The sequence below is a fragment of the Streptomyces aureoversilis genome, from assembly GCF_042657885.1.
Classification (GTDB): domain Bacteria; phylum Actinomycetota; class Actinomycetes; order Streptomycetales; family Streptomycetaceae; genus Streptomyces; species Streptomyces aureoversilis.
Genome location: NZ_JBHSKJ010000004.1, coordinates 230,080 through 343,088 on the forward strand (window position 1 = coordinate 230,080; position 113,009 = coordinate 343,088).

At 71.0% G+C, this 113,009-nt stretch carries 96 protein-coding genes and 6 pseudogenes (2 of these 102 only partly in view); 45 read left to right on the top strand and 57 right to left on the bottom strand.

Features of this window, described 5'->3' with window-relative positions; all coding sequences use genetic code 11:
* From ACFPP6_RS08830 to ACFPP6_RS08865, 8 genes are all read right to left on the bottom strand, one after another.
* Positions 1-167 carry the 5' portion of a carbamoyltransferase C-terminal domain-containing protein gene (locus ACFPP6_RS08830; RefSeq protein WP_382038833.1) on the bottom strand. Its footprint begins 1,444 nt before the window's first position, so only the first 167 of its 1,611 coding nucleotides appear in the window; its start codon is at positions 165-167; its stop codon lies off the left edge, out of view.
* Positions 164-1,405 (bottom strand): glycosyltransferase family protein, encoded by a 1,242-nt coding sequence (locus ACFPP6_RS08835; RefSeq protein WP_382038835.1) that lies wholly within the window; start codon positions 1,403-1,405, stop codon positions 164-166. Before ACFPP6_RS08835 ends, ACFPP6_RS08830 begins: the two co-directional genes overlap by 4 nt.
* A gap of 7 nt (positions 1,406-1,412) precedes the next feature.
* The gene (locus tag ACFPP6_RS08840) at positions 1,413-2,951 is read right to left on the bottom strand and encodes a B12-binding domain-containing radical SAM protein (RefSeq protein WP_382038837.1); all 1,539 of its coding nucleotides are present in this window, start codon (positions 2,949-2,951) and stop codon (positions 1,413-1,415) included.
* Complete coding sequence (locus ACFPP6_RS08845) at positions 2,948-3,778, bottom strand: beta/alpha barrel domain-containing protein (protein ID WP_382038839.1); 831 nt, start codon at positions 3,776-3,778, stop codon at positions 2,948-2,950. Before ACFPP6_RS08845 ends, ACFPP6_RS08840 begins: the two co-directional genes overlap by 4 nt.
* Positions 3,779-3,818: 40 nt before the next feature.
* Complete coding sequence (locus tag ACFPP6_RS08850; RefSeq protein WP_382038840.1) at positions 3,819-5,411, bottom strand: asparagine synthetase B family protein; 1,593 nt, start codon at positions 5,409-5,411, stop codon at positions 3,819-3,821.
* On the bottom strand, positions 5,408-6,664 hold the full coding sequence (locus ACFPP6_RS08855) for a glycosyltransferase family protein (protein WP_382038842.1): 1,257 nt from the start codon (positions 6,662-6,664) through the stop codon (positions 5,408-5,410). The genes ACFPP6_RS08850 and ACFPP6_RS08855 overlap by 4 nt, the downstream gene beginning before the upstream one ends.
* 1 nt (position 6,665) lies before the next feature.
* Positions 6,666-8,615, bottom strand: coding sequence for an asparagine synthase (glutamine-hydrolyzing) (gene asnB / locus ACFPP6_RS08860; protein WP_382038844.1), 1,950 nt, complete (start codon positions 8,613-8,615; stop codon positions 6,666-6,668).
* Between the two features lie 314 nt (positions 8,616-8,929).
* Positions 8,930-10,198, bottom strand: coding sequence for a nucleotide sugar dehydrogenase (locus ACFPP6_RS08865; RefSeq protein ID WP_382038846.1), 1,269 nt, complete (start codon positions 10,196-10,198; stop codon positions 8,930-8,932).
* Positions 10,199-10,408: 210 nt separating this feature from the next.
* Between ACFPP6_RS08865 and ACFPP6_RS08870 the strand changes: the two genes are divergently transcribed.
* Positions 10,409-11,314: an ABC transporter ATP-binding protein gene (locus ACFPP6_RS08870; protein WP_382039234.1), complete on the top strand. Its 906-nt coding sequence runs from the start codon at positions 10,409-10,411 to the stop codon at positions 11,312-11,314.
* The gene (locus ACFPP6_RS08875) at positions 11,315-12,016 is read left to right on the top strand and encodes a hypothetical protein (protein WP_382038848.1); all 702 of its coding nucleotides are present in this window, start codon (positions 11,315-11,317) and stop codon (positions 12,014-12,016) included.
* 7 nt (positions 12,017-12,023) lie between these two features.
* On the opposite strand, the gene ACFPP6_RS08880 is transcribed toward ACFPP6_RS08875, so the two are convergent.
* Positions 12,024-13,028: an NAD-dependent epimerase/dehydratase family protein gene (locus tag ACFPP6_RS08880; protein ID WP_382038850.1), complete on the bottom strand. Its 1,005-nt coding sequence runs from the start codon at positions 13,026-13,028 to the stop codon at positions 12,024-12,026.
* 304 nt (positions 13,029-13,332) lie between these two features.
* On the opposite strand from ACFPP6_RS08880, the gene ACFPP6_RS08885 reads away from it, so the two are divergent.
* Together ACFPP6_RS08885 and ACFPP6_RS08890 are read left to right on the top strand one after the other, a co-directional pair.
* Positions 13,333-15,087: an ABC transporter ATP-binding protein gene (locus tag ACFPP6_RS08885; RefSeq protein WP_382038852.1), complete on the top strand. Its 1,755-nt coding sequence runs from the start codon at positions 13,333-13,335 to the stop codon at positions 15,085-15,087.
* Positions 15,084-16,859 (top strand): ATP-binding cassette domain-containing protein, encoded by a 1,776-nt coding sequence (locus ACFPP6_RS08890; RefSeq protein WP_382038854.1) that lies wholly within the window; start codon positions 15,084-15,086, stop codon positions 16,857-16,859. Before ACFPP6_RS08885 ends, ACFPP6_RS08890 begins: the two co-directional genes overlap by 4 nt.
* 128 nt (positions 16,860-16,987) lie before the next feature.
* Here ACFPP6_RS08890 and ACFPP6_RS08895 read toward each other — a convergent pair whose 3' ends face one another.
* Complete coding sequence (locus ACFPP6_RS08895) at positions 16,988-17,878, bottom strand: penicillin-binding transpeptidase domain-containing protein (RefSeq protein WP_382038856.1); 891 nt, start codon at positions 17,876-17,878, stop codon at positions 16,988-16,990.
* A gap of 16 nt (positions 17,879-17,894) precedes the next feature.
* Positions 17,895-18,230, bottom strand: a pseudogene (locus ACFPP6_RS08900) (penicillin-binding transpeptidase domain-containing protein); the annotation flags it as partial.
* A gap of 153 nt (positions 18,231-18,383) precedes the next feature.
* On the opposite strand from ACFPP6_RS08900, the gene ACFPP6_RS08905 reads away from it, so the two are divergent.
* Positions 18,384-18,788: a hypothetical protein gene (locus ACFPP6_RS08905; protein ID WP_382038858.1), complete on the top strand. Its 405-nt coding sequence runs from the start codon at positions 18,384-18,386 to the stop codon at positions 18,786-18,788.
* 127 nt (positions 18,789-18,915) lie between these two features.
* Here the strand turns inward: ACFPP6_RS08905 and ACFPP6_RS08910 are convergent, their stop codons facing one another.
* Entirely contained in the window at positions 18,916-19,587 is a 672-nt protein-coding gene (locus ACFPP6_RS08910) for a hypothetical protein (RefSeq protein WP_382038860.1), read from the bottom strand.
* A 986-nt stretch (positions 19,588-20,573) separates the two neighbouring features.
* Between ACFPP6_RS08910 and ACFPP6_RS08915 the strand changes: the two genes are divergently transcribed.
* The 8 genes and pseudogenes from ACFPP6_RS08915 to ACFPP6_RS08950 all read left to right on the top strand — a co-directional run bounded on the left by ACFPP6_RS08915 (position 20,574) and on the right by ACFPP6_RS08950 (position 27,659).
* On the top strand, positions 20,574-22,058 hold the full coding sequence (locus ACFPP6_RS08915; RefSeq protein WP_382038861.1) for a SulP family inorganic anion transporter: 1,485 nt from the start codon (positions 20,574-20,576) through the stop codon (positions 22,056-22,058).
* Positions 22,059-22,429: 371 nt separating this feature from the next.
* Positions 22,430-23,500 (top strand): TerC family protein, encoded by a 1,071-nt coding sequence (locus tag ACFPP6_RS08920; protein ID WP_382038863.1) that lies wholly within the window; start codon positions 22,430-22,432, stop codon positions 23,498-23,500.
* Positions 23,501-23,565: 65 nt separating this feature from the next.
* Positions 23,566-23,781 (top strand): hypothetical protein, encoded by a 216-nt coding sequence (locus ACFPP6_RS08925; protein ID WP_382038865.1) that lies wholly within the window; start codon positions 23,566-23,568, stop codon positions 23,779-23,781.
* Positions 23,782-23,948: 167 nt separating this feature from the next.
* Positions 23,949-24,695, top strand: a pseudogene (locus ACFPP6_RS08930) (GNAT family N-acetyltransferase); the annotation flags it as partial.
* A gap of 148 nt (positions 24,696-24,843) precedes the next feature.
* Positions 24,844-25,185, top strand: coding sequence for a sterol carrier protein domain-containing protein (locus tag ACFPP6_RS08935; protein WP_382039236.1), 342 nt, complete (start codon positions 24,844-24,846; stop codon positions 25,183-25,185).
* Positions 25,182-25,994 carry a DUF899 domain-containing protein gene (locus tag ACFPP6_RS08940; protein WP_382038866.1) on the top strand — a complete coding sequence of 271 codons (813 nt, stop codon included), beginning with the start codon at positions 25,182-25,184 and terminating at the stop codon, positions 25,992-25,994. Before ACFPP6_RS08935 ends, ACFPP6_RS08940 begins: the two co-directional genes overlap by 4 nt.
* A 79-nt stretch (positions 25,995-26,073) precedes the next feature.
* Positions 26,074-26,889 (top strand): alpha/beta fold hydrolase, encoded by an 816-nt coding sequence (locus ACFPP6_RS08945; protein ID WP_382038868.1) that lies wholly within the window; start codon positions 26,074-26,076, stop codon positions 26,887-26,889.
* The gene (locus tag ACFPP6_RS08950; protein ID WP_382038870.1) at positions 26,886-27,659 is read left to right on the top strand and encodes a MerR family transcriptional regulator; all 774 of its coding nucleotides are present in this window, start codon (positions 26,886-26,888) and stop codon (positions 27,657-27,659) included. Before ACFPP6_RS08945 ends, ACFPP6_RS08950 begins: the two co-directional genes overlap by 4 nt.
* A gap of 96 nt (positions 27,660-27,755) precedes the next feature.
* Here ACFPP6_RS08950 and ACFPP6_RS08955 read toward each other — a convergent pair whose 3' ends face one another.
* Complete coding sequence (locus tag ACFPP6_RS08955) at positions 27,756-28,250, bottom strand: protease inhibitor I42 family protein (protein ID WP_382038872.1); 495 nt, start codon at positions 28,248-28,250, stop codon at positions 27,756-27,758.
* Between the two features lie 183 nt (positions 28,251-28,433).
* Here ACFPP6_RS08955 and ACFPP6_RS08960 point away from each other — a divergent pair, with 183 nt between their 5' ends.
* Positions 28,434-28,757: a hypothetical protein gene (locus ACFPP6_RS08960; protein ID WP_382038874.1), complete on the top strand. Its 324-nt coding sequence runs from the start codon at positions 28,434-28,436 to the stop codon at positions 28,755-28,757.
* A 59-nt stretch (positions 28,758-28,816) separates the two neighbouring features.
* Here ACFPP6_RS08960 and ACFPP6_RS08965 read toward each other — a convergent pair.
* From ACFPP6_RS08965 to ACFPP6_RS08980, 4 genes and pseudogenes are all read right to left on the bottom strand, one after another.
* A pseudogene (locus ACFPP6_RS08965) lies at positions 28,817-28,993 on the bottom strand (alpha/beta fold hydrolase); the annotation flags it as partial.
* Between the two features lie 108 nt (positions 28,994-29,101).
* A complete protein-coding gene (locus ACFPP6_RS08970) occupies positions 29,102-29,413 on the bottom strand; it encodes an SH3 domain-containing protein (RefSeq protein WP_382038876.1) in 312 nt (103 codons plus the stop codon).
* Between the two features lie 209 nt (positions 29,414-29,622).
* Complete coding sequence (locus tag ACFPP6_RS08975) at positions 29,623-30,816, bottom strand: protein-L-isoaspartate O-methyltransferase family protein (RefSeq protein ID WP_382038878.1); 1,194 nt, start codon at positions 30,814-30,816, stop codon at positions 29,623-29,625.
* Between the two features lie 466 nt (positions 30,817-31,282).
* Entirely contained in the window at positions 31,283-32,200 is a 918-nt protein-coding gene (locus ACFPP6_RS08980) for a DUF6891 domain-containing protein (RefSeq protein WP_382038880.1), read from the bottom strand.
* 106 nt (positions 32,201-32,306) lie between these two features.
* Between ACFPP6_RS08980 and ACFPP6_RS08985 the strand changes: the two genes are divergently transcribed.
* A complete protein-coding gene (locus ACFPP6_RS08985; RefSeq protein ID WP_382038881.1) occupies positions 32,307-33,107 on the top strand; it encodes an ankyrin repeat domain-containing protein in 801 nt (266 codons plus the stop codon).
* Between the two features lie 192 nt (positions 33,108-33,299).
* Here ACFPP6_RS08985 and ACFPP6_RS08990 read toward each other — a convergent pair whose 3' ends face one another.
* Together ACFPP6_RS08990 and ACFPP6_RS08995 are read right to left on the bottom strand one after the other, a co-directional pair.
* Positions 33,300-33,758, bottom strand: coding sequence for a hypothetical protein (locus ACFPP6_RS08990; RefSeq protein WP_382038883.1), 459 nt, complete (start codon positions 33,756-33,758; stop codon positions 33,300-33,302).
* A gap of 239 nt (positions 33,759-33,997) precedes the next feature.
* On the bottom strand, positions 33,998-34,660 hold the full coding sequence (locus ACFPP6_RS08995; RefSeq protein ID WP_382038885.1) for an NAD(P)-dependent oxidoreductase: 663 nt from the start codon (positions 34,658-34,660) through the stop codon (positions 33,998-34,000).
* Positions 34,661-34,722: 62 nt separating this feature from the next.
* Between ACFPP6_RS08995 and ACFPP6_RS09000 the strand changes: the two genes are divergently transcribed.
* On the top strand, positions 34,723-35,091 hold the full coding sequence (locus tag ACFPP6_RS09000) for a winged helix-turn-helix transcriptional regulator (RefSeq protein ID WP_382038887.1): 369 nt from the start codon (positions 34,723-34,725) through the stop codon (positions 35,089-35,091).
* Positions 35,092-35,319: 228 nt separating this feature from the next.
* Positions 35,320-35,895 carry a hypothetical protein gene (locus tag ACFPP6_RS09005; RefSeq protein ID WP_382038889.1) on the top strand — a complete coding sequence of 192 codons (576 nt, stop codon included), beginning with the start codon at positions 35,320-35,322 and terminating at the stop codon, positions 35,893-35,895.
* Positions 35,896-36,002: 107 nt separating this feature from the next.
* On the opposite strand, the gene ACFPP6_RS09010 is transcribed toward ACFPP6_RS09005, so the two are convergent.
* The 3 genes from ACFPP6_RS09010 to ACFPP6_RS09020 all read right to left on the bottom strand — a co-directional run bounded on the left by ACFPP6_RS09010 (position 36,003) and on the right by ACFPP6_RS09020 (position 37,786).
* Complete coding sequence (locus tag ACFPP6_RS09010) at positions 36,003-36,587, bottom strand: TerD family protein (protein ID WP_087924617.1); 585 nt, start codon at positions 36,585-36,587, stop codon at positions 36,003-36,005.
* A gap of 175 nt (positions 36,588-36,762) precedes the next feature.
* Positions 36,763-37,194: a GNAT family N-acetyltransferase gene (locus tag ACFPP6_RS09015; RefSeq protein ID WP_382038891.1), complete on the bottom strand. Its 432-nt coding sequence runs from the start codon at positions 37,192-37,194 to the stop codon at positions 36,763-36,765.
* Positions 37,195-37,357: 163 nt separating this feature from the next.
* A complete protein-coding gene (locus ACFPP6_RS09020; RefSeq protein ID WP_382038892.1) occupies positions 37,358-37,786 on the bottom strand; it encodes a DUF8189 domain-containing protein in 429 nt (142 codons plus the stop codon).
* Between the two features lie 410 nt (positions 37,787-38,196).
* On the opposite strand from ACFPP6_RS09020, the pseudogene ACFPP6_RS36650 reads away from it, so the two are divergent.
* Positions 38,197-38,775: pseudogene (locus tag ACFPP6_RS36650) on the top strand (AfsR/SARP family transcriptional regulator); the annotation flags it as partial.
* Between the two features lie 2,155 nt (positions 38,776-40,930).
* Positions 40,931-42,029: pseudogene (locus ACFPP6_RS09030) on the top strand (serine hydrolase domain-containing protein); the annotation flags it as partial.
* A 96-nt stretch (positions 42,030-42,125) separates the two neighbouring features.
* On the opposite strand, the gene ACFPP6_RS09035 reads toward ACFPP6_RS09030, so the two are convergent.
* From ACFPP6_RS09035 to ACFPP6_RS09045, 3 genes are all read right to left on the bottom strand, one after another.
* Positions 42,126-43,127 carry a type III polyketide synthase gene (locus ACFPP6_RS09035; RefSeq protein WP_382038894.1) on the bottom strand — a complete coding sequence of 334 codons (1,002 nt, stop codon included), beginning with the start codon at positions 43,125-43,127 and terminating at the stop codon, positions 42,126-42,128.
* 307 nt (positions 43,128-43,434) lie between these two features.
* Entirely contained in the window at positions 43,435-44,151 is a 717-nt protein-coding gene (locus ACFPP6_RS09040) for a transglycosylase SLT domain-containing protein (RefSeq protein ID WP_382038895.1), read from the bottom strand.
* 338 nt (positions 44,152-44,489) lie between these two features.
* Complete coding sequence (locus ACFPP6_RS09045) at positions 44,490-45,134, bottom strand: PAS domain-containing protein (protein ID WP_382038897.1); 645 nt, start codon at positions 45,132-45,134, stop codon at positions 44,490-44,492.
* Positions 45,135-45,441: 307 nt separating this feature from the next.
* On the opposite strand from ACFPP6_RS09045, the gene ACFPP6_RS09050 reads away from it, so the two are divergent.
* Positions 45,442-48,729: a cytochrome P450 gene (locus tag ACFPP6_RS09050; RefSeq protein WP_382038899.1), complete on the top strand. Its 3,288-nt coding sequence runs from the start codon at positions 45,442-45,444 to the stop codon at positions 48,727-48,729.
* 122 nt (positions 48,730-48,851) lie between these two features.
* On the opposite strand, the gene ACFPP6_RS09055 is transcribed toward ACFPP6_RS09050, so the two are convergent.
* Positions 48,852-49,565 (bottom strand): PepSY domain-containing protein, encoded by a 714-nt coding sequence (locus ACFPP6_RS09055; protein ID WP_382038900.1) that lies wholly within the window; start codon positions 49,563-49,565, stop codon positions 48,852-48,854.
* Positions 49,566-49,739: 174 nt separating this feature from the next.
* Here ACFPP6_RS09055 and ACFPP6_RS09060 point away from each other — a divergent pair, with 174 nt between their 5' ends.
* Positions 49,740-49,913, top strand: coding sequence for a CsbD family protein (locus tag ACFPP6_RS09060; protein ID WP_382038902.1), 174 nt, complete (start codon positions 49,740-49,742; stop codon positions 49,911-49,913).
* A gap of 134 nt (positions 49,914-50,047) precedes the next feature.
* Here the strand turns inward: ACFPP6_RS09060 and ACFPP6_RS09065 are convergent, their stop codons facing one another.
* From ACFPP6_RS09065 to ACFPP6_RS09085, 5 genes are all read right to left on the bottom strand, one after another.
* Entirely contained in the window at positions 50,048-50,587 is a 540-nt protein-coding gene (locus ACFPP6_RS09065) for a hypothetical protein (RefSeq protein WP_382038904.1), read from the bottom strand.
* A gap of 30 nt (positions 50,588-50,617) precedes the next feature.
* Complete coding sequence (locus tag ACFPP6_RS09070; protein WP_382038906.1) at positions 50,618-53,593, bottom strand: nSTAND1 domain-containing NTPase; 2,976 nt, start codon at positions 53,591-53,593, stop codon at positions 50,618-50,620.
* Positions 53,594-53,821: 228 nt separating this feature from the next.
* Positions 53,822-54,262 (bottom strand): peptidase inhibitor family I36 protein, encoded by a 441-nt coding sequence (locus tag ACFPP6_RS09075; RefSeq protein ID WP_382038907.1) that lies wholly within the window; start codon positions 54,260-54,262, stop codon positions 53,822-53,824.
* 100 nt (positions 54,263-54,362) lie between these two features.
* Positions 54,363-55,343 carry an FUSC family protein gene (locus ACFPP6_RS09080; protein ID WP_382038909.1) on the bottom strand — a complete coding sequence of 327 codons (981 nt, stop codon included), beginning with the start codon at positions 55,341-55,343 and terminating at the stop codon, positions 54,363-54,365.
* Between the two features lie 193 nt (positions 55,344-55,536).
* Positions 55,537-55,839, bottom strand: a complete 303-nt coding sequence (locus tag ACFPP6_RS09085; RefSeq protein WP_382038911.1) for a YkvA family protein — start codon at positions 55,837-55,839, stop codon at positions 55,537-55,539.
* 197 nt (positions 55,840-56,036) lie between these two features.
* On the opposite strand from ACFPP6_RS09085, the gene ACFPP6_RS09090 reads away from it, so the two are divergent.
* Positions 56,037-56,198, top strand: coding sequence for a hypothetical protein (locus ACFPP6_RS09090; RefSeq protein WP_382038913.1), 162 nt, complete (start codon positions 56,037-56,039; stop codon positions 56,196-56,198).
* Between the two features lie 59 nt (positions 56,199-56,257).
* On the opposite strand, the gene ACFPP6_RS09095 is transcribed toward ACFPP6_RS09090, so the two are convergent.
* Both ACFPP6_RS09095 and ACFPP6_RS09100 read right to left on the bottom strand, forming a co-directional pair.
* Positions 56,258-56,713: a MarR family winged helix-turn-helix transcriptional regulator gene (locus tag ACFPP6_RS09095; protein ID WP_382038915.1), complete on the bottom strand. Its 456-nt coding sequence runs from the start codon at positions 56,711-56,713 to the stop codon at positions 56,258-56,260.
* 129 nt (positions 56,714-56,842) lie between these two features.
* Positions 56,843-57,481: a maleylpyruvate isomerase family mycothiol-dependent enzyme gene (locus ACFPP6_RS09100; RefSeq protein WP_382038916.1), complete on the bottom strand. Its 639-nt coding sequence runs from the start codon at positions 57,479-57,481 to the stop codon at positions 56,843-56,845.
* 71 nt (positions 57,482-57,552) lie between these two features.
* On the opposite strand from ACFPP6_RS09100, the gene ACFPP6_RS09105 reads away from it, so the two are divergent.
* Together ACFPP6_RS09105 and ACFPP6_RS09110 are read left to right on the top strand one after the other, a co-directional pair.
* Positions 57,553-58,476, top strand: a complete 924-nt coding sequence (locus tag ACFPP6_RS09105) for a LysR family transcriptional regulator (RefSeq protein ID WP_382038917.1) — start codon at positions 57,553-57,555, stop codon at positions 58,474-58,476.
* A gap of 614 nt (positions 58,477-59,090) precedes the next feature.
* Positions 59,091-59,576 carry a DUF5709 domain-containing protein gene (locus ACFPP6_RS09110; RefSeq protein ID WP_382038921.1) on the top strand — a complete coding sequence of 162 codons (486 nt, stop codon included), beginning with the start codon at positions 59,091-59,093 and terminating at the stop codon, positions 59,574-59,576.
* A 105-nt stretch (positions 59,577-59,681) separates the two neighbouring features.
* Here the strand turns inward: ACFPP6_RS09110 and ACFPP6_RS09115 are convergent, their stop codons facing one another.
* Entirely contained in the window at positions 59,682-60,116 is a 435-nt protein-coding gene (locus ACFPP6_RS09115) for a hypothetical protein (protein WP_382038922.1), read from the bottom strand.
* A gap of 884 nt (positions 60,117-61,000) precedes the next feature.
* A complete protein-coding gene (locus ACFPP6_RS09120; RefSeq protein WP_382039238.1) occupies positions 61,001-61,564 on the bottom strand; it encodes a MepB family protein in 564 nt (187 codons plus the stop codon).
* A gap of 262 nt (positions 61,565-61,826) precedes the next feature.
* On the opposite strand from ACFPP6_RS09120, the gene ACFPP6_RS09125 reads away from it, so the two are divergent.
* The 3 genes from ACFPP6_RS09125 to thpR all read left to right on the top strand — a co-directional run bounded on the left by ACFPP6_RS09125 (position 61,827) and on the right by thpR (position 63,547).
* The gene (locus tag ACFPP6_RS09125; protein WP_382038924.1) at positions 61,827-62,051 is read left to right on the top strand and encodes a hypothetical protein; all 225 of its coding nucleotides are present in this window, start codon (positions 61,827-61,829) and stop codon (positions 62,049-62,051) included.
* Positions 62,052-62,159: 108 nt separating this feature from the next.
* On the top strand, positions 62,160-62,540 hold the full coding sequence (locus ACFPP6_RS09130) for a hypothetical protein (RefSeq protein WP_382038926.1): 381 nt from the start codon (positions 62,160-62,162) through the stop codon (positions 62,538-62,540).
* Between the two features lie 419 nt (positions 62,541-62,959).
* On the top strand, positions 62,960-63,547 hold the full coding sequence (gene thpR, locus ACFPP6_RS09135; protein ID WP_382038928.1) for an RNA 2',3'-cyclic phosphodiesterase: 588 nt from the start codon (positions 62,960-62,962) through the stop codon (positions 63,545-63,547).
* A 194-nt stretch (positions 63,548-63,741) separates the two neighbouring features.
* Here the strand turns inward: thpR and ACFPP6_RS09140 are convergent, their stop codons facing one another.
* Positions 63,742-64,251 carry a DinB family protein gene (locus ACFPP6_RS09140; RefSeq protein ID WP_382038930.1) on the bottom strand — a complete coding sequence of 170 codons (510 nt, stop codon included), beginning with the start codon at positions 64,249-64,251 and terminating at the stop codon, positions 63,742-63,744.
* A 170-nt stretch (positions 64,252-64,421) separates the two neighbouring features.
* Here ACFPP6_RS09140 and ACFPP6_RS09145 point away from each other — a divergent pair, with 170 nt between their 5' ends.
* Positions 64,422-64,958 carry an RICIN domain-containing protein gene (locus ACFPP6_RS09145; protein WP_382038931.1) on the top strand — a complete coding sequence of 179 codons (537 nt, stop codon included), beginning with the start codon at positions 64,422-64,424 and terminating at the stop codon, positions 64,956-64,958.
* Positions 64,959-65,201: 243 nt separating this feature from the next.
* Here the strand turns inward: ACFPP6_RS09145 and ACFPP6_RS09150 are convergent, their stop codons facing one another.
* The 9 genes from ACFPP6_RS09150 to ACFPP6_RS09190 form a co-directional block, all read right to left on the bottom strand.
* On the bottom strand, positions 65,202-65,612 hold the full coding sequence (locus tag ACFPP6_RS09150) for a CAP domain-containing protein (RefSeq protein ID WP_382038933.1): 411 nt from the start codon (positions 65,610-65,612) through the stop codon (positions 65,202-65,204).
* Between the two features lie 247 nt (positions 65,613-65,859).
* Positions 65,860-67,215: a M20 metallopeptidase family protein gene (locus ACFPP6_RS09155; RefSeq protein ID WP_382038935.1), complete on the bottom strand. Its 1,356-nt coding sequence runs from the start codon at positions 67,213-67,215 to the stop codon at positions 65,860-65,862.
* Between the two features lie 508 nt (positions 67,216-67,723).
* The gene (locus ACFPP6_RS09160) at positions 67,724-68,869 is read right to left on the bottom strand and encodes a serine hydrolase domain-containing protein (RefSeq protein WP_382038937.1); all 1,146 of its coding nucleotides are present in this window, start codon (positions 68,867-68,869) and stop codon (positions 67,724-67,726) included.
* Positions 68,870-69,018: 149 nt separating this feature from the next.
* Entirely contained in the window at positions 69,019-69,570 is a 552-nt protein-coding gene (locus tag ACFPP6_RS09165) for a GNAT family N-acetyltransferase (RefSeq protein WP_382038939.1), read from the bottom strand.
* A 131-nt stretch (positions 69,571-69,701) separates the two neighbouring features.
* Positions 69,702-70,085, bottom strand: coding sequence for a DUF6294 family protein (locus ACFPP6_RS09170; protein ID WP_382038940.1), 384 nt, complete (start codon positions 70,083-70,085; stop codon positions 69,702-69,704).
* 332 nt (positions 70,086-70,417) lie between these two features.
* Positions 70,418-72,151 (bottom strand): amidohydrolase, encoded by a 1,734-nt coding sequence (locus ACFPP6_RS09175; RefSeq protein ID WP_382038942.1) that lies wholly within the window; start codon positions 72,149-72,151, stop codon positions 70,418-70,420.
* Between the two features lie 194 nt (positions 72,152-72,345).
* Complete coding sequence (locus ACFPP6_RS09180; protein WP_382039240.1) at positions 72,346-72,783, bottom strand: glutaredoxin domain-containing protein; 438 nt, start codon at positions 72,781-72,783, stop codon at positions 72,346-72,348.
* Positions 72,784-73,002: 219 nt separating this feature from the next.
* Positions 73,003-73,479 carry an NUDIX domain-containing protein gene (locus tag ACFPP6_RS09185; RefSeq protein ID WP_382038944.1) on the bottom strand — a complete coding sequence of 159 codons (477 nt, stop codon included), beginning with the start codon at positions 73,477-73,479 and terminating at the stop codon, positions 73,003-73,005.
* A complete protein-coding gene (locus ACFPP6_RS09190; RefSeq protein ID WP_382038945.1) occupies positions 73,476-75,452 on the bottom strand; it encodes an ABC transporter ATP-binding protein in 1,977 nt (658 codons plus the stop codon). The genes ACFPP6_RS09185 and ACFPP6_RS09190 overlap by 4 nt, the downstream gene beginning before the upstream one ends.
* A gap of 560 nt (positions 75,453-76,012) precedes the next feature.
* Between ACFPP6_RS09190 and ACFPP6_RS09195 the strand changes: the two genes are divergently transcribed.
* Complete coding sequence (locus ACFPP6_RS09195) at positions 76,013-76,456, top strand: NUDIX hydrolase (RefSeq protein WP_382038947.1); 444 nt, start codon at positions 76,013-76,015, stop codon at positions 76,454-76,456.
* A 55-nt stretch (positions 76,457-76,511) separates the two neighbouring features.
* Entirely contained in the window at positions 76,512-77,255 is a 744-nt protein-coding gene (locus ACFPP6_RS09200; RefSeq protein WP_382038949.1) for an NUDIX hydrolase, read from the top strand.
* 187 nt (positions 77,256-77,442) lie between these two features.
* On the opposite strand, the gene ACFPP6_RS09205 is transcribed toward ACFPP6_RS09200, so the two are convergent.
* On the bottom strand, positions 77,443-78,708 hold the full coding sequence (locus tag ACFPP6_RS09205) for an MFS transporter (protein WP_382038951.1): 1,266 nt from the start codon (positions 78,706-78,708) through the stop codon (positions 77,443-77,445).
* A gap of 106 nt (positions 78,709-78,814) precedes the next feature.
* Between ACFPP6_RS09205 and ACFPP6_RS09210 the strand changes: the two genes are divergently transcribed.
* A complete protein-coding gene (locus ACFPP6_RS09210; RefSeq protein ID WP_382038953.1) occupies positions 78,815-79,267 on the top strand; it encodes a winged helix-turn-helix transcriptional regulator in 453 nt (150 codons plus the stop codon).
* Between the two features lie 121 nt (positions 79,268-79,388).
* A complete protein-coding gene (locus tag ACFPP6_RS09215; RefSeq protein ID WP_382038954.1) occupies positions 79,389-79,574 on the top strand; it encodes a hypothetical protein in 186 nt (61 codons plus the stop codon).
* 180 nt (positions 79,575-79,754) lie between these two features.
* Here ACFPP6_RS09215 and htpG read toward each other — a convergent pair whose 3' ends face one another.
* Complete coding sequence (htpG, locus tag ACFPP6_RS09220; protein ID WP_382038956.1) at positions 79,755-81,698, bottom strand: molecular chaperone HtpG; 1,944 nt, start codon at positions 81,696-81,698, stop codon at positions 79,755-79,757.
* 293 nt (positions 81,699-81,991) lie between these two features.
* Between htpG and ACFPP6_RS09225 the strand changes: the two are divergent.
* Positions 81,992-83,037: pseudogene (locus ACFPP6_RS09225) on the top strand (hemin transporter).
* On the opposite strand, the gene ACFPP6_RS09230 reads toward ACFPP6_RS09225, so the two are convergent.
* The 4 genes from ACFPP6_RS09230 to ACFPP6_RS09245 all read right to left on the bottom strand — a co-directional run bounded on the left by ACFPP6_RS09230 (position 82,989) and on the right by ACFPP6_RS09245 (position 86,854).
* Positions 82,989-84,206: an RNA polymerase sigma factor gene (locus ACFPP6_RS09230; protein ID WP_382039242.1), complete on the bottom strand. Its 1,218-nt coding sequence runs from the start codon at positions 84,204-84,206 to the stop codon at positions 82,989-82,991. The pseudogene ACFPP6_RS09225 and the gene ACFPP6_RS09230 sit on opposite strands and share 49 nt — an antisense overlap.
* 18 nt (positions 84,207-84,224) lie before the next feature.
* Positions 84,225-84,632, bottom strand: coding sequence for a YciI family protein (locus ACFPP6_RS09235; RefSeq protein ID WP_382038958.1), 408 nt, complete (start codon positions 84,630-84,632; stop codon positions 84,225-84,227).
* Between the two features lie 103 nt (positions 84,633-84,735).
* Positions 84,736-85,806, bottom strand: a complete 1,071-nt coding sequence (locus ACFPP6_RS09240; protein ID WP_382038960.1) for a PP2C family protein-serine/threonine phosphatase — start codon at positions 85,804-85,806, stop codon at positions 84,736-84,738.
* A gap of 157 nt (positions 85,807-85,963) precedes the next feature.
* Positions 85,964-86,854, bottom strand: a complete 891-nt coding sequence (locus ACFPP6_RS09245) for an NmrA/HSCARG family protein (RefSeq protein ID WP_382038962.1) — start codon at positions 86,852-86,854, stop codon at positions 85,964-85,966.
* Between the two features lie 94 nt (positions 86,855-86,948).
* Here ACFPP6_RS09245 and ACFPP6_RS09250 point away from each other — a divergent pair, with 94 nt between their 5' ends.
* Positions 86,949-87,437 carry a MarR family winged helix-turn-helix transcriptional regulator gene (locus ACFPP6_RS09250; protein WP_382038964.1) on the top strand — a complete coding sequence of 163 codons (489 nt, stop codon included), beginning with the start codon at positions 86,949-86,951 and terminating at the stop codon, positions 87,435-87,437.
* Between the two features lie 90 nt (positions 87,438-87,527).
* On the opposite strand, the gene ACFPP6_RS09255 is transcribed toward ACFPP6_RS09250, so the two are convergent.
* Positions 87,528-88,514 carry an aldo/keto reductase gene (locus tag ACFPP6_RS09255; RefSeq protein ID WP_382038966.1) on the bottom strand — a complete coding sequence of 329 codons (987 nt, stop codon included), beginning with the start codon at positions 88,512-88,514 and terminating at the stop codon, positions 87,528-87,530.
* A gap of 386 nt (positions 88,515-88,900) precedes the next feature.
* Here ACFPP6_RS09255 and ACFPP6_RS09260 point away from each other — a divergent pair, with 386 nt between their 5' ends.
* On the top strand, positions 88,901-91,108 hold the full coding sequence (locus ACFPP6_RS09260) for a caspase family protein (RefSeq protein WP_382038967.1): 2,208 nt from the start codon (positions 88,901-88,903) through the stop codon (positions 91,106-91,108).
* 75 nt (positions 91,109-91,183) lie between these two features.
* Here ACFPP6_RS09260 and ACFPP6_RS09265 read toward each other — a convergent pair whose 3' ends face one another.
* From ACFPP6_RS09265 to ACFPP6_RS09285, 5 genes are all read right to left on the bottom strand, one after another.
* Positions 91,184-92,263: a hypothetical protein gene (locus tag ACFPP6_RS09265; RefSeq protein WP_382038969.1), complete on the bottom strand. Its 1,080-nt coding sequence runs from the start codon at positions 92,261-92,263 to the stop codon at positions 91,184-91,186.
* A 95-nt stretch (positions 92,264-92,358) separates the two neighbouring features.
* The gene (locus ACFPP6_RS09270; protein ID WP_382038971.1) at positions 92,359-93,279 is read right to left on the bottom strand and encodes a GNAT family N-acetyltransferase; all 921 of its coding nucleotides are present in this window, start codon (positions 93,277-93,279) and stop codon (positions 92,359-92,361) included.
* A 162-nt stretch (positions 93,280-93,441) separates the two neighbouring features.
* Positions 93,442-94,011, bottom strand: a complete 570-nt coding sequence (locus ACFPP6_RS09275; RefSeq protein WP_382038973.1) for a hypothetical protein — start codon at positions 94,009-94,011, stop codon at positions 93,442-93,444.
* A gap of 199 nt (positions 94,012-94,210) precedes the next feature.
* The gene (locus ACFPP6_RS09280; RefSeq protein ID WP_382038974.1) at positions 94,211-94,903 is read right to left on the bottom strand and encodes a DUF1707 SHOCT-like domain-containing protein; all 693 of its coding nucleotides are present in this window, start codon (positions 94,901-94,903) and stop codon (positions 94,211-94,213) included.
* A gap of 68 nt (positions 94,904-94,971) precedes the next feature.
* Positions 94,972-95,814: a helix-turn-helix transcriptional regulator gene (locus tag ACFPP6_RS09285; RefSeq protein WP_382038976.1), complete on the bottom strand. Its 843-nt coding sequence runs from the start codon at positions 95,812-95,814 to the stop codon at positions 94,972-94,974.
* A gap of 350 nt (positions 95,815-96,164) precedes the next feature.
* On the opposite strand from ACFPP6_RS09285, the gene ACFPP6_RS09290 reads away from it, so the two are divergent.
* The 10 genes from ACFPP6_RS09290 to ACFPP6_RS09335 form a co-directional block, all read left to right on the top strand.
* Positions 96,165-98,000, top strand: a complete 1,836-nt coding sequence (locus ACFPP6_RS09290) for a BTAD domain-containing putative transcriptional regulator (RefSeq protein WP_382038978.1) — start codon at positions 96,165-96,167, stop codon at positions 97,998-98,000.
* 103 nt (positions 98,001-98,103) lie between these two features.
* Positions 98,104-100,488, top strand: coding sequence for a TOMM precursor leader peptide-binding protein (locus ACFPP6_RS09295; protein WP_382038980.1), 2,385 nt, complete (start codon positions 98,104-98,106; stop codon positions 100,486-100,488).
* Complete coding sequence (locus tag ACFPP6_RS09300; RefSeq protein ID WP_382038982.1) at positions 100,475-102,586, top strand: TOMM precursor leader peptide-binding protein; 2,112 nt, start codon at positions 100,475-100,477, stop codon at positions 102,584-102,586. The genes ACFPP6_RS09295 and ACFPP6_RS09300 overlap by 14 nt, the downstream gene beginning before the upstream one ends.
* A gap of 116 nt (positions 102,587-102,702) precedes the next feature.
* Complete coding sequence (locus ACFPP6_RS09305) at positions 102,703-104,346, top strand: nitroreductase family protein (RefSeq protein WP_417801530.1); 1,644 nt, start codon at positions 102,703-102,705, stop codon at positions 104,344-104,346.
* A gap of 15 nt (positions 104,347-104,361) precedes the next feature.
* Complete coding sequence (locus tag ACFPP6_RS09310; RefSeq protein ID WP_382038986.1) at positions 104,362-107,322, top strand: lantibiotic dehydratase; 2,961 nt, start codon at positions 104,362-104,364, stop codon at positions 107,320-107,322.
* On the top strand, positions 107,319-108,371 hold the full coding sequence (locus ACFPP6_RS09315; protein WP_382038988.1) for a lantibiotic dehydratase C-terminal domain-containing protein: 1,053 nt from the start codon (positions 107,319-107,321) through the stop codon (positions 108,369-108,371). The genes ACFPP6_RS09310 and ACFPP6_RS09315 overlap by 4 nt, the downstream gene beginning before the upstream one ends.
* Positions 108,368-109,696 carry a peptidase M50 gene (locus ACFPP6_RS09320; protein ID WP_382038990.1) on the top strand — a complete coding sequence of 443 codons (1,329 nt, stop codon included), beginning with the start codon at positions 108,368-108,370 and terminating at the stop codon, positions 109,694-109,696. Before ACFPP6_RS09315 ends, ACFPP6_RS09320 begins: the two co-directional genes overlap by 4 nt.
* A 71-nt stretch (positions 109,697-109,767) precedes the next feature.
* Positions 109,768-110,712, top strand: a complete 945-nt coding sequence (locus ACFPP6_RS09325; protein WP_382038992.1) for an ABC transporter ATP-binding protein — start codon at positions 109,768-109,770, stop codon at positions 110,710-110,712.
* The gene (locus ACFPP6_RS09330; RefSeq protein WP_382038993.1) at positions 110,709-111,464 is read left to right on the top strand and encodes an ABC transporter permease; all 756 of its coding nucleotides are present in this window, start codon (positions 110,709-110,711) and stop codon (positions 111,462-111,464) included. Before ACFPP6_RS09325 ends, ACFPP6_RS09330 begins: the two co-directional genes overlap by 4 nt.
* Positions 111,461-113,009 carry the 5' portion of a TOMM precursor leader peptide-binding protein gene (locus ACFPP6_RS09335; RefSeq protein ID WP_382038995.1) on the top strand. 473 nt of this gene lie beyond the right edge of the window, so 1,549 of the gene's 2,022 nt are visible here — the first part of the coding sequence; it begins with the start codon at positions 111,461-111,463; its stop codon lies off the right edge, out of view. The genes ACFPP6_RS09330 and ACFPP6_RS09335 overlap by 4 nt, the downstream gene beginning before the upstream one ends.

Sequence of the window (113,009 nt, forward strand, 5' to 3'; positions counted from 1 at the left end):
GCGTCGACCTGCGGCTGGGCCAGGCAGTGCCGCACGGCCAGTGCGATCCGGTGGTCGTGCTTCCAACGGGTCAGCCGCTCGGTCTCCATCGAGTAGACCAGACGGCCGTCCTCGAAATAGCTGACTCCGCTGTCGTGCCCCAGGGAGTGGAGGGACAACACCTTCATGGACCGGGTTTCCTCTCGTCGGTGGGGTGGAGATCGCGCTCGGCGGTGGCCGGCGTGGTGCCCCGGCCGGGCGCGCCCGCGGTCGGGTAGCCGCTCCACGCGACCTCGCGCAGCGGACGGCCGAACAGCCCGCGCAGGTACAGCTCCGCGCCGATGGCGCCGAACCACAGGAAGTACAGCCACTTGATGGCCGCCTTCCGGCACGCGAAGCGGACGCCTTGGGAGTGGTCCCACCGGGCCAGTGGCCACATGCCGAGGAAGAGGATCTCGCGGAAGTAGTAGCGCGCGGTCGGGTAGGACCAGTCCGCGAGGTAGATGTGGTGGTTGAGCAGGAGCCTGCGAATGCGCCGGCGGGTGGCGCCGGCCGGTCCGGCCACCTGGTAGTGCACCCGGGCGCCGGGGACCAGGCGCAGCCGGTGCAAGGGGTCCGGGGCTCCGGGATCGAGCAGCCGGAAGCACACGTAGCCGTCGTCGGAGACGTACCGGTCCGGGATGCCGCCGGCCACGACGGCGGTGGCGACGAGGATGCAGCAGCCGTGCGGGTAGTTGGTGGCCGGAGCGGCGACGGCCTTGGCCCGGTGGAGGATCCTGGAGGTGAGGTGGCCGCTGGAGTGGGGGATCTTCGTCGCCCCGACGGCTCCGCGGCAGCCCTCCTCGCGGAAGGCGGTGACCAGCCGGGCGAGGCATTCCTCCTCCATCCGCACGTCGTCGTCCATCCAGCCGATGCCGTCCAGGCCCAGCCGCTCGGCGACGGAGATGGCCGCGTTGAGCGTGCGGACCTTGAGCGGTCCGCGGAGCAGCAGGCCGACGACTTCCGGGCCGTCGGCGGCCATTTCCACCAGGGCGCCCAGCCGCCGCCGGGCCTCGTGCCGCTGCTCCGGTGTCTGCCACTGCATCCCGATCATCAGCACCAGGCGTACGTCCGGATGGGCGCGGCATGCCGTGCCGACCCTCTTGAGCAGGTCCCGGAACATCTCCCGCTGTTCCTCGGGCGTGGCGCGGGTCACCTGGGTGGGCATCACCAGCCCGATTCCGCCGCCTCCGGGGCGGGGCGAGGGGAAGCCGCCGGGTGCCAGGTAGTCGACGGGGGTGTCCCAGGTGCTGGTGGGCCGGTAGCCGCGGGCGATGCGGCGGCGGATGTGGGCCAGCAGCAACGGCTCCCGCGCAGTGGCGTGCCCGGGGCCGGTGGCGGTGTCCGTTCGCCGTGACCGGGTCGGCGGCTTCCGCGGCTTCGGCATCGCCGGTTCAGAAGTCGCGGACGGTGTTGGAGTCGGAACGCGCCAGGCTCAGCAGCCCCGAAGCGGTGTTGCGCCACTGGCCGGTGACAGCCATGTGGGTCAGCAGGGGCCGGACCATCTCCCGGCGCAGGAAGAACGAACGGTACGCCTCGCGCGCCCGGGCCTCGGCACCCTGGACCAGGTAGCCGATGCGCCGCGTGAACTGCCCCTGGACGAAGGAGTCCCAGTAGTCGCCGGGGATGGCTCCGTCGGCGACGCACTCCTCGTGCAGCGGAGTGCCCGGCAGCGGTGTCGCCGTGTAGAAGCTGGCGTAGTCCAGCGGCAGACGGCAGGCGAGGTCGACGGTGCGCCGGAACTGCTCCCGGCTCTCGCGCAGCCATCCCACGATGAAGTATCCGAAACCCTTGATCCCGGCGAGGTGGGCCGAGGTGACCGCGTCCTCGATCTTCTCCAGATTGCTCTCCTTGCGCATGCGGCGCAGGATCTCCGGGTCTCCGTGCTCGATGCCGAAGCGCAGACGCACGCAGCCCGCCCCGGACATCGCGCTCAGCAGTTTGCCGGGCACCAGGTCGACGCGGGTCGGCGCCTCCCAGCGCACCTTGAGGCCCTTGTCGTGGATCTGCTCGCAGATCTCGAAGACCCGTCCCCGGTGAAGGGTGAAGACATCGTCGTAGAACATGATCTCCTTCACCCCCCACCGCTCCCGGAGGTGGGCCATCTCACCGACCACGTCGTCCGGACTGCGGTACATGGACCGCCTGTCCACGGCCTGCTTGAAGCAGAAGCTGCACTTGAAGGGGCAGCCGCGGCTGGAGATCATCGTCGCGAAGGGGCGCGGGGCCATGATGGAGAAGAACCGGTCGACCGGGAGCCCTTCCCGCTCCGGCCAGCCCACGTCCTCCAGGTTCACCATGGGCGCCGCGCCGCCGTCGTACGTGCGGGAGATCAGCCCCGGGATGTCCTCCGGCTCGTCGCCGTGCTCCAGGGCCTCGGCCAGCGCCGGCATGATCGTGACGCCTTCGCCGACGCCGACGTAGTCGATGCACGCGTGGTACAGGTTCTCCCGGTCGTAGACCTCGGTGTGCGAGCCGCCGAGGATGACCCGGGCGCCGGTGCTCTTCGCCGCCCGGCACGCCTCGATGGCGCCCGGCAGGCCGGGGGTGGTCGTGGTCACGCCGACGAGGTCCGGGCGGTAGTCGGCCAGCAGCCGGCGCAGTCCCTCGCCGTCGAGCCCCATGGCGGGGGTGTCGATCTGCACGACGTTGCCGAACCCGGCCTTCTTCAATGCCGTGTGGATGTAGCCCAGCCCCAGGTGCGGAAGCACTCCCGCGCGGCGCTGGACGGCGTTGATCTGCCGGGTGTTCAGACACAGGTCGTGGTGGCGTACGAGCGCGATGCGCAGCCTGCGCGACCGGGGCGGCCGGGTGCGCAGCGGTGCGCTCCGGGGAGCGGGCGGCCCGAAGGCGTTCACGATCGGCAGCGCGGTGCGCGGCCGCGTTCCGCCTTGCCTCCGGGGCTGTCCCTGGGGCGGAGCTGTACCGGTCATCTCGGTCCCCCTCCTCCTGCGTCGGTACGGCACGTGGCGGCCGCCGGGGAGCCCGTGCCGGCCGGGAGCCGCCGGCCGCACAGGGCCTCCAGCTCGGCGCGCCAGCCGGGGGTCTCCAGGGCTCCGGCGAACACGACGTAGTCCGCACCCGCGCGGATGTACGCGTCGATGTGCCGGCGGGTCCTGATGCCACCGCCGACGAAGATGAGCTGTTCCGGCCGCAGCCGCTGCCGGAAGTACCGGCAGACCTCCTGCGACACGTCCTCGTAGCGCGAGTACAGGTACACCACGTCGAAGCCCAGCAGCCGGATCACCCGGACGTGGAAGTCCAGGGCCTGCGGGGAGCGTTCGACCGGGACGGTCGCCATGGCGTCGAACGACACGGCGTCGTCGCCGAAGGTGAGCGCCGCTTCGAGCAGCATCTCCGGCGGGCGGTGCACGTGGCCCGCGCCGCGCCCGGGGCCCGTGGCCGTCTGCAGGATGCTCTTCCAGACGAAGTGGTCGTCGTGTGATCCGAGCAGGGCCGGGCAGAGCATGGCGTCGGCGCCGGGGGCCACCGGCAGCCCGGCGCCGGGCCTGGCCGGGAAGTGCGTGATGACCGGGATCCGGACCGCAGCCTTCACCCGGGCCACGTAGTCGGGCATCCGCGCGTCGAAGTCCTCGTAGTCGGTGCTGGCCAGGATGAGGAACGGGAGCCCCAGGCGCTCGACGGCGACGGCCTTCAGCACCGCCTCGTCCACCGCCACCTTGAACGGGTCCACGACGTGCACCGGGCTCGGTCTGCGCGACCGGAGCAGTTCGAGTACCCCTCGTCCGGTACCGGTCATCCGAACCCCCCGTGTCCGATGGCAGGGCGCACCTCGTCCGTCACGCTCCCGCCTCCGTACCCGCGCTGCTGCCCGCGGCGGCCGAGGTCCTCGACAGGTCGTCGAGTTGCAGCAGGTAGACAGCGAAGGGCAGCAGCCGGTTGACCGCCCGGGTGCCGGAGCCTTCGCCGTGCCGGCTCAGCAGGCGCGGGAGCAGACCGCCGCAGCCGTGCCACCAGTGCCGGTCGTGGCGTGCCACGTGGGCGAGCGTGTCGGTCAGGTACCGCACCCGGCCCCAGACGAAACGCGGCCCGTGCGGGGTCGGCTCGTCGGCGTACGGCAGGTGGGCGTGGCGCGGGTAGGCGCGTCGGATGACCTCGGTGTGGAAGCCGCCGTCGATCAGCACCTCCGGTGGCAGGGAGGCGAGCAGGTCGAACAGGTCGTGATCCAGGAAGGGCGTGCGGACCGGCAGCCGGCCACCGCGACCGAGGAGGGTGCAGGTGTGGGCCGCGACGGCACGGCGGGTGCGGTTCCAGAAGTAGAACGACATCAGCGGGAAGGCGGCTTCGGTGTGCCGGCGCAGCTCGGTGGCGAGCCGGTCGGCCGCGCGCCGCGCGCTGAAGCGTGCCATCCCTTCCTCGTCGAGCAGGGCGGGCAGGAAGCGGTCCCGGCGCCCGGACATGAGCAGCCAGCGGGCGAGGGCGAGCGCGTCGCCTCCGGTGGCCGGCTGCTCCCGGGCGAGGTTCAGGAACGGGCTGTGGGACAGCGCGGCCGCGCCGAGGCCGTCGTACGTCAGGGGTGTGCGGCCGTCGAGCGACCGGCTGACGGGCAGCAGCCACGCCCCTTCGGTGGTGCACATCTGCTGAGCGCGGTTGGCGACGAGTTCCGCGCGCAGCTGTGACCGGGGCCGGGGGACGATCCGGTGGGGTGTCCCGGTCGCCTCGGCGACGTGCCGGGCGATCCGGGCATCGGCGTCGTGCTCGACGAATTCGGCCGTGGTGACGGCCAGCCGGGGGCGCGCGCCCCGGCGCGCCAGCTCCAGCAGGATGTGGCGGGAGTCCCGTCCGCCGCGCAGGGGCAGCACGTATTCCCCGTCCGGCATCCGGCGGCCGATCGCCTGCCGGAACAGCTCGACGCAGTCGTCCACGGCCCGGGCCCGGCCGGTCTCCCGCCGCGAGGGGACGACCTGGCCGGAGGTCAGCCGGAATGAGCCGGGTGACCAGCGCAGGCGGGCGTCCGGCGGCAGTGCGCGGACGGACGCGAAGGGCGTGTCCTCCCCGACGAAGAAGCCCATCCGCAGGAAGACCGCGAGGGCGTCGTGGTCGAGGTCGGCCGGGGCGCCCAGGGCCAGCAGGTCCCCGATCCGCGGTGAGACGGCGATCCGGCCCGGCCCGGCCCAGTAGTACAGCGGGAACATGCCGTAGCGGTCGTTTCCCACGGTCAGACAGCCGCCGTCCCACTCCCACCGGGCGAACGGCTCCCCCCGTGCCCCTGCCCCGTCGCGGCCTCCCCCGCCCAGGCACGCCGACCGCATGCCGTGCACGCGGACGCCGTCGGCGGCGGCCCGCAGGTGGACGTACGGGCCGGGGGGCGCGGCGGGACCGGCAGGTCGGGGCCGGACCGGGTCCGTCGCGGGTGCCGGCAGCCGCCTCATGGCCGCTCCAGGATTTCCCGCACGGCCTGGGCGATCCGCTGCCCGGCGGCGGCCTGGTCGAGGGCCCGGTCGGCATAGACGGTGGCTCGTGCCTTGCACGCGGCGATGGCGGACGGGTCGTCCAGCCATGTGTCCAGTCCCCTGACGAGGTCGTCCACCGCGCGGTGGCACTGGCCCAGTGCTTCGTCCCGTATCAGGCGGGGCACCCAGGACTCCATGGGCAGCCCGGATTCGAGCATGAGCACCGGTATGCCGAACCAGGCGGCTTCGAGGGTGGTCGCCGGGCCCGCCTTGGACACCAGGAAGGCGTGCGGGGCCTTGGCCGCGCGGGAGATGTACTCGAAGTACTCGGGCTGGGTCAGCCGTTGGTGGAACCGCCAGCGCAGGGCGTTCCCGCGGCGGGCGAGGGCCGCCGCCCTGCGGGTCGTCTCCGCGTCGCCGTAGCCGATGAAGACGAGGTCGACGTCGGCGTCCCGCTCGGCCAGGTGCGCGACGATCCGCAGGTAGTCCTCCCCGCCCCGGTTGCAGAAGATGATCAGCTTGGGGCGCCGGGTCGCGAACGGATCGCCCCACTCCACGACAGCCCCGCCGGCGGTGGTGTCAGTGGGGCCCGGGTCCGGCCGGGGTTCCACGGGAGCGGTGAGGAAGCCCTGCAGGTCGTGCTGTGCCACGAGGGGACCCACGGTGCGGACCCGGCGTGGGTCGGCGCCCTCTTGCTCGATCAGCCGGGTCCGGGCCCAGTCGAAGCCGACGAGGGTCAGGTCGGGGTGGCGGGTGCGGTGAAGGGGCAGGTCCAGCAGTCCGGGGTTGGTCACGTGGTGGACGACCGGCGGAACCCGCCCGCCGGCGGCCCGCGCGGCCGCCACGCACAACCGGCTGATGAACCCCTTGGTGCCCACGACCAGGTCTGGCGCGTTCTCCCGGAGGTGGGCGACCATGCCGTCGAGCATGTGCTCCCGCCCGGCGCCGGCCGTCGGCACGATCTCGAAGTCGCGCGGCCAGGCCGTCGCGAGCTCGCTCATCAACGCGAGGTAGCGTTCCGTGCGGGTACCGGTGTCGGAGCTGGTGAGGGTGATGTCACGGATCCGGGCGCCGATGTCGCCGACCCAGGGCAGCATCGATTCCGCTTCCCACAGCGAGACCTCGGCGTCCAGGTGTTCCTGCAGCACGCGCGCGAAGCGGGTCGCGGCCAGGTAGTTGCCGAACTCCCCCCAGGTGCGGGGCGAGATGACGTGGATGCGGGGAACGGACATCTCAGACTCCCGGTGAAGGCGCCGCCACCCGCGGCGCGGCGTGGACGGGGCGCAGGACGGCGTCGTGCCAGAACTGGAAGCACAGCAGCGCCCACAGCCTCGCCGAGTTGTCGCGGCGCGAGGCCAGGTGATCGTCGACCAGGCGCCGCACGGCGGACGGTTCGAACAGGCCGTGCCGGTCCAGGCGGTCCGGCGACAGCACCTCCAGCAGCACCGGCCGCAGCCGGCCGCTCAGCAGCGTCGCGACCGGGGCGCGGAACCCGAGCTTGCGCCGCCGGACGATCTGTGGCGGCAGGTATCCGGCCGCCGTGCGGCGCAGCAGGTACTTGGAGGTGAGGCCGCGCAGTTTCATCTCGGCCGGCAGCGACGCGCAATAGGCCACGAGGTCGCGGTCGAGGAAGGGCGAACGCGTCTCCAGCGCGCTGCGCATCCCCCCTCGGTCGGTCTTGGCGAGGATGACGTCCCGCAGGAAGTGGGTGATGATCCCCAACTGGCAGCGTTCGAGCGGTGGCAGCCCGGGGCCGGCGGCCAGCACCCGGTCGACCTCGCCGAACGGGTGGTGGGACAGCAGCTCGCGCTGTGCCGCACCGGACAGCACACCGGCCAGCTCCTGCGGCCGGAACGGCGCGCAGGCTGCGTAGAAGCGCCGCTCCGGGCGGGCTCCGGCTCCCTGCGCGATCCGGTGCAGAGCGGCCCGCCACGGCAGGTTGCCCCGGACGGCACCACCCTGCCGGGCGGCCAGCAGGATCAGGCCGTCAAGCAGCGGACGCGGGAGGGAACCGAGCAGGTCGAGCACCTTCTCCGCCTGGAAGAAGCGGTAGCCGAGCAGCATTTCGTCGGCGCCGTCGCCGGTGAGCACGGAGCGGACCTCCTGGCCGGCGGCCCGGCAGACGAGCAGCGTGGGCAGCAGCGAGGGATCGGCCAACGGCTCGTCGATGCCGGCGTACTCCTCGGTGAACGCGTCGGCCAGGTCGCGCTCGGTGATCCGGACGAGGTGGTGCTCCAGGCCGAGGTGTCGGGCGACGGACACCGCGGCCGACGACTCGTCGAAGGCGGCGTCCTCGAACCCGGCTGTGAACGCGGGCACCGGCCGGTCCGCCCCCTCCTGCGCGAGGGCCGCGACGGTGCTGGAGTCCAGGCCTCCGCTCAGCAGTACCCCCAGCCGACGCGGCGTGCTGGTGACACGCCTCAGGACGGCCGCCCGGAGAAGGCCCTCGAACTCGGCGGCCGCCGTCCGCGGCGGCACGTCGCGTCTGACGGCCGGCAGGCCGGGTGTGAAGTACACCGTTTCCCGGAAGCCGTCCGGACCCGCTCCAGGGCCCGCCTCGACGAAGCTCCCGGCCCGCACCTTGGCGACTCCGCGGACGGCGGAGAGGGGGGCGGGGCAGGCCCGCAGGACGAGGTAGTCGGCCAGGGCACGGACATCGGGTGCGCCGGTGCAGCCCGGGTGGCGCAGCAGCGGCGTCAGCTCGGAGGCGAAGGCCACCCCTGCCGGGGTGCGCAGGTAGTAGAGGGGCTTCTTCCCGAACGGGTCCCGGGCGAGCACCAGAGTGCGGCGTGCCGTGTCGTACAGCGCGAAGGCGAACATGCCGTGGACGTGCCGGAGCAGTCCCATGCCCTCGCGCTCGTAGAGTTCGGCGAGGATCTCGGTGTCGCCCTCGGTGCGCAGTCGCGCCCCGCTGCGCAGCAGCTCGCGGCGCAGCTCGGCGTGGTTGTACACCTCTCCGTTGAAGACGACGACGGTGCGGCCGCTCGCCGAGCGCAAGGGCTGTCCGGGTCCGTGGACGTCGACGAACCGCAGGGCGCAGTGGGCGAGGGTCAGCCCGTTCTCGTGCAGCGCTCCGGTGCCGTCGGGGCCGCGGTGCGCGACATCGGCGAGCATGCCGGCGGCGAGGCGCAGGGCCGCGTCCCGGCCCCCGGCCGGGTCGGTGAATCCAACGAAGCCGCACATGCCCTCTCCCCTGGGAGCACTGGTCGGTCGATGGTGCCGGGGCGTCGCTCGCGGGCCGATCGTCGCTTCTGTTACTGCGGAGCCGTGCCGGTCCTGCCCCGGGGGTTCGCGTCCTCGGTTCCGGCGAGCTGCTCGTGCGCGCGGTGCATCAGGCCTACTCCCGCATGCCTGGTCGACGTCGTGTCACACAGCAAGGGTGCAAAGAGCTCTGGCCAAGGCCAATCGTCGACTGTAGTCAGCACGCACGTCGTACGCAATGCCCCATGAACGGATCGCGGGAGCCCGGGCGGGCACCCGGTGGCCGGATCCTCCGCTCACAGCACCTCGACGGTCGGTCCCCGCAGTCTCCGCCGGCAGTCCAGAACGTAGCGGGCGTGCCGGAGCACCGCGTCGTAGTCGAATTCCGCGTGGTCGACGAGGAGCACCACGGCGTCGGCGGCGCGCAGTTCCTCCTCGGTGACCTCCACCCGTACGACGTCCTGAGGCTCTTCCCCGTCCTCGAGGCCCGGCGCGGCCACCTTCGGGTCGGCGGCCCGTACCCGGGCGCCCAGCCGCAGCAGTCGTTCCGCGACACGCGCCGAGGGGGACTCGCGCGCATCGCTCGTGTTCGCCTTGTAGGCCAGTCCGAGCAGCAGCACCCGGGAGCCGTTCACCGCACGGCCGCGCGTGTTCAGGCCTTCCGTCAGCCGCTTGACGACGTAGTCCGGCATGTGGCCGTTGATGTCGCGGGCCAGCTCCACGAAGCGAAAGCTTTGGCCGAGGGTGCGTTCGACCCGCCAGGACAGGTACGAGGGGTCGATCGGAAGGCAGTGCCCGCCCACTCCGGGGCCCGGCGTGAACCGCTGGAAGCCGAACGGCTTCGTCGCGGCCAGGTCGATCGCGCCCCACACATCGATGCCCAATTCATGGGCGAACATCGCCAGTTCGTTGACCAGGGCTATGTTGACGTGCCGGAAGGTGTTCTCCAGCAGCTTGGCCAGCTCCGCCTCCTTGCAGCTGGACGCCGGGACGACCGTCTCCACCAGCGAGGCGTAGAAGGCGCGAACCGCCTCGAGCGAAGCGGCGTCGATGCCGGAAACCACCTTCGGGGTGTTCTCCAGGCGCCAGACGGGATTTCCGGGGTCGATGCGCTCGGGGCTGTAGCCGAGACGGAAGTCCGCGCCGGCCGACAGCCCGGAGCCCTCCTCCAGGATGGGCCCGAGCAGTTCCTCGGTGCTGCCCGGGTAGGTGGTCGACTCCAGCACCACCAGCGCGCCCCGGCGCAGGCGACCGGCCAGCGTCCTCCCGGACGCCTCGATGAAGGAGAGGTCCGGCACCCCCTCGCTCAGGGGGGTGGGCACGCAGATCACCGCGACGTCGAACCCGGCGCAGTCCTCCGGGTCCACGGTGGGCCGGTAGGCGTTCGACACCAGCACCCCGCGTAATCGGTCGGAGGTGACGTCCTCGACGTAGGATTCCCCGGCCACGAGCCTTTTGACGCGGTGTTCGTCCACGTCGTAACCGACGACCCTGTGACCCGCCTCCGCCGCTCGCACCGCCAGCGGCAACCCCGCATAGCCCTGCCCGATGACCACTACCCGCACGGCCCACCCGCCCTTCTCGTGACTGCCGCCGGAACCAACGAGGCGCCAGTGGTGCTATTGACATGTATCAGCCATTTGTCCCGCGTGCTAGGGTGTCCCGCGCGTTCGGGGACCGCTTCGGACGCGCAGACGCCGGGCTTCTGAGGAAGGGGCGGGAGGCACGTCGTGGCAGCGATCGAGGTCCGCGACCTGACCAAGCACTACGGGAACATGGTCGCGGTCGACGGCCTGTCCTTCACCGTCGAATCCGGCTCGGTCGTCGGATTCCTGGGGCCGAACGGAGCCGGCAAGACGACGACGCTGCGGATGCTGCTCGGCCTGGTCACCCCGACCTCCGGCACCGCTTTGATCCGTGGACGCCCCTACCGCCGGCTCACCCGCCCCGGCCGCCTCATCGGCGCCTCCCTCGACACCGGCGCCGCACATCCGCGCCGCACGGCCCGTAATCACTTGCGCATGCTGGGCAGACCGCTCAGGACCCCGGACGCCCGGATCCACGAACTGCTGTGCACGGTCGGCATCGAACAGGCGGCCGACCGCCAGGTCGGCGGTTTCTCCCTCGGCATGCGCCAGCGACTCGCGCTGGCCACCGCACTCCTCGGCGACCCGGAGATCCTGGTCGTCGACGAGCCGGCCAACGGCCTCGATCCGGAGGGCATCCACTGGCTGCGCGGGCTGCTGCGCGAACTGGCGGGAAACGGCCGCACGGTGCTCGTCTCCAGCCACCTGCTCAGCGAGATGCAGCAGACCGTCGACCGCGTCGTGGTGATCGACCACGGACGGCTCGTCACCCAGGGCACCATCGCCGAACTCGGCGCGCTCGGCCGGCGGGAGGTCAGCGTCCAGTCCCCCCAGAGCGTCCGCCTGGGAGAGTTACTCCGCGCCGCCGGTGAACACGTCCTCGTCACCGGCCCGGACACGCTCCGGTTACCGGGCGGCCGGGCACAGGTCGTGGGCGATCTGGCGGCGTACCACGGCATCCCGTTGTACGAGCTGCACACGGCCACACCCACCCTGGAAGAGATCTTCTTCAGCCTGACCGGCGCCCGTGCCGCGAACGGGACCGCCGAAGGAAGCGGCCACCGCCGGAAGACGCACCGCCGGGGAGGCAGCTGAGTGAGCGCGCTCGTACGCACCGAACTGTTCAAACTCCGCAGCACCAGGGGCCCGTGGGTCGCCGCGGCCGCAGTGGTGACGGCCCAGCTCCTCCTCTGCCTCGTGATCGGCATGCAGGCCGAGCAGGCACTGGTGCGCGACGGGCTCGGGCCGCGGGCCGGCACGTGCACCGGCTACCCCCTGCTGCTGCTCGGCATCACAGCGATGACCCAGGAGTACCGCTACCGGACCATCGTCCCCGCCTTCCTCACCACTCCGGCCCGCTGGCGCGTCCTGGCGGCCAAGGCCGCCGCGGTGGCCGCAGTGGGCGTCGTCCTGTCCGTCGTCACCCAGTCGATCTGGGTGGGAGCCGGTCTCGTACGGCACGGCGCGGCCGCGATGCACCTCGAGCGAGCCTCCGAGGTGGCGAGACTCTACGGGGTCACGGCACTCGGTGTGGCGCTGCTCGGGGTGCTGGGCCTGGCTCTGGGGGCGATCGTGCGGAACTCCACGGCGGCCCTCGTCGTTCTGATCGCCGGCACGGTCGTCGAAGGGGCCCTGGAGGAGTTCCGCTACAAGGGCCCGTTCACCAGCGGCCTCCAGGTACTGACGGACCGGACGGCGCACGGCGTGCCACCGGGGCTGTCCGCACTGTGCCTGTGGACCGCCGTGGCCTTGTGCGTCGCCGGCCTGGTCGTGCGGCGCGACGAAGCGGATTCCTGAGCCCCGGCTATCCGGCCCCGCGCGAGGGGGCCGCCGTGGACGCGTCGCACGCGGCGAGGGAGCGTGCCTGCGCCACCAGTCCGTCGTGCAACGACGTTGTGGGCCGGTAGCCCAGGACGTCGGCCGCCCTGGCCGGGTCGGCCAGGGTGACCGTGGCGTCGCCGGGATGCGGGCGGGTGTATTGCACGCGCGGGAACCGCCCGGTCACGTCCGCGACCAGCGCGAGCAGTTCGTTGATGCTGGTGTTGAGGCCGGTGCCGACGTTGTACGTGCCGCTGGGCACACGAGCGGTGGCGGCGGACAGGGTGGCCTTGACGACGTCATCCACGAAGGTGAAGTCCCGCCGCGCGGACCCGTCACCCAATATGCGCAGCAACTTCCCCTCCCCCCGTGCCGACCTCAGTGCCCGGGCAATGAGCATGTCGGGGCGCTGGCGAGGCCCGTAGACGGTGAAGTATCGCAGCGCGACGACGCTCAGCTTGCTGCGGGCGCGTTGCGCGTACGCCATGCCCAGCCGCTCGGCGGCGAGTTTGGTCACCGCGTACGGGGAGGCGGGGCAGGGCGTGCGCTCCTCGTCCATCGGTGTGCCGTCACCGTCGCCGTACACGCTGGAGGAGGACGCCATGACCACCCGCGGCACCCCCAGACGGGCACAGGTCTCCAGGAGGCGCTGGGTGACGAGCACGTTGTCGCGCAGGTAGTCGGGGAAGGAGTCCCAGGATGGCCTGACCCCCGGGCGGCCCGCCAGATGGAACACCACCGCGGCGCCGCGCAGCAGGGGCTCGAGGTCCAGCGTGGCGAGGTCCCCGCCGACCCCCCATGGCGGTGCCTCCTCCGCGGCCGCGTCACCCCACCGGCGGTCGACACCCAGGACCGGGACCTCCCACCGGGCCAGCGCCTGCGCGAGATGGGAACCGATGAAGCCCGCGGCACCGGTGACGACCACGCCACCACCGGTCATCTCCTCGCGTACGCCTGGCGGCACGCCTTCCGGTAACGCTGGTCCGGACATCCGACTCGACTCCTCGGGCAGGGAGCGGCATGACGGTCGAAGCGTCGGGCAGCCGGAAGGATCACCTGCGTGCTTGTCGATGGCGCAACCGCCGATGCGCGAGGGACCCGGCAGGCGAAACCCGGCGCCCGACTCTAATCAGTGGCCATGACACAGGCAAGAGAGCCGCCGGGCACCGAATGTCGTACAACTGAGCGACAATCACTGACCGTTGTCCGCGAAGACCACCGTTCCTATCCTGAGTGGGTTTCCGCAGCGGGGCCGAGGGAGGCCGCACGCCGGCCGTCCCGGAGGGGGGCGAGCGGTGTCATCCGTGGGAGTCGGTGCCACCGACCTTAAGGCCTACCTGCTGCTCCTGCGGGAGCAGCTCGCGCCCCAGCGCCGCCGGTTCCTGCTCCTCGCCGCGCTGTTGCTGGCCGAGATACTGCTGCAGGTCTCACAGCCCCAGTTCCTGCGGTACTTCGTCAACGGCGCGCTGAACAGGGCGGCCGAAGGCACCCTGCTGGTGCTGGGCGGCTGCTATCTCGCCACCGCTCTCGCCGGGCAGACCGCGGCCGTGGCGGCGCAGCACTGCGGCGTCTCGGTGGCCTGGAACAGCGGCGACCGATTACGCGCCCGGCTCGTGGACCAGTGCCTGCGGCTGGACGCCGACTACCACCGCCGCCACCCGCCGGGCGAACTGCTCGACCGCATCGACGGCGACGTGACGAAGCTGGCCGGCGTTCTGTCCCGGACGGTGCTCGACGTCGTGGGCCAGCTCCTGCTCATGATCTGCGTCCTGGCCGCCCTGTGCGTCCTCGACTGGCGGCTGGGGCTGCTCTACGTCCCGTTGTGGGGAGCGAGCCTGCCCCTGCTGACCCGCGGGTTCGGCCGCTCGATGCCGGAACTGGAAGCCGGCCGGCAGGCGGGCACCGGTCTGCTCGGATGGCTGGAGGAACGGCTGTCGGCGACCGAGGACATCCGGGCCAACGGAGCGGTACCGCACGTCCTGCGGGACCTCGGCGACCGGCTCACCGCGTACACCGCCACAGCAGCCCGCGCGGCCCGTGCCGCGGTGCGCTGGCCGATGTCGGTGCAGGCCCTCTCACAGCTCAGCTTCGTCCTCGCCCTGTCCCTCGGCACCTGGCTGCACCAGCGCCGTGAACTCTCCACCGGAGACGTCCTGGCCGCCCTCTCCTACGTGACGGTGCTCCGCCAGCCGCTCTCGCGCATCACCCAGCAGCTCGGCGAGTTCGAGGAGGCGGTGGTGAGCCTGCGCCGGGTCCGGCGGATGCTGGCCCGCCGCCCCGGACTCGCCGACGGAACCGCGGAGCTGGGGGCGGGAGCGCTGCCGGTCGAGTTCGACCACGTCACGTTCGCCTATCCCGGCGGTGGGAACGTCCTGTCCGACGTATCGTTCCTGCTCCCTCCCGGCCGTCAGCTCGGCGTGGTGGGACGCACCGGATGCGGCAAGTCGACGCTGATCCGGCTGCTGTTCCGGTTCCACGACCCGGACAAAGGCGCGGTGCGGCTGGCCGGTCACGACACGAGGACGCTGCGCCTGACCTCGCTGCGCGGCCGGGTGGCTCTGGTCACGCAAGAGGTCCACATACTGAGCGGCACCCTCCGCGACAACCTGACCCTCTTCGATCCCTCGGTCGACGACCGGCGGGTGCTGCGCGCACTGGACGAGGTCGGTCTGACCCCGTGGTACGAAACCCTGCCCGAAGGACTCGACACGCCGCTGGGCGGCGCGGGCACCGGGCTGTCGGCCGGGCAGGCCCAGCTGGTGGCTCTGGTCAGGGCCTGGGTGCGCGACCCCGGGCTGGTGCTGCTGGACGAGTTCTCATCGCGGCTCGATCCGCACAGCGAACAGCTGCTTCACAGCGCCTTGCGGCGGTTCCTCAGCGGCCGCACGGCCGTCATCGTGGCGCACCGGCTGCAAACCCTGCGTGAGGTCGACCAGGTCCTGGTCCTCGGCGAGAGCGGGCCGCTGGAGTACGGTCCCCGGGAGGACCTGATGGCGCATCCGGAGTCGGAGCTCGGCAGGCTGCTGCGGGCCGGCGAGGTGATCTGGTGAGGCCCCCTCGGCTCCTGCCCGAGCTGATCCGCCTGCAGGCCCCGCTCTACTGCACGGTGACACTCATGTGGCTGCTGTGGCGCGCGGGGACCTTCGAGGTCGGCCTGCTCCTGCGTGACTTCTTCGACCTGCTGTCCGCCGGGTCCACGGGATCGGCGGCATGGGGCCTCGTGGCGGCAGTCGCCGCCATCGAGGCCGCCCGGATGACCCTGCAGTTCGGCGTGGTCCTCGGCCGTCTGGAACCGCGGCTGCTGCACCACGCCTCGGTGTCCTTGCGGACGTCCTTGATGCGGAGCATCCTCTCCCGTCCTGGGGCGCAGGTGCCGTGCGGAAGCACCGGGGAGGCCCTGACGATCCTGTCCGCCGACGTGGACGACGTCGGTTCGTTCGTGTCCTGGTCGCCGGTCAACATCGGCCGCTGGATGTTCGCGAGCGCGGCGGTCCTGATGATGCTCAGCACGGACGCGCTCATCACCGTGGGGATGGTGGTGCCGCTGGTGCTCGCGACTGCGGCGGGACGCCTGGTGACCGCCCGGTTCCTCGCCTACCGCAAGGCGAACCGGGAAGCGACCGCCGTGGCGGGCGGCGCGCTGCGCGACACCTTCGCCGCCGTCCAGGGTGTCCAGGCCGCCCAGGCCGAGCGGGGCGTCGGCGCCCACCTGTCCCGCCTGTACCGGCGCCGCAGCGCCCTCGCCGCCCGGGAGGAGCTGTTCGCGAGCCTGCGCACCATGCTGCTGACCAACGGAGGAGCGCTGAGCACGGGACTGCTCCTGATGCTGGGCGCGGGGCGGATACGCGGTGGCGGCTTCACCGTCGGCGAGCTGGTGATGTTCACCTACTACCTGCAGTTCCTCAACGAGGCGGTGAGTACGTTCGGGATGTTCAGCGCGAAGTACCACCGCGCCGTCGTGGCGGCCGAGCACATGACCCGCGCGCTGGGGGACGCGCACGTCCTGGCCGCGCACCACCGGGCACCTTTCCCGGCGCGGGCCCGCTCGACGGAGAAGCCGTCGGGAAGGCCCGCGCCGCGCCCTCCGGACGACTCCCTGCGCCACCTGGCCGCCCGCGCCCTGACCTACCGGTACCCGGGCAGCGGCCGCGGCGTCACGGGAGTGGACCTGACGCTGGAGCGCGGCACCCTCACCGTGATCACCGGACCGGTCGGCTCGGGCAAAACGACGCTGCTCAGGCTGCTGCTGGGCCTGCTGCCGGCCGACGACGGCGTGCTGCACTGGAACGGCCGCGAGGTGACGGACCCGGCGGCCTTCATGGTGCCCCCGCGGTGCGCGTACACCCCGCAGAGCCCGCGGCTGTTCAGCGGATCGATCCGGGACAACATCACGCTCGGACCCGGCCGGGACGCCGCCGACCTCGAATCGGCCATCGAATGCGCCGTGCTGGGCCCCGACCTCAAGCTCCTGGAGGCCGGGCCGGACACCCTGCTCGGCGCCGCCGGACTCGGCCTCTCCGGCGGGCAGGTGCACCGGGTGGCCACGGCGAGAATGCTCGTACGCCGCCCCGACCTGCTGGTGTGCGACGACCTGTCGAGCGCCCTCGACACCGACACCGAGCACCTCCTGTGGAACCGGGTCCTGGGCGGTCCCCGAGGCCGGGAAGGAACGGCGCTGGTCGTCACCCACCGGCCGGCGCTGCTGCGCCGTGCGGACCGGATCGTGGTGCTGCGCGAGGGCGCCGTGGCCGGCTGCGGACGGCTGCCCGAACTCCTGGCGAGCTGCCCGGAGATGCGGCGGTTGTGGCACCTGAACCCTTAGCTCCGGCGGCTCTGGCACCTGCACCCTTGGCTCCGGCGCCTGGACTTGCTCCAGGTCCTTGAGCCCGGAGAACTGCAATACAAGCGGCTGTTCAGAGAACCGCTCAGCTGACAGTTGGCAGTCGGCAGTCAGCCTGTAGCCGCCTTCACCATGCGGTCCATGACCGGCGCCGACGAGGCCGTCCCGCTGGGGCCGTCCCCGTCCGCCTGTACCGCCACTCCCAGCAGGCGGCCGTCCGCCGTGCGCAGGAGGGCCACGGACCACGACTCCGCGTCTGTGCGGGTCGCCAGTTGCCCGGACCCCAGCGCCGAACGCAGCTGAGCCGCCGTCCCCTGCTTGATCGCCTGCCGGCCTGCCGCCGCGTAAGCCTTCGGCTTCTGGACGCTGCCGTCACTGTGCACGATCCGGTCCACCAGCTGCGGGCCGATCTGTTTGCCGCCGTTTCCGATGACCGCCATCACCCTCGCCATCTGCAGCGGCGTCGCCTTCGCTTCCCCCTCGCCGTACGTGCTTTCCATGACCCGCAGCGGCACGTCGAGCTGCTTCTCGTTGAAGCCGAACGCCTCGGCCGTCGCCCGTACCGCGTCCCGCCCCACCTCCGCCGCCATGGCGGTGAAGACCTCGTCGCATCCATTCCGCAGCGCATGGCTGATCGAGGCGTTCTCGCAGCCGCCGGTGCCGCCCGGTGCGCGTGTCGGCGTGTCCACCGACGTGTACAGCCCCTTCTCCAGCGCCGCTGCTGCCACCACCACGTGGAACGTCCTGCCCGACGGAACCGCTTGCCGCAGGGCTCGGTTGAGCAGGGGCTTGTCCTGGTTGGCGTTCAGCTCCTTCCACGCTCCCGCGTCCGCGCGCGCATTCCCGCTGAACGCCGACGGGTCGTACGACGGTGCGCTCACCAGGGCCCGGATGCGACCCGTCTCCACGTCCAGGGCCACCGCCGCTCCCTTGTGCCCCCGCAGGCCCTCCGCCGCCGCGCGCTGGCAGGGCCGGGTCGACGGTGGTCTCCACCGCGCCACGCGCGTCCTTGTAGATGCTCTCGAGCCCCGACGCCCCGTACGCCAGCGACCGGTATCCCGTCACCGCCGAGTACAGCTCTCCGTCCGTATACGTGCGCCGGTACGGGAATCCGTCGATCCCGGACGGCTTCGTGCCCGTGACCGGTCGCCCCGCGACCAGTATGCCGACAAGGCCCTCCTCCGCCTTCCGCTGCGGGGACGCTTGCGCCTTCGACGCGCCCTCCGCCCCATCCGCTCCCTGCGCTCCATCTCCACCGGATGCGCACCCTGCCGCACCCGCGCCGAACAGCGTCGTCATGGCCGCCGCGGCCAGAGCGGCCCGGCGTCGATTTGTCGTAGACATGATCAACATCGTACGGATGCGCCTCACGCATGCCAGAAACCGACCGGACCGACCGACAGGCCGATCAAGCGGGGCCGGATTTGATCGTTTATTACATGATCCGTACAGGGCAGGCTCCCCTCACAAGATCCGAATCCTCTGTCGAATAGGGAAGGCTCTCTCATGAAGCTCCTCGTTCGGACCGGGCTCGCCGCGGCGGTTGCGGCCGGAGCCATCGCCACGGCCGTTGTCCCCGCTTCCGCCGCGGTCGGTGTCGGCGACGCTCATGTCGTGGCCGGAGCACACGCAGTGGCACCGAACCCGAAGACGATCAAGCCGGCCGCGTACAACCAGGCCCGCAGCATCCTGGCCGGCGCCGGCAGCCGGACGGCGGCCAAGTCGCATCCCATCCACGGGAAGGACGACGTGCCCGTCAGCTACGGCACCAGCCTGCTGGCCGCCGCCCGCGACGAATTCCGGCAGACCGACCGCAAGCTGCCGCCGAAGGACAAGAAGTCCGACATGTCGATCCCGCACTACAACGCGATTCACAGTGCGGCGAAGACCATGGGCATCGACAAGTGGTGAAGCAGTAGAAAGGCGCCCCGGGCCGGTCTTCGACCGGCACGGGCGTCAGAACTCGGCACCGGCACCGGCACCGGCAGGGCCAGGATCACGGTGCCTCGCAACGCGATCGTCGGCCTCGACGATCAAGCTAGCCCAGTTCGGGGTAATAGCCCCGCTGGTACGGCGACAACGAAGAGATCGCGAGCTGCGCCGCGCCCCGGCAGATCAGGCAGACCCGCTCGCGGCGGCATGCGGAGCAGTTCTTCCGCCCGCGGGCCTCGTCGTGCATCCAGCCGCGTCCCCCGCATCCGGGGCACCACCCCAGACCGTCGCACTCGTAGCACAGCACATATCCCGATGTGACGGTCTCGGCCGTGCGCACCGGTTCCGGCCACGCGAACTCCTCGGTCTCGTACAAGGCCATCGCCGGCGTCCGCCCGTCGAAGTACACGACGGATCTGCGGTCGCCCACGCTGATCTCGATGCCGCAGCCGTCGCGGCGGCCGGTGACCACGAACCGGGTCCTGCCGCGGACTTCTTCCTGCGTTGTGGCGACCTCCCAGTTCGCCGAGCCGAGCAGGGCTGCCGCGCGAGACGCGATGTCGGCGGCACTGGCATGGGCGGGGTACTGCCCGTTGAAGGAGCTGGTCCCGTACTGGTAGCGGAGCGGTTCGTGCCAGTCGACGACCGTCGGCTCGTCGAGAAACAGCAGGCGCAGGTCGCTGCCGGGGGTCAGCTCGTTGATCAGCTCGACCAGTTGCGCGCGCAGGGCGCGTCCCAGCCGGTCCAGCTCCTCGCGTGCACCCGGTATGTCACCCATTGCCGCCCCCTTCTCGCGGGCCCGATCGCCACCCGATCACGACCCGATCACCAGCATCCTATGGACCGCTGAAGAGGGGCGTCTCAGGGCCAACCGGCACCTACGGCGGCGCAGAGACAAGGCGCCCTGCCGGACTCTCCCGGATGCGAGGTGCGCCCGGCCGGGCGCGGGCGCATCATGGCCTCCGCGCCTCAAGGGCGTGCGCCGGGGGCGCGTACTGCCCCCATTACGCCAATTACCTTTTCCAGAACATCATTTGACCGTCCCATTGCCTGCATCCGTAAGGTAATCTCTCGGTAAAGGGGTGGTCGAAGGCGTCTGGGACAGCTCAGCTGTTGGCGCATCCACCCTGAGGCAGTGGACCCCCGGCTTCTCGCGTCAACGAATGCGTAGCAAGCGCTTGTTGTCATGCCTTTCCGGTCGCTGATGCACGTCAATGATGACCTTGAACACCACGCTCTTCCGTATTCGGGCGGGCGCAGGAGGTAGGCCACCATGAAGTCCTTGGTAGACAGCACGCGTTCCCTCACTACGCACATGACCGAGCGGGCTGATGAGCCCTGCGCCCTGGAGGCGGGCCAGAGTCCGCAGGCGCCGCTCGTTACCTGTTCCGGCTCGCGGGTGGTGCCCGCGCTGACCTCAACGCCCCTGGTGCGCGGCAATGCGCTCTCTGCCGCCCCTGCCGTGCGGGGCCGGCCGGAGCATTCCGCACAGCGGTCTGTGCGGAGGGCCGTGGCCATGTCGCCCGACCTGGCGGAGACAGTGCAGCGCCATCCGGTAGCCCACGTGGAGCGGCTGCGTGCGTACCCGTGTGTGCGGGAGAAGCTCAAGGACGGAACGCTGTCGGGCGCGCCTGGCACTACGAGGCGCACACCGCCCTGATCAGGGAGCACAGCGGCGGCGAGTGGATTCCCCCGCTGTGACCTGCGTCCGCCCTTCTCACGGGCTGCCCTTGCCCCCGCTTCCGTCGTGCGAGGAACCTCATCATGCTCCCCACTTCCAAAGACCCCGTAGGCCTGCGGCGTGACGTCCTGGCTTCCCTCGTCGTGTTCCTGGTTGCCCTCCCCTTGTGCGTGGGTATAGCCGTCGCCTCGGGCGTGCCGGCCGAACTCGGGCTGATCACGGGCATCGTCGGTGGCCTGGTCGTCGGCGCCATGCCCGGCAGCAGCCTTCAAGTCAGCGGCCCCGCCGCCGGGCTGACCGTCCTGGTCTTCGAAGCCGTCCAGGAATTCGGCCTCGGCGTCCTCGGAGCGATCGTCCTGGCCACCGGCCTGGTCCAGATCGCCCTGGGCGCCGTACGCTTCGGCCGCTGGTTCCGCGCGATCTCCGTGGCTGTCGTGCAGGGCATGCTCGCCGGCATTGGACTCGTCCTCCTCTTCGGCCAGCTGTACACCATGGCCGGCATCAAGCAGCCCCGCTCCGGTGTGGACAAGATCGTCGGCATCCCGGGCCTGATCGCGGACATCGCCACGGACCGCACCGCCCTGACCGCCTTCGCAGTTGGCGCGGGCACCATTGTCGTCCTGGTTCTGTGGAAGAAGGTCCCGGCGAAGGCCCAGGTACTCCCCGGCCCGCTGGTGGCCGTAGCTCTGGCCACGGCCGTCACGGCCCTGGGCGGCCTCAACATCGCCAACGTGGAAGTAAAGGGCCTGATCGACGCCATCCAGCCACCGGCCCTGAACGACCTCACCGCTCTCGGCGGCATCGGCGTCCTCGGCACGGTCCTGGCCTTCACCCTCATCGCCTCGGCGGAGTCCCTCTTCAGTGCCGCCGCGGTCGACCGCATGCACGACGGCCCGCGCACCCACTACGACAAAGAGCTCATGGCGCAGGGCGTCGGCAACACCCTCTGCGGCATCCTGGGCGCCCTGCCCATGACCGCCGTCATCGTCCGCAGCTCCGCCAACGTCCAGGCCGGCGCGAAGACCAAGCGCTCCCGCATCCTCCACGGCGCGTGGCTGCTGCTGTTCGCCGCCCTGCTCCCTGCAGCGATCGGGATCATCCCGCTGGCCGCCCTCGCCGGCGTCCTGGTCCACGCCGGCTGCAAGCTCGTGCCGTTCAAGGAACTCGCCCCACTGTGGCGCGAGCACCGCGGCGAGGCCGTCATTCTGGGCATCACGGCCATCGCCATCGTCACCACCAGCATGTTCGAAGGCGTGGTGCTGGGCTTGCTCCTCGCCGTCGTCAAGTCGGCCTGGGACACCTCCACCCTCCATCTCGACATCCGCGAGCCGGCCAAGGGACGCATCGTCGTCGCCGTCGCGGGCCACGCCACCTTCCTGCGTCTGCCCCGCCTCCTGGAAACCCTGGAAGCGCTGCCGCAGGACCGCCCGATCGAACTCGACCTCTCACAGGTCCGCCATCTCGACCATGCCTGCCGCACCGCCCTGGAAACCTGGGCGGCGCGCCACAACGGTCAGGGGACGGAAGCGGTGCGGGTCAGGCACCCAAAGGTGGTGACCGTAGCGTGATCGGAAAGACCCGTAATGTGGTCGCCCGCATGCCGACGAGAGCGCATTCACCGCTTCCGGCCTGATGTGCGAGCTGTCCTACGAGGCCGGCCACCCTGACTGCCGTCGCGCCTCCCATGAAACCCACATCTGAATCCCACATCTGAAACCCACATCACGACGCGTTCACACGGCGCGCTGCACAGCAGACGCACTGTGATCGCCGTCGCCGAGGATGAGGACAGGGACGGGGAGGGCGGCGGGCCAGGCCGGCCGGCCCAGGCTCCAGGCAAGGCCAAGATCCGCGTTCCTGGGTCGCCCAATGGCGCAAAATACCGCAGACTCCTTATAAGGTCCGCGCGTGAGCGCAGGCCATCAGGGAAGTGACCAGCGTGCTTGAGGTTCCGTTCTGGCTCTGGGGGGCGTTCGCCGCGACGGTGATCGTGTCGCTGGCGGTGGACCTCCTGGCCCACCGCTCGGCGCACGTCATCGGCTTCAAGGAGGCCGCGGCCTGGAGCGGCCTGTGGGTGGGCCTCGCCCTGGTATTCGGCGCCGTCGTCTTCCTCGTTCTCGGCACGACAGCCGGGACGGAGTACACGACCGCGTGGCTGCTGGAGAAGAGTCTGTCGGTCGACAACCTGTTCGTCTTCGCCGTGATCTTCGCCTACTTCAAGGTGCCCCGCGCCTACCAGCACCGCGTGCTGTTCTTCGGCGTCATGGGCGCCCTGGTCTTCCGCGCGATCTTCCTGTCCCTCGGCGTCGCCGTGGTCACCCGCTTCACCGCGGTGCTGTACGCCTTCGCCGCCATCCTCTTCTACAGCACCTACAAGCTCCTCAAGGACGAGGAAGAGAGCTTCGACCCGGGCAAGAGCTTCGCCGTTCGGCTACTCCGCAAAATCATGCCCGTCAGGGACGAATACGCCGGCATGAAGTTCTTCGTCAAGGAAGCCGGCAAGCGTATGGCCACGCCGCTGCTCGCGGTGGTCGCCGCGATCGAGGCCGCCGACCTGATCTTCGCCGTCGACAGTGTCCCCGCCGTGCTCGCCGTCAGCGACGACGCCTTCATCGTCTACACCAGCAACGCCTTCGCCATCCTCGGCCTGCGAGCGCTGTACTTCATGCTCGCCGGCCTCCTGGACCGCTTCCACTACCTGAGCAAGGGCCTGGCGATCATCCTCGCCTTCATCGGCGTCAAGCTCATTCTCCAGGCATCCCACAAGATGATCAGCTCCGGCATCCCGGAAATCCCCTCACCCATCAGTCTCGCGTTCATCGTCGTCGTCCTGACCGGATCCGTCGTTCTCAGCCTGCGCCGCCCCGCCACACCCCACGCCACCACGGCGCCGAACGAGGAGGCGGCCTCCCCGCCCGACGCGACTCCCTCCGACGCCCCCCGGTCCGACGACAGCGCGCGCGTACGGCAGGAGCAGGAACCGGGTGAGCCGCCCCGCCCTGCGCGCTGAATCATCGCTTGCTGCCCCCACTGCTTCTCCTGCCCTGCTCCGACCACAGGATCTATGGTTAAAGAATGAGTAAAGTCCAGCATGAGACCGGCCCTCAGGGAGAAATTCTCTGCCCGGTCTGCAAGCAGCCCCTGACCATGACGATCAAAAGGCGGCACAAGACTTTCGGCATCGTCGTGCCTGTGTGGACTCCCCGCCGCTGCCACAACCCCGATTGCCGGCAACAGCTGGAGGACGCGGAACCGAAGGGCCCGAAAGACGACCAGCCCCAGGAGCACTGACACAACCCGCCGAGTGGGGAGTGCTGCGACGCCCTGGCGGGAGATCCCGCGCGAAAGGGCAGTCGTCACACGGTCGCTCCCTGGACAGCGTCGCCGGCCGACCCCATCCACGGCTTGAAGGCGATGGCCTCTGCCTCAATACCAGGCGGCCGGCTTCCCGGTACGGCATGGACCGGTCGAAGGAGGCACTGGCCGACCAGCGAGCTGCGACCGACCTCAGCCGCACCGTAGCCGTCTTCGACGAGGGGGTGCCGGTCGCCGGCGCCTCCGTCTGCAGCCGGATGCTGACCGTGCCAGGAGGCGTCCTGCCAGTGGCCGGCATCGCTTCTGTGGGCGTTGCTCCGACGCATCGCCGCCGCGGCATCCTCACCTCGATGATGGGTGCCCAGCTCACCGAGCTGTACGAGGAACAGCGCGAGCCGATCGCCGCGCTCCGCCCTTCCGAGGCCGGGATCTACGGACGCTACGGCTACGGTCCCGCGACGCTCGGCAATCCGGTGCGCTGCGACCGCCGTGCCATGCGGTTCCGCCCGGGCACGGACTTCGGGGAGGGAACCGTCCGCCTGCAGACGGCCGACCAGGCCCGGCCGCTCCTCGAGGAGGTGTACGACCAGGCCCGCACCATGGCGGTGGGCTGGCCGGACCGCCGGCCGGAGCACTGGACCGTCCGCCTCGCCGACCATACCCATCAGCGTGGCGGGGCCACCTCGCTTCGCTTCGTCGTGCACCGGGACGGCGACGGCCGGGCCACGGGCTACGCGCTCTACCGGCACAGCTCCGCTCCGGATGGGCTCGGCGGCAGCGCCGGCGTGGTGCAGGTAGTGGAACTGGCGGCGCTCTCACGCCAGGCGTACGCCGCGCTGTGGCGCTTCGTCATCGGGATCGATCTGGTGACCTGGATCGACTACGAAGGCGCCGTGGACGAGCCGCTGCCCCACCTGCTGAACCGACCCGCGTGCCGTGCGATCCACCCCGGTCGACCGCCTGTGGGTACGGCTCGCGGATGTCGACCGGGCCTTGGCGGGTCGACGCTACGTCCTCCCGCTGGACCTCGTCCTCGATGTGCGCGACGACTTCTGCCCGTGGAACAGCGGACGCCACCGACTGTGCGCGGAGGGGGCATCGGTGATCTGCGAACCCACGACCGCTCCTGCGGACCTGCGGCTGACAGCTGCGGAACTCGGTGCGGCTCTCCTCGGCGGCACCACCCTGACCGCCCTGGTATCCCGGCGGCTGGGCCTTCCCGCTCTACTGAACTACTGGACTCGCGCTGGGATACAAAGGACGCCTCGGCCGAGCCCGCGCGGACCACGAGTGCCGGCCGGGTGGCGAGTCTGTTGTGGTGAGCGCCGTAGGGCGTGGTACGACGCTGCCTGGCACGAGACATTTCGGAGGACGCCATGACGACCACGCCCGGCAACGCGAGCAGTGACCTCCCCGGCAAGCCGCCGGTCGTCGACCTGGCCACCTGGCAGGCGGCGCGCGAGGAGCTGCTGGTCCGCGAGAAGGCGCACACCCATGAGGGCGACGCGATCGCCGCGGCCCGGCGGCGGCTGCCGATGGTCGAGTTCGACGGGACGGTCGAGGTCGTCGGACCCGAGGGCCCGGTCCCGTTCCTGGACCTGTTCCAGGGACGCGACGAGCTCGTGGTCTACCAGCACATGTGGTACGACGGCGCGCCCCACCAGGGGCAGTGCGAGGGCTGCACCACCACGGCCTGGCACGTGAAGGACGCCGTCTACCTCAACGCGCGGGGCGTCTCGTTCGCCGTCCTGACCTCGGGCCCGTGGGCCGAGGTGGCTGCCTACGTCGAGTTCATGGGTTACACCCAGCCCTGGTACTCGGTGCGGGGCGTGGAGGCACCGGTCGGCGGAGAAATGGGGTACATCGTCTGCTTCCTGCGCGACGGCGACCGCGCGTTCCTCACCTACTCCACGACGGGCCGCGGCAACGAGCGGGTCAACGGCTCCCTCGGCCTGCTCGACATGACGCCCTATGGCCGCGGCGAGGCGTGGGAGGACAACCCCGAGGGCCGGCCGGTGATCGGCGATGTCCGTGAGGGGTACCCGGCCGAGGCCCGCCAGGCCTGCTGGTACTGGCGCTCGGACGCCGACGGCCGCGCCACCTGGGGCCCGACCAGCCGCCCCGTGCCGCAATGGACCCGCCCCGGCGCGACCCCCGTGGAAACCCTCGGTCGGCACAACCACCACTGACACGCCGTCGCCGCCGACGGCACCGGCCGGCGCGGCCGCCGGTTGACGTTGACCCGAGGTCAGGGTTCACACTCCTGGCATGACCACCTCGAAACCGGCCGACTCGGCCTGGAGCGGCATGGTGAAGGTCGACGACACCGCTCTGGCCGTGACCGACACCGGTGGCCCCGGCCGTCCCGTCGTCTATCTGAACGGCTGCTACGCCGACCACCGGCCTTGGCGGCCCGTGATCGCCGAACTCGGCACCGGCTGGCGGCACATCACCTACGACGAGCGGGCTCGCGGCCGGTCGAAGCGCTCGGCGGACTATTCGTTCGAGGCATGCGTCCGTGACGTCGACGCCGTCCTCAAGGCGAGGGGCGTGGACCGGCCGCTGCTGGTCGGGTGGTCCTACGGCGCGTTGATCGCGGTGCACTGGGCCGGCCGGAACCCGGACCGTACCTTCGGCATCGTCGGGGTTGACGGCCCGTTCCCCTGCGGCTGGACCGACGAGGCCTCCTTCGAGCGGATCCGGAAGCTGTTCCGCCGACTGGGATGGCTGATGCCGGTGCTCCGGCCGCTGGGCATGGCCGCCCGCATGTCCACCAGGCAGCATGCCGAGGTCGCCATCGAGAGCCACGGGCTCCACGCCGCCCTCGGACCGGTTCTCGACAGTCTGACCTGCCCGGTCCGGTACGTCGTCGCCTCGGGGGAGGCTTTCGGGAGCAAGGGCGACGAGCAAGAACAGATGCGCGCCACACTCGGCCCGGTGCTCGCCCGCAACCCGAACCTGAAGGTGAGCGCGAAGGTCGCGAGCAACCACGGCACGATCCTGCGCAAGGACTTCCGTGCCGTCGCCGCTGCAGTACGCGAGACGGCAGCAGCCCATGGCCGGGAGGATTCGCCGAGCCGATGACGGACGGGCTCACGATCGGCCAGGCAGCGGCCTTCGTCGGCGTCACGATCAAGACCGTGCGGCACTACCACCGGCACGGGCTGCTCGAGGAACCCCCACGCGACCGATCCGGCTACCGCCGGTACGGATCAACCGAACTGCTACGACTGGTCCAGGTCCGCACGCTGGCCGCCGCCGGCGTGCCGCTGGCTGAGATCGGGCCCCTGCTGGAGGCCGACGCCGAACAGTTCGCCGCCGCACTCATCGACGTCGAACAGCGCCTCACCGATCGGATCGAGGAGCTGATCGCGCGGCGCGACAAACTGCACCGGCTCGCCGAGGGCGACCGGGCCCTGCTGCCCGACCGCGCTCTGGCGCTGCTGGACCGGATGCACGGCCTCGGCTTCCCTCCTGAGGACGTGGCGGCCTCCCGGGAGGGCCTGGTGCTGGCCAGGGCACTGGCCCCCGAAGGCGTCGACGACTACCTCACCGCGCTCGAGCACGCCTTTGATGACGCCCCGTTCATCGCCCTGATCAAGCGCAGCGGGGAAGCCACGGCCTGGGCACCGGACGACCCCCGCATCGAGGAACTCGTGACCGCCATGGCCGAGGCGTTCCTCGCCAGCCCCGAACGGCTGAAGATCGTGACCAGCTTCCAAGCCTGCACCGAGGCCGCGATCCGGTACCGGCTCATCAGCCGCTTCGGCAATCAGTCACCAGCCGGGGCCCGGATGGCCGATCTCCTGGAGACCAAGCTCCGCTCCGCGGGCGTCCCCATCCCACGCCTCTGACGGCGGCGTTCCGGCACGGGCGCCAGGCCGCGGAGCGACAAAAGCGCTGGGTGCCGGGGCGGTGACGCCGGGCGGGTCGGCGCCCCGGCTGCCGTCTCAGCGGACCGACACGCGGTATGTGACGGTGCGCGGCAGACTGGCCGAATAGCAGCCGCGTGCCGGGTCCGTGCCACAACTGTTGGCCAGCACGATCGTGGTGGCTCCGGGCCCGGCCGCTTCGAAGGTGAAGTACTTGGTGTAGCCGGAGCCGACGGCTTCCTTCTCCCTCGCCGTCTGATGGCTGCTCGTCCCCTTGGGACGCACGACAGCCTCGTCCGGGCCCGAACCGGAGATGTTCCAGTTCTGCCGGGCCGAAATGTTCTCACGCATCGCTATCGAGAAGCGCTCCCCACGGCGGACTTCGAGAGGGCCCTCGATACGGTCCACCGGTTTGGGGCGCCCGGGTGCGTAGGCCGGAGGGCGGTCCTGGTGAACGGTGCCCAGCGGCGACTCGTCCGTCCCACCACCGCAGCCGGCTGCCACGGGCACGAGGACAGCCAGCCCGGCTATACGGGCCAGGACAAGGCTGGTTTTCTTCTTGACTCGGATCACGAGGCCATATTCTGCGGTATCGCGCCCCGAGGTCGCCCTCGGCCCCGGCTTCCAGCCCGGACCTGGCTGCGCGGTACTCCGTTCGGGTGACAACAGCTCCCGACGCTTCAAGAAATAGTCGGAATGTACGACTCTTACGGCGATCGGGGGATCCACGCCCGCAGGCATCCAGGGGGAACTGTCATGCAGTCACTGAGGAACGTCGTACGGACGGCCGCGACCATCGGCGCCGCTCTCGCTCTGTTCACCGGGTTGTCCACCAGTGCCCAGGCTGCCACCGGGGACTTCACCTACGTCAATGTGAACGAGGACCGCTTCACTCTGCACAACCCGCAGAACGGCGAGTGCTTCCTGTTGATCAGCGGGGCCAGGAGTGCCGCCAACCACACGAACACCAAGGCGACAGTGTTCGCCGAGCATGGCTGCGAGGGAGCACGCATGACGATGCAGCCGAACACCTCGGTGAACTTCAGCAGCGCCGCTCCACACAGTGTGATGTTCGGCTGAGCGGTCGGCTGTCCTGGCTGCTGGGCCGCCCGGGGCGAGTGGCGCGTCCGGCTCCTGCGCGGGTTCATCGGTTGACGATGACCGCCGAGCGGCAGCGTGGGCAGGACGCAGCGGTATCCGTCCAGCAGCGGAACGACCTTGCACCATTGCGTCTCGTTCATCGGCGGGCCATGACCGAATACCAGAACCGGCCCTTCACCACCGGTGTAGCGCCGGCACCCAGGGAGCAGGCGGATGAGGGTGAGGGCTGACTTCAGTGATCCGACCGTGCGGTCTCCGCCGCCTCCCCCGGGAAGAAAGCCCGGGGGCCGCGGGGTAGAACCCCCCGCGGCCCCCGCTGCTGTTTACCAGCTCCAGTAACCGTGCGAGATCCAGCCGGACACGCCGGTGTTCACGTCGTAGACCTTGTCCCACTGACCGTCGCCCGAGACGTCACGGTGCGCCAGGCGGTGGTTGCTGTAGCAGAGACCGACGACCGAGCTGGACGCGCTCGCGGCGGCGCGGATGCGCACGCCCTCGCCCGTGCAGTGACCGTAGACGTCGTCGGCATACGCCGGCGCCGCCAGAGCCGCGCCGCCGAGCGTGGCGGCGACCAGCAGGCCCGCCACGGCCGCGGCACGCTTGCCCGCGCTCTTCCCCCGAATGACAGAATTCACTTCTTGCTCCTCAACAATGGTCTAGCCGAGTGCCGATGATCTTGGACCCGGCAAGACGGGAACCTATCAGCGGATGATCTTGAAAACGGCCCTGAAGCGGTTTCAAGACATGCTCATGACCGACCAGTAACACTGTCGCGTCGGAGGTGGATCGGGATGCCCCGAGCGACAGGCCCGGTGCCAGGCTGATCTGCTGACGCAGCGTCAACTCACGGGCTCAGCCGGCTGGCTCGGCCCTCCGGGATGGTGATCCCGGACCTGCCGCGTCCTGTCTCCACCTGCACAGCGTGGTCGCCGGCCGTGTTCACACTGAGCCTGTACTGGCCGATGCGGGGGCGCCCGAGCGTCTCCCAGTGGGTGTATCCGGCGGTGATCTCGTCCCAGAGCAGCCTCGGGCCCGCCTGGATCACAGCGAACCGGTCGGCGCTGCGGCCGTCGTAGTCCACAGCCGCCCAGGACGGGCCTTCGTCGTCGGCGATGTGCAGGCGAGTGGGGGCGTGCTCACCGCTGGCGTCCCAGGCAAAGGACGCGCCGGGGACGGCCAGGCCGAGGTGGAACTCGGCGTCGAGATCTCCGCCCGCGACCAGCCATGGCGACAGACTCGTCACTCCCCTGTGCTGGACGGGTGCGGTTGCAGGACCCACGGTGCCTTGGCAGGGGCGTCTCATGGGCATGAAGGAGGCGAAGGCGTGGAACCGGCCGCGCGCGGTGCCGTCCCGGTCGGCCGTCAGCGCGAGGGTCCCGTAGCGGCACCAAGCCGAGGTCCACGGCGTGACGATGCGCCCGCCGGCCACGGTCTGCTCAACCCAGGCCTGCGGGACCCGGTCGACGGAAAACGTCGCGACCACCCGCTCATACGGCGCTCCGAGCGGCCACCCGGCGGCCGCGTCACCGCAGGAGACTGCCGGTGCGAAGCCCGCGTCCTTCAGGTTCCGCTCCCCCCGTGCGGCGAGCAGCGGGTCCAGTTCGACCGTGCTGACCGCCTCATCGCCCAGAACGGCGCACAGGAGGGCGGCGTTGAAACCCGTTCCGGTGCCCAGTTCCAGCACCCTTCGCGGCCGGGCTTCACCTGCGTGGTCGCCGATTCCGGCCAGCAGCAGGGTGCGCAGCACCATGGAGGGCATGGAAGCCGACGACGAGGGGAGCCCGTCGGTGAACTGGGTGACCAGCGGGGTGTCGGCGTAGGCCGCGGTGAGCCACCCGTCGGGGTTCGTCGAACGGTCGCAGGGCCGGTAGCCGCCTTCGCCGTCGCGCAGCCACAGCCGATCGGGCAGGAACAGGTGCCGCGGGACCGTGCGCAGCGCGCGCTCGTACTCGGGCGGCAGCTGCCGTCCCAGGAGCTTGGTGACGTCGGCCAGCAGCTGGTCGACGTGGGCAGCGGGCGCAGCCGGGGAGGTCTTCACGAGGTTGATACTTCTTCTCCGGGGCCGGCTCAGGTGGCGGGGGCGGAGGTGGAGGCGGAGGGACGGGCCGGTTGGGCTGATGCCCGTCATCTGCGATGGGCGAGCGGTGCTTGCCCTGCACGACGTCCACGTCTGCCTCCCGGGTCTCGCGCCCACGGTAGAGGAGCACGGCGGCCCCCTGCAGAGCTTCCGACCCACCGCAGAGCCCGGGTTCCGGTTCCGGCCACGGTGGACGACCGTGGGCTGCTGCCGCCGGCGAGCGGACGGCGCCCTGTACGACATCCCAGAAGAACAGGTGCGCGAGCACCCCCTTCTCGTTGAAGACGTGGCACTCGTACGCGCCCTCGAACCCGGGCACCTGAGCGACCAATTCCTCCACGAGCCGCAGCCGGGCAGCAGCCTTCCCACTGCGGCGGCGCAGGTTCCCCGAGGCCGCGCGACGTCCGCCCTCCCCGCAGGCACACCCCTATCCCACGAGGCGCTTACGCCAGTCCAGGGGCGTGACGGTGAGGGCTAGGCCCGGGGCGCCGTCCCACTCCACCGGGAGTCCGGCCTCGGTCAGGGCGGCGGCGACCTCGCGGCCGATCGCCGCCGTGGTCTCCGAGGAGCCGTCGAATCCGCCGTACAGAAGCGTCAGTCCGTGGCCGGCGGCCGCCGCGTCCGTGCACTGGGTGTGAAAGTAGACGAAACCGCGGGCGTCCGGCGGGCACTCTCCGCCGATCTCCGAGTCCCCGCAGGTGCTGCAGCAGGTGAAGTCCTCGCGGGCCGTAATGCCCGCGGCCGCCAGCGCCGTGAAGGCCCGGGTGAGGCGCTCCGGGTCGGTCTCACCCTGCCAGGAGGACTGCTCCTCCACCCGCTCGAGCCACATGCGGTCGGCGAGCTGCCGGGCCTGCGCGGGCGAGACGGGCCGGTGGTCTCCGGCTATCAGGTAGTCCTCGGCGGTCTCGGCCAGCTCGGCCCGGGTGGTGTAGCCGCCGACCAGGATTTCGCGGAGCCGGCCCTCCAGCAGGGCGCGGTCCTCGTCACCGAGTTCCAGTGGAGGAACGGGCGGCTGTACGTCGAAGGCCAGGGGAGCCCACTCCAGGCCGGCGTCCCAGCCGTCCGATCCGCGAGCCCAGCCGGTCATGGCAGCGATCACGGGCTCCGGAGCATCCAGCGTCGCCCGGAAGTGCCGGTCGGGTGCGCCGTCACGGTGTTCCAGGGTGTAGACGTCACCGGTCTCGTGCCATACCTGGATGAAGACGTCGGGCAGATCGGGGACCCGCTGGACGACCAGGAACCTGTCGCCGTCCCCGCCGATGCGGCGTACGAGCCCGTCGAGTTCCCGGTCGGTCGCCCTGATGTGCCGCTGTCCGGTTTCCGTATCCACTGCGATCGCAAGCATGACGGCACCTTCGCACGGCCCACTGACAACGCCCTGGGAAGTGGCGGGCCCCGCCGGATATGTCAGTGCCACGGCGTCCGGCGCACCGCAGCTCGACGACGCAGCAATGCCCGTATTCCTGTTCGAGGAGTACGCGTCGGAGGACGACATGCCGCCGCTGTGGGAGGTCCTCATGGATGATCAGCCCGAGTTCGTGGAGGAGCTCGTAGCTGCGGGTGAGGACCCTTGGGAGCCGGTGCTCGGGGGCTGGTCGCCGGGGCGGCTCAGCCTGGCCGGCCCCACGCCCGACCTGTTCGTGCTGCCCGAGGGCGAGCGCGGGCTGAGCCCGGCTGAACACGCGGTAGTGCGCGAGGCCGAGCGGCTCCGCGCCGCCCTGGAACAATCCGACCACCTCGGCCTGGGCCTGGCCTGCGTGGCCGGTATCGACGCCCAGGAAGCCATACGCCGCCTGGATGCCACTCTCCTGCAGGGCAGCAGACTGCGCGCGCTGCAGGAGGACCCCCTGGCTGGACGCGCCATCGACGACGACATGCGCATCGTCGGCGTGACCACCGTTCCCGGCGGGTGCATCATCACCCAACCCTGGGGCTTCGCGCCGGACACTACCGAGCTGCAGAAACGGCTATCCGCCGGCACGGCCTCCTACGGCCTGTACGCCAACGCCAAAAGCGGCAACCAGGGCAGCGTCGTCCGCGACGGCGTCACCGAAGGAGGGGACCTCCACCCCGGGGGCGGCCCGAATCCCTACGACACCCTCACATCCGAAGAGGTCCTGCTCGCCTACCTCTACCACGGCCACCCCGTCGCCCACGCCTGCGCGTGGGTGGGACTGCGCCCCACCGACGCACGCGCCATCACCGGGCAGCCGGATGTCTGGGTGGAATTGCCGGAACGCAAATACTGGTAGAGAGGGGGCGAGCGGCCGGGGCGCCCTGCACGTCGGCAGGGAACCTGGGACAAGTCGGAGGCAGGGCCGCTGTGGCCGGGAAATCCGGAGGCGAACACCGCCGCCGATCGCATCGAGGTGGCCCGGGTTCCGTGAAAGTGCACAAGACGGGGTGGCCGGCGGTGTCACCGCCGGCCACCCCATGGCCCCGCGTTACTCCGTGGGGATCGGGCCCAGGTACTCCAAGGTCCAGGTCTCCTGGAACTCGGGCTTGGGCGCTACGAGTTCGATCTGGGCACCGCGGTGCCCGGCGCGCAGGGCGAGCCCCTTGTCCGACAGGATCTTGATTCCGCCGATGACTCGCTCGAAGGTGAACTTCGCCCAGTCGGACCGCGGAACACTGTTGACGAAGAGCTTGTCCTCGGGAACGACGAGGCCCGCGGCGGGGTGGTAGGCGAGGTGGATCACGTACGGCGCCCCGGGTACGGGCTCCTGCCCGGCCTCGGGGTAGTCGATGATCCACTCCTGCTCGATCGGGAGCGGGTTGAGGCGGTCGGTGATGACGGGGGCACCGTGCTTGACGGCGTACTCGGTGGCCGTCAACAAGCTGGTAGGACCGATGATGTGGGCGTGAATCTTGTACTTGCCGGGCTTGACCGGAATCGGAGCCATGTGCGACTTCCTCTCACGAAACGCGTCGAGGTATGACCGGGCGCCAACCAGCACAGGCCTCCCAGCATCGCGGCAGGGTCGCCCACCCCACAGGATCGGATGCAGCCAAGCCCATTACGGCGTGGACTGTTCGGCCACAGTTGCGAACAGAGTGGCCTGGAGCCGGCCCCTGCCACCGCCACAACCCCCCGTCTGCGCCTCCGGCGGCCCTCTCCAGGGAACCCGGCAAGTAGGTATCGTCAGGACCGGTGCGCGGCAGCCGCCGTTACTGCCAACTGCACGCGACTGTGGCGCGGCGTCTCGATCTCGTCCAGCACGGCGATCGCGAGGTCTGCGTGCGAGATCCGGCCCGGACCATCCAGTACCGTTCCGACCGCCGTCCGGTAACTGCCGGTGGATTCGGCGTCCGCGTTCAGATCCAGTGGCGGTACGACCATCAGCCAGTCGAGGTCCGGGCCGGCCGTGGAGAGGAGCTCGTATTCCGCCACATGTCCCTGTGCGAAGGCCCGCCATGCCGCGGGGAACTCCGGCCCGTCCATGACCCGTACGCCCGGGGCCGTCTCCAGTGTGGTTGCGATGCCCATGGTCAGCAGCCTCCGTACCCCTGCCTCCGCCAAGCCTGCGATCAGGGCGCTCGCCGCCGCGGTGAAGTACTCCTCCGAGGCGATGTCGAGGCGCACCGATGCGTTGAGCGCCGCGCCATGGCCCGCGGCCAGGGCCGCCACGGACCGCGGATCGGTCACGTCTCCCTGCACGACGGCGACGCGGTCGCCGCCCAGGTCCTGGTACTTCGCGGGGTCACGGACCACCGCTGTCACTCGGTGACCACGGGCCACCGCCTCCGCCACAGCCGCCCGGCCGACCCGTCCGCCTGCTCCGAAAATGATGATGTCGTTGCTCATGACGGTGACCGTAGGACAGGGGTGCCTGGTTACTGCAAAGGTACTGGGCTAGCGTCGGACGGATGAGCACACCCTTGAACGCGGAAATGTTCGACGATCCCGACTGTTCCGACCGGGCGCAGCCGTTCCGCGTCGGCGACAAATGGACCGGGATGGTGTTGCGCTGCCTGGAGGGCGGCCCGCGCCGGTTCTCCGAGCTGCGTGTCCCACTGCACTGGGTCACCCCCAAGGTGCTCACCGAGACCCTCCGCTCGATGGAACGCAACGGCTTCCTGACCCGGACCGTCCACGACGAGAACCCGCCGCGCGTGGAGTACGAACTGACCGCACTCGGCCGCTCGCTGCTGGAGCCGCTGGACACCGCCTGCGACTGGGCCCGCACACACCTGCCGGAGATCGTCGAGGCCAGAACCGCATACGAGGCGGGCTGAACGACGAGGGCCGCGCCACGCCCCTACGGGCTTGCGTAGCGCTGAGATGTGCGACCGGTGTCGCCGTCGAGGAGGAACGCTGTTCCACCGTGCGGCGGAGAGGAAGCCGTCCGAGTGATGACGCGGTTGAGGTGCGAGGGACGGCAGTCTGGATGTGAGCAGCCGACAGGCCACGCCGAACGCGGGCCTCACCGACCCGGCCGCTCCCCTCACCCAACAGGAGGATCGATGCCCCAGATACGCCGCCGTTCCCTTGCCACCGTTGCCGTCTCCCTGGGCGTGTGCGCAGCCGTCGTGGCCGGCGTCACGACGACCAGCGGGACGGCCGCAGCGCAAACCAAGGACGAGCCCTCCATCGTCGGCTCCGCCAAGCTGCAGCGGAAGCCCGGCGACGACGTCCACTTCTCCATCGACGCGCACGGGTTCGCGGACAAGGCCCGGGGGACCTTCGATGTCAGTCACCGGTTCGGCAAGGAATTCGACGTGCGGTTCAAGGGGCGCATCGACTGCCTGCTGACCGGCGGACCGGTCGCCGTGGCGACCGGGGTCGTCACCGACGCCCAGGTCAAGGTCGCGCCGGGCATACCGATGCCCCCTGCTGCCGAGCTGAAGGGCAAGCGATTCGGCTTCACCGTCCTGGACGGCGGCAAGGGCGGAAAGAAGGACCGGCTCGGCTACAGCTGGGCCATGGACGGCCTCCCGGTCAACAGTGTCGGCAAGTGCGTGAGTAGCGCACCCTTCGAAACCCTGGAGAAGGGCGACTTCACCGTCCAGCACTGGCTGCCGCCCCGCACCGGCGCGTAGGGCGCCTCACGGCGGCAGGGTGCCGCGCGGGGGTCGGCACCCATCCCCGTCATGAGCTGCGGTCCGGGGGCCCGTCAAGCACCCGGACCGCACAAAGCCCGCCCGTGTTACTTGCTGATGGCAAAGCGCATCAGGGCGTGCTCGTCGCCCTGCTTGATCTTCCCCGTCACGTTGATCACCTCAAGCTTCCAGCTGCCGCCGACACGCACCGCCTTGGCCACGGCGCAGCCGTTGTCACTGCTGAGCAGGCTCGGCCAGATGTCGGCAACCTGCTGGGAGCTGCCGCCGCTCGCGTCGTACACCTTGAAGCTGATGTTGCGCGCCTTCTGGAAGGAGCTGCCCTTCTTGTACGCGGCGGCGACGAAGACTATCGACGTGATGTTCTCCGGGACCCGGGCGAACTCGACCGTGACGGTCTCGTCGTCACCGTCCCCGCGCCCGGTCTGGTTGTCACCGCTGTGCACCACGGAGCCGTTGCCCATCGGGTCGAGGGAATCCAGGCCCGCGAGGCGTACCGGGTCCGCGCCCTGCATGGCGATGGCTATCAGGTCGAGGTCGGTGCCGGTCTTGCGGCGGAGCACGCCCATCACGCCGCCGCTGCTCCCGCCGGTGGGGTCCCAGGAAACCCCGATGGACAGATGCGTCACTCCGTCCAGGTCCGCCGGGCCGTCTTCCTTCTTGAGCGTAATCATGGGTGGAACATCCTCTTGGTGTACGACACTGCAACACCAAGAGTGTGCCTGGCGCCTCCGACGACCCTCACACCCGGTCCGCTAAAATCCTTTTCATCCCAAATTGCTTCCTGTGAAGCGGCCGAGCGTGTCTTGCAATGGTTGCAACGAGCTGCCTTGACCGCCCCTGCTTCCGTCAGCCCAGCGGCTTCATGAAGTGGAAGGCGGCGATGTCCATCCGCTCCCGCAGGTAGAAGCGGTGGGCGTCCGTGCGGTGCGTGGCCGAGTCCAGCACGAAGTGGTGGCAACCGGCTTCGCGAGCGCGCTCCTGCAGGTGAGTGAGGAGCTCGCGGCCGACGCCGGTCGAGCGCGCGGTGGCGGCGGTCACCAGGTCGTCGACGTACAGCGAACGCAGCGTGCTCGTATTGACCACGGTGCGCCAGCCGGCCGCACCGACGCACCTGCCCTCGTCGGTGTACGCGGCCGAGAAGCGCAGGCCCTGGCCGTACCCCTCCTCGTGCACCTCCCGAAAGCTCTCCTCGGTGAGGTGCGGACGCAGCTCCTGGAGTACGGGGAGCAGGTCGGATATGAGTCGCGGGTCGCCCGGCTCCAGCTCGATGATCTTCATACGGGGCACTCCAGGCCAGCGCCGGCCGGAGAGGGGTGTGACATTCACACCAAGGTTCCGCAGCGCACGATGGGCTGACAGCGCCCCTCGCCGCACTCTGCCCCGGGCAGGCGGGCCGTGCGGCGTTGGCTCGGTCGCACGGCACCTGCGGTCACGCGGGCGGTCAGCGCTGCCAGCCGGTCCAGCTGCCGCTGTTCAGGCGGTGGCGGTACCAGCGGTTGCCGTCATCGCCGACGGCCGAGATGGTCGGGGTCCAGGTGTTGTTCCCCTCGACCCGGACAGCGCTGCGGAGCTTGCCGCCGAAGGACGTCCACTCGCTCCAGCTGCCGCCCGCGTACTGCCAGCGGGTCCAGACCGCGAAGTCGGTGCCGATGACGAACACCTGCCGGTTGCCTGCCGGGTAGGTCAGCCAGGCCTCGCCGTACTCGCAGATGTAGTCACCACCGAGGCCCGACACGTGGCAGTGGCTCACCGCCGGCTTGGGCGTCGCGGCCTGCGCGGGGGCGGCCGAGGCCACACCGCTGAAGGTGGCACCGGCCAGGACGAGGGTCGTGGCCGCGAGGGCCGATCTACGGAGGAGCGCGATGGTCATGGGAACTCCTGGTTCCGACTCGATGTCAGGGCGTACGTCTCGGCCGTTGGCCTGCTGCCTGCTGCCTGCTGCCTGCTGCTTTGCCCGTCCGGTGGAGTGAGGACGGACGCTGCCGCGCACACCGCTTGGTACGGAAGAGACTTTCAGCGCCCGCAAACGGCGCCCTAACGGACGGCTAACGGTGCCTCGTCGTCGGCGTCGGGGCGGTGGCCGGGGCTGTACGAGCCGAATGGCCGGGAGCGTACTCATGATCCGAAATAGGTCTACATATGCTCGGCCGGGGGGCGTGAACCGGAGCGAAGAGGGGGGGCGCACTCATGGACTTCCGCGTGCTGGGGACGGTCTCCGTGGTGACCGAGCACGGAAGGCACCTCCAGCTCGGCCCCGCCAAGCGCCGCAGCATGCTGGCCATGCTGCTGCTGCGCCCCAATGCGGCCGTCACCGTGGAGCGGCTGACCGAGGCGTTGTGGAACGACGATCCGCCCCGCCACTCCCGCACGGTGTTACAGGGCCACGTGTCCCGGCTGCGAGCTCTGCTGGCCGGCCACGGGGCCCCGGCCCACGGTGTCGAACTCGTCACGCAGGGGCAGGCGTACGCGCTGCGCCTCCCCGAGACGCTGGTGGACGCGCACCGTTTCGAGGAGTTGCTCCGGCGCGCCCGCGAACAGCGCGAACCGTCCGTGGCCGTGTCCATGCTGCGTGAGGCGCTCGCGCTGTGGAAAGGGCCCGCGCTCACCGGGACCGTACGCAATCCGCTGCTGGAAGCGGCCGCGCACACACTGGACGAGCTGCGCCTGACCGCCGTGGAGGAACTGGCCGCCGCCCACGGACACCTCGGTGAGCACGGAACGGCGGCGGCCGTTCTGCGTGCCGAAGCCGTCACGAACCCACTGAGGGAGCCGCTGATGGCGGCACTGATCCTGGCTCTGAACAGGGCGGGCCTGCAGTCGGACGCACTGGGCTGGTTCCACCGCACCCGACGGCTGCTCGCCGATCAGCTCGGTGTCGATCCCGGAGCGGTGCTCGCCGATGCGTACACCACTGTCCTGAGGTCCGGCGCCCGCCGGCCCTCACCGGCCCCGGTGGCCGCCGGCCCGGCAACGGCCCCGGTCACACATGCCGAACCTGGAGGGCCTGAGGGAGGGGTCGCGCCCTCCACGCCTCACCCTGACGGACCGCACCCCTCCGGACGCCACCCCTCCGCACCACAACCCGTCGTCCCCCACCCCGGCGCAGCCGAGCCGCAGCTCCTGCCCCGCAGGCCCCGGGGCTTCACAGGACGCGACAGCGAGCTGAAGGCCCTCGACCGGGCCGTGGACGGCACTCCCGATGCCGTCGTCGTGATCACGGGCAGCGCCGGAGTGGGGAAGACGGCCCTCGCCGTGCACTGGGCGCACCTGCAGCGCACCGGATTCCCCGACGGCCGGCTCTTCGTCGACCTCCACGGATACAGCCCCATGCCGGCCCGCGACACCACCGCCGTACTCCGCGAGTTCCTGCTCGCCCTCGGTGTCCGAACCGATCGGATGCCGGGATCTCCCGAGGCACTGGGCGCCTGCTACCGCGAGCTGACCTCCGGGCGCAGGATGCTGATCGTGCTGGACAACGCACGCGACTCCCAGCAGGTGCGTCCCCTGCTGCCGGGCGGGGAGAACTGCGTCACCCTCGTCACCAGCCGCGACCGGCTCGGCGGTCTCGTGGCCTCGGACGCCGCCCGTCCCGTTGCGATCGGCGAACTCCCGGCCGCGCAGTCCGCCGCGCTGCTCGCCGCCGTCCTGGGCCCGGACCTGGTCGCGGCCGAGCCGGAGGCCGCCGTACGGCTCGCCGACCTGTGCGACGGTCTGCCCCTGGCCCTGCGCGTCGCGGCTGCTCGTCTCGCCACCCGCCCGCACCACGGCCTGGCCGCCTTCGCCGGCGAACTCGCCGACGAGCAGAACAGGCTGGACCTCCTGAACACCGGGGACACCGGCGTCTCAGCCGCCCTGGGCCTGAGCGTGCAGCGCCTGCCCGAAGGGGCCCGGCAGATGTTCCACGGCCTCGGCCCGCACACCGGAGCCACCCTCGACGTCTGCACAGCCGCCGCACTCGCCGGCTTCCTGCCCAGCCAGGCGGCCGCCGCCCTGGACCAGCTGGCCGCCGCCCAACTGGTCGTCGAGACGAGCCCGCACTCCTACGTGCTGCACGACCTGGTGCGGCTCTACGCCCGCAGCCTGTCCCCGGGGTACGACCCCGAGGCGCTGCTGCGGCTGCTCGACCACTGGCTGCACACCCTCCACGCGGCGTGCGCCGCCGCAGAACCCGGCAACGAGCCGTGCTGCGCCCTGCCCACCGGGGCCCGGCGGCCGGTCGCGATCCGTACGTTCGCCGACCGCAGGGACGCCCTCGCCTGGTACTCCGCCGAGCGGGAGACGATGCGCGGCGCCGTCGAGGCCGCCGTCTCGGCGGGGATGCACGACCGCGCCTGGCGTCTTGTCCTCCTGCAGTGGCCCCTGATCCTGTGGCAGGTACGCGACGGCTGGGTGCCGCTGCTCGAACAGGGTCTGGCCTCCGCCGAACTCGACGACGACCCCGGCGGCCAGTCGCGGGCGCGGGCCCTGCTGGGCTGGGTGCTGGCCGAAGAGAACAGACCCGAAGAAGCCCTCGTACAGCTGGAGCGCGCCCCCGAACTCGCCGCTCTTGCCGGAGACACGGCCGGGGAGGCGATCGCCCGGATCAACCTCGCCGTGGCACTCATGCGCCACGGCGACCGGGAACGGCCCCGGGCCCTTCTCGTCCGGGCCCTCACCCTGGCCGAGCGGGCCGGTCGCACCGACACGGCCGCCCTCGCCCACCAACACCTCACGCAGCACCTCCTCGCCGTCGGCATCCCCGACGCGGCCGTCGACCACGCCGCCCGGGGCCTGGCCCTCGCCGCACCGCCCCTTGCGGCCCCCCGGCGCGTACTGCTGCGCACGCTCTACGGTGAGGCACTCGCGGCGACGGGCCGTACCCCGCGAGGCCGTACGCCAGCTCGGCGACGCCATTCACGAGGCGCGGGAGCACGCGTACGAGGAGGGCGAAACCGCGGCGCGCGCCGCGCTGGCAGCGCTGGCGGAGCGCTAGGGGGCGGGGCGGGCACGAGCACCCATGGACGCCCACACCCGGTTCCCGAAGCTGAGCCCTGCTGTCACCGCACGTCTGGACACAGCGATCCGGCAGGTGATGCGCGAAACCTCCGTGCCCGGGGTCATCGTGGGCCTTTCGGCTCCCGGCAGGGGCAATTACGTACGGGCCTTCGGCGTTGCCGACAAGGCGAACAGAACCCCCATGAGCCCCGGTCTCCACATGCGGATCGGCAGCGAGACCAAGACCTTCACCGTGACCGCCCTGCTCGAACTGGTCGACGACGGCAAGGTGAAGCTGGACGACCCGATCGGCCGGTACATCAAGGGCGTTCCCAATGGCCACCGCATCACCCTGCGCAACCTGGCCGGCATGCGCAGCGGCCTGTTCAACTACTCGGAGGACCCGGGCTTCTTCAAGGCCCTCACCTCCAATCCGTACCGGCCCTTCTCTCCGCAGGAGTTGCTCGGCTACTCCTTCAAGCATCCGGTGCAGTTCCGGCCCGGTGAGAAGTTCGAGTACTCCAACACCAATCTGATCCTGCTGGGCCTTGTCGTGGAGAAGGCCGGCGGCCGTCCACTCGGCAAGTTCATCCATGACCGGGTCCTGAAGCCGGCCGGCCTGCGCCACACCCTGTTCCCGACGGGCGCCGAGTTCCCCAGGCCCCACGCCCACGGATACACCGACCAGACGGCCTCGGGCGCGGTCGAGGACGCCACGTACTGGAATCCGTCCTGGGGCTGGGCCGCCGGCGCGATGAGCTCCAACCTGCAGGATCTGCGGACCTGGGCGCGTGTCGTCGCCACCGGCTCCCTGCTGCGTCCCAAGACGCAGGCAGAGCGCCTGAAGACTCTTCCGACACCCATTTCCGGTGTCGGGTACGGTCTGGGAATCTTCAACGTCCAGGGCTGGATCGGCCACAACGGCTCGCTGCCCGGGCTACGAATCGCTGACGATCTACCTGCCGGAGGAGCGGGCGACGCTGGTCGTCCTGCTCAACACGGACATCCTGCACGGCCGGACGGAGCCCAGCACCCTCTTCGGCCAGGCGATCACCAAGATCGTCACCCCGGGGCACGTGTTCAACCTGCCCGTCCCCCAGGGGGTGCGGCCGACGTCCGGCGGCAGCCCCATCGGCTGACCGCGCGGATGGGAGGCGGGCCGGGACCGTGCGGCCGGAGCCGGGATGCGGGGATCGTGGCCGCACCCCGGCAAAGCCGCCGGCGGTCCGGCACGCCTAGGACGCGACCCAGGTGCCGGTGACGGCCACCGTGGTGACCCCGGGGCCGAAGGCGATGACCAGCCCCGCTCCCCCGGTGCGCGGTGGGGCGGCGAAGGTCTGCTCCAGGACGTCGAAGACCACGGCGCTCGCGGTGTTGCCGCGCAGGGCCAGGGAGTTCTCGCTGAGCTTGAACATGGCCGGCGGTATGCCCAGCCCCTTGCTGACCTCGTACATGATGCGCGGCCCGCCCGTGTGGCTGATGAGGAAGTCCGGCTGCGGCGCGAGCACGGGCGTCTCCTCCTCGAGCCAGCGCCTGAGTCCGGGCATCGCGTCCGCGACCACGCGGGATATCCGGGGGTTGGTGTCGAAGTGGAAGCCGAGCTCGTCGACCTCGTAGGAGATGTGCCCGAGGGTGTCCGGTGCGAGCTCCTCGTACGAGGCGTCGAGCCGCAGACCGGGCCGGTCGTCCCGGACGACGCAGGCGGCGGCCGCGTCGCCGAAGAGCGCGGTCGAGACGAACGAGGCGATCCTGTCGTCGCCGGGCTGGTACGACAGCGAGCACAGTTCGACTGCGACGATCAGGGTGACGGACCCGGGGCGGACGGCGGACAGCTCGCGGGCGCGCGCCAGGGCGTAGGCACCTCCGGCGCAGCCCACCTGGCCGAATGACAGCCTGCGGACGTCCCTGCGCAGGCCCAGGCGGCCCGCGATGTGCGCGTCGAGCCCCGGCAGGAGGTACCCGGTGCACGAGACCAGCACGAGGTGGTCCACCTCGTGCACGGTGGTGTCGGCGGCCGCCAGGGCGCCCTCTGCGGCACGTGCCCCTAATGCGGTACCGGCTTCGGCGTAACGGCGCATGCGCTCGCCGAAGGTCCGGAATCGTGTGACCTCCGCGAAGGGGTCGACGAGCGATCTGGTGCCCACCGAGGTGTTGCGCATCAAGCGCAGGGCCGTGCCGACCCTCGGATGGTTCGCGTGCAGCTCCCCCATGTGGGAGACGGCTTCGTCGAGGGTCACGGTGTGATCAGGCAGGCAGAGCACGGGACGGCATGCTGTGGACACGGCGCTCCTTGAGGAAAGCATGACAGAACGGCGAGATGATCTTTAGACATCTATGCGGCTCGTGTCGAGGCCTGGCGCTCGCCCCCGGGTGCTGAGCCCGGGTACTCGGCTTGGACGCTCGGCCCCGGGCGCTCCAGGCCGGGGCTCGGGGCGCCGCCCTCCGACGGCGGTGCACAGCAGCGAAGGGCGGTGGCGCCCCGTTGCGGGGTGCCACCGCCCTTCGCGGTGTTGACGGTGTTCAACTGCGACAGTCGTCAGCCGGTCAGTAGGCGGAGTTGACGTTGTCCATCGAGCCGTACTTGTCGGCGGCGTAGTTGCACGCGGCGGTGATGTTGGCGACCGGGTCGTAGATGTCCCAGGACGTGCCCTCGACGTGGTACGCCTTGAAGGTCGGGTCGATCACCTGGAGCAGGCCCTTGGAGGGGACGCCGTTCACAGCGTTGACGTCCCAGTCGTTGATCGCACGCGGGTTACCGGTCGACTCGCGCATGATGTTGCGCTTGATGCCGTCGTACGAAGCCGGAATGCCCTTCGCCCGCAGAATGTCCAGCGACTCGCTGATCCAGCCCTCGAGGTTGTCGGCGTAAGCCTTCTTCGCCGGGGCGGCGGGCTTGGCCGGGGCAGCCGGGGCGGCAGGCTTGGCCTCGACCGGCTTGCGCTCGGTCGAACGGTTCGCGGCCTGCTTCTCGGCGCGCTCCTTGTCCGCCTGAGCCTTGACGACGGCACCGGCGGCGTCGGCCTTGGCGTCCGTGGCAGCGGCACGGGTGCGCTGGTCCAGCTCGTCCTGGCCGGTCTCGCCGAAGGCGTCGGCGCTCCAGGCCGTCGGCTTCACCGCGATGGCGGCGGTGTCCGTGTCTGCGGCGAAGGCGCCGGGGGCGACGGCCACCGCGATGACGGCGGCACCGGTCGCGGCAATACCGGCGACGGAGAACTTGTGGATCTTCGGCAGGCGGGTATAAGCGGAGACGGTGGAGCGCATAACTGAGCTGAACCTTCCAATCGCGGGGTGTCGCCCGGCCCTGAAGCGGCGCAAATAACGAAGCGCCGTTTCTCGGTCGACGGCGCCCAGCGACTCCGCAATTGTTAGCGGCGGCGAAAACGCCTGACAAGGTCTGTGACCTACTACGCTCCTTCATTGGCGGCCCGCGATTAATCCGCCCTTTCCCCGTATTTCCCCGCGACTGTTCACTATCGGAATTCGTAAGTGATCCGGGCCTCATGGGCGGCCTCACACGCGCCGCCCCCGAATGTCACCCGCTGCGAGCGCGCGGATACGGGGTGCCCGCCGCTGTCGCCGGCGCAGGACCGTGCTGCCGTTCAGTCCGCCGCGGGCGGCCAGGCGGTCGGGGAGAGCAGGCCGAGCACGTAGGCGCGGGCCACCAGAGCGGTGCGGTTGGAGGCGTCCAGGCGGCGGCACAGACGGGCGAGGTGGTAGTTGACTCCGTCGCCGCTGAGCCCGACCGTGCGGGCGACCACGGCCGTGGTGCGCCCCTCGGCGACCAGGGCGAGGATGCGGGACTCCAGTGCGGTGAGCGCGACCGGGTCGGCGGCCTCTTCCCGGCCGTCCGCGGCGGGGCCCGGCTCGTCCGCACGGAGGATGGCCAGCAGGGGCGGGGGCTCGCCCGCCGGGTCACTCACCGGCTCGACGGTCAGCTCCCCCTCGTAGGACGATCCGGCAGCGGTCCAGCGGACGCGGAAGGGGTAGCGCGAACGCCGTCCCCCGCGCATGGCGCTCTCGAACTTGATCAGCCTGCGGGGGTCGGCAGGGGTGAACAGGTCGAGCAGGTGGCGGCCCGTCAGGCGGCCCGGGGTGAGGTTCCACAGTGCCGCCAGGGCAGGGTTTGCGCCGGTGATCACGCCGTCGGCGGTGCTGACCGCGGTCGGGACCGGCGTGCGGTCGAGCAGGTTGAGGAAGCGGGTGCGCCACACCGCCGGATCCGACTCCGGGTCGTACACGGTCACGTGCTCCTCTGCTGTCAGTTCCCTGCCCGCCCGTCCTCCGCCCCCTCCGGACCACGGAGCACGCAGCACGGACCACGGACCGCGAACCACACAGGCCACGGGCCACGGGCCACAGGCCACAGGCCACAGACAGGCGTGCCGCTTAGCACAGTCGAGCCGCAGCACACACGCCGCGACACGACCAAGACGCTACAAGAAGTCGTAGTTCCGGCGGCCGGCCGGCCCGCGTGCGGCGGAATCGTGGACGCACCGGTCGGGACCATCGCCCACCGGAGGCCGGACTATCACCCGCCAGAGGAGAGAGCCCATGGAGCCCATGCGTGACCTGCCCGTCGTCGACGTGTCGGATACGGGCCTGACCGACAGGCCCGTCCAACAGGCCATGGCCTTCGCCCGCGAGTTCGGCCCCGCCTTCCGGCGCCGGTTCCACAGCCGCGAGACGGTACTGATCTCCTCGTACGAACTCGTCGACGAGCTCTCGGACGAGACACGGTTCGCCAAGGTCATCGGCCCCGCGCTGGAGAACGTCCGCGAGGTCGCCGCCGACGGCCTGTTCACCGCCTACAACGACGAGCCCAACTGGGCCAAGGCCCACGACATCCTGTTGCCCGCCTTCGCCATGGGCTCGATGCGCACCTACCACCCCGTCATGCTCGAAGCCGCGCGGCGGATGATCACCGCCTGGGACACGCACCTCGCCCAGGGCGAACCTGTGGACGTGTCGGCGGACATGACGCGGATGACGCTCGACACCATCGGCCTCGCGGGCTTCGGCTACGACTTCCAGTCCTTCGCCCGCACCGAACCCCACCCCTTCGTACAGGCCCTCGTACGGGCCCTGAGCCACAGCCAGGCCGCTCTGGGGAGGACCCCGGGCCAGGACACCACGGAGGAGGACCGGGCCTTCCGCGCGGACACCGCCTTTCTCGCGCAGGTCGTCGACGAGGTGATAGCCGGACGGCGGACCGCCGGGGAGAGCGGCGCCGCCGACGACCTGCTGGGGCTGATGCTGAACTCACGTCACCCCGGCGACGGCGAACCCCTCGACGAGGCCAACGTCCGCAACCAGGTCATCACCTTCCTGATCGCGGGCCACGAGACCACGTCGGGCACCCTCTCGTTCGCCCTCTACCACTTGATGAAGAACCCGGTCGCCCTGCGCCTGGCACAGGCGGAGGTCGACGCCCTGTGGGGCGACGACGCGGATCCGCAGCCCGCGTTCGAGGACGTCGGCCGGCTGCGCTACGTACGGCAAGTGCTCAGCGAGACGCTGCGACTGTGGCCGACCGCCGCGGCCTTCGAGCGCGCGCCCGTGGCCGACACCGTCATCGGCGGCAGGTACCCGGTCCCGGCCGGCCGGCGGCTGACCGTGCTCACCCCGATGCTGCACCGCGATCCGGTGTGGGGCGACAACGTCGAGGAGTTCGACCCGGACCGCTTCGCACCCGCCGCCGAGGCAGCCCGTCCCGCGAACGCGTACAAGCCCTTCGGCACCGGGGAACGCGCCTGCATCGGGCGGCAGTTCGCCATGCACGAGGCCACCATGCTGCTGGCCCTGCTCGTCCACCGCTACCGCTTCCTCGACCACACCGGCTACACCCTCGACGTCAAGGAGACCCTCACCCTCAAGCCCGACAGCTTCACCCTGGCGCTGGCGCACCGCACCGCCGAAGACCGGGACCGGGTCCGCGAAGCCCTCGGTGGGCTCGTCGGCGGCACCGCGCGCACGGACCGGGGCGAAGAGCAGCCGGAGGCCGGCGCCGCCCTGCCCGCCAGGGTCGCGGCGGGCACCGCCCTGACCGTCGCGTACGGCTCCAACTTCGGCACCTGCCGCGAGTTCGCCGAGGACCTCGCCGGCACGTTCGGCGACCTCGGCTTCGCCACGGAGGCCGTACCCCTCGACAAGATCGCGGGAGCCCTGCCCGCAGGCGCTCCCCTCGTCATCGTGGCCGCCTCCTACAACGGGCAGCCGACCGACGACGCCAAGGCCTTCACCTCCTGGCTGGCCGGCGCGGAACCCGGAGCCGCGGACGCCGTGCACTACGCCGTTCTGGGCGTCGGCGACCGCAACTGGGCGGCCACCTACCAGCACGTGCCCACCGCCATCGACGACCGCCTGGCCGGACTGGGGGCAGCCAGGCTCGTGGAACGGCACGCCGCCGATGCCTCGGGCGACCTCGCCGGGTCGTTCGCACGCTTCACCGGCGCACTGCGCCGCGCCCTGCTCACGGCGTACGGAGACCCGGACGCCGTGGCAGGACGCGAGGATTCCCACGAGGCCCCCACCGGGCACGTCCACGACTACGACTACGACGTCACCGAGATCACCGGTGATCCCCTCGACGCGCTGGCCTCCCGCCACGGCCTGGTCCCGATGACCGTGACCGCGACGGGGGACCTCGCCGACCTGGCCCACCCCCTCGGCCGCTCCAAGAGATTCGTGCGCCTCGCGCTGCCCGAGGGCGTCGCCTACCGCACCGCCGATCACTTGACCGTCCTGCCCGAGAACGACCCCGCCCTGGTCGAACGTGCCATCACCGCTCTCGGCCTCGCCCCCGACGCGGTGCTCGGCATCCGCGCCCGGCAAACCGGCCGTTCCGGCAGTTCCGGCAGTTCCGGCAGTTCCGCTCGTTCCAGCCGTTCCGGCCTGCACCTGGACCGACCGGTCACCGTCCGCGAGCTGCTCACCCACCATGTGGAACTGCAGCAACCCCTCACCGCCGAGCAGGTCGCCCGGCTCGCCGACCTCAATCCCTGCCCGCCCGAGCAGGCGGCCCTGCGGCAGCTGGCCACGGGCCCCGAGCAGCAGTCAACCCCCCGAGCCCTCCGCCACCGGCTGGTCGACCTCGCCGAGCAATACCCGGCGCTGCGCGGCCGAATGGGCTGGCCGCTGCTGCTCGACCTGCTGCCCCCGATGCGTACCCGCCACTACTCCATCTCCTCCTCCCCCGCCACCGGCCCGGGTCACGCGGATCTGATGGTCTCGCAGCTCCGCGCCCCCGCACGCTCCGGCAGCGGCACCTTCGAAGGCACCGGCTCGTCGTACCTGCACCGTGTGCGGAGCGGCGACACGGTGTACGCACGCGTCCAGCCGTGCCGGGACGCCTTCCGCATCCGCCACGACGCGCAGACCCCCGTCATCATGGTCGCCGCCGGCACGGGCCTGGCCCCCTTCCGGGGTGCCATCGCCGACCGCCTGGACCTGGCCCGCCAGGGCGTGCCGCTCGCGCCCGCACTGTGCTACTTCGGCTGCGACCACCCGGACGTGGACTACCTCCACCGCGCCGAACTGGAGGCCGCCGAAGAGGCCGGAGCGGTCTCCATGCGCCCCGTCTTCTCCAAGGCGCCCGAGGAGGGGCGGCTGTTCGTCCAGCACCGGCTCGCAGCGGAGGGCGCGGAGGTGTGGCGGCTGCTGCAGGCCGGCGCGAAGGTGTACGTCTGCGGCGACGGCGGCCGGATGGCCCCCGGTGTGCGGGACGCCTTCCAGCAGCTCCACGCACGGCACACGGGCGGCGATGCCGCCGCGGCGGAGGAGTGGTGGCGAACCGCGGTCGCCGAGGACCGCTACGTCGAGGACGTCTACGTGAGCAACTGACGGGCCTGCGGCACGGCTGCCGGAGAGGCGGGCCTCCGGCAGCCGGGCTCCTGGAGCCGCTCGCGGGACACCGACGGGATTCCGGTCGGTGTCCCGCCCCTGCCCCGGTGACCGTTACCGGCTCAGTCGCGGTCGACGTGCTCACGCTTGACGCTGCCGTCGACCGCGTCCACGTCGTACGTCGTCTTGTTCCAGTCGTCCGTCGTCACGACGTCCACCGACCAGACCAGGCTGCCGTCGTCCATGTCGTCCAGGCCGAGGGACGTGATCGTGCCCTTCTTCCGGCCCAGCGCGGTCGAGGCGGCGTCCTGCCAGGAGACCTTGGCCTTGTTCAGCCGGTCGGCCGTCTCCCGCTTGTCCTCGGCATCCTGATCCGCCTCGGGGCTGGACGAGGTCAACCCGCCCGAGACCGCGTCGACGACGACGTCGCTCTCCGTGCCGTCGGCAACGGCGACCTTCACGTGCCATTCGGGGGCGCCCCCGGCCGAGCGTTTGAGGTCGATGTCCACGAGCTTGCTGCCGGGCACCTTGTCGGTCGCCGACTTGGCCGCCTGGTCGTACCCGACCTTCGCCGCGGGTACCAGCGCCTTGCGCTCGGCCTGGTCGTTCGTCATCCCCGCCGTACCGCCCGGGGAGGGCGACGTCTGCGTACCGGAGGGAGAGGCGGTCGGCGAGGACGGAGGAGCCGCCGACACGGTGGTCGCCGCGCCGCCGCCCCCTCCCCCGTCGCCGTCGTCACCGCACGCGCTCGCCATCGCCGCCGTGACCGCCACCGCGCACACCACGCGCACCGTCCGGCCCCGCCGAACCGCCTGCGTTCCGTTCCTTTTCTTCATGACCGCACCTCATGCCCGTAAAATCCCCAGGCATACCCGCCGGCGGCGGGATCACCCCCCTCCCGCCCGCACCACTGAGCCATCCGGAGCAGGTCCCGGCGAGAGCGCGTTTACCCGCGCCCGCACGAGGAAGGCGCGAAGTGTCCGAACGCCGAGCGCATCTTGGAGGCATCGATGAGTGCCGAGAAGAAGGCGAAGCACGCCGCCCAGAAGATCAAGGGCAAGGCCGAGGAGACCGCAGGCTCCGCCACAGGCAACGACGCCAAGCGGGCCCGGGGCAAGGCGGAGCAGGCCAAGGCGGACGCGAAACTGGCCGGAGAGCACGCGAGGAACGCTCTGCGGCACTGACCAGGGCGGCTGCTCGGGGAGGGCTGCAAAGCGGCCCTCCCCGAGCAGCCCTCCCTGTGGTGCGCCTCCGCGAGCGGCGCGGCGCGGCTGCCACAACGATCGCATGGTCGCAATTGCCGCACGGTCGCCCCCGGCTACGACGCCGATGACCACCGCAGGCGGATCTCGTCCTTCGGGTCCGACGGCATGACCTGCCACCCGCGGAGCCGCGCCGCCTCGATCACGTACCCGCCACCCACGCCACGGTACTTGCGCAGGGGCACCTCGCACTCGACAGGCGGTATCGCGTTCTTCTCGTCCCGAGCAGCCGAGGCCCGCTTCGTCCTGGTGTCGAGACAGGCGTCGACCCGTGCGCGGTAGAAGTTCGAGTCGCCCTCGTGCCGCAGCTCCGGCCAGGTCACGGCCCAGCGGGGCCAGACCACGATTTTGCTCAAGACGGCATCCATCACGCGCTCGGCACCGCGTTCGAAGGCCGGGATCACCGTAAGGATCTCCGCGAAGAGGGCGATGACGAAGGCCACGACGAAGGCGGCCAGAAGCAGCAGCCACCACAGGGGCAGTACGACCACCGTGGCGAGGAACCGCAGCACCAGCTGCCGACGGGGGCGAACCGGTTCGGCGTGCCACTGCTTGAGGCCTTCATTGGTGAACGATGCGTCTCGGTAGGCATACATGGGCGGCATTCTCCGACACCGTCTGTGTGCTCAGCACGGTGGCTGGTAGGCGATGTCCGGGAAGTAGCGGGACCATTCGGGGCGGGTGATGGGCGGGCGGGCGCTCTCGCAGGCGCGGCGGATGGCGTGCCGGGTGTCGGTCTGCCAGATCTGTGCCGTGTGGTCCGCGCTGGCCGTGACGATCCCTCGCCCCTGCGGCAGTACCAGCACGGCGTTGACCGCGCCCACGTGACCGGTGAACGTGGCCCGGTGACCTGCGTGGTGCGGGTCCGTGACGTCCCAGAGGCGGGCGGTGCGGTCGTCGCTGGCCGAGGCCAGGGTGCGGCTGTCCGGGGAGAAGGACAGCGAGGTGACCACATCGGCGTGCCCGGTGAGGACGGACAGGACGGCCGGCCGTCGTGGCGCGGACACGTCCCACAGCCGCACCGTGCGGTCGTCGCTTCCGGAGGCGAGAGTGCGCCCGTCGGGGCTGAAGGCGACCGTGTCGACGAAGTCCTCGTGACCGGTGAGAACGGACAGCCGGACCGGGCGCCGGACATCGCGTACGTCCCACAGCCGCACGGTCCGGTCGTCGCCGGCGGAGGCGAGCGTACGGCCGTCGGGGCTGAAGGCCACGGGTTTGACGTTGAGCGTGTGGTCCGTCAGCGTGGTCGGTCCGGTTTCGCCGGCAGTCGGGTCGGTGATGTCCCACAGCCGCACCGTGTGGTCGTAGCTGCCGGTGGCGAGCGTGCGGCCGTCCGGGGAGAAGACGACGGAGAAGACGGTGTCCCGGTGGCCTGTGAGCGTACGGATCAGTGCCGGGCGGCGGCGGTCGGTGACGTCCCACAGGCGTACGGCCCGGTCGCGGCCGGCCGTCGCCAGCAGACGGCCGGCCGGGCTGAAAGCCACCGACGTCACCGTGTCCGTGTGCCCCGTCACCGTGGCCAGGGCCTGGGGACGGCGGTCGTCGCGCAGCTCCCACAGGCGTACGGTCCTGTCGAAGCTGCCGGTGGCGAGGGTGCGGGCGTCCGGGGCCAGCGCCACCGAGCTCAGCCACTGCGTGTGCCCGGTCAACGAGGTGGTCATGGTGGACAGCAGGCCGTCACGCGCCTGTTCGGTGGGGACGAGCCGGTAGGCGGCCAGCGCCAGCTGGGCGGCCAGTGCGGGACGGGAGTGGCGCAGCGCGACCGCTTCGTCGGCGACCTCCCGTGACAGGGCGGTGTTGCGCTGACGCGCCATCGCGTCCTCGGCCCGCACCGCGTAGACGGCCTCCGCCACCGCCACCAGGAGCAGGGCCGCCAGCAGCACTGCCAAACGGCGCAACCGCGTAGAGGCCCGCCGGGCCCGGGCCGTCTCCGCGGCCTCGGCGGCCAGGCTGGCGTCGAGGAATGCGCGCTCTTGCGAGGTGAGCTCGATGGGCGAGCTGCCGTGGGGTGCGGCGAGGTCGCGGGCCGTGGACAGCCGAACGCCCCGGTACAGGGCCCCCGGGTCTTCGCCGAGGGCCTGCCACTGCTGTGCGGCCTCGGTCAGGCGGCGGTGCAGGCGCAGGTGGTCGCGGTCCTCGGTGAGCCAGCCCCGCAGCCGGGGCCAGCAGCGGATCAGCGCTTCGTGCGTGATCTCCGCCCGGTCCCGGTCGAGGGTGACCAGCCGTGCGCGGGCGGCGCGTTCGAGCACGGTGGCGACGTCCGCCGGGTCGTGGTCCAGCGAGCCGAGTTCCTCGCGCACCAGGCGGCGCTTGGTGTCCTCGGTGCCGTCGCCCAGGGCGGTCAGCCGCAGGAAGATCTGCCTGGCCGCCGCCTGCTGGGGTACGTCGAAGGAGGCGTAGACCTCCTCCGCCGTCTGGGCGAGCGCTCCTTCGATGCCGCCGGCGGCCTGGAAGGCGCCCAGGGTCAGGGTGTTCCCGCGCCGTCGGCGCCAGGTCTCCAGCAGAGCGTGCGACAGCAGCGGCAGGGTGCCCGCCCGGCCCGTGACGTCCGTCATCAGCGCCGCGAGCAGGGCTCCTTCGACACTGAGCCGGGCGCGGGTGGCGGGCCGCAGGATGGCGCTGCGCAGCTCGCCGGCGCTCATGGGGCCGACGGACAGCTGTGCGCCGCCCAGGGCGTCGCACAGGTCCCGGTGGTGGAGGCAGTGGGCGTAGAAGTCGGCGCGTACCCCGATGACCACGCGGCAGCGGCTGTCCGGCGCCGCGGTGCCCGACAGCAGTGCGCTGATGAAGGCCGCCCGTTCCTCCGGGCGCGCGCACTGGGTGAAGATCTCCTCGAACTGATCGACGACCAGCACGATGTCCCTGATGTCCCCGGTACCCCCGGTACCCCCGATATCCCCGATGTCCCTGCCCTCCGGCTGCCGGGCCAGGGCACGGTTCACCGCGTGGTGCAGGCCGAGCGGTTCGGCTGCGAAGGCGCCGGCCAGTTCGCCGGAGGGCGTGCCGGTCAGCTCGGCCAGCCGGCTCGCGCACTCGTGCAGCGGCCGGGAGCCGGGGGTGAACAGCACGGCCGTGTGCGTGGTCTGCCCGGCGCGCAGCCGGGGCAGCAGGCCCGCCCGCAGGACGGAGGACTTGCCGGAGCCGGAGGCGCCGAAGACCGCCACGAACCGCCGGACGGCCAGGCGGGCCGTCAGCTCGTCCACGAGACGTTCCCGGCCGAAGAACCAGTCGGCGTCGTCGGCCTCGAAGGGTGCCAGCCCCGCGTACGGCGGGCGCTCCTCACCCTGCACGGTGCCTCCCTCCCCGGCGGGCGGGGCCGCGGCGGCCAGCTCGGCGGCGAGTTCGGCGGCCACCGTGTGCCAGATGCGTTCCCATTCCTGTGTGTCGCCGTCGCAGGCACGGACGTAGGCGAGGGTCACGGCCAGGGTGGGCAGGACGCGCCCGCCCGCGGCGCTCGACAGGGTGGCGATCGAGTAGTGGGCGCGCTCGCTCAGGGCGCGGTAAGTCGGGTTTCCCGCCTTCTGCCGCAGCCGGCGCAGTTCGGCGGCGAACCGCAGCAGCGGGCTGTCTCCCGCGTCCAGTGGACGCTCCCCACGAGGCACAGGCGGCCACCTCCCCGACCGCCGCCATGTTTCCTCAAGGCCTCCACCGGCACCAGAGTGCCCCGGGACATCCGCTGTCCCGGGGCCGTCGCGTGCCGCTTACGGCCGGGCCCCCGTACCCGTGCCGGGCGTCACGCGTGTCTCCGGTGGTGCCGAGCGACATCGGCTACCTCCGCGCCGGTCGGCTACCTCCACGCGCCGGTCGGCTGCCGGACGGTCGCCGGACCGTCAGAGGTTGGTCCACTGGTGCGAGGAGATGTTGTCATTGAGGTTCTGACCCGCGCCCTTGCCGGTGCCCGCGTCGAAGGTGACGGTCGCCAGGTTGCTGATGGCTACACCGTTGTGCACGCCCCGGCGCGCCTCGGTCCTGTTCGGTGCCCAGTACACCCAGACGTCGTCCAGGTTGCCGGGGAAGCCGTTGTTCCACAGCGAGGAGGCCTGGTTGCGGCACTGCCCCCAGTTGTTGGAGTTTCCGGTCCAACTGCACGAGAAACCGGTGTAGTTGTAGCCCTCGTAGGCGTAGAGCTTGCCGTCGGCGGGCGGGGCCGCCGACGTACCGGTGCCGACGGGTGCCGGGGCGGTGCCGGCGGCGTGGGCCGCGAGCGGCATGGCCGTCACGGTGAGGGCGGCGAGCGCCGCACCTGTCAGGATCGTGCGCAGCTTTCCCATGGTGTGTTTCCTTCCGGTCTTCTGCTGGTTGTTCGACAGGTGTTCCGTGAGGGGTTCTGTGGGACGTGTTCCGTGGGACGTGTTCCGTGTTCCGTGTTCCTTAGGGGTGCTGCCCCTCGCCCGTGCCGATGAGCGTGCGGGCGCGGGGCAGCGCGGCGAGCTGGAGCCGGAGCCCGGTGTTCACAGCGGCCCGGTACCGCCGCCGCAGCTCGGTGTCGTACTTGCCGTCCAGCCGCCGCGCCGTGACGGCCAGTCCCGACTCGCGCGCACAGGTGGCCTCGGCCACGGCCAGCGCGACCTCCCGTTCCCTGGGCAGGGGATGCTCGGGGGGCGGCAGTGCCCTGCGCAGGGCGGCGGGGTCGGCGTAGTCGTGTCCGGCGGCCCGCATGCACCGCGCCCACGGTCGGGCGGCCTCGGCGAATGCGGGGTCGGCGGTCACCCGCCCGGTCCGCAGCTGACGCAGCGCGTCCATGGTCGACCGGGCCTGGAACCACGCCCCGAGGTCCCCGTACAGCCTGCGCTCGGCCTCCGCCCGGCGCCCCTGCGTGCTGCGGGTGAGCCGCAGGCCGTCGGGCGTCTTCACCGTCAGGCCGGTCGGGCGTTCGCCGTTGGCCGCTGCGAGCGCCGCCGCCCGCCGCCCGGCGGGCAGGCTGCGGAAGTACCGCTGATTGGGGTCGTCCCGCCGGATCTCCTCGAGCCGGCGCTCGATGTCGCTCCCGTAGCCGTGCCGGCGTGCCCAGTCGGTGTCGTCGACGACGTACGGGAACTCCCGGGCCTCGGGCACAGGTTGACGTACTGCAGTCCGGTACTCGAAGCCGTGCTCACCCATGCAGTCGCGCAGCAGGCGTTGCTCGGCGTCGTGGAGGACGTCCTTCTCGGCCTCCGTCGGCTCGCGCAGGCGGACGGTGCCGGAGCTGCCGTTGCTCGCGTCCGTCGAGGAGACCTCCTGGACCACGACGGCCGTCGCCGCGGCAGCGCAGACGCACGCTGCGGCAATGAGAACGGCGCGGCGGCGGCCGGGTTTCCGGCGCCGCCGCTCGGGTCCGGTCGGGCCGGGCGGGGTCGCCGACGGCTCGGACATGGGCATCCTCCTTCCGCCGGAGCGGCTGGTGATGCGGCATGTCTAGCGGGATGCGGTTGTTCGGTGCCGGGCGGGAGGTGCCGAACAAAAAATGCCGAACAACCCGGCCGCGTCCGTCGGCAGGCCCTCGCGCCGTACGCTCACAGCCTCCGGCACGCTGACGACGGAGGCACGCCCACGACGGCGGAGGCGCTCACGACGGTGGCACGGACCCCTTCGTGGGGACCGGACGGCGGGACGTCTTGTGAAGCGAGCGCAGGGCCAGGAGCAGGACGCCGATGTCGTCCAGGTAGACGGGGTCGGGGATGAGGTCGAGGGGAGAGATGAGATAGATCAGGGCTCCCCAGAAGACCACCTTGCTGCTCTCGGGTACCCCGGCCTGCTGCAGCAGCCGACGGGCCCGGAAGAGCCGGACCCCCAGGAACACGGCGGCCCCGGCCGCCGCCACCAGCAAGAGGGCGGCTCCACAGATCAGGACCCAGAATTCAAAACTCATACCCGACCGTGTACCACTGTCACCGCCCTTTCGGCACCGAGCACCCAGCTCGTCGGCCAGGTCGTTGTTGCCGACATGGTCATGGTGACCGTGCGTGGTCAGCACCAGGGCCCGGGACCAGTGCCCGACCCGCTCGGTCGCCTCCCGCAGTGCCGTGCGGAAGGCCGCCGCGAACACTCGGGCTTCCTGCAGACGGGGTGGAGAAGCCGCCGCCCGCCCCTGCCTGCGCGGAGCAGATCGACGCACTGCTCGCGGCGGAGTGCCAAGCAGCAGCCCTCACCCGGCCCCGAAGCGCCCACACCTACCTCGACGAGCTCATTACCGGAACCGGTACGGCACTGAACCACGTGACGCCCTGACACGACTAGCACCAGGCCTTCTCCTTTGGAAGGTGCTGACCGAGTGGCGCCGGCGACTGTCAGCCCAGTGACACGTCTCCACCCGCATTGCGAATCATGCGCTGCAGGACCTTCAGAGTGATCAGGTATTCCTCGTCCGGGATACCGGCGTGCACATGTCTCCGGCTGGCCCGTTGCGTCTGGGCTGCGCGCTGATGCATCGCCCTGCCTTCGTCGGTGATCCGGAGCCGGCCGTCGGCGTCCAGGACGAGCAGCATCCGCTCCACCAGAAGGTCGATGTCGGGGGCCAGACCGGCGCCGACGTCCAGATTGGCCTGCTGGGCGCGGATCACCTCGGCTCGGGTGACACCGTTCTCGCTGTGCAGGACTTGGTGCAGCACCCACCACTGGGGCTGTGTGATCCCGATCGCCGCGAGCCGTCCCCTGACGTATGCCGTCAATGTCTTGTTCGCGGCCCATGTCCAGTAGCCGACCGGCTGATTCGCCAGCTCCTCGTCCTCGTGCGAGTACTCCATTACGTTGCCTTCTCTCTCGGTCGGACTCTCTGCCGGACTCTCTGCCGTTGGATCACATGGCCCTCCGTGGCGGAGGTGTCGACGCCCTCTTGCGACGGCTCCTTGCGATGGCTCCATGCGACGGCCCGGTCACTCCGGCCGGAGCCGGTCACCTGCCCGGTCTGCCGTCGACGGCCCTGCCGGGAGCTTGCGCCCGTACGCAAGCAGCAGGAGCTCCTGGGCGGGGCGGCTCACCGTCCGAGTGCCCGTACCGTACGACCAGTCCAGGTCGGTGGCCCGCAGTTCGACGCCTTCGAGGTCTGCCCCGAAGAAGCGAAGCGTCCGGGGGTTGACGGTCCCCAACACGATCCGCAGGCGCTCCTCGGGGACCTGTCGCCCAAGGCCGAGTGCGATGGTGATGTCCAAGCCGTGGATCACGTCGTGACCGAGGGCCGCCGCCCGACCACCCACTGGGGGCTTCCAGGGGTGATGGGCGTTTTCCCGCAGTGCCGCGGCGAGTTCGCGTGGGGAAAGGGCGGCGGCGTCGCGGCGCGCGATCCGGTCGGTCATCCTGTGCAGGTTGCCGCCGGCGCGGGCGAGTTCCAGCGCCGTCCTGCCCAACGAGTACCGGAACCCCATGCTCATGTGGCCGGCGACCTCCCGCACACGCCATCCGCCGCACAGCGTCGGTGAGTCCCAGTGTTCATCGGTCAGTCCATCCAGAAGATCCGCCAGTTCACGCCGCTCGGCCGCAATCGCCGCACGAATCTCCGTCGCCGTACTTTCCATGATCGTCAGCCTGCCGAACCGGCCATCAGAAGTCCAAGAGAGGGTACTTCTCATCACTAGAATCTCTGCTTATGGAGCTCCGTCAGCTGCAGTACTTCCTCGCCGTCGTCGAGGAGGCCAACTTCACCCGCGCCGCCGCCCGCCTCCACCTCGCGCAACCGGGGGTGAGTGCTCAGATCCGACAGCTGGAGCGGGAGCTCGGGCAGCCGCTGCTGGACCGCTCCGGCCGGACGGTGACCACAACCGCCGTCGGCGAAGCGGTCCTTCCCTTCGCGCGGGCGGCACTCGCAGCCGTTGCGGGGCTGCGGCAGACAGTGGACGATTTCGCCGGGCTGGTCCGCGGCCAGGTCGCCATCGGACTGGTGTCGAGCAGGGCCACCGAAGAGTTCGACGTGGCCGCGGTACTGGCCGACTTCCACGACGACCACCCGCAGGTCGAGATCTCCCTCACCGAGGACACATCGGAGCGGATGCTCACCGCCCTGCACCGCGGCGAACTCGACCTCGCCGTGATCGGCCTCGCCCACAGCGATCCCCCGCAGGGCGTCAGCCTCCAGGTCGTCGTCGACACTCCCCTGGTCGCCGCCATGGCTCCTGACGACCCGCTGCTCACCCCCGCCGGCCGCACCGCCCTCCCGCTGGCCGCGCTCGCCGACCGGTCCCTGATCAGCCTCCCGCGCGGCACCGGCTTGCGCGGAGTACTGGAGCATGCCTGTACGCAGGCGGGCTTTCGGCCCCGCATCACCTTCGAGGCCGCCGCGCCACACCTGCTGGCACGCCTCGCCGCCCGCGGCCTCGGCGTGGCCGTCCTCCCCGAGGTCCCGCCCGAGGCGGAAGCCAAGCTGGGCCTCCGCACCCTCCCCATCACCGACCCCGCCCTCCGCGGCCGGATCGCCCTCGCTTGGCCCACGGACGGACCTGCCGCCCCGGCGGCCAACACCCTCCTCGCCCGCATGCGGAAGGCATTCCCAACGGCCCGGCCGTCAGAGGCGTAGCCCCCAGAGGCGTAGGAGTCCCGGGTGGATGATCACCAGCGTCGTCACCGGGCAAGCCACTCATGCGCTCGTCCGTGATCGCATCACCGCTCTGTCCGGGCTCCGCCCTCATTGCCCTGTTGCCCCTGCTGGGCCTGCTGGGCCTGGAGATCGACGGCAGCCTGGCTCCGCCGACATCGCCCGGGGATTCACGTCCGGGTGGACGCGCAGGCACCGTTGCGGCCACTGACCCGATCGGCGGGCACCCCCTGACCGGCCGTGCGACCGCCGACGATGCCTGGGCGAACGCCTACGGTGAGGCCGGCGCGCGGCCGGGCTCGACGACGGCACAGCACATACGGCCCAACCTGGAGAACTCAGGCGGCTGGAGCTTCCGGGTTAACGGCGGCGTCCCTGTCTGCGCCGGCTTCTGGACGGCCGTCAACGACCATCCGAGGGGGTGGCCGCACCCCCTGGAACCTGACACGACAGCCCCGGATAGGCGCCGGCGGGCAGCCGGATGCCGACAGCGGCATCCGGCTTTTCTCGCCCTCCGGAGAGCGCGAGGCGGCCGCACAGGGGAGAGTGGAGGTAGGCCGTCGCCGCGGAGCCGTGCGGGAGGAGGCTGCCTCACTATGTCCGATGACCTGATGGGTGACGAGGTCTACCAGCCTGCCCGGTCCGACCGCCGGGACAACCCTGGTGACCTGGACCTGGAGAACGCCCTCGACGGCGACCTCTACGACCAGGTGCTCGACGCGGGCTACTCGCCCCCGGAGATGCCGCTCGGCGTGGGGCACCACGGCACGACCGCCCGCGAGCAACGCGAGCGTGAAAGCCTCGACCAGAGGCTCGCCGAGGAGGTCCCCGACATCACGGTGTCGAGCGGGGACGGCATTGGCGATCTGCCCGGTGGGGAGGGCGAGCCCATCGACGAGGAGGTCGGTGGCGAGCGCGCCGGGCGCCTGGCCGCCACCATCGACGCCATGCCCCCTCGGCGCAACGACGTCTACGCCCGGGACGTGGGAATCGACGGCGGAGCCGCCTCCGCGGAAGAGGCGGCGATGCACATCGTGCCTGATGAGCCCGTGGTCGAGTCAGGCGATGACCTCAACGCGTGACCACGGTCCCCCACCGCGCCGTCACTCTGTGTGAGCAATGGGCGCAGCCCATGCCACCGGCGGGGCAACCCGTTCGACACCCAGCCGGAACCGTCATCCGAGCGCTCAGCCGGCCAGAGGCAAGACCGCCGCTATAGCGTTGCGCTCCTTGCGGCCGAGCAGCGGGAAGATGATCTTCAAGCCCTGGTCTTCTGCTGGCGAGGAGACGACGAAAGACGAGTTGAGCAGGCGCTCCTTGATCTCCGAACGGACGAGCCCGGCGCGCGGAATCGTCATCAGATGCTCTTCCGGACGAGCGAATGTCGGATTCGCCCGGAAAATAAAGATGCGCCGGTCGGTCATGGCCAGGTACATGGGGATCCGCGCCGGGATCACCGACATGGCGCCACCGCTCATGATCGCCGATGCGGCCGCGAAGACCGCGGTCCGGCGCACGGAGACGGAACTCAGGTTCACGATGGTCGCCACCTCAACCTGCTCGCCGGGCTCCAGCATGGGGTCGGCGGCAGCCAGCAGCAGCCGGCGGCGCTTTCCGTTCACAGGTGGTACTCCTGAAGGGTTTGGGTATGAACCGGACGGCAGGCATAGCCCGTCCGGCACGCGGTAGTCCGCCCCCCAGGCACCGCCGCAAGGTTCCGGCGCCCGAAAACACGCACGCGGCCGGCGCTCTGCGAGCCCGGCCGACGCGAGTCGTCGGCACACCCTGCCACACCCGATCACCAACCCCACTCCGAGCCTGCAAATGGGGCGGACAATGCGACACCAAACCGGTCCAAAAGAGGGGCGACCGAAGGGGTGCGTTGCCTGGATGACGAAGCAGGAGAAGCATCAGATCAGCCGACGCAGGAGCGCAGTCCGGCTCGTGAAGGCATCACGGCGGACCGGATCCCACGGCTGCTGCCGCGCAAGGCGAGGCGATACCGCTTACGGGGCTCCCCGTGCACGCGCACGCTACTGAAGTCGTGCCGGAATGCCGGCTCCATGCCGGCCCGCCCTTCGGATCAAGGGGGCGGCCAGCGCTTGAGGGGCGACGCCCCACCCCTTCCGCGCTGCGGCGCCCAGCAATGCCCGCTCACCGAGTCGGGCAACACGCTTTGGAACAGTCACAGCGCCGGAGGGCCTTTCTCTCCCAGTCAGCGACCGGCGCCTCCCCTTCATCCGGCTCCGGGTGGAAAAGGTGCACGACGCCCTCAATCGCGGCCGCGGCCGCATGAAAGCTTTCGACCGCAACTGGAAAGTGTGCGGCCAGCCCCAGACCGCCCTCCGCCGGCCCGCCGGCCTCCGGGACTTGGGCCGGCAGCCCAAAGGCGACGGGGGCGGGGCCCGCGGTGACAGTGGGTGCGGTGCCGCCGCTCAGGCTCTCACCGAGTACGGATCCAGCGGGCCGCGCCGCCGCGTGGCAGCCCGACCGCTGCTCAGAGAAGTCAGGGGTGATAGAGCGCGCGGGCGCGGGAAATGTCGACGGGCTTGCCTTCGGAGTCAGGCAGCTGGAGGAAGTGTTCCGTCTGCCAGACCTGCGTGCTGCGCGCCTGGCGGTTGGTGGTTGTCACCCACGGCGCATAGACACGGAAGGCCCGCTTCCCGCCGGAACCGTTCGTCGACAAGATGCCTCGCTCGTGGAGCACGTCCCGCGGGAAAACGAACTGCCCGAACCGATCGCCCTCACGGGTACTGATGACGAAAAGATCAACGGGATCTTCAGCGTCAAAGGGCTGGATGGGTCCGCCGGCAGACCTCTTCCAGACCGTGACGAACTGACCGACCTTCGTCGGGGTCGTCTTGGCCACACGGAACCTCACCGAGAGGCCGTCCAGAATGAACCCACAGGCCCCGTACTCGGCACTCTCCGCCTCGGGAACCGGCCGTGAGCACGTGAACCCACCCCGGTCATACACCAGCGTCTTCGCCCTCAGTAGATCACTGGGAACCCCGGGCCCCCACAGCTCATGATCACGAGCGCCGAACCCCGGAGGTACCTCACGTTCCATCGCCATCCCTGCATCCTGCCAGATATCGAACGCGTGAACGAATCTGTCTTTCTTCCTGGGACCACCGCAGGTAACGCCCCGCCGCCCGCCGCCGGGCACCACCGGTCCGTCACCCGGCTGAAGGTGTGCGGTCGCGCGGGACACACCCCGGTGTTTGGCTGAGAGGACCGCGGCTGCCCGAGCGGCCCCGCGTGTCCGAGTCGTCTGTCCGCCCTCGTCTCCGGTTCCAGGTCCGGAGATGAGGGGAGAAGGGTGCGTCCTCATGGCGAACAAGGGGCAGCAGTTCCGGGTCGATTTCGAGGGCATCAGTCTGCCCGACGAGGTGGTGCAACGGATCGATGCCGCCATCCGCAAGGCCGTCCTCACCGAACTGGCCACCGTCGACGTCCAGGCCCGGACCCTCGATCTGCTGGCCGACGACCTGACGATCGGCCGCATCGGAGGAGGCCACACCCAGGGCATCCGCGTGCGGCTGGTCGAGGCCTAGATGGCACCCGCGGGCCCCGGCACCGATCCGGCACCGGCACCGGCACCGACCCGGGGAACCGCGGAACACGGCACACTGTGCCCCAGCTCCACCTGCCACGAGGGAGCGGTGCTCATCGCCGTCCTCGGAGAGGACGGGCGCCTCGGCTATCTGCGTCCCACGATGCGCGTCGACGAGGAGTTCATCGAGGCGTGCGCGGGACACGGCGACCCGGAGTCCCGATTCCGGTTCGCGGACACCTGCGCGCAGGGCGCCTGCGAGCACTGGAGCGGGCGGCACTGTTCCCTGGTCGGCCGCTTGGCCGACGCCCGGCCCGAAGCCGTACCGGAGCCGGGCGACAGCGACAGCGACAGCGACAGCGACAGCGACAGCGAGACCCTGCCGCGTTGCGGAATCCGCGCCGCATGCCGCTGGTTCGCCCAGGAAGGACCGCGCGCCTGCGGGGTCTGCCCACTCGTCGTCTACCGGCCCACCGGAAGCCGGCCATGAGCAACAGCCTGTAGGGTCCCGAGAACTCCCCGAGATGCTGCCCGACTGCGCCGCCGCCCCGTCTCGGCACTGCCATCCACGTTCGCCGACATCGTCCAGGGCGAGGCGATCTGCATCACCATCTGGCCGCGGGTGAAGCGTCCTTCGACCTGATGCTCCGGTTCGCCACGGACAAGGAGCACACTCTGCCCAGCCGACCTGGGCGACCGAGGTCTCGCACGCGATCCATCGGTCGCCGGCGGGTGCTCCAGTGGCGCCGACACCCTGCCCGCGCTCTCGGACCAGGGCGCGGGTTGCTGCGGGCTCTGGCTCTGTCTGGCGCGTGCCCTGCCGTAGCGGGGTCTCGGTGACCGTTGCCTGACGGGCCGGCACCGGCGCGGGGACGAGGAAATACTTCCGGGCAGCGTCACACTGGCCTCATGCGTTTGTTCGCCGCGGTGATCCCTCCTCAGGCCGCCGTCGACGAGCTGGCGGCCGAGGTGGCACAGCTGCGTGCCGCCCTCCCCGAGCGGCACGGCCGGCTGCGCTGGACCCACCCCGCCATGTGGCACTTCACCCTCGCCTTCCTCGGTGAGGTCGACGAGGCCCTGCTCCCTGAACTGGGCGAGTGCCTCGCCCAAGCCGCCCACCGGCATCCGGCGCACGAGCTGAGGTTCGCGGGCGGCGGCCGGTTCGGCGACCGGATCCTGTGGGTCGGGGCGACCGGATCACTGGAGACCCTGACCGGCCTGGCCCGCTCCACCAACGCTGCGGCCCGGCAGGCCGGGGTACGCATGGACGACGCCCGGCCCTTCCGCCCCCACCTCACCCTCGCCCGCGTGACCGGGCACGTGAACCTCAGGCCGTACGCGGAGGAACTGGCCGGGTTCCGGGGCCGCCGGTGGCGCGTCGAGCGCCTGGAACTGGTGTGCAGCCACCTGCCCGAAGCCGGGGCCGGAGCCGTCGGAGAACGCCCCCGGTACGAGACCGTGGCAGCCTGCCCCCTGGGCACCCGACGGGCGCCCTGAGCAGGCCGGGTGCGCACGAAGCCCGCCCAGAGTCGTAACCCTGGGCTTTCACCAGGCCCTCACCGGACCCCACGAGGGCGCTCGCCATGATGCGCGTCACCACCCCAGTGGCCGCGGGGCATGGCCCGACGGCAGCCTGTCGTCCCTGGCCTCAAGCAGAGGCCGGCCCGAACAGCGGCTGCAGCGCCGCACTGTCAGTAGTAGCCCTTACGGCCGTCGAGCAGCTCCCGGATGGCGTCCATGTGGCCGGCGTGACGAGCGGTCTCCTCGACCATATGGATCAGCATCCACCGCAGGCTCGCGCCGGCTGAGCGATAGTCCGGGTGCCGGCCGGTCTCATCGAGTGAATGGGCCGCCACGATCTCGTTCGACACCGCGCACTGCTGCTCGTACTCGCTCAGGAGCTGGGCGAGCGGGATGCCTTCCACCATCATGTCGGCGTCGTCGGACCCCTCGAACCTTGGTCCTTCGGCGGGGCGGCCGAGGAAGAGCACCTCGAACCACAGGTGCTCGACCCAGCGCAGGTGCGAAACGATCCCCGCCATCGTCATCAGGGGCGAGGCAGGCAGTACGGACCGGTGGGCGTCGGCCTCGGACAGCCCCTCGCACTTCCATGGAACGATCGCGCGCTGCGTGTCGAGCCAGCCGAGCAGCTGGGTCCGTTCGTCCGCGGCGAAGGGAGGTCGGATGCGGGGAAGCGTCATGCTCGCGGACGATACTCCCGGGCGATGTGCCGGCGCATCGGAGATTCCTTCACATCACAGGCACCATAGGTCAGTGCTGCGGGAGGCGGCGCGTTCTCGTCTCCCGGCGGCGCCTCTCCACTCATAGCGTCTGCGGCGACGAACACGCGCGCATCCACCTGGAGGCACCTGTGATCACGTCACAACGGCTGGGAACGATGTCGGCAGCGGCAGGACTGGGGCTGGTCAGCCTCTTCGCGACATCGGCCGCGGCATCGACCGCGACACCGACCACAGCGCAGGCCGAGACGAAGGCCGAGACGAAGGCCAACGCGAAGGTCAAGGTCGGCTTCATGATCGCTTCGAACATGAACAACAGATGCCTGGAGATCAGAGCGGGCAATCCCGGCATCGGGGCGCTGGTGGGCATGTGGGACTGCCACGGCGGCTCGAACGAGCGGTGGTACTGGGACGGGCTGACGATCCGCAGCGACCTCAACGGCAAGTGCCTCGACGTGGTCGCGGGAAATGCCGACAACGGCGCCGCCCTGAACATGTGGGACTGCCATGGTGGCGCTCCCCAGCAGTGGGTCTGGGACGGAGCCCGCCTGCGCAACCCCGCCTACAACAGGTGCCTGACCATCGCCAACGGCAACTGGTGGAACGGGGCCTCCGTCCTCACGTGGGACTGCAACCAGGGCAACAACCAGCTGTGGCACACGACCTGAGGAGTGGACTCTGAAGGCAGCCTGGCAGGGGCGGGCCGGCACGGGCCTTGCGGCCCACCGGCGGAATTCATGATTCAGCCAGTGGGCCGCGTCGCCTTCCCAGGAAATCCCTAGGAAGGCCCCAGGAGATCCTCCGGGAAGCCCCTCTACTCTCGGCTGCCGTTCCGACGGCGGTGCGTCGGCCCGCAGCCGGGAAGCGGGGCCGCCGCCCTCGTCGGCCGCGCCTGCCATCCGGACACGTGGTCAGGCGCTCCCGCACGACGGCGGGCGGGTGACCAGCCTCCGGTGCTTGCCTACGAGGACCACGTCCCAGTACCGGTTCTCGTAGCCCATGCCGATCGCCGCCGTGTCCGGGCTCATCAGCGACTTGTAGAACTCGTTGTTCGGGTCCGGGTCCGTGGCCATGTCCGCGAAGTAGCCGTCGTGGTCGTAGCCCTGGAACAGGTACTCGAGGATGTGGGACGAGTACACGTTCGCGTCGCTCAGCCGGGCACGCAGGTCCCGTCCGTCACTCCCGACCTGGGTGAGCCGACCCATCCGGGCCATGTCGTGGGCGTGACGGCGCGCCGCGTCGGAGACGGGGTTCGAGATGAGCAAGGTGGCCAGCCGCCGCTTCGTCCGTTCCTTGTTCACCTCGCATACGATCCGGTCCACGTTCGGGTAGTACACGTGTCGCGCGGCCCCGGACACGCCCCGGTGCGCGGCCGTCGGTCCGGGTGGCAGCGGCGCGGACGGAGCCGCATGTGCAAGGGGCACGGCGGTGAACAGGACAGCGGACAGGGCAGCGGCCAGAGCGGACGCGGTGACACCGACGCGTCGCGCGCCGTGCCTGTTGCTCGATGTGGTCATGCCTGTCACAACGCGTGCCCTGGTTCAGGGTTTCGCCCGGACGGGGGCTGCCTCAGTCCCCGTCGTCCGTGCTTGCCACACCAATGGCCGCGCCGTGCTCGCCTTTTCCCTCGATCCCCTTACTCCCCTCGATCCCCTCGACTCTCTTACTGCCCTCGATCCCCTTGCTGGCCTCGCTTCCGCCGCCGCGCAGGAAGTCCTCGGCGACCGCGCAGTGCAGGGCGACTCCGGCGGCCAGCGCCTCCTCGTCGTAGAGCACGCGGTCGGAGTGGTTGTCCGGAACCTTCCCCGGCACGCCGCCGGGCGGGCAGGCGCCCAGAAACACCATTGCGCCGGGGACACGCTGCAGGACGTACGAGAAGTCCTCGCCGCCCATCGTGGAGTGGGGCAGCTCGTGCACGCGGGAGGGGCCGAGGGCGGTGGCCGCAGCACGACGCACCAGAGCGGTGAAAGCGGGGTCGTTCTGAACCGTGGGGTAACCCTCGGGGAGTTCCACATCGACGGTCATGCCATGGGCAGCGGCCACCCCTTCAGCCACGCGCGCGATGCCCTCGCGCACCGTGCGGCGGCTCGCCTCGGAGAGCGTGCGGTAGGTGCCGGAGAGCTCCGCGGTCTCCGGGATGATGTTGACCGCGCTTCCCGCCCGGATCGTGGTGATCGTCAGGACCGCGGGCTCGGAGATGGCGACCGTCCGGGTGATCATGGTCTGGAGGGCCTGGACGATCTCGCAGGCGACCGGGACCGGATCGAGTACCCGGTGCGGGCCGGCCGCGTGCCCGCTCCGGCCCCTGACGGTGATCCGCACCAGGTCGGCGGCGGCATACTGCGTGCCGGGCCGGACGTGGACGGTGCACGTCTCGTTGCGGGCGTTGATGTGCAGGGCGAACGCCGCGTCGACCGCCGTGCCGTCGGCCAGGGTGAGCAGCCCCTCCTCGATCATGGGCAGGGCTCCGCCGCCGGTCTCCTCGGCGGGCTGGAACATGAAGACCACCCGCCCCGCCAGCCGGTCCCTGCGAGCGCTGAGCAACCGCGCGGCACCTACGAGCATGGCGGTATGCGCGTCGTGCCCGCACGCGTGCATGACGCCGGGTACTTGGGAGGCGAAGGCGAGGCCGGTGTTCTCCTGCTGCAGCAGGGCATCCATGTCCGCGCGCAGCAGCAGCGTCCGTCCGGGCCGTCCGCTGTCGAGCACGGCCACCACCGAGCTCAGCTTCCTGCCGAGGGTCACCGTCAGGCCCAGGCCGTCGACGGCCTCCAGGATCGCCTGCTGGGTACGGGGCAGGTACGCGCCCACTTCCGGCATACGGTGGATCCGGCGCCGCAACGCCACGACATCGGGCAGCAGCTTCCGCGCCTCGGCCAGCAGGCCGGACTCCGGGCGGACAGAACCGGTTCCGTCGATCAGCACGCGCGCCTCCACAACAACGGATCGTCCTCCGGCAGGGGACGATGCGGCAGCGGTCGCCGACGCCATGAGACCACACCTGGTCGATCGCCGACAGAGCGACTCCGCGGCACGGCGTACGGGGAAGGGAGTACGGAGTACGCGGTATGAGGTACGCGGCAATCCGCGTGCCGCAAGTCCCGCCGAACCGGGCGGTAGCCCGTGCTCGGTCACGGACCGTCCGAGGGTGCCGGAAGCATGGGCCTCGCATCCGGACGCGTGATCGAATAGGGGATGACATCGTTTTGGGCTGGTTCACCCAGCTTCACTCGATCAGCGAGCTGTGACCCCCACGGCCACGGTGTCGGATCAGCTGGGTCAGCTGGATCAGCCGGCCTACGCAGCAGCAACCGGCAGCCCTGCGTAGGCACCCTTCCCTTCCCTTCCCTTCCCTTCCCTTCCCTTCCCTGCCTTGCCCTGTCCTGCCCTGCCCTGTCCTGCCCTGTCCTGCCCGCTAGGCAGTTTCTGTTGCCTAGCGGTTCTCGCACAGGGCCGTCGTCACGACCTTGTCCATCTGCGCACCGGGGACGTTGGACGCAAGATGGGCGTTGGTCACCACGGACACGTGGCGGCCGTCCGCGGTGACCATCGTCTGGGTGTAATAGCCGGGCACCATGCCGTTGTGGCCCCAGGCCGAGCCGCCGCAGGGCAGGTCGCGCCTGATCAGCCCGAGCCCGTACCCGCCTCCCTCCATCTCGGCGCCCGTGGTCTTCTCCATCTCGGCCAGGGCGGCCGGAGAGACGACCTTGCCGCCGATCAGCGCCTGGTAGAACTTCGTGAGGTCCTCCTCCGTCGAGATCATCGCTCCGGCGCTGCTGAAGGCGGACGGGTCGTAGTCGAGGACCCGCGACCAGAAGTAGAACCCGCCGATCCGCACACCGTGGTACCCGCGTACGGCGGGGGTGGGCAGAGAGTGATCGCCTGGGGCCGGGAAAACGGTCCGGGACAGGCCGAGCGGCGTGATGATCCGGTTCGTGACGGCCTCGTGCACCGCCGTCCCCGTGATCTTCTCGACGAGCATGCCGAGGATCAGGTAGTTGGTGTTGGAGTACAGGAACGCGGCGCCGGGCGCGGAGGCGGGGGCGCGCTTCAGCCCTTCCCGGACCAGCGCCTCGAGGGAGAACGAGCCGTCCGGATTGCTGGGCGGCAGCCCGAAGAGCGGCTCGTAGGCCGCGACGCCGCTGGTGTGGTGGAGCAGCTGCCGCACCGTGATGGCGTTGCCGTCGTAGCCGTTGCCGTCGACGACGCCGGGCAGGTACTTCTCGATCGGCGCGTCCAGCGAGACCTTGCCCTCGTCGACGAGCTGCAGGACCGTGGCCGCGGTGAAGGTCTTGGTCTGGCTGCCGATCCGGTAGTGCTCGTTCGGCTGTATCGGGGCGTTGGTGTTGATGGTGCCGGTACCGACGGAGAGGCTCCAGGAGTTCGTGGCGTCCCCCGCGTAGACACCGGCGCCCGGGCCCGCGGCCGACTGGAACGTCTTCAGAGCCGCCAACGTGTCGGCGTGGGGATCGGCGGCTGCGGGCGCGGCCGCCTGCGCCGCCGAAGGGAACACGATCAGCATCGCGCTCGCCGCGCCGAGTGCGGCCGCCAGTCTTGCCCGGCCAAACTTCCCTGCCATGACTCCTCCTTGAGATGATCAAGCGAGCCGAACGATCCGCAAGGTAGTCATGGCGCACAGGGCTGGGCACCCGGAACGTTCCAGATGGACGGCGGGCCGGTCCCGACGGCGCGGCGGCCCGCGCCTCCCCCTCTTGGAAGTGGATCTCATCAGGTGGCGAGGGGAAGTTCCAGGAGTTCCTCCGGAGGCTGGAAACCGAAGCGCTGATAGAGCGGAGTGCTGCGCTCCGACGGCCAGACGATCAAGCCTTCGAGGCAGGCGCTGCGTGAGTGCTGCTTCAGCGCCTGCAGGAGCGCCGAGCCGACTCCTTTATTCCGTTGTGACGGCATGACGAAGAAGTTCGTGACATAGCCGACCGGGTTGTTGTCCTTGTAGGGGTCCGGCATCCGCTCCACCAGGCAGAGGAAGACGTGACCGCAGATCTCATCTTTGGCCTCCGCGACCCAGGCCAACCAGCGACCGTCGCTGAGCCGGTCACCGATCCAGTGCTCGGCCTCTTCCAGGTGCCGAAGCGGAGCCGGCGGTTGCCCTTCGTAGTCCTCCTGCTTGAACGTCCAACGCAGTTCGGCCAAGGTCCGGGCATCGGCCGACCGGGCCGGACGCACGATGAGATCTGTTGTCATGGGAGCGAGCTTCGCCCCTGCAGCACGGTGAAGCGAACTGATTTCCGTGGCGGCCGCGGCCGCCGACCGGGCGGTCAAGGCGCCTCCTTGGGCGTGCTCGCCACGGCGCCCGCCACGTGGGATGAAGGGAAGCACGTGCCCGGCGGGTCGGCGTTCTCCATGAGCCACGCCTGGAGCAGGGCGGCCTCGGCGGGCTTGCCCCTGTGGGCTCAGCAGCTGTAGTGCTGCACGACTCCGGCAATCTCGTTGAAGATGGACGAGTCGTAGATGAACTCCCGTGACCAGTGGTACAGCGGCGGCGGGTTCCCGTCGTCCATCTCCGGGCTGTCGAACGTGGGCGTCTCGAACAGGGTCAGCCCTCCGGCGTTGCGGACCGTGAACCGGGCGTGCCAGATGTCACCGGTGCTCGTCGAGAACGTCCGGGTCGTACAGCTCCACGTCCCCGAGTCGTCCGTCCGGAACTCGATGCGCCCGTTGCTCTGTTCGCAGTCACCGGCCCGCAGGACTCCCCAGACGAACGCCCTCGACGCGAAGTCCCCCGGAGGATTCTCGACAGGCTCCCCCGCAGCACTCGACCCGATGCACTCCCCCATGCCATCCCCCTCTCCCGCCCCACGCCGATGGCAACGGGACGTGACGACGACGTCACTCCGGACGTCACTCCAGAGGCTACTCCGGGCAACGGAAAAGAGAAGATACATCGGAAGAAAATCGCATTCACGGGATACATCCGCTTATGTGACTTACCGTGAATCCAGGACGAACCGGGATCAATCGGATGACACAACACGTGGGCCGCGCCGGGCGCTGGAAGCCGTGGGTACAGCGCGGGTGGACGTCGTCGTCGAGCATGGCCCGGCGCGGCAGTGCCCGCCGGGGGCATCAGTGGCCGTGATACCGCCGGCGGGCATGGCGCAACCAGCTATCAGGCTCCGTGGACGATCCGGCCGTCGAAGACGGTCATGTCCACGGGCACGCCGGTGATCTCGTCCGGGGACGTGGTGCGCAGGTTGCCGCCGAGCACGCACAGGTCGGCCACCTTGCCCACGCTCACCGAGCCCTTCCAGCTCTCGGCGAAGTCCTGCCAGGCGCCGGCGGTGGTGTAGGCGGCCAGTGCCTGCTCCAGGGTCAGACGCTGCTCCGGACCGTGCACGTCGCCGCAGGCACCGCGCCGGGTCATCAGGGCCTGGATGCCCGCGCGCCAGTTCGGCGCGTTCACCGGGGCGTCCGAACTGCCGAGGAGCGGCACACCGGCGTCCACCGCCGAGCGCCACGGCAGGAAGGAGTCGCCGGCCGGTCCCTGTGCCGCTCGGTGGATCGCGTTGGCCCAGCTCTGCGCCTGCGGCCCGAGGCCGATGCGGTACCTGGCCATGGTGGGCAGGAGGCTCTCGGGGACGAACGCGCCGTGCATCGCGATGTGCCGGGCGTCGGCTCGCGGGTGGCGGCGCAGGGCGGCGGTGAACGCGTCCACGACGGTGGGGACCCACCGGTAGCAGTGCACCCCTACCTGGTAACCGGCGGCATGGGCGATCCGGACCATCTCGGCGAGTTCGGCCGCCCGCTCCTCGTTCGTGTTCCCGGCGACCAGCAGGTCACCACCGCTGTCGGAGAACAGCTTGACGCCGCGCACCGCGAACCGGCGGGGGTCGACGCCGGTCGGCGGCGTGAACTCGCGCAACGCCTTGTCGACCGCGGCGGCGGATCCGCCGGACTGGGAGCAGGGCAGGAACAGCGCGCTCACCCGCGCGTCGAGGGTGCCGGCCCGGGCCAGGTCCACGTAGGCGTTCAGGGTCTCGATGCCCTGGGTTCCTCCGCCGAGTCCGTCGCCGCCGGGTCCGAGGCCGGGGTCGGTGAAGCTGGTGATGCCCTCCGCCCGCAGGCGGGTGAGCGCGTCCTGGATCGCCTGCTTGCGCTGCTCCCGGGTGCGGGGCGGGAGCAGCAGCTGGACCAGGGCCTGCCCTCCGTAGCGCAGTACGCCGGTGGGGCGCCCGTTGGCGTCGTAGTCGACGCCGGGCTTCCTGGTCCCGTTCGGCCCGACGTCGGTGATCCCGGCGATTTCGAGGGCGCGGGAGTTGACCGCGCTGACGTGGTAGCCGCTGTCCTGGAGGAACACCGGGTGGTCAGGCGACACGCGGTCGAGGTCGTCGCGGTTCGGCTCCCGGTTCTCGGCCAGCCGGCCGGGGTTCCATCCGGCGCCCCGGATCCACTCCCCCGCCGGGGTGCGTCCGGCCTCGGCTGCCACGGCGGCGACGATGTCCGCGACGGACTTCGCTGCGGCCGGGCCGAGATCGAGCGCGTACGGCGGGAGGTTCAGCCGGTACACCGCTGCGTGCAGGTGGGTGTCGTTGATGCCGGGGGTCAGCGTCCGGCCCCGCAGGTCCACCGTCTCGGTGCCCCTGCCGGCGAACGCCCGGGCGCCGGAGTCGGAGCCCACGTAGGCGATCCTGCCCGCCCGGACGGCCACGGCCGTCGCTCTCGGCCGCCTCGGGTCCATCGTGATCACATCGCCGTTGTGGAACACCAGGTCCGCCGCGCCCGATTCGGACGCGGCGGCCCGCCCCGTACCACCGAGCAGCGAGGCGGCCGCAGCGGCTCCTAAGAGCCGTCCGACGCCTCGCCGGGACATCGTCGTGGACGGGCGTATGCCAGGTGAAGTCATGGGCAATTCTCCTGTTTTATTGCTATTTGAATAAAGAGCTGGAGACAAACGGAGGATCTTCCTGTGAAGGGAGATACGTCAAGTGGCCAAGCGCGGAGGCCCCTTCGCAACGGCAAGGGGGCTCTCCGGTGACCCGGCAGCGGGTGACCGGCAGGTGTTCTTCCTGGCAAACCGACCGACGACCTTCGCGACCGTCACGCGGAGGGGGAGAGCTGCTCGCGCACCCAGTCAGGATCGGGGTTGACGTGCGGCCGGCCCGCCGCGACGACGGTCGGCACGGTCTCATTGCCATCGTTGGCCGCCCTCACCGCTGCCGCGCCGACCGGGTCACGCCAGATGTCGACCCAATGCAACTGGCGCGCGCTACGGCCCAACCGGATGCGCAGGCGCAGGCAGTACTTGCAGCCCGACCGCCAGAAGACGACCGGCCGACCGTCGACCGCGCTGCGGCGTTGTGCCTCCAGCGCACCGATCGACTTCGGGAAAACCAGAGGGGAGTGCACGCCTGCGAGCAGCACGAACAGCAGCAGGAGCGCCGTGGCTGCGCCGGGTCTTCCCGTGAAGATCAGCCCAGTCGCAACGACCGACCCGCAGAGCACAAGCAGCAACGGCAAGATCCAAGCGCGCATCATGAAGACGCAGGCTATCGACGAGCCGAAATACAGCATGAACCGGGCCGCTCGCAGGATGCCCGGGCCGATGCTCCGTCAGGGCGGTCTCATGTGCGGCACGTCAGGGGATCCGGGCGCGGTTGGTCAACTACCGCCCGTGGCAGGAGCCACCTGCGCCGGCCTCGCCTCACTCGTTCCGCGGGCGGGGCCGTGGCAAGGCCCTCATCACCTCGTCGGCGTTCAGACGACATCTCCCGCGTAGACGCCGCCCCTCGCCCGCTTCTGCCCCAGGTCGATGAGGGCGGGCAGCCGCTCGCCGAACCACAGGGGCAGGAACCGCAGTCCGGTGAGCTTGTCCACCGGCATCCACTCGACGCCGGTCTGCACCGTGTCCGGCTCGGTGCCGCCGAGGACCTCGGGCTCGTCGACGAGCTCGCACCAGAAGAGCATCTCCACGCGGTGGCTGCGGCTGCCGGGGAAGGGCCCGTCGGGGTGGTTGGTGGGGATGTTCTCGCGGACGAGGAGGAGTTCCGCGGCCCGGACGCGGACGCCGGTCTCCTCCCAGACCTCACGCTCGGCGCACGCCGACAGGGTCTCCCCCGGTTCCTGGCCGCCGCCCGGCAGCCAGAAGGTGTCCGGTTGCGGCCAGTCGCCGCGCAGGAGCAGTACGTGCCCGTCGCGGACGACGAGGCCACTGGCCGAGTTCCGGATCCTCATGCGCATCCCTCTCGCTGGTGCGGGACCTTCGTCGTCCCGGTGGTCGTGGTGGCGTACTGGGAGGCCTGGAGTTCGTACAGGCCCCGGTAGTGGCCGTCCTTGATGGCCATCAGCCGGCCGTGGGTACCCGACTCGATCACCCGCCCCTCGTGCAGAACATAGATCACGTCCGCGGTGGCGGTGGCGGCGAGGCGGTGGGTGATGAGCAGGACGGAGGTGACGCCGTCGCCGGTCAGCTCGTGCAGCGACTCGAACATCTCGATCTCCGCCCGGGGATCGAGGGCGGCCGTGGGCTCGTCCACGATGTTCAGCTCCCGGCCCCGGTACAGCGCCCGCGCGACGCCGACGCGCTGCCACTGCCCGCCGGAGAGCTTCACCCCGCGCTCGAAGCCCTTGAGCGCGATCGAGTCCCACCCGTGGGGCAGTTCCTCGACGACCGTGCGGACGTCGGCCCGCTCGGCGGCCGCCTCCACCTCCCGGTGCACCAGCGGTCTGCTGCCGTCGCCGATGTGCACGTTGGCCTTCACGGTCATCGGCCACGCCTGTACGTTCTGGGACAGCAGTGCGACCCTGCCGAAGACGCTCTCGCGGTCGGCGTCGCGGACCTCCACGCCGTTGTACGAGACCCGGCCGGACGTCGGCAGGTACAACCCGGCCACGAGCGCGGCCAGCGTGGTCTTTCCGGAGCCGTTCTCCCCCACCAGCGCGACGACCTTGCCCGGCGGAATCGTCAGCGACACCTCGCACAGCGCGTCCTTCTCCGCGCCCGGGTAGCGGAACGACACGTCCTCGAGGACGACCCGCACACCGTCGCCGGGCACGGGGCTGCCGCCGGTGGGGATGGCGTGCTCCTGGCCGAGCTTGATCGCGTTGTTCATGTCGGTCAGGTACAGCGACTCCTCGAACATGTGGTTCATCTGGTTGACGACCGTGTTGAGGTAGCCGGTGGCGTTGCGGATGGCGAAGACGGCCGTCCCGGCGGCGGCCAGCGGCATCCCCCCGGCGACGAGCAGCCACCACAGCAGCGCGTAGGCGAGGACGCGGGCGGTGCCGGACATGGTCGCGGCGATGATCTCGGTGACGGCCTCGGCGCTGCCCAGCCGCTCCTTCTCCTTGGCAGCCGTGGCACCCATGTCCTGGGACGCGTCGGCCAGGACGCGCCCGGCGCCGTGGACACGCAGCTCCGGCGTCGCGTCGGCCCGCGTGATCGGGTAGGTCAGGACGTCCACGGCCCGGGTGTGGTCGATCCACGCGTGGCGGGAGGCGTACGCCCGCCGCATGACGACGACCGCGCCCCACCAGCGGGGTGCCGCGATCAGCGCGAGCGCGCCGACGAGGAACACGTGCAGCGAGGCGAGGACGACGGCGGCGGCCGTCAGACTCATCAGACCACTGACGACCCACACCGAGCTGTCGAGCATCCGGCGGACGCTGTCCGTGCCGTAGTAGCCCATGGACAGCTTGCGCTGGATGTCCTTGTCCTCCATCGCGGACATCTCGACGCGCGCCATCATCTCGAAGTAGGCGGTCCTGCACGCCAGCTCGATCTTCGGATACAGACGTGCCTCGACCTTCACGATCAGACACCCCAGGAGCACGGAGGCGCTGGACGCCGCGCCGCCGGACAGCAGCGCCGGAAGGGCGTCCCGGAGCTTGTCCGTCGTCGGGCCGTCGGAGAACAGGGCGACCAGGACGCCGTTGATGGAGACGAGCAGGAACGCGGTCATGACGCCGGAGGCGAGCTGTGCTCCGACGAGGACGGCGAGGGCTCGGGGGTCCTCGCGCCGGGCGATGCGGGCGATCACGGCGAGCATGGCGGGGAACTGCTTGGCCATGGACCAGAAGCTCATGCGCAGCAGCGGGTCTGCGTACTGGGCCCACGCCTTGTCGTGGCGCAGGTGGCCGCTGAACAGCAGCTGTTCGGACTTCGAGACGGGGGGTTGGGTCGTGGTCGGCTTTCGGAGCAACTTCACCGCGCCTCCGGAGTGAGGGGTCGGATGGGCACGTGCATGCAGGTGGTCTGCGGAACCTGGCCGGCGGAGGTGACCGCTACGCCCTCCGCCGGCAATGTGTCGCCAGGACGTCGCCAAGCATTCGCTAAGCCCCGCCATGGTCACCAGAGGTCCCGGTTCGACCGGCGACCGGGAAAGCCCCAGACGCCAGACGGGCCCCATCCGCCGCCCGGACGCGGTAGCCGCTTCGGGGGCTGCGCACGACCTCTTGGGGGGCGTCCGCGCACGACCTCGTAATACCCCGCACAGGTGGTTCGAAAATGCCGCCACGCCACCGAAGTCCAGGTGCGTCTTCAAGCGCGGACGGCACGTCATGCCACTTCGCGTGTCACTTGCGAACACCATCCTTTCAGCGACCGGCCGGGGAACACAGGCGCAGTTGACGGTTCCTTCGTCCATGGATTCGATGTGCCGTGGCGGACATCAGAGCGACGGATATGGCCGCCGGGCCGCCTTCGCTTGTGGCCGCGCCGTCGAAGAACGGTCCGTGAACGGCTTGCGTGCCAAAGGAGAGGAAAACTGTGTCGTTCCTGCCAAACATTGTCGGCGCGCACCTGGTGTTCGAGGACGAGGGACGCGTCCTGTTGGGGTTGCGGCCGCCCGACGCCCTGTTCGCTGCAAATGTCTGGCATGTTCCGGCAGGGCATGTGGAGCGGGAGAGCGCGCGGGCCTGTGCCGTACGGGAGGCCGGCGAGGAGCTCGGCATCACCGTCGCCGAGCCCGACCTCGAGCTCGTGCACATCGTGCACCTGCTCGACGCCGACGACGCCGTACCGCGGTTGCAACTGTTCTTCCGCGTGCACCGATGGCACGGCGAACCGCAGCTGATGGAGCCGGACCGGTGCGTGGAGTGGCGATGGTGGCCGTTGCACGCTCTGCCCGACCCGACGGTGGAGTACACGGTCGCGGCGCTGGAGGGCATGACGCACGGCCGGCCGTACACGGACCTTGGCTGGCTCCGGTGACCCCACCCCCAGTACCACCGGCAGCGAACCGCGTCTGGACGAAGGGATGTCGCCCATGACCCTGCACCGACGGGTGTGCTGCTGCCCGGCGGCGCCGTCGGCGGCCATCGCGCGCGAGGTCCGCGAGGAACTCGGCCTCGCCCGCCGCTTCTCCCGCGTCCTGGTCGTCGACTGGGTGCCGCCCAGCGCCCCCGGCTACCCCGCAGACTTCCCCGGCGAGATGAACTACGTCTTCGACGGCGGAGCGCTGACCGAGGACGACTTCGCCCGGATCCGCCTGCCGGAACGGGAAGTCGCCGGCGTCCGCCGTGCCGGGCTGCCGGTCACGCAGGCCTGGGGCTGGCTGTTCGCCGGGGACGGCCGGGTCCTCGTCCTCATCGGCCAGGACACCGGATCCGCCTGCCTGCCCGGCGGCACGGTCGAATCGGCTGATCACGGCAGTCCAGTGCGAACTCTCCGACGCGAGGCTTGGGAGAAGGCCCGGGTGCGCCTCGGCGAGCCGCTCCACCTCGGCTACCTCGACGACAACACCGACAACCGGCGCTGTGCCCGAGCCCGGTACGCGGCCGCGATCACCAGCTGGGAACCGCCCGCGCTTGATGAGGCCACGGGCCAGACGTACGCGCGGCTCCTGGCGACGCCCGAGCAAACCGCCCAGCTCTTCGACTGGGGAGCCGAGGCAGCCGCCCAGATCGCCGCCGTTCACACCGCCCGGGAGAAGCTCGGCCTGCCGGCCCCGGACCGGCAACCGCTCACCGAACTCCCGCCTGCACCGCCCCATAGCCCCATGACTCAGTAGCACGGCCTGACCGGAACCAATAACACCGCGTCCTTGCGGCAGACCGCGTACCGGTCGTGGCCGAGGACCTCGGTCACGAGGGTGTGGAAGCGGTCGGCCATGGATACATGGTTCTCGCGCCCGTTCGTCACCGGGGGAAGCCGAAGCCGGGCAGCGACGGCATTACCAGAACGGTGCTGCTCAAGTTCTAGGCTTCGCTGCGAGAGGTCACCTTGGCGGCCCGGGCCGGGGTGCTGTGCCCAGTGAACGCCCACAACACGAGCCCGAGGCAGCTGAACGCGGCACCCAGTGCGCATACGGCGCCCCAGCCGGCCACCGTGCAGAGGGAGGTCGCGGCGATGGCGCCGGTGGCACTGCCGATCGAGTAGAAGACCATGTATCCGCCGATCAGCCGGCTGCCCGCGTCCGGGTGCAGCGCGTAGATCAGGGTCTGGTTGGTGACATGGACCGCCTGCACGGCGAGGTCGAGAAGGACCACCCCGACGACCAGCGCCCAGAGCGAGCTGCGGGTGAAGGCCAAGGGCAGCCACGAGGCGGCGAGCAGTGCCAGGGCGATGCCGGTGGTCCGGCGGGAAAGCCCGCGGTCGTTCAGGCGGCCTGCCACGGTCGCGGCCAGGGCGCCGGCGACACCGATCAGCCCCAGTGCCCCGATCGCGCTGTGGGACAGGAGGTACGGGGCCTCGCTGAGCGGCAGCGCGACGCTGCTCCACAGAGTGCTGAAGGCGGCGAAGATCAGCAGACCGAACAGGGCCCGGAGCCGCAGCAGTCGTTCCCGTGCGAACAGGCTGATCGTGGAGCGCAGGAGCTGTCCGTAGCGCAGGCTCGTCGGCGGAGCGTCACTGTGCTGCGGCAGCACGCGGTACAGGACCAGGGCGAGCAGAGCGGTGAGCGCCGCCGAGGCGAGGTATACGGAGCGCCATCCCGCGAGATCGGCCATGAGGCCGGATGCCGTGCGGGCGAGCAGGATCCCGATGACCACGCCGCTGGTGACCAGACCGACGACCCGTCCGCGCCCGGCGGGAGGGGCCAAGGATGCCGCGAAGGCCACCAGCGTCTGCGTGACGACTGCGAGTAGCCCTGTCGCAGCCATGCCTACGAGCAGGATCGCCGCCGTGTGGGCGGCGGCTATCACGGTCAGCGCCATCACCAGGAGCAGCAACTGGGCCACGACGAGCCGTCTGCGGTCGACCACGTCGCCCAGCGGCACGAGGAAGAAGAGTCCCAGCCCGTATCCGACATGCGTGAGGGCGACCACGCTGCCGACAAGGGCCGGGCTCATGGCGAGGTCGTGCCCCATGGTCACGAGGAGTGGCTGGGAAAAGTAGACGTTGGCCACCGCGGCCCCGCATGCCACGGCGAACAGTACGACGACGCCTCGGGACAGGACGAACGCGGGACCCTCCCCGCTTCGGGCCTCGGTCGGTCGGGTCACAGCCTCACCGTTGCCGGGCATCAGCACTCACTCCCCTGGAGATCTGGTTTCAACTTGCCACCAATGCTGACGGCGACGGTAGCCCTGTTGGTAGCATGTTGCAACCGATGCGAGAGTGAGGGACGCCATGGTGACCAGGACGCGTTTCGACGACAGCGAATGTCCCGTCGCCCGGTCGGTGGACGCGATCGGCGACTGGTGGTCCCTGCTGATCGTGCGGGACGCCTTCGACGGAAGCCGGCGCTTCGGCGAGTTCCAGCGCAGCCTCGGCGTGGCGAAGAACATCCTCACCGCGCGTCTGCGCACGCTGGTCGCCGGCGGTGTCCTCGAATCCGTCCCCGCCTCGGACGGCAGCGCCTACCGCGAGTACGTACTGACTCCGAAGGGCAAGGCGCTCTTCCCCGTCATCGTGGCACTGCGGCAGTGGGGCGAGCAGAACTTCTTCGCCCCCGGCGAACCGCACTCGGAGCTGGTCGACCGCCGACAGGGACATCCCCTCCGCGCACTGGAAGTGCTGTCTGCGGACGGGCGCCTGCTGACCCCCGACGACACCACCGTCCACAAGGTCTCCACCCAGTGATCACGTTAGGTGCTGAGCGGTGGGTGCCGAGCGGTGGTGCAGGAAGGCGGGATGCGTGGTCCGCGCATGCGTGTGAGCCTGAAAACAGAGGGTGAAGGACGAGAGAGACGAGGTTCGCGTCATGGCCTGGCTGACGAGGAGAAAGCACAAAGAGGCCCATGCCGCTGAAGAGAAGCGCAAGCAGCAGGACAGAGCGGCAGGGGCCGGGAAAGCGCGGGAGGAGACCAAGGACGACGACGTCTACAAGACCCCACCCGAACAGGACGTCCTCGGCTGGGGACACCGTCACGACTATCCACCCGACTGATCCGCCCGGCTCGCGCGTTCCGGTTGCCCATGGCAACGAGCGCATGCCGGCCCGGGGAGGTCCGGGCCGGCCCGCCCCTGCCGAAGGGGTTCGAGGCCCGTCGGCAGGTCGGGGCCTGGACACCGGCGGCCTGCCCCTCACCTCTGGGGCAGGCCGCCGACGGCGCCTGACGGAGCCGGGTTACAGCGCCCGCTCCAGACGGTCCGCCATCAGCTTGACGAACCGGGCCGGTTCCTTCGGCTGACCGCCCTCGGCGAGCACCGCCAGGCCGTGCAGGAGCTCGGCGGTCTCGGCGAGCGCCGAGCGGTCCTCGCGCTCGTTGTACGCCTGATTGAGGCCCTTCACCAGGCGGTGGTCCGGGTTGAGCTCCAGGATCCGCTTGGCACTGGGCACCTCCTGGCCCATCGCGCGGTACATGTTCTCCAGGGCCGGGGTCAGGTCGTGCGCATCGGAGACGACGCAGGCGGGGGAAACGGTGAGGCGGGAGGACAGGCGCACCTCCTTGATGTCCCCGTCCAGCTGCTCCTTCATCCAGCCGAGCAGCCCGGCGTACTCCTCGGTCTGCTTCTCCCGCTCGCCGCCGGAGGTGTCCTCGTCCTCGGCGTCGAGGTCGATCCGGCCCTTGGCGACGGACCGCAGCTTCTTGCCCTCGTACTCGCCGACCGCGTCGGCCCACACCTCGTCGACGGCGTCGGTGAGCAGCAGCACCTCGATGCCCCGGTCCCGGAAGGCCTCCATGTGCGGGGAGTTCTCGATGCTCTGCCGGGACTCGCCGGCCAGGTAGTAGATGTCGTCCTGCCCGTCCTTCATCCGCTCCACGTACTGCTTGAGCGTGGTCGGCTCGGTGTCGTGGTGCGTGCTCGCGAACGACGCGACGGAGAGGAGGACGTCACGGTTCTCCGGGTCGGTGACCAGTCCCTCCTTCAGGACCGTGCCGAACTCCCGCCAGAACGTGGCGTAGCGGTCCTGGTCCTTGGTCATCATTTCCTTGACCGTGGACAGGACCTTCTTCGTCAGCCGTCGCCGCATCATCTCGATGTGACGGTCCTGCTGGAGGATCTCGCGGGACACGTTGAGCGAGAGGTCCGCCGCGTCGACGACGCCCTTGACGAAGCGGAGGTACGGCGGCAGCAGCGCCTCGCAGTCGTCCATGATGAACACGCGCTTGACGTACAGCTGCACGCCGCGCTTGGAGTCCCGCGCGAACAGGTCGTGGGGTGCGTGGGCGGGGAGGAACAGCAGGGCCTGGTACTCGAAGGTGCCCTCCGCCTGGAGCCGGATCGTCTCCAGCGGGTCGCGCCAGTCGTGGCCGATGTGCTTGTACAGCTCGTGGTACTCGTCGTCGGACACCTCGCCGCGCGGGCGGGCCCACAGTGCCTTCATCGAGTTGAGCGTCTCGGCCTCGGGCGCCTCGGCTTCGGATCCCTCGGCCGCGGACGCCTCGTCGCTCTTGCCGGCCGTGGCTGAACCCTCGGCCACCACCATCCGGATGGGCCAGGTGATGAAGTCCGAGTACCGCTTGATGATCTCCCTGATCTTCCACGGGGAGGTGTAGTCGTGGAGCTGGTTCTCCGGGTCGGCCGGCTTGAGGTGAAGCGTGACCGAGGTGCCCTGCGGAGCGTCGTCGACGGTCTCCAGCGTGTACGTGCCCTCGCCGCGCGACGTCCAGCGGGTGCCCTGGCTCTCGCCGGCGCGCCGGGTCACCAGGGTGACCTCGTCCGCCACCATGAAGCCGGCGTAGAACCCGACGCCGAACTGGCCGATGAGCCCCTCGGCCCCGGCCGCGTCCTTGGCTTCCTGAAGCTCCTGGAGGAACTTGGCGGTGCCCGAGTTGGCGATCGTGCCGATGAGCCGCCCGACCTCGTCGTACGACATGCCGATGCCGTTGTCCTGCACCGTGAGGGTGCGGGCGTCCGTGTCGACGTCGATGTCGATGTGCAGATCGGACACGTCGGCGTCGAGCGAGTCGTCCCACAGCTTCTCGAGGCGCAGCTTGTCCAGCGCGTCGGAGGCGTTGGAGACGAGCTCCCGCAAGAAGACATCTTTGTTCGAGTAGACCGAGTGGATCATCAGCTGCAGCAGCTGACGGGCCTCTACCTGAAACTCAAAGGTTTCAGTCGACATGTTCGCGAATACCTCACAGGTCCTGTCGCCAGATCTGACGGAAGCCACTGTAAAACACCACTTCAGGGCAGTGACTGGAATGTGGTGGCAGTGGCCGGTTCCGCACCGCGCGTCCACGCTCGGGGCGATCGCCGTCCGGCTGCCGGCTCCTCCCCCGCGCGGGTCCCGCGGCCGGGGTACCGGGCCGTTCGGGTCAGCGCGGCGTCAACGGGCAGGGGCTGATGGTCCCGGTCTTCGGGGTGCGCCGGGGACCGGGCGGCCCCTCCTGCCGGGGCGTTGGTCCCCGATCTTCCGTGCACCCGCCCACCCTGCCCGCCGTCGCCAGGGAGCTGGACCGGATCACCACCCGCTTCTACGCGACGATGTTCACCGAGCATCCCGAGCTGCTGGACGGCATGTTCAACCGCGGCAACCAGGCCGGCGGTGCGCAGCGGCGGGCGCTGGCAGGGGCCTTCGCCGCCATCGCAGAGGTGCTCGGCGAGGCGGTCACCCCTGACGTCGCGGCCGCCTTGGACGAGGTCTACCGGCTGATGGCCGGGGCCCTGATCGCCCAGGAGGCCCGTCTCTGCCTCGAAGCGCAGGTGCGGCCCGGGCATCCCTGGCGGCAGTGGACCGTCCTGGAGCGGCGGGAGGAGACCACCGACACCGTCTCCTTCCTGCTGCGCCCGGCCGACGGCGGCCCGGCGCCGCGGGCCCGTGCGGGGCAGTACGTCAGCATGCGGGTGAAGATGCCCGACGGCGTTCACCAGTTGCGCCAGTACAGTCCGTCCTCGGCGCCCGGCGACCAGGTCCGCCGGATCACCGTCAAGCGCGTCCACGGTGACGGTGCTCCCGAGGGCGAGTGTCGAACCTGCTGCACCGCACCCTGCAGGCCGACGACGAACTCACCGTCTCGGCTCCCTTCGGCGACGTAGTGCTCGACGAGAGCAACGGGCCGTTGGTGCTCGTCTCCGCGGGCATCGGCTGCACCCCGATGACCGGCATGCTGGAGCACCTCGCGGCCACCGCGTCCACCCGCTCCGTCAGGGTCCTGCACGCCGACCGCTCCCCCGCCGATCACGCCCTGCGCGGTGACATGACCCGGCTGGTCGACGTACTGCCCGCCGCGCGGGCCACGTTCTGGTACGAGCGGCCCACGCCGGCGGTGCCGGGTTCCCGGACGGGGCTGATGAACCTCGACGGGCTGGGCCTGCCGGCCGACGCGCGTGTGTACCTGTGCGGCCCGCTGCCCTTCATGAGGGAGATCAGGTCGCAGCTGCTCCGTGGCGGGATCGCTGCCCGCAACATCCGCTACGAGGTCTTCGGCCCGGACCTGTGGCTGGCCGACGCCGCCGCCTGACCGGACGCCCCCGAGCGCGTTCCGTCAACGGCCCGGCGGGCGTTGAGCCGGGCGGCCTGGCGGGTCAGGTGGTCGCGCTCGGCGAGGTTGGGTGCCTTGGGGGCCGCCTCGGCGTACAGGCGTGCCGCTGTCGCCAGGTCGCCGTTGCGCTCGTGGAGGTACGCCGCCACCGCGGTGTGGCGGGGCAGTGAGTCGTCCAGCGCCGCGAGCGCCGCCAGGCCGGCGCGTGGTCCGTCGGCCTCGCCGACGGCCACGGCGCGGTTGAGCCGGACGACCGGGCTGTCGGTCAGGCGCGCGAGCTCGTCGTACCACTCGACGATCTGCACCCAGTCGGTCTCTTCGGCGGTGGGCGCGTCGGCGTGGAGTGCGGCGACGGCGGCCTGGGCCTGGTACTCGCCGAGCCGGTCGCGGGCGAGGGCCGCCTGCAGGATCCCGACTCCCTCGGCGATCGACTCGGTGTCCCACAGGCCGCGGTCCTGTTCGGCGAGCGGCACCAGGCTGCCGTCGGGCGCGGTCCGGGCGGCGCGCCGGGCGTGGTGGAGCAGCATGAGGGCGAGCAGCCCCGCCACCTCCGGGTGGTCGATCGCGGCCGCGAGCTGCCGGGTGAGCCGGATGGCCTCGGCGGCGAGGTCGACGTCGCCGGAGTAGCCCTCGTTGAAGACCAGGTAGAGGACGCGCAGCACGGTGGCGACATCGCCGGGCCGGTCGAACCGCACGCCGGAGACGGTGCGCTTGGCCCGGCTGATGCGCTGCGCCATGGTGGCTTCGGGCACCAGGTAGGCCCGGGCGATCTGGCGGGTGGTCAGCCCGCCGACGGCGCGCAGGGTGAGCGCGACCGCGGACGAGGGCGTCAGCGAGGGGTGGGCGCACAGGAAGTAGAGCTGGAGCGTGTCGTCCACCGCGGACACGGGCCCGGGTGCCGGCTCCTCGTCGACGAGGTCCTCGCGCCGGCGGCGGGAGGCGTCCGCGCGGGTCGCGTCGAGGAAACGGCGCCAGGCCACGGTGATCAGCCAGCCCTTCGGGTCCTGCGGCGGGCCGGCGGGCCAGACGCGGACCGCCTCGACCAGCGCGTCCTGCACGGCGTCCTCGGCCGCCGCGAAGTCGGCTCCGCGGCGGACGAGGATCCCGAGCACGCTCGGCGTGAGGCTCCGGAGCAGGGCCTCGTTCACCTGGGACGTCACTCGTCGTCACTCCGTGATGGTGGGCGGGGCGGTCAGGAACGGGCGCACCTCGAGCCACTCGTGGATGGGTTTTCCGCCGGCCCCGGGGGCGGCCGACAGTTCCCCGGCCAGCTCGACGGCGCGCTCGTAGCTGTCGACGTCGATGATCATCCAGCCGGCGATGAGGTCCTTGGTCTCGGCGAACGGGCCGTCGGTGACCGGCGGGCGTCCCTCGCCGTCGTAGCGGACCCACGCTCCTTCGGGGGCGAGCGCCTGACCGTCGACGAACTCGCCGGTTCCCTCGAGCCGGGCCGCGAAGTCCTGCATGTACTGCACGTGGGCCGAGATCTCTTCCGGCGTCCACTGGTCCATGGGCACGTCGTTGACCGGAGCCGGGGCGCCGCGGTAGTGCTTGAGCAGCAAGTACTTGGCCATCGTGTTCTCCTCGGTGCTGGCGCGGCCCATTGTGGCCGCATTCACTGCGGGGACGGAGCCGGTCACGGGTTCTCGACATCGCCGTGGGAAATTCTTTGTGGTGTCAGTCGGCGACTGCCTCGTTGTGCCGGTCGGCGTCCTCGCTCCTTTCTACGAGGAGCATCGCCACGTCGTCCGCCAGGCTGCCCCCGGTGTACCGGAGGAGCCCCTGGTGCAGGTGATCGAGGAACTCCTGCGGGGTGGTGTCCGGGTGGACCGCTTCCACGGCTTCGGCCAGGGGGAAGAAGGCGTCGTCGCGGTTGCGGGCTTCGATCACGCCGTCGGTGTACAGCAGGAGGCGGTCGCCGGGGGCGAACGGGAAGGTCTCCGCCTCGGAGAGTCCGATGACGACGTCCTCGAGCCCCAGGGGCGGCTGCGGGGACGTGGGCATGAGCATCCGGGCCTCGCCCCCGTGCAGTACCAGTGGGGGCGGGTGGCCGCGGTTGACCACGTCGACGACGGGCCCGTCCGGCACCTGGGCCACGAGTGCGGTGACGAAGCCCTCGACCAGGGATTCCTCGGCGAAGGCGCCCGGTACGGCGCGCTCCCGCCTCAGTGAGGCCATGCAGTGGTCCATGACCTCGGCCAGGTCGTGTTCGTAGTGGACGGCCTCCCGGAAAGCGCCGAGTACGGCCGCGGCCGCGCGCACGGCGGGCAGTCCCTTGCCCCGGACGTCCCCCACGAGCAGCCGGACCCCGTACCGGGTCTGCACGGCTTCGTACAGGTCGCCGCCGATCTGTGCGCCCTTCTCGGCCGCGAGGTACATGCTGGCCGACCGGAGGGAGCCCAGCCGCTCGGGTACGGGCCGGAGGACGACCTCCTGCGCGGCGGCGGCGATGCGGCGGACCTGATCGAGCTCGTGCTGCCTGCGCGTACGTACGGCGCTGCTCGTCGTGATGCTCGCCGCGGACACCAGGAAAAGGGCGAGGAAGTTGGTGTGGACCTGCTGGCTGCCCCACGCCTGGTTGTAGGTCGCGGTGCACACGCTGACGGCCGTGGCGACTGCCGCTGCCGCGACGGTGCCCTTGGGGCCCATCGTGACCGCCGCCAGCGCCGGCGTCGCAGTGAGCACAGGGCCGGTGTACAGGAAGTGCGCGGGTGAGAACTCGATGCCGATCACGAGCAGGGCGAGCATGAACGGTAGGCATTGCCCCAGCCTGAACAGGCCCCTGCTGTGGGCGCCCGTTCCTGGTCGAGGGGGCGAGCGGAAGAGCCACCGCATGTCTACAGGCTCCCCCGTGGAGCGTCAGCAGTCCACTTCGACGGTCAGCTCACGCGGCCGGCAGGGGCTGTCACTGAGGTGAGGGCGCGGAGGACGCGGAGGACAGAAGCGCGGCCCAGTCCTGGCCGGCGGCCCAGTCGGAGAAGCTGTGCCAGCCGGCTTCGGGGTAGTCGCGGCGCAGCCCGGCGACATCGACGTCGAGGCCGGAGGTGGTGAAGTACTCGAACATGGCTGCCAGGTCGGTGGAGCGGGTCCGGACGTGGGCGAGGGGGACTTCGTGGTGAGCGACCGGGCGGCCGATGGCTTCCCCGAGGGATTGCGCGATCTGGGCGGGGGTGCGTTCGTCGGAGGCGATGTCGATGCGCTGGGCGCTGAACTCCTCGCGGCGCTGGAGGACCAGTGCGGCGAAGGCGCCGATGTCGGCGGCGGGGATGAGGGTTAGCGGCCGGTCGGCGGGCATGGGCCAGGCGAAGGCGCCGTCGCGCAGTCCGTCGAGGGTCCAGCCACCGGCGTAGTTGTCCATGAAGGCCGCCGGGGCGATCACCGTCCAGGGCACGCGGGATGTGCGCAGGTGCTGCTCGATGCGGCGCTTGCTCTCGTAGTGCGGGACGCCGGTGCTGCGGTCGGCGTGGGCCGCCGAGGTGAACACGACGTGCCCGAGGCGGGCTGCTGCCGCAGCGTCGATGAGGGCCTTGCCCTGCCGGGTTTCGGTGGCGGTGCCGGTGCCGAAGGGGGTGGTGACCGCGAAGAGGGAGTCGGCGCCGGCGAGGGCGGCCTCAAGGGTGGTGGGATCGTCGAGGTCGGCGTGGTGCACGTCGGCTCCCAGGCGGCGCAGGGTGTCGGCGGCGGGCGAGGCGGGCCGGCGGGTGAGGGCCCGCACCCGTTGGCCGGCGGCCAGTAGCGCGCGGGCGGTGGCTCCGCCCTGGGCTCCGGTGGCCCCGGTGACGGCGGCGGTGAGCATGGTTCTCCCCGAGAAGTAGAATAACTGCGCGGCGCATCAACTGCGCCATGCAGAAGACTATGAGATATCGCTGCGTCACGCAGCGATTGGGAGTGTGATCCATGTGACGGACTCGCGCCGGTCCCGGCTCTACGAGGAGTTGTCGACGGAGTCCCGCCGCTACCTGGCGGCGTACGCGCTGTTCAACCAGGCTGTCGCCGATCACCTCGACCTGCATCCGACGGACGTGCAGTGCCTGAGCCTGCTGACGGCCGAGCCCGAGCCGCTCACCGTAAGACAGATCGCCGACCTGACCGGTCTGACCACGGGCTCGGCCACCCGGCTGGTGGACCGGCTCGAACGGGGCGGCTACGTGGCCCGCACACCCGACAGCCAGGACCGCCGCAGGGTCCTGGTCACCCCGGTGCCCGAGCGCATCGCCCGGGTCGCCGCGGTGTGGGACGACCTCGCTCCGGCATGGCATGCGCTTCTCGACAGCCACACCGAGGACGAGCTCGAAATCATCACCCGGCACATGCGACGGGCGCACGACCTCAGCCACGCCCAGATGCGTCACCTGCGCTCGCGGCCGAAGCCGGACTGAGTGGGCGCCTGGCGAGCGGCCGGGCCGGCCGGGGCCCGGCCCCGGAAGCGGCCCGTGGGGCGGGCGCCCGGGGCGAGGAACCAGGCGGGCTCAGCCGTTGACGAAAGTCAGGCTCGTCGCGTCGTAGCGGGTGCCCGCGACCTGCTCGGCCGGGGCTGCGGCCTCGATGGCGGCGAGGTCCTCCGGGGACAGCTCGACGGCCACGGCCGCGAGGTTCTCCTCCAGGTAGCGCTGCCGCCGGGTGCCGGGGATCGGCACCACGTCGTCGCCCCGGTGCTGCACCCAGGCCAGGGCGAGCTGACCGGCGGTGACGCCCTTCTGGGCGGCCAGCTCGTTCAGCTTCGCGACGATCGCCAGGTTCCGTTCGAGGTTGCCGTCGGCGAAGCGCGGCTGGCTGCGCCGCACGTCGGTCTCGGCCAGCCCCTCGACCGAGTTGTACCGGCCGGTCAGGAAGCCGCGTCCGAGCGGGGAGAACGGGACCAGGCCGATGCCGAGTTCGCGGCAGACCGGGGCGATCCCGGCCTCCAGGTCGCGGGTCCACAGCGACCACTCGCTCTGCAGTGCGGCGATCGGGTGCACCGCGTGCGCCCGCCGGATGGTCTGCGCGCCGGCCTCGGACAGCCCGAGATGACGCACCTTGCCGGCCTGCACCAGCTCGGCCATGGCGCCGACGGTCTCCTCGATCGGCACCTGCGGATCGACCCGGTGCTGGTAGTAGAGGTCGATGTGGTCGACCCCGAGCCGGCGCAGCGACGCCTCGCAGGCCTGCCGCACGTAGGCGGCGTCGCCGCGGACCAGGGTGGGCTCGCCCAGCCGGTTGGCGAAGCCGAACTTCGTGGCCAGCACCACCTCGTCGCGGCGCCCGGCGACGGCCCGCCCGATCAGCTCCTCGTTGTGCCCGGTGCCGTAGAAGTCGGAGGTGTCCCAGAAGGTCACCCCGAGGTCGAGCGCATGGCGCAGCGTCGCGATCGACTGGTCGTCGTCCGCGGCACCGTAGCCGTGGCTCATGCCCATGCACCCCAGGCCCTGTGCAGAGACTGCCAGTTCGCCGAGGTGGCGGGTGGGGACGTTGTTCATGGTGTTGCCTCCTGAGCTCTGAACCATCTGCCCAGGAAGCTAGGTGTTGGAGCGCACTCCATGTCAACCAGCCATCAACGACGCCGCTGCGGCCCGCGAACCCAGTCAACCGAACGTTTGGTCCTTGAATGCGCCACCATTGTCATGGGCCTCAGGGGCTGTGCGCAGCGCGGTGGCGGTGCGAGACTGGACGGAGAGGAGCGTGCCGCGTGGCGGTACGAGGCGTGAGCATTCGGGCGAGGCGCTGAATCCGCTCCTTCCCTCCGCACAGCCCCCGCTTGAGGGGGCGGTCAGCAGCATCGGCGCGCGGCAGGCCGGGCACGTCAGCTGCGCGGCGCGCGGGCCGACGCGTGGATCGCGTCCTGCGCCGCCGGGAAGGCGGACCGATGAACGAGCGGAACAGGCACGCCCTCGTCGTAGTCACCGGCACTTACGGCGACGCGGGACTGGGCGCCCTGAGGGCACCCGCACAGGATGCGGCAGAGCTCGCCGACGTGCTCGGCGACGAGACCATCGGCGACTTCGACGTCGAAGTCCTTTCCGATCCGACCGCCCAGCGCCTGCGCACAGCAGTGGAGGACTTCTTCGCAGAAAGATCCCCCAAGGACACGCTGCTGCTCCACTTCTCCTGCCACGGAGTCAAGAACAGCGCGGGCAAGCTCTTCCTCGCCGCTACCGACACCAACCGGGCCCGGCTCGCGTCGACCGCCGTACCCGCCGAGTTCGTGAGCGAGCAGATGCTCGACAGCCGCGCCCAGTGCGCAGTGGTCTTCCTGGACTGCTGCTACGCCGGCGCGTTCGAGCGCGGCATGTTCGCCCGGGCGGGCACGGACGCGCACGTCGAGGAGAGCTTCACCGACCTGCAGCGCACGAAGGAGAGGCGGGGGCGAGCCGTCTTCACCGCCTCCAGTGCGGTGGAGTACGCCTTCGAGGGCGACCAGCCCGTGGCCGGCAAGCCCGGCGCTGCGAGAGGGCCGTCGATGTTCACGGGCGCGCTGGTACACGGGCTGCGCAGTGGGGAGGCGGATCGCGACGGGGACGGCAGCATCGGCCTGTCCGAGCTGGCGGACTACGTGAGCGAACGCCTGGACGCGCTGGCCTGCCGCCAGACCCCGCAGCTGTGGCTCTTCGGTGGCCACGGAAACCTCCCCATCGCCCGTGCGAAGCTGCGTGCCACCCGGGCCTCCCCCTTGCCCGAGGGACTGGCCGCGGCTGTCGGGTCCGACAGCCGCGAACAGAAGTTGTGGGCCGTGAACGACCTGAGCACCCTGCTGCAAGGCTCCGATCTGGGCCTCGCGCTCGCAGCACACAGGGCGCTGTCCCAGCTGGAGAGCGACGACAGCCGCCGGGTGGCGGACAACGCCGCCCGGGCACTTCAACGGGCTCGACCCAGACCGGTGACCTCCGCCGTCGACCTGGGGCAGGTGCCGGTGGGCAAGCAGGGGAAGCCGGCGCACCTCGCGGTGGAGGGCCCGCCGGTCGTACTCGCCACTTTGCAGGCGAGTGCGGAGCCCTGGCTGACGACACGGTCCACAGCCGATGGGCTCGAGCTGACCGCGAAGGTGCAGGAGCACGGGGCGCACACAGGCACGCTGACCCTGCAGGCGGTGACCGGTCAGGTCGACGTCCGAGTCCAGGTCCAGGGCATGAGGGCGGGGAGGCGAGGTGTCGCCGGCGCGACGGAACCTTCGGCTGCGAAAACTACATCAGCGAAGAAGCCTGAACCGGAACCGGAGCCGGAGCCGAAACCGGTGGAGCAGCCGCGGGACAAGCCCCAGGCTGCCCCTGCAGTCGTGCACGCCCGGCCGTTCTTCTGGGCAGCGGCGCTGTTGTCCCTCTCATTTGTGATACCACCGGGCATACGCAGCAGCGGCTACTTGCTCTGGCAGCCGATCGGTTCCGTAGCCCTTGCACTGGCCGTGGTCAGCGTCATCAGCTGCGTGGTGACGGGCACCCTCATCGTCCGCGGGTCTGCTCGCGTTCGTCGGCGCCGATTGCGTCAATGGTGCGGTGCGGTAGCGTTGCTGACGGCGTTGGCAGTGCTATACCTCGTCAGCGTCCTGTCCTCACTCGGCGCGACGCCCCGCCCTACGGTGGGGACCCTGTGCCTCGTCTCCGGCACGGTACTCCAGGTCACCGCGGCGGTACGACTGCACCGGTCGTTGGTCGTGACCCCCTCGCCGGACGCAGCCCTGGAGTCGACTCAGCTCTACGCCCGGCCGTTCCTCTGTGCGGCAGTGCTGATGGCCCTCGCTCTGTTGTTGCCGATCTACGACGGCCAGGTGTGGCTCTTCCATCTGCCCGGTAATTACATCCTGACGCCGGCCATCGGCTCTGTGGTGGTACTCGTCTCACTCGTAAGCACAAGCACGTGCGGACTCATGTGCGCTCTCACGTGGGCGGACCCCCGACCCGTCCGCCGCAGGTGGGTGCGTGCTTGGTGTGCCGCAGTGGCACTGCTGACCCTCGCAGCGGCAGCCACCCTCTTCCTGACGAAACAGCTGCAACCGGGCCTGCTGGCCTTCACTGCCGGAGCGATCGTCCAGGGCTGGATCGCCGTGCAGATGTGGCGGAAGCATCGCACGGCCGGCTGAACCACCCGGCTGCGGTGCAACGGCGGGTCACCCCGCCGTTGCACCGCGGCCATGCGCCACCACGGCGCGTCCCGGCTAGGGGTTCTCCTGCAAGGTCAGGCCGTAGTAGGTGACGTGGTAGTCCCCCACCTGCTGCGCGTGATCCGTCAAGCTCAGGTCCTTCGGGGAGGAGACGCCCAGGTCACGCAGGGTGTCGACCATCATGCGGGACAGTCGGCGGCCGTTCACCTCGCCGATTCCGAAGTCCCCGGAGTGGTAGGGGGCTTCGTGCCAGTGGTCCAGGGCGGCCGGGCGGGTGGTGTGGGGGATCCAGCCGAAGGAGGCCGGGTCGGTGATGCCCTCTCCGAGCCGCTCGGGGTCGTAGATGATCTCCAGTCGTTCGCCGCAGAGGAGGTTGAACAGGATCGGGCCGTAGGTGCCGGGCACCAGGGCGTGGAAGCCGAAGTCCAGCTCGATGCCGAGGGCGTGGGTCTCGGCCGGGAGGGTGTCGAGGAAGTCGCCGAGGGTATTGGAGAAGACGTCCCAGTCGTCGGTGCGCCAGCGGCCCGGGAAGCCCAGGCCCGCGTTCGAGGAGTCGCGGCGGGATCCGAAGAACCCGCCGAGGGCGTAGTGCTCGCCGTGTCCCTGCCGCCAGAACCAGTTCTCCGCCGGATCGGTCGGCTGGAGCAGCAGTTCAGGGCCGTGCTCGCCGGCGTGCAGCTCCAGCGTGTTCTCCCGCTCACGCCAGCGGCGGAACGGGCTGCCCCACAGCGGGGCTGAATCGTAGAACGGGCCGGGGTCACCGTATGCGCCCATGATGGAGGCGGGGCCGAACTCTTCCGTCAGCGCCTCGCCGACCGTCCGGAAGGCCGCGGCCTTCTCCGCGGCTCCGCCCTCCGGCAGCGCGACGGGCACATACAGCCCGACGTACTCCTCGCCGCCGTGCACGTAGTCCTTCTCGAAGCGGCCCACCGGGCGCAGCCGGGGCGTCCAGTGCGGGGACGCGTCCGGCTGCGTACCCGTAACCAGCCGCGGACCGGCGGCGCCGTCGTGCCATTGCCATCCGAGGGCTTCCACCACCGCCCGCAGCTCCGGCCCGCTCCAGCCGCCGGTCTCCGCCGCCCTCAGCTGCCGTGCCAGCTCCACTACGCGCGCCTTGTCCCAGGCCCCCGTCATCCTGAACTCCTTGTTCCGTTCCGTGCTCGTGCGACAGACCTTGTCATACGGCACTGACAAGAGCGCGCCCGCCTGGCCTCGGGCGACAGAACGCCTCAGTCCGATGGCTTGCGCCGGCCGACGAAGGTGTGGGTGCGGGTGTGCGTGGTGAAGCCCATGGATTCGTAGAGCCGCTTGGGGACGGGATAGGCGGCATCGCCTCGCGAGCAGACGATGGCGCGCCGGCCGCCGACACGGGCGAAGGCATGCAGCACCGCGGTGCAGACGGCCCGGGCCAGGCCCAGACGGCGGTGGTCGGGATGGGTGCCGACCGGTTCGAAGGCACCGGTTGCGTTGACCTCGTCGTACCAGCCCTGGCAGTAGGCCACGACGTCTCCGGCGGGCGCCGTCACAACGAGATCGAGTTCGGGGCGATAGGGCCAGGCGTCCCTCATGCGGGCATGGCGTTCGGTGGTGACTCGGGTCGATCCGAAGGCCGCACGGTGTGCGGCCGCACGGCCGGCCACGTCGGTGTCGTCATGCTGGGCCCGGATCGCATAGCCGTCCGGCAGACGGGGAACCTCCGGCAGTTCGGTGAGGGCACGGTCGAGGCATGCCATGAACGGGCCGTCGACAGCGCGCGTGTATCCCCGCTTTTCCAGCGCTTCGACCAGGTGTGATTCAGTGCCGGCCACCTCGACGTGCAGCGGGCGGCCGACTGCCGCTCGTTCGGCCCAGGCGAGGACGTCGTGGGCCAGTTCCGGATGGTCCGGGTCGACTTGGAGCATCAGGCTGTCCGGTGGATCCAGCCAGCCCCAGGCCAGCGTTCGGCCGCCTTCGGTCCAGACCGCCGTCGGGCATTCGTCGTCGCGGTCGAGGGACAGACACCAATTCCAGGTGAGGTCACCTATGTGCCGGTAGCCGGTCGCCGGGAAGGTGCGGGTGGCCAGGTCCTGCATGGCGCGTAGCGCCATGGGTCCGGCATGTTCATGGCGTTGCATGGGCGCCATGCTGCCGAACAGCTTTCGATCGAGCAACGGAGTATCCGGCAAGCCGCATACCGCCGGCACCTGGCCGACCGAGCCGACCGACCGACGACTTCAAGCGAGAGGAAGGGACCGACGTCAGGCACACCACTCGGGGGTGCGCCTGCCGTCCGGCCACCAAGCCCTCGTCGGGCGTACGGGCGGGCGTACGTCCTATCGCGGCGCCTTGACCAGCTTGAACTCCATCACGTTGAGGTCACCGCTTCCGTACCGGTCCTGCCAGTAGAGCGTCTTGTCGCCCGGGAAGGTCGGGGACGCCGCGAGGTACAGGTAGGAACCGTCCCACCGGGTCTTCAGGCGGAACGCGTCCCCGCTGGGTTCCAGCATCCAGGGATTCTGCCGGCAGCTGTCCATCAGGGCGATCCAACGGTAGTAAGTGTGGCAGAGCATGGTGGCGCTGCCCCGGCGCTGCAGGCGTATCTGATAGCCCTCGCCCCACGTGGTGTTGGTGTCCTTCTCGAAGACTACGGGTATTCCCTGGTCCCCGGCTCGTTCCGTGTAGTGGACCAGGTCCCCGTACTCACTGGTTCTTCCGGCCGTGATGCCCCGGTCGAGCTTCGTGGCCACCAGGTAGTAGGGGACGCCGGGCTCGACGGGGCCGGCCGCCTGGGCACCGCCGGCAGCGTGTGCCGCCGAGGAGGGAACGATTACTGCCACCAGGGCGAGGAACCCGGCCAGGGCGGACAACCGGACTCTCCAGAGACTTCCTCGAGCGTGCTTCATGGGCTTGCTCTCCCTTCGGGGCTTCAAAGACTTCCGGTGTTGTCGCGGGGAGCGGGAGCCACTCCCGGTCGTCCCCGTCACAATCCGCCGCTCATAGTCCCTGACAACAGGCCCCAACGAAAAGGGTTTTCACCAACAGGTCGGCCGACTCACGCCGGGGACACCATCGCGTGGGCCCTCGACGGAGGCGGGTGCTCCGTCAGCCGGTCAGCGGGGGTTGCCCGCCCGAACGAGGCTTGCGCCGGAGCCACTGCCCAGGCGTGCGTCGCGGATGGCGAGCCACGATGTCACCGCCGGTCGACCTGCCGGACAACACCACGCGCAGCCGTACCGGGCCCTCCTCCGGCCCGGGAAGCGGGTGGACCTTGATCTCACCGCGGCTGTAGGTGACGTCGTCGGCATCGACCACGATCCCCGGTCCGGTCACCAGGGTGAGATTTCCGCCGATGCGCAGATCGACCTCGATGTGGAGGACGTCGTGGGTGATCACGGCCTCGGTGAAGTCGAGCTTCAGGTCAGTGAACTTCAGCCGGATCTCCATCCGGCGTGGAACCAGCCAGCGACCGGTGCGCTTGCCTTCTCCGAAGCGCTGGTCTATCCGGATCACCTCGCGGGCCTGCGGCGGCATCCCCTCAAGGGGGAGATCAGCGGTCAGCACCGCGAGGTCGGAGGCGGTGCGTGCCGCCATCGCCGCTTCGACGCGCTCGTCCAGCTCGGCGATCGTCAACCGGCCGTCACCGGCCGCGACCCGGAGGATCTCCACGGCCTGGTCCCGGTCCCGGTGGGATACCCGCTGCTCGGACACATGACGACGGAGTGAAGAGTCAACTGTTCTGGAGAGATCGCCTGCCATGGCTCCAGTCTGCTGACGGATGCAGGGGACCGGCAACATCCGATCGAGGAAATGGGGGATTACCCCGACGGATCTCAGGGGGGCCGGTTCTCCGGCATGCGCGACCCTCAGTCCACCGTCGTCACGATGACGAACCGCACGTCCGGCTGCTCGGCCGGGACGAGGACGTGGCTGGTGACCTGGGTCTCCGCACCCCCGTGGCAGGGCAGGCGCAGGCGGAGGCGGTGGCCTCCGGGGTGTTCGACCACGGCGTGCTGCTCGGCCCAGATGCGGCGGCAGGTGCCGTTGGTGTCGAGGATCTCGTCGATCAGGGCCCGGATCTCCGCGTTCTTCGGGGCACCGTGACTGGCGACGCGGAGCATGGGGAGGTAGGTGCGGGCGCAGGTGTCCTCCCAGTCCAGGATCTGTTCGCGGGCCTCGGCCGAGGTCAGGGCCCAGCGCATGAGGTTGGGCCGGGGGCCGAGGGCGAAGGGGAACCACTCGGTCATGGGCGAGTTGGCGGCGAGGATGTTCCAGGCGGCGTCGGAGAGGTAGGCCGGGTGCGGGGCCTGGTGCTCCAGGAGGGCGACGGTGGCCGGGTCGGCGGTCGGCAGGCCGTCGTGCGTGCCGGAGACGGGCGGGCGGCGGCCCGAGACGCCGAGGAAGAGGGTGAGGGTCTCGGTCTCGCTCAGCTGCAGCGCCTCGGCGACCCGGAGCAGGAAGGCGTCCGAGAATTCGCGGGGTGCCCCGGTCTCCAGGGCGCGGTACCAGCCTTCGCTCACGCCGGTGAGTCTGGCCACGTCGGCCTGTGACATCCGCGTTCCGGACCGGTGTCCCCAGCGGCGCAGTTCGGGTATGCGTCGCCGGTCGACGCGTTCCCTCCAAGCGCGCAGCAGCCGGCTGACGGATTGGGCGTGCGGGGCGCACGTGACCGTCGCCGGGCGCTCGGGACGCTGGTCCTGATTTTCCATGGATTCACGGGCCTGTCTTGAAAACGATCATTGCTCTGCCCGTTTCTACCTGATCTGGGTGACGTTGACCAGCCCTTGTCATCCGCCTTTTCTTCGAGGCGAGTTCATTCCGCGTTTTCGCTTCCCGGCCGGTTCACGCCACGACCGCGCCCCGACCCCCGCCCGCACCACCACTGGAACTCACGACACTGCGAGTGGCGGATTACGTGATGCAGACTCTGGGAGCGAAGCAGGCGTCGCGGTGAGTGCGTCCCGTGGCGTCCGGTGCCGTCTGTCCGTATGCCCGTGTGTCCACGGTCCGTGTGTCCGGATTCTGGATACCTATAAGCCATCATTGGGGGTGTCAGAATATGCGCTTTCAGGTTCTCGGCCCGTTACGGATCGCCGACGGGCCCGAGGTGGTCGTCCTCCCGCCGTCCAAGCCCACGATTCTGCTCGCCTCTCTGCTCCTGCACCCGGACGCGGTGGTCCCGACGGACTTCCTGCGGCAGGCGATCTGGGGTGACGACGAACCGTCGTCCGCCAAGGCGGCCCTGCACACGTGCGTGCTGCGGCTGCGCAAGACCTTCATCAAGTACGGGATCGCCGAGGCGGTCATCGAGTCCGTGCCCGGCGGCTACCGGGTCGTGGTCGAGGACGGCGCCCTGGACCTGGTGCGCTTCCGGGAACTGCGGGCCGGTGCGCGGGCCGCGCAGGATCCCGAGGCCGAGTTGTACCTGCTCAGGGAGGCGCTCTCACTGTGGCAGGGCGCGCCGCTGTCCAACGTCCCCTCGGACTTCCTGCGCCGGGACGAGCTGCCGGGGCTCGTCGAGGAGCGGTTGTCGGTCGTCGAGCGGGCCTGCGACATCGAGCTGCTGCTGGGCCGCTGCGGCCAGGCCCTCGTGGAACTGCGGGCCGTTTCCCGGGCGCACCCCGGTCACGAGCGGTTCCGGGAACAGCTCATCGAGGCGCTCTACCGCAGTGGACGGAAGGCCGATGCCCTGGCCGAGTACCGCGAGGTCAAGCGGTATCTGCGTGAGGAACTCGGGGTGGACCCCGGCCCCGCGCTGCAGCGCCTGGAGCTGCGCATCCTGCGCGGTGATGTCCTGGGGTCCCCGCCCGGACCACCGCCAGGACCTCCGCCAACCGCCGCCCCCGCTCCCGCCGCAGTCACCCCACCGCCCCTTCCTCCGGCGTCCGGCCCTCCCCTCCCGCTGCCCTCTCCCCTCCCCATCACCGCCGTCTCCTCCTTCACCGGGCGGACGGCCGAGAGCACCGCGATCGCGGCCCGTCTCACCTCCGACCGCTCGGGCCCCGCGCTGGTGGTGGTGTCGGGTGCCCCAGGCATCGGCAAGACGGCACTCGCTCTGCACGTGGCCCAGCTCGTGGGTCACCACTTTCCCGACGGCCGGTTCGCGGTCCGCATGACGCGGACGGACGGCACGCCGCGCACGTCGGCGGAAGTCGCCGCCGAGCTGGAGGACATGGCGGCGGCGAGCGGCGCAGCAAGTGCCTGCGGTGCGGACCGCCGAGTGCTGCTGATCCTGGACGACGTGGCGGACCCCGCCCTCGTCCGGCCGCTGCTGCCGACCGGCACGGGCAGTGCCGCGGTCCTCACCAGCAGGCTCGGCCTGGCCGGGCTGGTGGCGGCGCACGGTGGCTGGGCCACGCGCCTGGACGCCCTCGCCGAGGACGAGTCGTGCCAACTGCTGTCGGCCGCCCTCGGGGACGTCCGGGCCGGGGCGGAGCCGGAGGCCGTCCGCGAACTGGCAGGCGCTTGCGGTCACTTTCCTCTCGCTCTGCGGATCGCGGCCGCCCGGCTTCTCACCCGCCCGCGCCTGGCCGTCGCCGACTGCGTGGCCTGGCTGCGCGAGGACCCGATGCGCCGGCTGTCCTTGCCCGACGATCCGCGGATGTCGGTGCCCCGGGTCCTGGGCGACGCCCTGCAGCGGCTGGATCCCCGCCTCGCGGACGCGTTCCTCCGCGTCGGCGGCGCCCCGCCGTCCCCGCTTTCGGTCGCCGGCGCCGCGCGCCTTCTGCGGATACCGCCGTTGCCTGCGGAGGAAATCCTGGAGCGGCTGGCGGACGCGGGCCTGCTCGAAGAGGAGGCTGCCGGTCACTTCCGCATGCACGAACTGCTCCGGACATTCGCCCGGTGCGCCACCGGATACCGGGACGACTCCCTCGCATTGCCGTCGCGGCAGTGAATTCGTCTCCGCACCTTTACGAGTCCACGAACCTTCACCTCCATCACGTTTCCGATTTCAACAATCAACGTCACGATTCCACGAGTCCATGAGGTGTGCACACATGCTGGAAGCCCACGAAGAGCGCGCAGAGCACGAAGAGCACGAAGAGCACAAGGAGTACGCAGCGATTGCCGGGACACGGCCCCGCATCCGCCGTGACGTCCTTTTCACCCGGACCCCGGACGGCGTGCTGTTCCACAACGCCCACGGCGGGTTCCACGTCAACTCCCCGTCCGCGTACCGCTTCGCCACCCTCCTCGTGCCGCACCTGAACGGGAAGCACCGGGTCGCGGACCTCTGCGAGGGGCTCGGTGACGGGCAGCGGGCCATGGTCGGCAGCCTGGTTAGCACGCTGTACGAGCGGGAGTTCGCCCGTGACACGCCCGCCCCCGGCATCTCGGCTCCTCCCGCGTTCCCCCCCGAGGTCGCGGAGCGCTTCGCGCCGCAGATCGCCTACGTCGACCACTACGCCGACGACGCGGAACGACGCTTCCACGACTTCCGTACGGCCCGGGTGGCCGTACTCGGCGACGATGCCGTCGCGGCCTGGTGCGCGCTCAGCCTGGTCCGCAACGGCATCGCCTCCGTCGGCCACCGAGCTGGTGCGGAAGAACGTTTCGCCCCCGCATACGAGGAGGCGGAGAGCCTCCGCGCCGCCGGATGCCCCGTCTCCCTGGAGCCGATCGAAGCGACGGGCTCCGCAGCGCGGCAAGCCGCCGACGGGACGGTGGCGGTGTCCTGGAGCGACCTCGCCGCGTACGACATCGTCGTCGTCACCGGCGGCACGGACGGCCCGCGCCCGCTCTTCCGCCTGCTCGAAGCAGGAGTGCCGGAGGGCAAGTCGCTCGTACCGGCGGCCATGTTCGGCAGCCGCGCGGTCGTCGGCCCGCTCATGACGCACGGGAGCACCGGCTGCTGGGCCTGTGCCGTGCTGCGCCTCGGCGCCCAGGGCGAAGCCGCGGCCGCGGCCGACCTGTGGAGCGGCATCTGCCTGCCCGCGGCAGGAGAGCCCCTCGCGCAGCAGCCCGGCCGCAGCCTCTCGGCGATGATCGGCAACCTCCTGGGCTACGAGGTCTTCCGGCTCGCCACGGGCGCGCTGCCCGCCGAGACGCGCGGGCAGGTGATCATCCAGGACACCGAGTCGTTCGACGTGGTCGCCGAGCCCCTGCTCGCGCACCCCCGCTGCCCGTTCTGCCGTACGACCGGCGCCGCGACGACCGGCCCGGCGCCGGCCGTCGCCCCGGTCGCCCTGCCGGACGTCCCCGCGCCGGCGACCGGCACCGACGCCCCCGCCATCGACTCGGACGCACTCCTCGCCGAACTCAACAGCCGCCGGATACTCGTCCGGCCGCACACGGGCGTCTTCGAGCGGTTCACGGACGAGCCGTGGACCCAGACCCCCCTCAAGGCCGGCACGGTGCGCCTGCCCCTGGGGCACGGGAGAAGCCGCGAGATCGCCGCGTTCGACCTGCACACCGTCGCCGGCGCCCGGCTCACGGCCCTGGACACCGCGGCCTGCGTCTACGCCGAGCACGTCGTGCCCCTGGGAGGCGTGCTCGGCGGGGACGCCGTCCGCCCCGACCGGGCACCCGGCAGTCCCCGCGTCCTCGGTCCCGAACTGCTCACCGTCGCCAGCGGCCTGCCCGCCCGCGCCGAAGACGTCACCGCCTGGGTACGCGCCTCCTCCCTCACGGGCGCGGGCCCGGCGCTCGTGCCCGCGGGCGCGGTCCGCACCTTCGGCCCGTACAACCACGACCGGCTCCACACCCCCACGTCCGCCGGCACCGGCGCCGGCCGTACGGCCGCCGAGGCCACGGCCCGGGGACTGCTCTCCGCGCTGTGCCACGACGCCCTGGAACGCACCCTGCGCCGTACCGGCGGGGCGGCCCTGATCGCCCCGGACGCCCACGGGGACGATCCGGAGCTCACCTTCCTGGTCAGCTCGGCCCGCAACCTCGGCATCGAGGAGTACGAGCTCCTCGACCTCGGCGAGGCGGAACGCTCCTCCGCCCACGTCCTGTTCGCCCGGGCACTCCTCCCCCACTCAGGCCAGTGGGCCTGGGCGGTGGCAGGCGCCACGGACCGGCGGCAGGCCGCGGCGGCGGCCCTGCGCGACCTGCTGGGACAGGAACAGCTCGGCCGCGAACTCGCCGGATCCGACCGCAGTGGCGGCCTCCCCTCCGTCGACCTGGGCGATCCGCTGCTGGGCGATCTCGCCCCCGAGACCCTCACCACCATGGGAACGAGCGCCGGCCGCCTGGACGCCTCCGATGCCACGACGTACGCCGCGGTGCTGGACAGGCTGCGTGCCGCAGGACGTGACGCGCTCGTCGTGCCCACCGGCTCGGCCGACCTGCTCGCGGGCGGCATCAGCACGGTCCGCGTGCTGCTCACGCGCGACGGCTCCGCCGGGAACGCTCCCGAGGGCTCCGATGACTCCCACTGACAGCGGCACCGCCCGCTACCCCGGCGTCGCCCGCCCGGACCTTCCCGGCACCACCCGCGTCCCCGGCACCGTCCGCCCTTCCGGCGCCGCCCACGACCCCGGCCTCGCCGCCGACGGCACCGGCCTCTCCCCCGCCCCGCCCGAGTGGGAACACGCCTGCCGCGACATCGCCGCGCTCCTGCGCGCATCACCCGCGGGTACGGGCACCCCGACCGAAGTGGCACCGCTGGGTGTACGCGACGAACTGGCCCAGGAGGCCCTCCCCCAGGGTGACCTCGCGCCGCGCGTCCACCTCTACGGGCACCACGCGCTCGTCGGCCCCTTCCCCCGGCCGGACGGCACGCGCCCTGGCGACGGCGGCGTTCCCTGCCCCCGCTGCCTGGCCCGCCGCTGGCAGTCCGTGCGCGGCCGGGCCCTGCGCGACGCACTGGAGCTGGGGTCGGACACGCGGGCGGCCGGGCGGCCTCCTTACGCCGTACCGTTCCTGACGGACGCGTTGGCCGCGCTGACAGCCGCCCGTACCGCCGTCAGCACCTCACACGGCCCCGCCACAAACCCCACCGCAGATACCGCCGCAAACCCCGCCGACGAAGGCGGCCCCTTCGCCACCGTCCACCTCCTCGACCTCGAAACCCTGCGCGTCAGCAGCCACTTGCTCGTCCCGGACGCGGAGTGCCCCGACTGCGGACGCCGGGTCCCCGACAGCGCGGAGGCCGCGGAGCTCACCCTGCAACCGGCGCCCAAGCACCGGCCCGGCTCGTTCCGGGTGCGGGCGGTCTCGCAGTACGAGCTGCCGGTGACGGCGTTCGCCGGTCCGGTGTGCGGGGCGCTCGGCCCCGGTGTCGTGCACGACGTCACCTCGGCGTCGACATCGGCCACGATCGGCTGCTTCGAGCTGCGCTCGGGCGAGTACCTGCGCGAGACGTTCTGGGGCGGCCACGCCGACTCCTACGCCGACAGCGAGCGCATCGGCGTCCTGGAGGGCCTCGAACGCGCGGCGGGCATGCGGGCCCGCGGCCGGTCCCCGCAGGTGCGGGCGTCCCTCGCCGCCCTCGGTGGCGACGCGCTCGACCCGCGCGCGTGCGGCCTGTACGCGGAGGAGTTCCACCGGGCCAACCCGCGCGTGGTGCCGTTCTCCCCCGACCGGGAGATCCCCTGGGTGTGGGGCTACTCCCTGCGGGACCACCGGCCACTGCTCGTACCGGAGATCCTCACCTACTACAGCACGCCCGGCCTGGAGAACCGGTTCGTCCAGGAGAGCTCCAACGGCTGCGCCTCGGGCGGCTCCGTGGAGGAGGCCGTCTACCACGGGCTGATGGAGGTGATCGAGCGGGACGCCTTCCTGCTCGCCTGGTACGGGCGGGCCGCGCTGCCCGAGATCGACCCGCGGACGAGCACGGACCCGCGGACGCGGCAGATGGTCGACCGGCTGGCGATGTACGGCTACGAGGCGCGGTTCTTCGACACCCGGGTCACCTTCCCGGTGCCGGTGGTGACCGCGGTGGCGGTCCGCACCGACGGGGGCACCGGCACGCTGTGCTTCGGCGCGGGAGCCGGCCTCGACCCGGAGGCCGCGCTGGCCGGCGGGCTGTGCGAAATCGCGACCGACGCGGTGAACATCCGGGGCCGGGCCGAGCGCGACGGCGAACGGCTGCGCGCCATGGCGGCGGACTTCGACAAGGTGCTGGCCCTGCACGACCATCCGCTGGTCTACGGCCTCCCGGAGATGGCCCCGCACGCCTCGTTCCTGCTCGGCCACCGCGGGCCGAAGCTGCCCATGACGGAGCTGTACGCACCGGGCGAGCGCATGCTGCCCGTCGCGGACGACCTCCGGGACGACGTCGAACGGTGCGTGGCCGCAGTGACGGGCGCGGGCTTCGACGTGATCGTCGTCGATCAGACCCTGCCCGAGCAGCGCGACCTGGGTCTGCACACGGTCTGCGTGTTCGTGCCCGGTCTGCTGCCGATCGACTTCGGCTGGCAGCGGCAGCGGGCGCTGCGGATGCCGCGGATGCTGACGGCGCTGCATGCGGCCGGTCTGCGCGAGCGCGAGCTACGGGCGGACGAGCTCAACCCGGCTCCGCATCCGTTCCCTTGATCGCTCCCTTCCCCCTCCAGTTGCCGAACCGAACACGTCACGACGTCACGTAAGGAGAACCAGTGGGTTTCGCCCATGAATACGCGACTGCGATCATGCATCGCGGCAGGATCCCCATGGAGCCCGTCGGATTCGCTCCCGACTGGTCGGACCGGCCGCGCAAAGGGAAGTTCTACACGGGCGCGGAGTCCTTCCCGCTGCCGGACGGCGACGACGCAGCGCCCGGGCCCGCGGCCACCGTGCAGGAAGGGGTGTTCGGCAACGCCGACCCCAAGGAGAGGTGCTTCTCCCTGCCGCTGCTGGGCGGGATGCTGCTCGACTCGTACGGCCGCACCGGGCGCCGGCTGGGCGTCCAGGCCAACACCGACCTGCCGTCCCTGCCCCTCTACACCGACGCCAACTGGTCGCGGGGAACGGCCTCGGGCGGCGGCCTCTACCCGGCGACGGTCTACTGGGTGAACGGACCCGGCGGGCCCCTGGCGCCTGGGGTCCACCACTACTCCACGACGCACCACGCCATGCAGCGGCTGCTGACCGGCGACGTCTCGGCGGAGGTGCGCGAGGCCGCCGGCCTGGGACCGGGCCCCTGCCCGGACATGACGACCGACCAGTTCCTGGTGCTGGGCGTCAAGTTCTGGCAGAACGCCTTCAAGTACAACAGCTTCTGCATGCACGCGGTCAGCATGGACGTCGGCGCCCTGCTGCAGACCTGGCGGATGTGGGCACGCGCCCGGGGCCTGCGCATCGAGCCCGCCCTGTGGTTCGACGAGGAGCGCATCGCCCGGCTGCTCGGACTCGACGTCCTGGACGAGGGCGTTTTCGCGGTGGTCCCGCTCACCTGGGAACGCACGGCACCCCCGTCCACGGGGCACACCGCCGGACCCGCGGCCCGGGTGCGCCGCACCGAGAGCGAGCGCTCCCGCCGCGTGATCCCCTTCGAGACCGTCCGGCGGATCCAGGCAGCGACCCTCGAGAAGGCCACCGCCCGCCCGGAGCCCGGGGCGCTCGTTCCGGCGGCCGTTTCCCCGGAGCCGCCGAGCAGCGCGCCGGGGGCGGCCCTCGTGGCCCTGCCGGAGCCCGCGCCGCTGGGCCTGGGCGTGCGGGAGGCGCTGCGCCGGCGGCGCAGCAGCTTCGGCCGGTTCGACGCCCGGCGGGCGCTCGCCGCCGATCAGCTGGCCGCGACGCTGGCGGCCGCCGCATCGGCGTCCGTCGGCGGCGACGCGACCGGGCGGGAGGGGCTGTTCGGGCAGGACGGTCCGGACGGGCAGGACGGGCAGGACGGACACGTCAGGCACGTCAGGCAGGACACACCTCGGCTCACCCGGCTGTACGTCTTCGTCAACCACGTCGAGGGGATCGCTCCCGGCGCGTACGCCTACGAGCCGGGCAGCGCGCACGGGCTGCGGCTGGTCAAGGCGGGGCCGCCGGGCGACTTCCTCCAGCGGAACTACTTCCTGTCCAACTACAACCTGGAACAGGCCGCGGCCGTCGTCGTGCCCGCCGTGCGCACCGCCGCCGTGCTCGACGCGGTCGGCGACCGCGGCTACCGGCTGGTCAACGCCACGGTCGGGGCGGTCGCGCAGACCTTCTACACCGCGGCGACCGCGCTCGGTGTGGGCAGCGGGGTCGCGCTGGGCTTCGACACCGTGTCGTTCGTCGAGGAGCTGGAGCTCGCGGAGAGCGGCGAGGCACCGCTGCTGATCATGCTCGTCGGCCACGAACGCCCCGGCTCCGCCGACTTCCGCTACGAGATCGCCTGAGTGCGCGGGGACACCATGACCGACACGACATCTTCCCCGGCCCACAGGATCGGGGCCGGATCCGGGACCGGGACCGGGGCCGAGGCCGGGGCCGGCCACTGGTCGCTGAGCCCGTACTTCATGCTGCGGGTGGCCGGGCTGCCCGTCGAGTCCGTACAGGCCCTGCGCTGCCCGGCCACCGTGCGCTGGGCGGAGCGCGTACTCCGCGAGGAGGAGCGGCTGCGCTCGCGCGGAGCCGCGCTCAGCGACCGCCTGCACCCTCTGGTCAAGGCGGCGGAGGACGACGGGGCCCGGCGGCTGCTGCTGCGGCTGCGGCGGGACGTGTTCAACGGCAGGCTGCCCGGCGCGCCCGAGCGGGCACTCGCCCTGCTCGCCGCCGCCGACACGGGGGCCGCCGAGGATGCGGCGCGCTGGGTGCGCGACCGGCGGGCGCTGGACGGGTTGCTCACCGAGGGCGCCCCGCTCCTGGCCGCGGAAACCACCCGCACCCGCACCGCACTGCGCGGCCTGCTCGCCGAGGAACGGCTGCGGCTGGGCCTGCTGCTGGCATCGCCCGAGCTGGAGGAGCGGCTGGACGCGTACATCGGCGCGGACCCGGGACGCCGCCCGGACAAGCGGCTGCGCAAGGCCGAGCGCTCCGCCCTCGCCTACCTCTACCGCACGGCCTGCAAGACCAGCCCGTTCAGTACCTTCACCGCCGTCGCCCTCGGCCGCTTCACCGAGGGCACCGACGGCGGCGAAGGCACCGACGGCGGCAGAAGCGCGGAGGGCGGCGAGGGCACGGAGGGCGCCCCCGGCGTCGTCCGCGTTCCGGAAGAGTGGACCGGCCACCCCCGGCTGAACGTGGTGGTCCTGGCCCGGCTCGCCGAGCTCGTAGCCGCCGACCCCGGGCGGCGCGGCGACCTCCCCGTCACCCTGTCCTCCGGATGGAGGCACGACGAGGACCGGATCCGCTACGTCCGCCGCTCGGTGACCGCGGGCGACGACGGCGCGGCGGTCACCTTCGACGCCGCCCGCGACCGGCTGTTCTTCCTCCGCCGCAGCGGCACGCTGGAGAAGCTGCTGGCGCTGTTCGGCGAGCGGCCGCAGCTGCGCTACGGGGACCTCGCGCGCTGGCTGGCCGAGGAGCGGGGCGCCGGCCCGGACGAGTGCGAACGCTATCTGACGGCCCTGCTGGACCTGGGCATGGTGCAGATCCCGTGCCTGCGCACCGACGTCCACGACGCCGACCCGCTGCGCGCCTTCCGCGACGCCCTGCGCGCCCTGGACAGGCCGTGGGCGGCACGGCTCGCGGAGGGACTGGAGCGGCCGGTCGACTGCGTCGGCCGCTACGCCGCCGCCGGGCCGAAGCTGCGCCGGGAGCTGCTGTCCGAGCTGCGGCAGTCCCTCACCGGCATCCAGCGCGAACTCGGGGCGGCGGAGCCGACGCTGCCGCGGACCCTGCTGTACGAGGACGTACGGGCGGCCGGGAGCGGCAACGAGGACGGGGACACCGGCGTCGTCTGCGACCTGCGGCCCTGGAGCAACACGGTCACGGCCGCGGGCGAAGGCCCTCTGGAGACCCTGCGTTCGCTCGAACGCATCCTGCCCGCCTTCGACCTGACCCTGCCGCAGCGCATCACGCTCAAGGGCTTCTTCGTCGCGCGGTACGGCAAGGGCGGCCGCTGCGAGGACCTCCTGAAGCTCGTGCACGACTTCCACGAGGACTTCTACGACCAGTACCTGACGTTCACCGCTCGCCGTACGCCCTTCGACGCGCAGGGCGACTACGTCCCCGAGCCGAACTGGCTGGGCCTGCCCGGCATCACGGCCGTGGACGCGGCCCGCCGGGAGTGGACGTCCCGGATGCGCCGCCTCTGGGACACCGCGCGGGGCGCCGAGGAGATCCGCGTGCATCCCGAGACGGTCGAGGCCGTCGCCGGGCGGCTCGCCGGCGTCGCGCCGCGCTTCGCGCCGCAGAGCCACTTCCTGCAGCTGGTGCGCCGCGACGGCGAACCTCTGGCGGTACTCAACCAGTCCTACGGCGGGTTCGCCTTCCCCTTCAGCCGCTTCACCCACTGCTTCGACGGCGCGGGCGGCGAAGCAGTGGGTGAAGGCGGCGAGAACGGTGGTGTCGGTGGTGAGGCGCTCTCCGCCCGGATCCGGCGCACCGCGGCCGGCACACCCCCCGAGGGCAGCGTCTTCGCCGAGATCACCGGCGGGGCCGTCACCAGCAACCTCAATCTGCACGGGCGCCTGACGGACTACCGCATCGTCTGCCCGGGCGAGGACGGCGGCGTGCCGGAGGAGGGCCGGATCGCTCTCGACGACCTGTACGTGGAGCACGACGTACGGGCCGACCGCCTGGTGTTGCGCTCCCGGCGGCTGGACCGCGAGGTCGTCCCCGTCTACCTCGGTTATCTCGTCCCTCTGGCGCTCCCCGAGATTCCCCGCACTCTGCTGCTCCTGTCCCCCACGTCCATGGCACCGCTCGACGTGTGGGGCGGCGTGCCGGAGGGCGAATCCGACGACGGCGTGACGTCCCGGCCGCGGGTGCGCTGCGGCGGTCTCGTCCTCAGCCGTCGCAGCTGGACCGCCCCCGCCGCCGCGCTGCCCGCCCCCGGCGGACCCGGCGGGAGCGGCATGGGCGGCGGGAGCGGCGGGAGCGGCGACGCTGCCCTGTTCCTGCAGTGGCAGCGGTGGCGCGTGCGGCACGGACTGCCGCGTCGCGTCTTCGCCACCGTCACCCCGGCCGCGGCCGTCCTTGGGGCGGACCGGGCGAAGCCTCAGTACGTCGACTTCGACAGCCTGCTGTCCCTCACCGCCCTGGAGGGCCTGCTCAAGGACCCGGCCGACCGGGTCGTGCTCCGCGAGGCCCTGCCCGGTGAGGACGAGCTGCACGCCGTCTCCGCACGCGGCACCCATATGGCCGAGCTGGCCGTCGAAACCCTCCGCACGCCCCGTCACGACCGCGAAGGAACCGGTGCGCCGACATGACCGAACCCGCCCTCGCCACGCCCGGCGCCTGGCAGGCCCTGCACATCCACTACGCCGCCAACCCCCAGCCCCTGATGACCCGGTGCATCGGCCCGCTCCTTGCGGAGCTCACCGCCGAAGGCCTGCTGGCGGGTCACTTCTTCATCAACTACTGGCTGGAGGGTCCGCACGTCCGGCTGCGGCTCAAGCCCTCGTCCGAGGCCGTCGCACACGAGGTCGCCGGGCGCGCCGAGCAGGCCGTCGCCGCCTTCCTGCGGGAGCGGCCCGCGCTCTACGAGGTGGACTCCTCGGGCTTCCTCAACGAGTTCTACAACACCCTCTTCGAGCTGGAGTTCCCCGAGGACGAGCGCGGCGGCTTCCTCGACGCCGACGGGCGGATGCGGCTGCGGCCGAACAACACCGTCAGCCGGGAGCCGTACGAGCCCGAGTACGGCAAGTACGGCGGCCCGGCGGGCGTGGAGCTCGCGGAGTGGCACTTCCGGCACTCCAGCGACCTGGTCATCGAGGCCGTCCGCACCATGAACCTCCATCTGCGGACCGTCCGCCTGGGCACGTCCGCCCAGCTGATGATGGTGATGGCCGGTACGTTCCTGCCCGGCCGGGAGGAGCTCGCGGAGTACCTGGACCGCTATCACGTGTTCTGGCAGAAGGCTTTCTCCGGGACGAACTTCATCGGCTCGGACGAGTACGACCGCGCCTACGCCACCATGGGACCGGAGCTGGCGCGGCGCTTCGACGCCGTCCTCGGCGCCCTGGCCGGAGGAGGCGCCGCGGGCCTCACCGAGCTCCCCCGCTTCCTGCGCGGCTGGGCCGAGCACTGTGCCGAGCTGCGCGACCGGGCCACCGCGCTGGCCGTCCGTGGCGACCTCGTCTTCCGTTCGTGGGACGGCACGGCCGACGAGCAGGTCACCGACCCGGCGGTCGCCCTGCCCCTGCTGCTGTCGCCGTACATGCACATGACCAACAACCGGCTGCACGTGACCATCCGCGACGAGGCGTACCTGTCGTACGTCCTCGGGCGCGCCTTGCGCGAGGCGGACCCCCGATGACTCCGCAGACGTCTCCCTCGACGCCTCCCCCGGCGCGCCAGGGGCTGCTGGAACAGCGGCCCGCCCTGCGCCCGGAGATCCTGCGCAGCTCGGCGCTACGGCGCGGACCGGCAGTCGTCCACCTGGTGAAGGATCCGCGCAGCGGGCAGTCCTTCGAGGTCGGGGTCAAGGAGCACTTCCTGATGTCCCGCCTGGACGGCTCCCGCACGCTCGGTGAGGTCGGCGAGGAGTACGCGGCGCGCTTCGGGCGGCGGCTGGGCGAGGCCCACTGGCAGCAGCTGCTGAAGCTGCTGTGGGAGCGGCGGCTGCTGAACGGGGCCGGGAGTGCCGAATCTGCCGGGAACGGCGGGGGCGCCGGGTCCTCCGGGCCCGCTGTCTCCGGGCAGCCGGCCGGGGCCGCGCCGCGCAAGCCGGTCACCGGCACCCTCCTCAAGGGCACGCTGCGGCTGGCCGCGGATGCCACGGCCACCACCGACCGGCTGTACAGGGCCGTCGGCTTCGCACTGGCGCCGGTGGTCGTGGTGCCCGTCCTGCTGCTGGTGCTCGGCATGGAGACGTACATCGCCGTGCACGCAGGGGCGTTCCTGGACGACACCGTGCTCCTGTTCCGGCAGCCGGGGGCGCTGCTCGCCGCGTTCACCCTGTTGTGGGCGAGCACGGCCCTGCACGAGCTGGCCCACGGGGTCGTCGCCCGGCACTTCGGCGGGACCGTCGGCGAGATCGGGCTGCGCTGGCACCTGCCCATGGTCTTCATGTACTGCACCGTCGAGAACTACCCCTACCTGCCCACGCGCCGGGCACGGGTCGCCACCGCTGCCGCCGGAACGGTCATGAACCTGGCCTTCCTGCTGCCCTTCTGGCTGTTGTGGTCCCTCCTGCCCGGCGGCGACGCGTCCCGCGGCCCGCTGGCCGGCCTGCTGTTCACCGGCTCGGTGCTGGCACTCACCAATCTGGTGCCGCTGCCGCCGCTGGACGGCTACAAGATGCTCGGCCACGCCCTGGGGATGGCCGACTACGCGACCGAGAGCCGCCGCTTCCTGCGGCTGCTGGGCGCGCGGGCCGTACGGCGGGGCGACGGCGTCGCCGCCTACCCGCGGGCGGCCCGGATCGCGTACACCGCCTACGGCCTGGGGGCGGTGCTCCTCGTCGGCGGCAGCGGGGCGGGCCTCGTCCTGCTGTGCCACCACCTGGCCGGGGACCGCTACGGCGCGTGGGCCGCCGCCGTACCGGCCCTGCTGGTCGCCGCGCTGGTGGCCGTGACGGGGCCGTGGGCCCGGCGGGGCGACCGGCACACGCCGACTTCATCCACACCACCTGACGCATAACGCGTGACGCGCAGCAGGTAACACGCAAGACCTGACACGCGACACACCCCCGCAAGAAGAACTGAGGAACGATGACAGACACGAAGCCGTCCGCACGCGCGGCGGCCCCCGCCCTGGTACTGGACGGCGTACGCAAGCGCTACGGCGACAAACAGGCCGTGGACGGGATCTCCCTGACCGTGGAGCGCGGCGAGTTCTTCGGCGTGCTCGGACCGAACGGCGCGGGCAAGACCACGCTCGTGGAGATCATGGAGGGGCTGCGCAAGGCCGACGCGGGCAGCGTCTCGGTCCTGGGCGCCTCCCCCTGGCCCCGGAACCTCGCCCTGCTGCCGCGCATGGGCGTGCAGACCCAGACCTCGGCCTTCTTCACCCGGCTGACGGCACGTGAACACCTGGCGACCGTCGCGGCCCTCTACGGCTCCGACCCCGCCGGAGTCGACCGCACCCTGGCCCTCGTCGGACTGGCCGAGCAGGGCGACGTGCGCGTCGACGTCCTCTCCGGAGGGCAGCGGCAGCGGCTCGCCATCGCCTCCGCGCTCGTCCACGGCCCGGAACTGATCTTCCTCGACGAGCCGACCGCGGCCCTCGACCCGCAGGCGCGCCGCGCCCTGTGGCAGGTGCTGCGCGCGCTCAAGAGCGAGGGACGCACGATCGTCTACACGACCCATCACCTGGACGAGGCCGAGGCGCTGTGCGACCGCGTGGCCATCGTCGTCGCGGGACGGGTGGTGGCGCTCGACAGCCCGGACCGGCTGGTCGGCGCCGCGCAGGCGCCGACCCGGCTGCTGGTGCCGGCGGACCGGATCACCGTGGAGCGGGCGCAGGCCTTCGAGGGCGCCGAACGCGTCACCGCCGAGGGCGGCTCGGTCGTCATCGAAACCCGGTCGGCGGGACCTCTGCTGGCCGCCCTCGGCGCGGACGTCGGCCTCGACGGCATCCGCACCCGCACCGCCACCCTCGAAGACGTCTACCTGGAGCTCACGGGCGAGCTCACCGGAACGGAGCAGCACGCATGAGCGCCTACACCGCACTGACCGGGGCGAGTTACCGGGCCGCCGTCCGCGACCGGACCACCGTCTTCTTCACCTTCGCCTTCCCCCTGATCTTCCTCGTCGTCTTCGGGCTGATCTTCCGCGGCAAGACGGTGGAGCAGAGCGGGCGCGGCTACATCGACTACATCGCCCCCGGCGTCCTGTCGTGGGGCGTGGGCAACGCGGCCGTCTTCGGAGTGGCGTTCACGCTGATGCAGTGGCGCCGCGACGACCTGCTGCGGCTGATCCGGCTGACGCCCACCCCGCTCGGCTCGGTGCTCGCCTCGCGGTACGTCATCGCCCTGGCCATCGGGGCCGTGCAGGCCTTGCTGTTCATCGGCGTGGCCCTGCTGCCGGTCTTCGGGCTGCACGTGGACGCCACGTGGCCGTGGGCCGTGCCGGTCCTGGTGAGCGGCATCACCGCGTTCCTCGCGATCGGCATGGTGATCGGCTCGCGGGCCGACACCCCGGAAGCCGTGGCGGCCGTGGCCAACTGCGTCATGGTGCCGATGGCGTTCCTGTCCGGGGCGTTCTACCCCCTGGACGCGATGCCCTCCTGGCTGCAGACCGCGGCCAAAGTGCTGCCGCTGCACTATCTCAACGACGGCATATCGCGGGCGGTCTCCGGGCGCGCCGACCTCGCCTCCACCGCCGTGGCCTGCGGAGGGCTGGCTCTCTTCGCGCTGGTCTTCGGCGGGATCGCGGTGAAGACCTTCCGCTGGAGCAACGCGTCATGAGCACCGCCGCCACGACCACGACTACCGCCACAACCACGACCACGACTGCGACCACCACAACTGCGCCGGCCACCGGCCCCATGGCCGCGGCGAGCCGGCGGCTCCAGCAGGCCCTCTCCGAACGGTTCCGGTCCTCGGGGCTGCAGGCTCCCGGCCGTCAGGCGCCTCTCGTCGTCCCGGTGGGCGCGGCCGACGCCTTCCGGCCCGCTGCGGACCCGTACGGCGCACTGCGCCCCCGCGCCACCGTGCACCTGACCGCGCAAGCGGCGCTGATCGGCCCCTGGGGCGCGCAGGAGGATGCCCCTGCGGCGTGCGGCGGTTGTCTCGCGCGGCGCTGGCAGCGGCTGCGCTCACGCTCCGAGCGGGACGCGCTCGAAGTGGGCACGGACATGACCGGGGCGGGCCCGTGGCCCGTACTGCCCGACCACGCCGTGGACGCGATCTGGAGCGTGTACGAAGCGGTCCTGCTCTCCGGGCGCCCGGCCGGGGCAGGCCGGCCGGACGGCGAGTGGCACACGCCCGCGGACCTCCCGCTGCCCCAGGTCACGCGCGTCGACCTGGCCACCTTGCGGGTGACGACGCTGCCACTGCTCGGCGATCCGCTGTGCCCCGCGTGCGGCCCCCTTCCGGGCCCGTACGCCCCGCCGCGGCTCGTCGCGCGGCCGAAGCCCGGACCCGGCGCGTCCCGGCTGCGGCCGGCCGGCTCGTACCCGCTGCCGCAAGGAGCCCTGGCCAACCCCGTGTGCGGCGCGCTCGGCGAGGGGACCTGGCTCAACGTCGCCTCCCCCACGACCTCCCCGGTGGCGGGGAGCGTCTTCGTCCGGACGTACGCGGGCCTGTCCGACGTCACCTGGAGCGGCCAGGCCAACTCCTTCGCCGCCAGCCGGACCCTGGCGTACCTGGAGGGGCTCGAACGGTACGCGGGCATCCACCGCCGCCACCGGGGCGAACCGCTCGTCGCCGCCTACGACGACGTGCGGGACGAGGCCGTCGACCCGCGCACCTGCGGCACGTACGCGCCCGAGGTCTACCGCACCGACCCGATGCTCGCGCCATTCGACCCCGCACGGCCCATCCCCTGGGTGCAGGGGTACTCCCTGGGCGACAACCGCACGGTCCTGGTGCCCCAGCGGGCGGTCCACTACGGCGCCGGCCGCGACAGCGACAACTTCGTCTTCGAGAGCTCCAACGGCTGCGCCACCGGCAGCTGCCTGGAGGAGGCCGTCCTGTTCGGGCTGCTGGAACTCGTCGAACGGGACGCGTTCCTGCTCGGCTGGTACGGGCGGGCCCGGCTCGCCGGCATCGACCTGGCGTCGTGCCGCGGCGGCGCGGTGCGGGCCATGGCCGACCGTGCGGCGCTCCAGGGCTACGACGTCCACGCCTTCGACAACCGCGTCGACCTGGCCGTGCCCGTGGTGACCGCCGTGGCCGTACGCCGTGACGGCGGGCCCGGCACGCTCTCCTTCGCTGCGGGCGCCCGGCTGGACCCTGAGGAGGCGGTGGAAGCGGCGCTGTCCGAGGTGCTCACGTACCTGCCGCATTTGG

What these genes read in the sequence shown, in the direction of transcription:
- ACFPP6_RS08950 (WP_382038870.1), top strand. Translation starts at nt 26,886, where the DNA reads ATGACGGACGGGCTCACGATCGGCCAGGCAGCGGCCTTCGTCGGCGTC.
- ACFPP6_RS09040 (WP_382038895.1), bottom strand. Translation starts at nt 44,151, where the DNA reads ATGCGCTCCACCGTCTCCGCTTATACCCGCCTGCCGAAGATCCACAAG.
- ACFPP6_RS09055 (WP_382038900.1), bottom strand. Translation starts at nt 49,565, where the DNA reads ATGAAGAAAAGGAACGGAACGCAGGCGGTTCGGCGGGGCCGGACGGTG.
- ACFPP6_RS09085 (WP_382038911.1), bottom strand. Translation starts at nt 55,839, where the DNA reads ATGAGTTTTGAATTCTGGGTCCTGATCTGTGGAGCCGCCCTCTTGCTG.
- ACFPP6_RS09325 (WP_382038992.1), top strand. Translation starts at nt 109,768, where the DNA reads ATGACAGACACGAAGCCGTCCGCACGCGCGGCGGCCCCCGCCCTGGTA.
- ACFPP6_RS09110 (WP_382038921.1), top strand. Translation starts at nt 59,091, where the DNA reads ATGTCCGATGACCTGATGGGTGACGAGGTCTACCAGCCTGCCCGGTCC.
- ACFPP6_RS09185 (WP_382038944.1), bottom strand. Translation starts at nt 73,479, where the DNA reads ATGAGGATCCGGAACTCGGCCAGTGGCCTCGTCGTCCGCGACGGGCAC.
- ACFPP6_RS09180 (WP_382039240.1), bottom strand. Translation starts at nt 72,783, where the DNA reads ATGATGCGCGCTTGGATCTTGCCGTTGCTGCTTGTGCTCTGCGGGTCG.
- ACFPP6_RS09205 (WP_382038951.1), bottom strand. Translation starts at nt 78,708, where the DNA reads ATGCCCGGCAACGGTGAGGCTGTGACCCGACCGACCGAGGCCCGAAGC.
- ACFPP6_RS08855 (WP_382038842.1), bottom strand. Translation starts at nt 6,664, where the DNA reads ATGTCCGTTCCCCGCATCCACGTCATCTCGCCCCGCACCTGGGGGGAG.
- ACFPP6_RS08985 (WP_382038881.1), top strand. Translation starts at nt 32,307, where the DNA reads ATGCCCGTATTCCTGTTCGAGGAGTACGCGTCGGAGGACGACATGCCG.
- ACFPP6_RS08945 (WP_382038868.1), top strand. Translation starts at nt 26,074, where the DNA reads ATGACCACCTCGAAACCGGCCGACTCGGCCTGGAGCGGCATGGTGAAG.
- ACFPP6_RS09255 (WP_382038966.1), bottom strand. Translation starts at nt 88,514, where the DNA reads ATGAACAACGTCCCCACCCGCCACCTCGGCGAACTGGCAGTCTCTGCA.
- ACFPP6_RS08905 (WP_382038858.1), top strand. Translation starts at nt 18,384, where the DNA reads ATGAAGCTCCTCGTTCGGACCGGGCTCGCCGCGGCGGTTGCGGCCGGA.
- ACFPP6_RS09125 (WP_382038924.1), top strand. Translation starts at nt 61,827, where the DNA reads ATGGCGAACAAGGGGCAGCAGTTCCGGGTCGATTTCGAGGGCATCAGT.
- ACFPP6_RS09215 (WP_382038954.1), top strand. Translation starts at nt 79,389, where the DNA reads ATGGCCTGGCTGACGAGGAGAAAGCACAAAGAGGCCCATGCCGCTGAA.
- ACFPP6_RS09105 (WP_382038917.1), top strand. Translation starts at nt 57,553, where the DNA reads ATGGAGCTCCGTCAGCTGCAGTACTTCCTCGCCGTCGTCGAGGAGGCC.
- ACFPP6_RS09210 (WP_382038953.1), top strand. Translation starts at nt 78,815, where the DNA reads ATGGTGACCAGGACGCGTTTCGACGACAGCGAATGTCCCGTCGCCCGG.
- ACFPP6_RS08845 (WP_382038839.1), bottom strand. Translation starts at nt 3,778, where the DNA reads ATGACCGGTACCGGACGAGGGGTACTCGAACTGCTCCGGTCGCGCAGA.
- ACFPP6_RS09305 (WP_417801530.1), top strand. Translation starts at nt 102,703, where the DNA reads ATGGAGCCCGTCGGATTCGCTCCCGACTGGTCGGACCGGCCGCGCAAA.
- ACFPP6_RS08910 (WP_382038860.1), bottom strand. Translation starts at nt 19,587, where the DNA reads ATGGGTGACATACCGGGTGCACGCGAGGAGCTGGACCGGCTGGGACGC.
- ACFPP6_RS09200 (WP_382038949.1), top strand. Translation starts at nt 76,512, where the DNA reads ATGACCCTGCACCGACGGGTGTGCTGCTGCCCGGCGGCGCCGTCGGCG.
- ACFPP6_RS09005 (WP_382038889.1), top strand. Translation starts at nt 35,320, where the DNA reads ATGCCCCAGATACGCCGCCGTTCCCTTGCCACCGTTGCCGTCTCCCTG.
- ACFPP6_RS09330 (WP_382038993.1), top strand. Translation starts at nt 110,709, where the DNA reads ATGAGCGCCTACACCGCACTGACCGGGGCGAGTTACCGGGCCGCCGTC.
- ACFPP6_RS09235 (WP_382038958.1), bottom strand. Translation starts at nt 84,632, where the DNA reads ATGGCCAAGTACTTGCTGCTCAAGCACTACCGCGGCGCCCCGGCTCCG.
- ACFPP6_RS09320 (WP_382038990.1), top strand. Translation starts at nt 108,368, where the DNA reads ATGACTCCGCAGACGTCTCCCTCGACGCCTCCCCCGGCGCGCCAGGGG.
- ACFPP6_RS09060 (WP_382038902.1), top strand. Translation starts at nt 49,740, where the DNA reads ATGAGTGCCGAGAAGAAGGCGAAGCACGCCGCCCAGAAGATCAAGGGC.
- ACFPP6_RS08995 (WP_382038885.1), bottom strand. Translation starts at nt 34,660, where the DNA reads ATGAGCAACGACATCATCATTTTCGGAGCAGGCGGACGGGTCGGCCGG.
- ACFPP6_RS08870 (WP_382039234.1), top strand. Translation starts at nt 10,409, where the DNA reads ATGGTCGCGGTCGACGGCCTGTCCTTCACCGTCGAATCCGGCTCGGTC.
- asnB (WP_382038844.1), bottom strand. Translation starts at nt 8,615, where the DNA reads ATGTGCGGCTTCGTTGGATTCACCGACCCGGCCGGGGGCCGGGACGCG.
- ACFPP6_RS08880 (WP_382038850.1), bottom strand. Translation starts at nt 13,028, where the DNA reads ATGTCCGGACCAGCGTTACCGGAAGGCGTGCCGCCAGGCGTACGCGAG.
- ACFPP6_RS09095 (WP_382038915.1), bottom strand. Translation starts at nt 56,713, where the DNA reads ATGGAGTACTCGCACGAGGACGAGGAGCTGGCGAATCAGCCGGTCGGC.
- ACFPP6_RS09260 (WP_382038967.1), top strand. Translation starts at nt 88,901, where the DNA reads ATGAACGAGCGGAACAGGCACGCCCTCGTCGTAGTCACCGGCACTTAC.
- ACFPP6_RS09280 (WP_382038974.1), bottom strand. Translation starts at nt 94,903, where the DNA reads ATGTTGCCGGTCCCCTGCATCCGTCAGCAGACTGGAGCCATGGCAGGC.
- ACFPP6_RS09140 (WP_382038930.1), bottom strand. Translation starts at nt 64,251, where the DNA reads ATGACGCTTCCCCGCATCCGACCTCCCTTCGCCGCGGACGAACGGACC.
- ACFPP6_RS09265 (WP_382038969.1), bottom strand. Translation starts at nt 92,263, where the DNA reads ATGACGGGGGCCTGGGACAAGGCGCGCGTAGTGGAGCTGGCACGGCAG.
- ACFPP6_RS08835 (WP_382038835.1), bottom strand. Translation starts at nt 1,405, where the DNA reads ATGCCGAAGCCGCGGAAGCCGCCGACCCGGTCACGGCGAACGGACACC.
- ACFPP6_RS09065 (WP_382038904.1), bottom strand. Translation starts at nt 50,587, where the DNA reads ATGTATGCCTACCGAGACGCATCGTTCACCAATGAAGGCCTCAAGCAG.
- ACFPP6_RS09100 (WP_382038916.1), bottom strand. Translation starts at nt 57,481, where the DNA reads ATGGAAAGTACGGCGACGGAGATTCGTGCGGCGATTGCGGCCGAGCGG.
- ACFPP6_RS08925 (WP_382038865.1), top strand. Translation starts at nt 23,566, where the DNA reads ATGAGTAAAGTCCAGCATGAGACCGGCCCTCAGGGAGAAATTCTCTGC.
- ACFPP6_RS09020 (WP_382038892.1), bottom strand. Translation starts at nt 37,786, where the DNA reads ATGACCATCGCGCTCCTCCGTAGATCGGCCCTCGCGGCCACGACCCTC.
- ACFPP6_RS08850 (WP_382038840.1), bottom strand. Translation starts at nt 5,411, where the DNA reads ATGAGGCGGCTGCCGGCACCCGCGACGGACCCGGTCCGGCCCCGACCT.
- ACFPP6_RS09015 (WP_382038891.1), bottom strand. Translation starts at nt 37,194, where the DNA reads ATGAAGATCATCGAGCTGGAGCCGGGCGACCCGCGACTCATATCCGAC.
- ACFPP6_RS09290 (WP_382038978.1), top strand. Translation starts at nt 96,165, where the DNA reads ATGCGCTTTCAGGTTCTCGGCCCGTTACGGATCGCCGACGGGCCCGAG.
- ACFPP6_RS09240 (WP_382038960.1), bottom strand. Translation starts at nt 85,806, where the DNA reads ATGCTCGCCCTGCTCGTGATCGGCATCGAGTTCTCACCCGCGCACTTC.
- htpG (WP_382038956.1), bottom strand. Translation starts at nt 81,698, where the DNA reads ATGTCGACTGAAACCTTTGAGTTTCAGGTAGAGGCCCGTCAGCTGCTG.
- ACFPP6_RS09075 (WP_382038907.1), bottom strand. Translation starts at nt 54,262, where the DNA reads ATGGGAAAGCTGCGCACGATCCTGACAGGTGCGGCGCTCGCCGCCCTC.
- ACFPP6_RS09010 (WP_087924617.1), bottom strand. Translation starts at nt 36,587, where the DNA reads ATGATTACGCTCAAGAAGGAAGACGGCCCGGCGGACCTGGACGGAGTG.
- ACFPP6_RS09160 (WP_382038937.1), bottom strand. Translation starts at nt 68,869, where the DNA reads ATGGCAGGGAAGTTTGGCCGGGCAAGACTGGCGGCCGCACTCGGCGCG.
- ACFPP6_RS09285 (WP_382038976.1), bottom strand. Translation starts at nt 95,814, where the DNA reads ATGGAAAATCAGGACCAGCGTCCCGAGCGCCCGGCGACGGTCACGTGC.
- ACFPP6_RS09080 (WP_382038909.1), bottom strand. Translation starts at nt 55,343, where the DNA reads ATGTCCGAGCCGTCGGCGACCCCGCCCGGCCCGACCGGACCCGAGCGG.
- ACFPP6_RS08960 (WP_382038874.1), top strand. Translation starts at nt 28,434, where the DNA reads ATGCAGTCACTGAGGAACGTCGTACGGACGGCCGCGACCATCGGCGCC.
- ACFPP6_RS09315 (WP_382038988.1), top strand. Translation starts at nt 107,319, where the DNA reads ATGACCGAACCCGCCCTCGCCACGCCCGGCGCCTGGCAGGCCCTGCAC.
- ACFPP6_RS08980 (WP_382038880.1), bottom strand. Translation starts at nt 32,200, where the DNA reads ATGCTTGCGATCGCAGTGGATACGGAAACCGGACAGCGGCACATCAGG.
- ACFPP6_RS08990 (WP_382038883.1), bottom strand. Translation starts at nt 33,758, where the DNA reads ATGGCTCCGATTCCGGTCAAGCCCGGCAAGTACAAGATTCACGCCCAC.
- ACFPP6_RS09275 (WP_382038973.1), bottom strand. Translation starts at nt 94,011, where the DNA reads ATGAAGCACGCTCGAGGAAGTCTCTGGAGAGTCCGGTTGTCCGCCCTG.
- ACFPP6_RS09120 (WP_382039238.1), bottom strand. Translation starts at nt 61,564, where the DNA reads ATGGAACGTGAGGTACCTCCGGGGTTCGGCGCTCGTGATCATGAGCTG.
- ACFPP6_RS09245 (WP_382038962.1), bottom strand. Translation starts at nt 86,854, where the DNA reads ATGCTCACCGCCGCCGTCACCGGGGCCACCGGAGCCCAGGGCGGAGCC.
- ACFPP6_RS09000 (WP_382038887.1), top strand. Translation starts at nt 34,723, where the DNA reads ATGAGCACACCCTTGAACGCGGAAATGTTCGACGATCCCGACTGTTCC.
- ACFPP6_RS09175 (WP_382038942.1), bottom strand. Translation starts at nt 72,151, where the DNA reads ATGACTTCACCTGGCATACGCCCGTCCACGACGATGTCCCGGCGAGGC.
- ACFPP6_RS08940 (WP_382038866.1), top strand. Translation starts at nt 25,182, where the DNA reads ATGACGACCACGCCCGGCAACGCGAGCAGTGACCTCCCCGGCAAGCCG.
- ACFPP6_RS09295 (WP_382038980.1), top strand. Translation starts at nt 98,104, where the DNA reads ATGCTGGAAGCCCACGAAGAGCGCGCAGAGCACGAAGAGCACGAAGAG.
- ACFPP6_RS08915 (WP_382038861.1), top strand. Translation starts at nt 20,574, where the DNA reads ATGCTCCCCACTTCCAAAGACCCCGTAGGCCTGCGGCGTGACGTCCTG.
- ACFPP6_RS09310 (WP_382038986.1), top strand. Translation starts at nt 104,362, where the DNA reads ATGACCGACACGACATCTTCCCCGGCCCACAGGATCGGGGCCGGATCC.
- ACFPP6_RS09300 (WP_382038982.1), top strand. Translation starts at nt 100,475, where the DNA reads ATGACTCCCACTGACAGCGGCACCGCCCGCTACCCCGGCGTCGCCCGC.
- ACFPP6_RS09050 (WP_382038899.1), top strand. Translation starts at nt 45,442, where the DNA reads ATGGAGCCCATGCGTGACCTGCCCGTCGTCGACGTGTCGGATACGGGC.
- ACFPP6_RS09170 (WP_382038940.1), bottom strand. Translation starts at nt 70,085, where the DNA reads ATGGGGGAGTGCATCGGGTCGAGTGCTGCGGGGGAGCCTGTCGAGAAT.
- thpR (WP_382038928.1), top strand. Translation starts at nt 62,960, where the DNA reads ATGCGTTTGTTCGCCGCGGTGATCCCTCCTCAGGCCGCCGTCGACGAG.
- ACFPP6_RS08840 (WP_382038837.1), bottom strand. Translation starts at nt 2,951, where the DNA reads ATGACCGGTACAGCTCCGCCCCAGGGACAGCCCCGGAGGCAAGGCGGA.